Here is a 115,343-nt window from a genome sequence, read left to right as displayed (position 1 = left end):
AATGAAAAGGCAGTTAATTTGATAAATCTAGAAAAAACCTTTTTAGCATCGAAACTTGTAGTTGATGATTCGATATCAGTTTTAGTCAGTTCAACACTTAATATGGTCCCTGATTCATTGACAATAAAAAACTTATTGGGTTGCTTTAAAACAGGCTGAATTGTCACAGGGCTTTCTTTTTCAACTACTGACGATAGATTGGCAAATTGCTCAATAGAAACTTGAAAACCAAATGCATGGCTATGAAGAAGAAAAGAAACGATAAAGAGTAATTTACAAAAAATATTCATATTGGAGGTACGTTAATTAAATCCTTTTTTTGAGTACCATGATAGCGACATCCCTAAAGCTACAACGGGTTGAATTTTTATCTATATATTCATCATCGTATTTAATGACTAAAAAATCAACGTGTTCTGTGGCTTACTTCGCTAATAAGTGTACTTGACTGGCGTCTATTTGCTGACTTTTTTGCTGATTGTTGGCGTAACTTAATCGACCTTCAACGATTACATTATCACCTTGTTTAGCTTGTTGAGCAATATTTTGTGCTTGTGCCCCCCACAACTGAACAGGCCTTTTTACATGATGGATGAGGCTTTCACTTTTATGCTCGGAAAAGGCGTGGTGACAAATAGATATCTCAAAAGTGGCGAGCTGATTATTACTTTCGGTAGTCACTAGTTTTACGTCAGTAGTTAATTGTGCACTACAGGTAATGTTATTAATATTTTGAGTAAAACCTTTGGCAAAATGCTCAATTGTTGTCGCGTGAACAATTTCAATTGGCTTAGTTTTATTATTGGCGATGTAGCCGTTTACCAATAATATATCGCCTTTGTTCGCATGTTGTAGGGATTCTTCGACTAACTTGCCTACTACTTTAACATGATGATAACTCGTCCACTCTTTATTGTGATTGTTTTTGTCTTTCCATCGATAAGTCGTGGCAAGCACGATATCAGTCACAGCTAATACTGGATTCGCTAGGTAGCGAATTTCAGGTTTGGCTACCAGGTTACCTAGCAAGGTGACATTGCAAAGTTGGTGGCTGGCTTCAAATGTATTTATCATGATAGTTCATTAGGTAAGGTTTTTTATAAAAAAAGCCACGCAAAGTGACTTTTTAATTAGAGCATAGTTGGAGCTAGTAATTAACTGTTTTCTGAAGTTTTTAAACAGTGTTCAATGGCAGTTGCAAGTAATTCCTTAGCGGTTTTATCTGTAGCTGGTAGCTCTTCATGGGATTGAGTTATAGGGGTAACACGTTCGCCCCATTTGATATAACCAGCCCCCCAAGTAAGGCCAGCACCAAAGGCTGCTGTCATAATATTTGCACCGGGTTTAACTCTACCGCTTTCTACTGCTTCACATAGTGCAATAGGAACTGTGGCTGCTGACGTATTGCCGTATTTATCTATGTTGACCATAACTTGCTCATCAGACAGTTTAAATTGCTTTTGAAGCGCGGCAATAATACGAAGGTTCGCTTGGTGTGGCACTAATAAATCTACATCTTCAATACTTAGGTTAGCTTGCTCGACAACAGTTTGAGCGCCTTGTCCCATTGCACGCACTGCTCGTTTAAATATATCCTGCCCCATAAAGTTAATATCTAATGCTGATGGAGGATTTTCATAGCGATCCATATCAGTACCAAAACCACGAACTTCTAAGATATCACGTGCTTTAGAGTCACACCCTAATTTAGCTTCAATTAGGCCAAGAGGTTGATCGGTTGCTTCTATCAAAACGGCACCGGCACCGTCGCCAAATAGGACGCAAGTTTCGCGACGAGACCAGTTTAAGAACCAGCTCATTCGTTCTGCGCCAATGACAATAGCCCTTTTAATGGCACCTATCCGCACTTGTGCCGTAGCGTTTTGTAGTGCATAAAGAAATCCCGTACAAGCCGAATTAATATCAAATGCCGCGGCATTATCGGCTCCTAATATTTGTTGAACTTTAGATGCGGTATTGGGGATCAAAGTATCAGGGCAAGAAGTTGCAACAGCAATTAAGTCAACGTCTTCTGCACTGACGCCAGCAGCAGCCATGGCTCTTTTTGCTGCCATAGCAGCTAATTCAGCTGTATTAACATGAGAAATGCGGCGAGACTTTATGCCTGTTCGTGAAGTGATCCATTCGTCACTAGTTTCAACAAAAGTGGCCAGCTCATCATTGGTCAATTCTGCTGGTGGTAGGCATTTACCCCATCCGGTAATTTCTGCATATTTCATTGGCGATTTCTTCTATCTATTGAACTCTATTGTTGGCATTTTACTTGTCTGACCATTTCATTAAAAGTTTTTGTACAAATTTAAACGTTTTATGGTGGTAAAGCATTAATTAAAAAGGCTTTTAATAAATACAGTTTTGCTAAAAACTCGCTAAAAATTAAGATACAAGCAATATTTAAGTATATGGTTTGGACTCGACTAGGCGCTATTTACTGTTAACGTTTTTAATTAGTTGTGAAAAGAAATCTTTAAGAATGAAACTATGCAAGTGCGCAATGGCGCACCCAGCAGGAGTCGAACCTGCGACCTCTGCCTCCGGAGGGCAGCGCTCTATCCAGCTGAGCTATGGGTGCAGCGCGGGCAATAGTATAGACTATATTGAATTTTGTCTACTCAGAATTTTTTTGAAGAAAGAAGCATTCAAGAGTTATTTTATTTATCAAAAAGCGATCAATTAATAATATTTTTAGCGTATTGTAAGGTTGTAATTGCTATTAAGAAGAGCAATATTAATTCGATGCCTAAACTTTCGACTTTGGCGATTAAAACTGTCAGCTTTGTTTACATAAGTTGAATTTTAGTAATAGTTTAAACGTGGAATGTATTGTATCTCCTGCGTTTTACTTTGCTGGCTTGATTCTTGCTTTCTTGTAGTGCTCAGTAGCTGTGTTAGAATTAGTTAGTTCGGTTTGTTACGAAGTGCCGATAATTGTTGTGTAGGTGGATTATGACTGTTGATAAAAAAACAAAGGACGTTTCTTTGCAGGATCAAAAATTAAATAGCCGTAGAAGTCTATTAAAAAAGACTGCTATAGGAGTGCCTGCTGCAATAACATTAACGACAAAACCCGCATTTGGTGCAGTTTGTAGTTTGTCTGGCTTTCAGTCTGTAAACCCTTCTGGCGTTGATCGCCATAGTACTCGATGTCAAGGAATAAGTCCTGGCGGCTGGGGACAAAATGGTTACAAATCGGGTAATCAGCAAGGTTGTCGTGGGGCGTGGGAATTAGCCGGGTACTATCCGAACCCTAGAGTAGAGAGCTCATATAAATTTAATCCTAATAATGCTAAAACAGCTAGCAACCCCTCAGGAATATTTCCAAACGATCCTGCTGCTCGACTATTTTTTGATGAGTTCCCAGGTTCATCGCCAGAAGCAAGTATTGCGTCCGGTGATACTATGCACGATGTATTGTTAATGCAAAATGGTTCGTTAGAGTTTCATATGATTTCAAGCCTGCTCAATGCAAAGTATTTTGGTTGGGGTGTTGGAGAATATGCAGGTTGGATTAGCGCTGAAGATATAAAGGGTGTTTACTATGCGTATACTAATGGGGGCTCTTCTTATACGACCACCACAGGTAGTATAGTGAGCTTTGATAACCCTAGCATGCCTTTTGATCTGAAAGACTTCTTCGCACAACTTTATCATTAATTGCTGTTTTGGTTATTCAGCCCTGTCTTGATAGGGAAGTAGCACGATACGATTGCTTCCCTGAAATTGTTCTATTTGACTTAGTAACTAAACAAACAATATTGCTACCAGAATGGGAAGCAGCCATCTACTCCTATTTGCTAGAACAACAGCAAGTCAATTTTGATGCGCTAATTTCTTTTTTTAATATCGCGGTTGATGAGTTAGAATTCTTTGAACAACATATTGAAATGCTTAAGCAATTAAAGTTAATCGAGCTTAGTGAGTGATTGTCCAAGATTTTAGTCCAAAAGATATCACAGCCCTCCTTAAAACAACTGGCTTTAAATTTAAAGCGGGCTCATTTAGTGTCAAGCTGTTTTCGAATATAGAAGGGCTCGCTAAAGGTATCGCAACACTTTATGCTCATGCTGAAGTGCCAGCAACAGCATGTGACTTCACGGTTCACCTAAATACTCCATTTGGATTAAGGCGATTTTTTAGACCTCAAGTAAATTTTAGTCTAAATGGTATCGAGCCATTTACTCCGTTACCTGTTAGTCAAGCGCTTCCTTTGCTTGAATGGGGAATGAATTGGTGTGTTACTAATCACAATCATGAATTGTTAATTATTCATGCGGCGGTTGTTGAGAAAAATGGTACCGCATTAATATTGCCTGGCAGTCCTGGCTCTGGAAAAAGTACTTTATGTGCTGCACTTGTTGAACTCGGTGGCTGGCGCTTGTTATCTGATGAATTAACTATGGTTGATTTACAGACTGGGTGTATTCAACCTAACCCAAGGCCTGTTAGTCTAAAAAATCAATCGATTGATTTGGCTAAGTCGTTTGTTGATAAAGCACGCTTTTCTCCTGTAGTTCACGATACCGTGAAGGGGTCTGTGGCGCATTTTACGCCACAAAAAAATAGTATTGAGTCGGCAAGCAAAACTGCTCAGCCAAAACTTATCGTATACCCTAAATATATTCCTAATACTGAAAACTCATTAGAGCAGGTTTCTAAAGGGCAGAGTTTTATACAAATGGCAGAAAATTCATTTAACTATAATGTGCTTGGCATTGAAGGGTTTAAAGCACTGGCTAAATTGCATGACAATGTCGAGTGTTTCAGTTTCCAATATGATGGCAACTTAGAATATGCAATTAACACAATGGACTCTTTAGTGCGATGAGTTTTGATGGTATTGCGATTGTTGAGTTATTGCGTAAGCCGAAGGTAGTAAATACTTGGCAAGATTCAGATTGGGAGGCTTTAATTGAACAAGCCTACCACACCGGCTTGCTCGCTCGAATTTACTTCATATTAAAAGATACAGGACTATTAAATAATATCCCTTGTTATTTGTCTTGGCATTTCACTTCTGCATGGAAACTTTTTTTAGCTCATAACCAAGATGTTCAGAGTGAAGTCGAACGTATAAATGGCGTATTAAATTCAACTGGTATTAAGCCAACTTACTTGAAAGGAACGGCGTACTTGTTGGAAGGGTTAACCTGTAGCAAGGGACGAATTTTTGCTGATGTAGACGTGTTTGTACATGGTTCGGAGTTATCACAAGCCGAAAATATATTGAAATGGCAGGGCTGGACGGTAAAAGAGCTGGATGCACACGACCAACATTATTACAGGAATTGGATGCATGAATTACCACCAATGGTTAACTCAAAGACTGGCTTAACATTAGATTTGCATCACAATTTACTGCCAATTGTCAGTCGCGTTAAATTAGACAGTGAACTATTGCTAGCAAATTTAAACGAGGGAGAGAATAGCAATACTTTATCTGCAGAAGACAAAATATTGCATAGTGCAATTCATCTGTTGCTTGATGGCGAATTTAATCATGGTTTTAGAGATTTACATGATATTTATTTATTAATAGTAGAAAATCAATTGCAGCATGAAGAATTTATTAGCCAACTAATCGCGCGCGCCATTGAACTTAATTTTGAATTTATTTTATATCATTGCTTACGATTACAGCAGGATATTTTCTTGCTGAAAGTAGATGATGATATTTTAAATATGTTAATAAAAAATAAATTCTCCAAGATGAAAGCCAATTTTATTGTTTCATTGTTTAAAGCAGTGCTTTCTCCGCTTCCCTTGAAAGGTCGTTATAATTCAATCAGTTTATTTACGCTATTTATTCGTTCTCATTGGTTGAAGATGCCACTACATATATTAGTCCCACATTTAGTTTATAAAGGCTTTATTGCGCCTTTGAAAAAGAAGGAAGAATGAATTTAGTAATCATGTCTTATAAATAACTTCTAATTGCAAAATAGTTATTGCAAATTTTTCACACGTTAAGGATGATTAGTTAATTCACTGTTAAATGGGATGATAATGGAGCTAATTGGCATCGCTGGCTATTCGGTAGCCGCAGTTGCATATCTAATTTTTCTACTTTTACTGACAGTTATTAGAAATAAGTCATTTGTTGCCCTAATGATTATGTTTAGCTGTGCCGTTATCATTGTTGGTGTAGCTTCTGCAGCCATTCAGGTTTATTTCGGCCTTACGTTAAAGTATGTTTTATTAGCTGAAAACATTAAGTTAATCTTACTCATTCTCCTTTTAATCGCAACTCAAGCAGGAGCTGCTACGTTTAGTCAGTTACTATCAAGTAACAGGGCGAAGAAGTACGTGGTTGTTTCGTCCATAGTAAGCAGCTTTTGTTGGTTCTCTTCGTTTGTTTTAGATACTGGTAGTAAATACCTATTTTTGCTGTTTTTAATGTTGAATTTATGGCTGATAGTTTTATTGGAGCAGCTATACCGTAACGCAGAAGCAAAAGTTAAATGGGCGTTATGGCCATTGGTTATTTCATTAGGAGTGGTTGGCGTATTTGATTTTGTTATTTATGCGCAAGCTACTATGTTAGATCAGCTTGATTTCGATTTTTGGTATGCTAGAGGTTATGTTATAGCACTGGCTATGCCTTTTTTTCTAATCAGCACACGTCGAATGAAAGACTGGTCTGTTGATGTATTTGTATCCCGAGATGTCGTATTTTACAGCTCTATGCTCATGATAGCTGGTGGGTATTTATTGATATTATCGCTGGCGGGATATTTCATTAAGCTTATTGGTGGGCAGTGGGGCGGTGTTATTAGCATCACTTTTGCCGTTTTAGGTATTGCTGTACTGGCTGCTTTGTTATTAACAGAGCGATTGCGCCGAGAAGTAAAGGTGTTTATAACAAAACACTTTTTTGCGAACAAATACGACTATCGAGTGGAATGGTTAAAGTCAATTGATCAACTAGCGTCCAATAGCAAAAGTGATGATTTTTATAAAACAGCTTTTGATATCATTGGTTCTTCAATTAATGCATCTGGTGGGGCATTGATTCGAAAGCAACTTAATGGTGAATATAAACTTGTATACCAGTCAACTGCCTTGATTGATAGCATAGAACTAAAAAGTATTGTTGCGGTTGATGAATTTTGCCAAAAGAATGGTTGGATTATTGATTTACGTGAATATATATATGTAGAGAATAGTTACCCAGATTTATTGTTAAATGTTGATTATTTTGAACGAAGCAGAGTTGATCTAATAGTCCCAATTATTAATGGCGACAATCTATATGGATTCTTTATGTTTTCCTTAGGTGATAAACGCTCTATTTTAAACTGGGAAGACAGAGATTTACTTTCGGCAATTAGTAAACAGTTAAGTATTTTTCTATCGTTTAACGAGGCGAATACCGAGCTTTCTGAGTCTAAACAGTTTGAAGCATTTCATCGTATGTCTGCATTTTTGGTGCATGACTTAAAAAATGTTCAGGCACAGCTTACATTAATTAATGTAAATGCAGAAAAGCACAGAGAAAATCCTGCATTTATTGATGATGTATTTGAAACGATAGCATCAGCAACTGATCGTTTAGATAAAGTACTAAATCAGCTGAGGAATAAACAAACGGCAGAGTCGAAAAACAAAAAATTACCGTTAAATGAGTTACTCAACAAAGTAGTACAACAACGTAATGTTCAGCAACCCTCAATTAATCGCCGTTTTACTAATGAATACAATGTAAATGTAGATGAAGCGCTACTATCTGTGGTCAATCATTTGGTTCAGAATGCGCAAGAGGCCACGAGTGAAGGTGGTTGGGTAAATATTGATGCAAATATAAGTGACAATGTAATCGAAATTGAAATAACGGATAACGGTTGTGGTATGAGTGAAGATTTTATTAAACAACGGTTATTTAAGCCTTTTGATACAACAAAAGGTAATGCTGGAATGGGCATTGGTGTCTATGAAGCAAAACAATATATAGAGTCTATTGGTGGTAAAATAAAAGTGAAAAGTATTGAAGGCCAAGGAAGTACATTTACGCTTTTGTTACCAATAAATGAATAATAATTATAGGTGTTTTTATGGAAAAATTGCTGATTGTTGATGATGACTTAGGAATTCAAAAACAACTGAAATGGAGTTTGTCAGATTATGACGTTGTGCTGGCTGAAAATAGAGAAACTGCAGTCGCGGCGGTTCGTCGTTTTGAACCGAGTGTCGTAACTCTCGATCTTGGTCTGCCACCAGATCCTGCAAATGCATCTGAAGGACTAGCTGCTCTTCAAGAAATACTAGCAATTGCACCCCATACAAAAGTTATTGTTATCACGGGCAATGATGATCATGAAGTCGCGCTTAAAGCGATAGAGTTAGGTGCATATGACTTTTACCAAAAACCGATTGATGCAGATGTAATTAACGTTATTGTTTCTCGTGCTTTGGCATTAGCGAATCTTGAAAAAGACAACCGTGCATTACAGTCGTTTAGTGGTGTTGATACCGGTATTATAGGTAATAGTGCGACTATCGATCGCATGCGACAAATGATCCATCGTGTCGCGCCAACTGAAATTTCTGTGCTATTGCTAGGAGAAAGCGGTACGGGTAAAGAAGTCACCGCAAAAGCAATTCATAGTGTCAGTGATAGGACGAAAAAGCCTTTTATTGCCATTAATTGTGCCTCAATTCCCGAGACATTATTGGAAAGTGAACTTTTTGGCTTTGAAAAAGGTGCATTTACTGGGGCTCACCGAACGACAAAAGGAAAAATTGAATGTGCAGAAGGCGGCACATTATTCTTAGATGAAATTGGCGATATGCCGTTTAATTTACAAGCTAAGTTGCTACGCTTTTTGCAAGAAAAGGTAATTGAGCGCATTGGTGGAAGACAGGAAATACCCGTTAATGTGCGAGTGGTTTGTGCAACCAATCAACATTTACAGGAAATGGTCGCTAATAAAGAGTTTCGTGAAGATTTATATTATCGGATTAGTGAAATAACCATAGATATACCTCCGCTAAGGGAACGCGAAGAGGATGTTTTGATTCTCGCGCAGTTTTTTTTACAGCAATATGGCAAAGAATATAAAAGTAATGTCAAGGGCTTTTCAGATGATGCAGTAAAGGCCTTAAAGCAGCACAAATGGCCAGGTAATATTCGAGAGCTTCAAAATAAAGTGAAATCTTCGGTAATCATGGCAGCTAGCCAACATGTTACTGCCATAGATTTAGGGTTATTAAATTCAAACGATGAAGACTACGAGCTTTCGCTAAATTTAAGAACCGTAAGAGAGCAAGCGGAAACAAGAGCAATTCAAAAGGCTTATGCATTAACAGAAGGCAATATGTCAAAAGCTGCGGCACTGCTAGGTATCACTAGACCTACATTGTATAGCCTGATTGAAAAATACGGTTTAAACCTAAGCAATTAAAAAAGCAATGACTTTTGGATGGATACAAAAATGAATAAGAGCACTATATTTCCAGCTATTATGTGTGGTGGCAGTGGAACTCGACTGTGGCCATTATCTCGAAGCCTGTTTCCGAAACAGTTTATTGCATTAGTTAATGAAACAAGCATGCTTCAAGATACCGTTGCTCGATTACCACAAGGGTGTCAACTTCCTGTCTATATTTGTAACGAAGCCCATAGGTTTACAGTTGCAGAGCAAATTCAAACGGTTAATGCTCGAGGAAGCATTTTGCTTGAGCCACAAGGGAAAAACACGGCCCCAGCAGTGGCTCTTGCCGCTTTTAATGCGCTAGAGAAAAACGAAGAGGCTATTTTATTAGTCCTTGCTGCAGACCACGTAATTCAAGATGTCCCTGCTTTTATAAAAGCGGTTAATACGGCAGAAAAAGCGGCAGCAAACGATAAATTAGTCACTTTTGGTATTGTGCCTAATAAACCAGAAACAGGTTATGGCTATATTAAGCATTCATCGTTTGAAAATTCGGGTTTGGCATCTGTTGAGCAATTTGTCGAAAAACCAGATTTGGCGACCGCTCAGGCTTATTTGGATTCTAAACAGTATTTGTGGAATAGCGGTATGTTTATGTTTAAAGCAAAACGCTATTTAGATGAACTTAAGCAGTATCGCCCAGACATTTTTAATGCCGTTGAAGCTGCAATGAATGATTGCCAAAAAGACTTAGACTTTATTCGGCCAAATAAAGCGGCTTTTGAACAATGTCCAGACGAGTCTATTGATTATGCTGTGATGGAAAAAACTACAGATGCAGTAGTGGTTCCTTTGGATGCGGGCTGGAGCGATGTTGGCTCTTATAGTGCACTCTGGGAAGTTAGCGAACAAGACTCACAAGGAAATGTCTGTAAAGGTGATGTACTCACGGAGTCAACATCTAATAGTTATTTGCATTCAGAAGGTAAGTTAATTGCCACGGTTGGTGTAGATAATTTAGTGGTTATTGATACGCCTGATGCTGTAATGGTGGCTAATAAATCAAAAGTACAAGATGTAAAAGCGATTGTTAATCAATTAAAGGCACAAAAACGTGAAGAAATTGAACATCATCGTCAAGTGTATCGTCCTTGGGGTAGTTATGATTCTATCGATATGGGAGAGCGTTTTCAGGTTAAACGTATTATTGTGAAACCAGGCGCCAAATTGTCAGTTCAAATGCATCACCATAGAGCAGAGCATTGGATTGTCGTATCTGGTACAGCAAAAGTGACCATTAATGAAGATACTTTTTTGATGTCTGAAAATGAATCTACCTATATCCCTATAGGCGCAGTTCATGCGCTTGAAAACCCAGGAAAGTTACCGTTAGAAATGATTGAAGTTCAATCAGGTAGTTACCTAGGAGAAGATGACATCGTTCGTTTTGAAGACAGGTACGGTCGAGCTGAGGACAAATAACTATGGATAAATTAGCCTGTTTCAAAGCTTATGATATTCGTGGCAAGCTTGAAGAAGAGCTTAATGAAAACGTTGCCTATCGAATTGGTAGAGCATTTGCTGAATATTTATCTCCTCAAAAAGTCGTCGTGGGTGGAGATATTCGCTTAACTAGTGAAACGCTCAAGTCAGCCTTGGCTAATGGTTTAATGGATGGCGGTAGTGACGTAATTGATATAGGCCTTTGCGGCACTGAGCATATTTATTTTGCTACAAGTGAACTTGAATGCGATGGCGGAATTTGCGTAACCGCAAGTCACAATCCGATTGATTACAACGGTATGAAGCTAGTTACTAAAGGCTCCAAGCCAATTAGTGGTGACAGCGGCTTACTCGATATTAAGCGACTAGCCGAGGAAAATAGATTTGGCCCTGTATTGCATAAAGGCAAATTAAGCCAATGTGATATTAGCGATTCATATACAACACATTTAATGTCTTACATTAATGTCGACAATATCAAACCAATGAAGTTAGTGGTTAATGCAGGTAATGGTGCGGCGGGTCCTGCAATTGATGTTATAGAGCAGGCCTTTAAGAAAAATAACGTACCAGTTGAGTTCATTAAAGTTCATCACCAGCCAGACGGTACTTTTCCAAATGGTATTCCAAACCCTCTATTGCCAGAAAACCGAAGTGCAACCCGTGACGCGGTAATTGCCAATCAAGCGGATATGGGGATTGCTTGGGACGGCGATTTTGACCGCTGTTTCTTATTTGACGAGCAAGGTAACTTTATAGAAGGATATTACATTGTTGGTTTGTTAGCTGAAAACTTCCTAGCGAAAAGCGCTAACGAGTGCATTATTCACGACCCACGACTAACTTGGAATACCATTGATATTGTTAATCAAGCTGGTGGCTCGCCAATTCAAAGTAAAACTGGCCATGCATTTATCAAAGAACGAATGCGACTTGAAAATGCCGTTTATGGTGGCGAAATGAGTGCCCACCATTACTTTAGGGATTTTTTCTACTGTGATAGTGGCATGATCCCATGGTTATTAGTGACTGAGCTACTTTGTATCAAACAGAAAACGCTTTCGGAATTAGTCGCTAATCGAATTCATTTGTACCCATCATCCGGTGAAATTAATAATCGGATTGAGAACCCTAAACAGGCGATAGCGAGAGTACAAGAACATTATTTACCTAATGCTGTCGATGTCGATGAAACCGATGGTATTAGCATGGAGTTTGATAATTGGCGTTTCAATTTACGCTCTAGTAATACTGAACCTGTTGTCAGACTGAATGTTGAATCTAGGCAAGATATCGCCTTGATGAAAGAGAAAACGCGAGAAGTACTGGATTTATTGCTCGCTAGGTGATGAAGTTCTGTTGAAGCCTCGGTACAATAAAACAATATCTATTTATAAAAAAAGAAGCTTTGCAGTATTGCAAAGAGAATTAAAGGAAATTTAAATGAAAATTGGGATTATCGTTGGAACGCGTCCTGAAATTATTAAAATGGCACCCGTTATGCGTGAATGTGAAAATCGCGGCATTCCCTACTTTATCATTCATTCCAATCAACATTATTCTGAAGAAATGGACAGCATTTTTTTCAATGAGCTAGAGCTTCCTAAGCCGCACTATAATTTAGGGGTGGGTTCTGGATTGCATAGCAACCAAACAGGCAATATTTTGATAAAAATGGAGCCGATTCTGGTAGAGGAAAAGCCAGATATCGTGTTAGTGCAAGGTGATACGAATACGGTATTGGCTGGTGCACTTGCTGCTTCAAAATTGAATATTAAGGTCGGTCACATTGAGGCTGGGTTGCGTAGTTACGATCGCATGATGCCAGAAGAGACAAACCGTATTTTGACTGATCACATGAGTGACTTTTTGTTTGCAGTTGGCCCAAATCAAGAAAAAATTCTTAAAAGTGAAGGGATTGAACACGATAAGGTTCATGTTGTTGGCAATACAGTTTCAGATTCGCTTTTCCAACACTTAGAAATTGCTGCTGACAAAAGTCAGATTCTTCAAGAGCTTGATGTCAAAGCTAACAGTTATTTTCTAGTGACCGCACACCGGGCATCAAATGTTGATATTCCTGCGCATTTAGTGGAATTACTCGGATTATTCGATAAGTTACACGATAAATATTCTCAACCTATTGTTTGGCCTATTCATCCTCGAACCAAAGCTAAACTCGAAGAGTTTAACCTTGAAGTTCCAAGCTATTTAAAACTAAGCCCACCAATTGGCTACTTAGACTTTATTCAATTACAAAAGAATGCCCAATTAATTCTCACTGATTCTGGTGGTATTCAAGAAGAGGCCTGCTTGTTAGGGGTTCCTTGTATTACCTTGCGGGAGAATACCGAGCGTCCTGAGTCAATAGAAGTTGGTGCAAATGTATTAGTAGGTCGAGATGCGGATAAAGCATTAAGTGCTGCTGAGAAATGGTTAAGCGCGGGCAACTTTAGTTGGGAAAACCCGTTTGGCGATGGTCATGTTGCTGAACGAATTGTTGATATTTGTCTGGGTAGCGAGCCAGTTGAAGCTGAAGATATTATTGCTAAAAATGAGACCATAGCTGTAGTTGGTATGGGTTATATGGGCCTACCAATTGCTTGTTTACTCGCTGAAGCTGGTTATCACGTTACGGGCATTGATTTAAATGAAGAAAAAGTAACTGCGATTAACAAGGCAGAATGTCCTTTTGATGAAGTCGGTATGCCAGAGCTACTAAATAAAGTTGTTTCTCAAGGCTTTTTGAAAGCGGCAACATCAATTCCTTTAAGTGACACCTATTTGGTTGCAGTTCCGACCCCACATAAAAATAATAGTTGCGATCGTTCGTACGTATTCAGTGCAGCGGATGCTATCGCTAGCGTAGCAAAAGATGGTCAAACGGTTATTGTAGAGTCGACTATTTCACCTCAAACTAGTCTAGCTGTTGCTGACCGCTTTAAGCGTGCAGGGTTGAATATTGATGTAGTGCATTGTCCAGAGCGTGCAATACCGGGACAAACATTACATGAGCTTGTTAACAATGATCGCATTATTGGTGCGGCCAGTAGTGAAGCTCAGCAGAAAGTTAAAACTATTTATCAAAGCTTTGTAAATGGTGAGGTCTTCTTAACTGATTTAACCACTGCGGAATGCGTTAAGCTGGTAGAAAATACCTCGCGTGATGTTGGTATTGCCTTTGCTAATGAATTGGCTCAAGTATGTGAAGAACTTGATATAGATGTTTATGAGGTTATTCGACTTGCTAATCGCCACCCTAGAGTGAACGTATTAACACCTGGTCCAGGTGTTGGTGGGCATTGTATTCCAATTGACCCTTGGTTCTTAGTGGAAAATACACAAGCTGGTGAGTTTGTCAGGATGGCGCGGAAAATAAATGATGCCCGCCCTGCAATTGTAGCCCAAAAAGCACTGGATATGTTACAAACGGGTAATAAAAAAATAGGCATTTTGGGCGTTGCTTATAAAGCGGATGTCGATGACTGTCGTGAAACCCCAGCACAGCCAATTTTACAGCATTTTGAACAAGCAGGCGCTACGATTAGGTACCATGATCCATTTGTGCCTTCTTGGGGTTGCCAAAAAGTAGAAACACTCGAAGAGCTTGATGAGTGGGCAGATGCCTTGATACTAGTCACAGACCATACTTGTTATAAGAATATTAAGGTGAATTCACCATTGTTAAATACACGCGGTTAAAAAATAAAGCTCATCATTGATGAGCTTTATTTTATTAAAGTACATGGAAATATAATGATGATAAAAAGTACTAAGCAGCAGTTAATTGTACTGACCCTAGTGACAGCTATATCGGCATGTAGTCAACAAGAGTCAGCACAAACTTACATTTCACAAGCCAAGTCGGCGTTAGCAGAACAAAATATTCAAAGCTCAGTGATTGCGTTAAAAAATGCTATACAGGTTGAGCCGAGTAATGCCGAAGCACGATTTCTTCTAGGAGAAATATACCTGTCGCAAGGCAATGCGCTTAGTGCTATTAAAGAGCTTTCAATTGCCGATAGAAGTAAGTACTTGCCTGAGAAAGTTCGGCCATTGCTTTCCAGAGCGCATTATCTAGCAGAAGAATATGATGCCGTATTAGATATTAGTGAAGAAGGCTTACAGGCTAATAGCTTACTTTCCTCGCAATTATATAAAGCGTTGGTGTTAGTGCAGCAGTCCAAAAAAGATGAAGCGCTTAAATTGTTATTAACGATGAAACAAGCTGCAGAGAATAATGGCTATACATTATTAGCTGATGCTTTTTTTCAGTTATCAAATCAAGATGTTGATTTGGCAAAGCAACTAGCAGAAGAAGCATTGTCAAAGATCCCGAGCCAACCTGAAGCTATACTCCTACTAGCTAATATCGCTAGTATCAATGAAGACTACATTGCTGCCGCAGACAATTATCGTAAGTACCTAGCATTGCAGCATATGCAGCGTACTTCAGAATTGCTGCTTGCAAATGTGTTGCTTAAAGGCGGAGAGCTCGAGCAGGCGGAAAAACATGCCGATAACATCCTTAAACTCATCCCTAATCAGCCGTTAGCCAACTATGTTAAGGCCATGGTGCGTGTGCAAAATGCGGATTATGAACTTGCACATCGTCATGCTGAACTTGCTTTGAATAATAAATTCAATCAACCAAACCTTAAACTTGTCGCAGGTGTTAGTGCATTCTATTTGAAGAAGCATGAGCAAGTACTTAACTACATACAACCGTTATTGAATTATTTGCCTGCCGAGCATTTTGCTCGGAAAATGCTTGTTGTTAGCCAAATAGAGCTTGGCATTATCGAAGATGTAACTAATACCCTAGGTAATATAGAAGGTGACGCTTCGGGAAATAAAGAGTTTTACTCGACCTTAAGTTACAAGCTATTAAAAGCTGGTGCTTTAGAAGAAGCTAAGAAAGTTCTTGATACTGTAGATGTTGATGAACAGTCGGCACCACAGTTACTTAAAGATGGCATGCTTAAATTGATGCTCAATGATGAGGGCGCTTTAAATAGTTTGGAAAAGGCCGTCGAACTTGACCCTCAACTTGCGCAAGCCGAATTGGCCATTGCATACACAGCAGTCAATGCAGGAAACTTTCCTAAAGCTGATGCTATCGCACATAAGTGGCAAAAAAATAACCCTGATAAGCCAGATGGCTACAATTTAGCAGCCGCGATAGCTATAAAACAAGACAAGAAGTTAGTTGCTAAAAAATTATTAGAGCAGAGCAATTCGAAAGAGAAAAATGTTTATGCGCTTATGATGTTAGCACAGCTTGCTCAAGAAGTAGGAGATAAGGCACAGGTAAAAGACTTAATAAAACAAGCTAAGGTAATTGAACCAAATAATGTTCGAGTGCTACGAGCTGATATTCAATTGGATGAAACCGAAACTGCATTAAATGAATTGCGAGAAAAAATTAAACATTCTCCTAAAAATATCTCGCTTAAACTTATTTATGCTGAAGCGTTAATGCGACTTAAGAAAGTAGATGAAGCTCTTAATAGCATATCTGATATTGAGCCTACCATTGATACGCCAAAGTTTTACTGGCAGCTAAAAGTTGCAGGAAATAGATTTAATAACAATTTAAACCTCGTACAAAAAACACTAAAAGGTTGGCGAGATATTAATCCTTATCATATTGAACCGATTATTTATTTGGCAGAAGTTTATGTCGCTAAAAAAGACTATGACAATGCCATTAGAGTAATAGATGAAGGAATAACAAAGCATAAAAATAACTTAACGTTAAAGTTAGTTAAAACAGAAGTATTGCTGAATAAACAAGACGTATCGGCGGCAAATATTCTCTGGTCTGAAATTGAGCAACGAGTAGCAGATGGTTATACAAAGTCAGGTTTAAAAGGGCGTTTAGCGTTACTTAATAAAGATTTCAAAATCGCGCGAAAAGAGCTAGCGCCTGTCTATAGAAATCAACCGACTGTACGAAATGTCTTATTACTTTCATCGGCACTAATTGGTGACGATAGTAAACCTGAATCGATCACACTTTTAAACCAGCATTTGAGGCAGCAATCTTATCATCCACAAGTAGCTTCACTATTGGGCACACTATATCTTGAAGCTAGTGATGGACCGAATGCACTCAACGTGTATGAATCAATGACTAAGCAGCAGCCTGATAATGTTGTCGCGCTTAATAATGCGGCCTGGCTAAATATGGAAAAGGGTGAATTAGTTAAGGCTAAAAGATTTGCGGAAAGAGCCATTGAATTAGCGCCGGAAATCCCAAACGTTGTTGATACTTATGGCAAAATATTATTGAAAGCAGGTGATAATCGTATGGCATTAACGCAAGCTGCAAAGGCCTACGAATTATCAAATGGTGTTGACGTGGATATAGCATTAAATTATGTAGAGATACTTATAGTCAACAAAAGAAAAAATAAAGCTTCGCAAGTGCTTGGTGCGATAAAGAACCCAAATAAAAACCAAGAGCAACGTCGTATAGCTCTAGAAAAAGAATTAGCTTCATAGAAGGATTTAACATGAACAAGTATACAATTATTGCATCGGCAGTAGCTATTGCGCTTGGTGTGACAGGGTGTAGTGAAACAAAAACGCCGGAGCAATATATTTCATCTGCTAAACAACTATTAGCAGATGAACAGATAGACACAGCTGTGATTGAGCTTAAAAATGCCGTGTTGCAAACGCCTAGAAATCCAGAAATAAGAACCCTTTTAGGTGCGGCTTATATTGAACAAGCACACTACCTTGCGGCAGAAAAAGAAATAGAGAAAGCAATAGAGCTTGGTGCTACAGAAAACTTATCTGATGAATTGAGCTTCGTTAAACTTAAATTAGCTAAGTTTGATGAAGTGTTTAGTTTGCTAGATAACAGCCCGGGTGCATCAGACGAAGAGTATTTGTTATTACTTGTTTATGCAGGTGTTGCTTCTATTCAAAGTGCTGAAATAGCGCAGGGCCAAGATTATTTTAGCCAAGCGATTTCACTTAATGAAGGCGCTATTTACGGTCAGTTAGCTAAAGCTTATTTAGCGCAAACTAAAAGTGATTATGAAAAGGCATTGGGAATTGTTGAGGAAGTGTTGGCCTCATCGACAGAGAATGACGAAGCGTTATTACTTAAAGGTAATTTATTGTATGGATTAGAACAGTATCAAAATGCCGCTAATATCTTTGAGCAATATGTAAAGAACAAGCCAAGAGCCGTATACGTTAAATATTTTCAAATTAACAGCCTTCTCAAAGCAAATAATTATGAAGAAGCTGAGAAGCACGTTGATTGGTTGTTAAGTAAGTTGAAAGATGCTCCGCTTGCCCATCAATATAAAGCGCAAATTGAATATCAAAAAGGCAATTATGCAGAAGCAAAATTGTCAGGTGAAAAGGCGGCTCAAGCCGGTAGTCAATTTTTGTTAGCCAAAATGGTAGCAGGGTTAAGTGCGTACCAATTAAAAGATATTGAGCAAGCATATGCTCATCTGCGCCCCCTCGAACAGCATATTAGTAATAACCACTCGGTCAAGAGAGTACTAGCAGTAGTTAAGTTAGAGCTAGGATACACTGATGAAGCGGTTGCTACTTTAAGTGAGCTATCGGGCGATGGTGCAGAAGATTTTTTACAAATAGCTAGTAGTGAATTGATAGCTTCGGGTAACGTACCTTCTGCACTAAGCATATTAGAAAAAGCAGAAGCGCTTGCTCCTAAAAATGCTTCGATAAAGGCAAGGAAAGGCTTGTTGCTAATAAAAGAAGGTGATGATAATGGCATTGCTGCACTAGAAGGGGCATTAGAGCTAGATGATTCATTAGAAAATGTCGAAACAGCTTTAGCACTGGAATATTTGGCGCAGGACAAGGATGAGAAAACTAAAGAAATAGCAGACAGACGTATCGCTTCAGAATATTCAAAAGTAGCAGGCTTGTTATTGCAAGGGATTTACTATTCAAAACAGAAGATGCATGACCAAGCAAAAGAAGTGTTTGAGCAAATAATTTTGTTGGATAGTGAAAACGTTGCTGCCTTATATAATTTAGCTGTTTATGCTGCTAAAAATAAGCAAATAGACAAAGCGGTTGAATATTTGCAGATAGCATTGACAAATTATCCTAATCATAAGAATGCCTTGACTTTATTTGTTAATTTACATGACGAAAATCAGGTGATAGAAAAAGCAATAGATAAGTTAGAGTCATTAGTAAAAGATCATAACTACCCAAGTTATACGACCCTCGCTTTATCAACTGCATATAAATCCAATGGTGATGTCGAGAAAGCGATAAAGCTACTAGAAGAGCAAATAAGCGTGCAAAATAAAGTTGTGCCGATGTATTTTATTCTATTGGGTGATTGTTATATGGAGCTGGCAAAAATATCTGAAGCAAGGTTTAAATATCAACAGGGGTTGTCTATTTATAATAACGATTATGTTTTGATGCTAAGAGAGATAGGCACGTATGAATTAGAAAAAAAATATCAAAAGGCGGCTGATAAAACAGCTAATGCACTGACATATTTTTCAGAATCTGTTCGACTGAGAATACTGCAGGCTCATACAGAGTTTTTGGCTAAGAATTATGATAAAGCTAAAGAGTATTTAATAGAATTGAATAAAGATAAAATAAAACATCATTTTGTAAGTTCTTTAAATGGATATTACGCTTTTAATGCTAAAAATTATGATACTGCAACGGAATATTACTATGAAGCCTATAAGAGTAGTCCAAGTAGACGTAATACTTTATCTTTAGCTAGGGCTTTAAATGGACAAGGAAAGCAGATGGAGGCGGCAGAACTGCTTGAAACATATTTGTCTGAGAATAAAGATAATGCGATAAAAGTATTACTGGCTGAATTGTACGGCCGTTTTGATACTAATATGGCCATTGAAGTATATAGAGCGTTAGTCGATGAGGTTCCTAATAATGCGGTTATCTTGAATAATTTAGCTTGGCAACTTTATTTGAATAAGCAATATCAAGAAGCTTTGAAGTATGCAGAGAAAGCTATTGAGATTAATCCTCATGATAAACGATTAGACGATACTTATAATAAAATAAAGTCAAACTTGTAACAGTAATAGCTTTATTCAGGGCAGTATATTAGCTGTCCTCATACTTAATTGTCGAATCTAAAGAATATGTTTTTATTTTGGTGACAATTTTATAAGCGGGATATTATTAAATAAATAGTAACTTGTGTGTTTAAAGCTTATTTCAAGGGTGAAAGTAGCTTTTTGTTGTCTAAAGTGTAATGAATATCGAAAAGTAAATGTTATAACTGATTCTGAGTGAAATAATTTTTATATAAAAAAACAGCTCCAGAAGGAGCTGTTTTTAGATCATTAACAATATTACTTTTATGCTTTGCGGCGGCGAGCTGCAAAACCAAGTAAACCAAGTCCAATTAATGCAATTGACGTTGGTTCTGGTATTGAATTACCAGATAATGTTGCTGAACCTACAAGCTCGTAACCGTCAGCAGTAGTTCCACCGTTAGGAAGTGGTTGAAACTCTGAAGTAAATACCATGTCAGCACCATCAGCTTTTCCGTCAGTATCGAAGTTACCAGCAGCCAAGCCACCCGCTACATCCATTAACGATTTACCTTCACCAGCATCTGAACCTGCACCAAATGAAGTTAATTCAGCAACAATTGAATAAGTATCACCCATGAACGCGTTAAATACTTCGTGTGCTTCTAAACGTAACCAAAGGTTACCATCTACACTAGAAGAATGATCATTTGAATCAAAATCAGCGCTGTGGTCAACATAAAAGTCAATCCAACCGCCGTTGAAACCAAGATGAGTTCCTGATACATCGTTGATGATATTAGTTGTATCTACTTGGAAACCACCAAATTCAAAAGTTAACTCACAGCCAGACGGGCAAAAACTTGCAGGGCTTTCACCATTAAATGTAGTTACACGACCAAAACCTGTAAGCGTGTCTACAAAATCTGGACCAGGAGTCAAATTCAATTGATCTTCTACCAAGCTTGTAACAGATGTCCAATCGAAAAGACTATCTGGATCCCAAACTACACCACCAACATTAACGGCATTTGCAGACATTGAGAAACCCAATGCAGCTAAGCCAATCATTAATCCTTTTTTAATATTCATTTTAACTCTCCAAAGTAAAACAATTCGTTTCTTTAATATGCTGGTTAACTATAAGCAGATCACGTGCCAAAAAATTTATATTTTTTATATTGTTGTTTTTAAAGGGTATTTTGCGGTTGTCCTCAGCGTTGATATTTCGTAAACAGTAAACTGTAAAGATCTACGACACTTTATTTCTTATTCATATAGGCCGATGGAGCTACCTAATTAAAGCTTAAAGCTTTCCATAGGTCTTCTATGGGTCCTGTTATGTACTTTGGAATGTTTACCTATTCTAAAAAACATTAAGCCATAACCATTTTCAACTTGTTCCTTCATTAACGAAGAAACATGCTGTAAGTTTTTTTTAAATTGTGACTCACAGTTAATAAAACCTAACGAAAATATGCCGGGTGCAGCATACGGCTGAATAGATAAGTTTTCGAGGGTGGCTTGTAACCAAAATCGCTGAAGTGCTCTACCACCTTCAATCACGCTAATTCTGTCGTTATCTTTTATCGTTATAAGCGCTAAAGCTGGAGAAAATAAAATGGGTATACGTACCGAGCGAATGCCTAACATTGCATAGGCGCCTATCTTATTAAAAAAGTTCATCACTGACCATTTCTTCATCAGTTTGAACATTGGTTGTGCTGGCTTTTCAATTGCAAGCACTTCAATAGGCATGCCTTCTTCGACACTTGGATTATCAAAATGAACAGTAGAAAAAAGCTCTTGATGCAATGTCTCACTTTTAAATCGTACAGATTCTGCTTTTTGAATAACAGGTAATACTTGCTTAATCGAGTTTTTATCAGTGAACCACTTTATGCCAGCAGAATATGCTTGTGTTGATTGGTTAAGTTTATCAATAGCTTCTGGCGCTATTGGTCCTTTAAACGGAAATCTTCGATCCGTGCACCTTGACTCAATTACAGTAGCTAATGATTTATCAGTGGAGTCTATATTATCTGCAGGACTAAAAGAGATATCGGCAACATGATATTCATTTGAAGTATTTGGTAAATAATCAACTTCAGCACTAAAATTTAACGCTGCGGCTTTAAGGCAGGTATTTTCTATTATTGCACCAAGTGCAATATCAGATAATACAAAACGGTTATCAGAAGCTTTTCCGGAACGGGTTTTATCTATATAAAGTGATAGTTCGTTGTCGGATTGCCAATTAAACTTAAAAGGTTGGCTGTTGTCAGCAGAAGGAGCAAAAATGGCAGCTTGAACAATTTCCGCTTGTTGCTGTTGAGTTAACACGATTATATTCCCATCTTATTTTTAGCGATTTTAAATGCCAGTTTTTGAAAAAAATTATTACCACCACCAGGTCGCCAGGTCTTCTTGAATTGATTAGTATAGGCATCAAAGTGCATACCCCAAGGGATAGTGATCACCTGACCGCGATTTAATAAGATTTTTGCAACATTTGATGCAGCAACCCCCGCGGCAAGTTTACAGCCAATAATTGTAGATGGTCCTTTTTTATTGGCTAAATCCAGACGAGAAGGATCGACTAAGTAAGCTTGTTGTAATGCGGCAGGAGTAAGGCCTAAGAAAAACTTCAAATATTGTTCATTCTCAGAATACCCTTCAAACCTAAAGTATTCTTCAAATGTCATTCCATCAGGAAGAAAGTTTAAAAAGGCGGTTCCCATGCCGATTGGTGCAGCGGTAGTCGCAGGGATTCTTTTAGCTTCACACAAACTAAATACTCTTTTTCTGGCCTCTAGTGCAAAAAAATCAAGAGAATCAACGTAGCAATCAACATCCTTTAAAAATTCTGCAGTATTATTTTCATCTATGCCATCGGGGAATGTATTAATTTCGAGCTCTGGGTTTATTGATAGCGCCATTTCGACCATAGTATCGAGTTTTTTACGGTCATACGTATGAATATTGGCACCCGCTTGCCTATTGGTATTTTCACAACCAAACTCATCAAAATCAGATAAATTGAATTTTGTTATGCCAAGGCGTATTAATGTCAGTAAGTGTTCGCCACCTACGCCCCCCATTCCTGCTATTGCAATGCGTTTAGATTTAAGGGTTTGTTGTTCTTCTTCTGTTACCCAGCCGATATTACGCGAATAAGCAACGTCATAATCAAAAGCTTGGCTCATGAGATATCTGTCCAGTTTATTTGTCTTTAGGGTTAGAAAAGGGTACTAAGTACAGCTGGTTAGTAAGTTCTTTATGAATAATGTTATATAGCTCTAAAAGCTCAGGGTTTAGATCGGAATTAAAACCAGCTCTATCCAGATAAAACATGGCACGTATACCGTGATAATCCATTTTTTCACCACATTGAACAAAAGGTAAGCCAAATCTTGTAAGCCTTCGACATAATCTAGGCTCCATCATTACAAACATGCCTTTATGATTACATATTTCTGCCAATGCAACGGCCGCTAAATATAAACCCATTGCTATATTTGGGAAGTTGCGACGTTCTTCCTCGGTATATACGGTTTCTGGATTAATCTCTTTTAAAACGAATGGCTGGTTTTTTTCTTTTTCACGACGCCTAAATGTCGACAGTACTGCTAAACGTGAAATTTCACCAAAACTTCCCCGTTCAAATTTTGTAGAGTCTACAACTTCTGGCATAGCGCTATCTAAGCAGTGGGCTTCAAAAGGTAGAGGAAGTTCTGGGTTCTCTGCTGGTGGAATAACTAATCTTACACAACCAGCAAATACACCGGTTCTTCGGTGTTCTAATAAGCAATGAAAGGCGTAATCATCACATTCATCAGATTCCATTTTATCTGCATTTTCAGGCTCCCAGCCAAGTTCCTCAGCATATACACCGTAGCGAATTTTGAACGCTTCTTGTCTCAGTGCTTTAGAGCTGGCAAATTTGATTTGAAAATATTGGTCAAAATTGCTGGCAATTGAATAAGCAGTCATGTGGTATCCATTCAACCTAAATTAGCGAATTACTTCGCTTTAAAGCTGTTATTATCTATTAACTATAACAAGTTATTTTGATTTTTCACCTATTTAACACTATTTGTCTGAAAATTTTACAGCTTATTAACTTGATGATATTAGAGTAAAATTTCACTTAAGCTAGGTTGGCTTAAAAAGTTTTGTGGACTAGCGCTAGCACCATAAGCTCCTGATTGGAAAACTACTATATAGTCATTGATCTCAATGGGAGGTAACTCAACTTTATCTGCCAGTATATCCAAAGGAGTACAAAGCGGACCGACTACATTGACCTTTTCATTGGGCATAGTGCAATTAAGCTTATTGCCAACGGCAACAGGATAATTTTTACGAATAACTTGACCAAAGTTGCCAGAATTCGCTAAATGATGATGAAGCCCACCATCACATACCGCATATTTTGTATCTCTTGATTCTTTAATATCAACAACTTTACTAACATAGATACCTGCTTCACCTACAAGGTAACGACCAAGCTCCATAATAATTTCTATATCTTTTAATAGAGAAAAATCACTAATAAGTTGTGTTAAATTGTTTGATATCTCGGTCAAATCTAAACGTTTTTCACCTGGAAAATAAGGTATACCAAGACCGCCACCTATATTGATATAGTCGATTGACACTGGCGTCATTTCTACCAGTTCATTAGCTAAGGCAAAAGTCTTTTGATGCATTTCGATAATCGCATCAATATTGAGGTTTTGAGAGCCTGCGAAAATATGAAAGCCTCTAAAATTAATTGCTTTATAATCTAAGCTTTTTAATAGTTCAGGCAAAAGTTCCTGATCGATACCAAATGGCTTGGCTCCTCCAGCCATTTTCATTCCTGATGCTTTTAATTCGAAAGCAGGGTTTACTCTAATCGCAATGTTGGGTTTGATATTAAGTTCTTTGCCTAGCGTTATCGATCGACTAATTTCTGTGGGCGATTCAGTATGTAGTGTGATACCAGCAATAATTGATGCACGTATATCGTCTTCAGTTTTTCCTGGCCCAGCAAAACTAATTTCATTTGCAGGCATACCAGACTGAATGGCTAGTAACATTTCTTTTTTTGAAGCAACGTCGAAGCCTTTTACTAATGGCTTCATAAAGTTTACTAAGCTAGGGTAAGGGTTAGCCTTAATTGCATAGTGTAATGAAATTTTATCCGGCAGCGCTTCTTTTAGCGCAGAAACCTTGTTTTCTAATAGCTTACGGTCATAGGCATAAAAGGGTGTTCTGCCTACTAACATTTCAATTTCTGTGAGAGTTGAACCACCAACAGTATATTCATTGTCACGCTGTTCAAACGGCGGAGGTGAGTCATGAGTAATTTTGGGTTTATTCATCGGTATACAATCCTTTATAGTCGCGATTTAATGCGGCGCGATCTATTTTTCCATTCGCATTGTGAGGCATTTCATCAAGTACGATTATTTGTTTTGGCACCATGTAGTTGGCAAGGGCTTTTTGACAATGCTGAGTAATCATTTTACTGACCTGTTTCGCTTCTAAGTCGTCGTTAGAAAGGACAAATGCCACTATTGCTTGTCCTAATTCAGGGTGTGGAACACCGATAATTGCACCTTCAGCAACTGATTCATGTTGATAAAGTACTTCTTCAACTTCCATTGGGCTTATGCGATAACCGGACGTTTTTATCATTTCATCAGCACGAGCGACAAAATATAAGAAGCCATCTTTATCGCGTTTAACCTTATCACCTGACCATACAGCCATTTCACTTAACATAATGCCAGTAGGTTTATTCGGTGCGGGTTTAAACCTTGCCGCAGTTTTTTCAGGTGCATTCCAATAACCTAGACTGACCAAAGGCCCCATGTGAACTAGCTCTCCAGGCTCTTCTACATCGCACTCAGTCCCATCTTTTCGCACAACAATTACTTCGGCATTAGGAATTGCCTTGCCCATTGAGCCTACTCGGTTATCTATTTCTTCTGGTGGGAGGTAGGTTGAACGAAAAGCTTCAGTAAGCCCATACATCAAATAAGGCTTAGCATTTGGTAACCGTGTTCTTAATGTCGTTAAATTAGTCTGGGTCAGTGCACCACCACTATTGGTAAAGTATCGAATGGAAGAGCCAGCACCTTCAGGCCATTTTAAATTGCAAAGTTGAGAATATAACGGAGGTACGGCTGCTAGCCCCGTAACTTTGTATTTATCAATTGTGGTAAGCACATCTTTTGGTAATAAATAATCAAGTAAAACACAGGAGGCGCCGACATAAAAACTAGTAGTTAACTGGCTTAAGCCGTAATCAAAACTTAATGGGAGCACGGCCAAGAGAATATCGTCTTTAGTATTTTCTAAGTAGGTGGCAACAGATTTTGCACCTTCAACCATGTTGCTATGTGATAATACAACCCCTTTAGGTTTTCCTGTACTACCAGAAGTATAAAGAATTGCGGCCATATCGTCGGCCGTTTGAGCAACTAAATTACCTTGTTCAATTTGAGGTAATGTGGAAAATGATTGCCAAGCCATCATTGAAACATTACCGACGGTTTGTTCATCAGTCTCTTTACCATCAACTAAGACTATATGCGTTAAACTTGGCATTTCAGCTAATATGGCCAGTAGAGCGGTTAGTCTCCCTTTATTGGTAACGATTACTTTGATATCACAATCATTAACAATATGATTTACTTGTGGAGCTTTTAATACAGGGTTAATTGGAATAAAAACACCACCAAACTTACCGCACGCAAATAAACTGGCAACTGCTTCTATCGTTTTGGGCAAGTAAATTCCTACACGATCATATCTACTCAATCCAATAGATTGAAAGCTGCTAGCGATATTCTGTATATCACTGGCTAAACTTCGATAACTAATTTGTTTCTCTTTGTGATGCAAAGCAACGGAGTCTGGATTTTCAGTTGCTGTCTCTTCAATTAAATCATGTAAAAAGGTGGCCATTTTTCGTCCTGAAAAGCTAAATACCAAGTCAAACGGCAATTACCGTAATAATGGCTCTATTATGGCAATGATCACATTAACTTAACAAGCGTTATAGTTGTGCAACTTTTCCATTTTTATCGTTTAATTGCTTTATAGGGGTAGTTTCTATTTTTGTTTTTAACGGAATTATATCCATAGCGGTGTTATAGCCAATTTCGAATAAGTTGTTTTTTTGAACATCACTTAAATGGAAATCTACAGCAGAACAATCTCCGGTGTTGATAATAATCGTGTTATGCCAAAAAGCTTCATTGATATATTCGCGAGAAATGGTCGTCATAAAAGTGCGGATTAATAACGTGACATAATTAAATATCGGGAAAAAACCGCCAACATTTAAATCTTCATACTCTTGCTCGCCACGTAACCTAAAGCACAAAACTGGTGTTGCCTCATCATCCCAGTCTCTGTGTAATGCATCTTCAGACAAAATGCTGCCATCAACCATAATACGCTTGCCAAAAGGCTTGAAGCTAAAGACAAGAGGAATTGACATAGAAAACCGTACGGCGAGAGAAACTTTCATGTCAGGTGTGCGTTGAGCGTCAAAAATTACAGGTTTACCACTTTTTACGTCGGTTGCAACTACGTGAAGTGCTTTGTCCATTTCTGAAAAAGTTTTCCCATTGAGTAAATTATCAACCCACTTTTCAAAAAAATCACCTGAACTCAAGCCACCGTTACGTATTAAATTCAATAATGAAAACTCTCTAAACTGATTAAAGTCAGTGGCTAATGCGATTTCCTTAATTTGTCCAATAGTAAGACCCGATGCATAAAGGCTAGCGACTATGCTTCCTCCCGAAACACCGACGATATGGTCAAAATCTACGCCTAAATCTTCGAGCGCATTTAGTATGCCGATATGTGCAGGTAAGCGTGTTCCGCCGCCTGCCATTATGGGAATAATTTTACCTGTCATTAGCAATCCTCACCTGAACATTTGATAATTATGGCTTATAGTTGGAAAATTTGCGTAAAACTGACAGACTAAATTAGCGCCGCTTATTTTAAATAGGGAATTGAAATGCACAATTATAGGATGATTATTGTCGCCTTAATATCTGCTTGTTTGGTGTTTACTGCCAATGCACATGATATATCGGGCTTAGTTATAAAGGTTAAACCATCGGTTGTCGGAATTGGCACCTTTACCCCTTTGTCTTCACCTCAAAATGAATTGCGAGGTTCGGGCTTTGTTATCGGCAATGGACTTTATGTCGCGACCAATCATCATGTATTACCTCAGGTACTGGATGAGGAAAGAAAACAACAAATGGTGGTATTTATTGGCTCTGGAAAGGAGGCCAAAGTAAGGAAGGCGACACTTGTAGGCGCGTCAAGTTATCATGATTTGGCAATATTAAAAATTGAAGGCCAGCCTTTGCCAGCTATGACACTCGCCGAAGATGGTTTTTTAGCGGAAGGCAAAGAGGTAGGTTTTACCGGCTTTCCTATCGGCGCCATTTTAGGTCTTTATCCTGTTACACATAAAGCAATGATCGCAAGCATAACGCCAGTTGTAATACCTGTTAAAGATACCCGACAAATGTCGTTAAATATGCTTAAGCGACTTCGCGATCCTTACATGGTTTATCAGCTAGATGGCACGGCATACCCAGGGAATAGTGGTAGTGCAATGTACGATATTAGTAAGGGAGAAGTGGTTGGTGTAATTAACAAAGTATTTGTCCAAGAAACCAAAGAAGCCGTGATTTCTAATCCAAGTGGTATCACCTATGCGATACCAGTAAGACATTTAAGAGCACTGATGAAAAAACATAATGTGCCGATGTCATAAAAAGTAATTTATTCTGCTTGTGCAGTTAACGCACTCGTTTGGTTAATTGCGGGATATAATTTTGATAGTGGCACGAGCTCTATATTATGTGATTTCAATAGAGGAATTAACTTTGTTAATGACGCTACCGTCTCAGGATGCGGGTGAGCTATGGCTATCGCCAATTGATTTTTTTTAGCTTTAGTGATGAGTTGTTTAAACTGGCCCGCAATATAATCATGGTTTAAATGATTATCTAAAAACACATGGCGACTCATCGCTGGTACACCAATTTTTCCTGCAATTTTTCTACCTAATGTCTTAGAACTAGTAACACTATCTAAAAAGAATAACTCTCGTTCTTTAAGAAACTCCATTGTCCACAGCATAGGTTTCGCTAACGTTGTTAGGTGACTTCCCATATGGTTATTAATGCCTAGAGCAAACGGCATCTCTTTAAACGATTGAGCCAAAGATGATTTTAAAGTGTTTTCATCCATGTCACTCGTTAATGCGCCTGGGCCTAATTTTTTACCGTGAGTAGACTCCATTGGTATGTGCAGTATCACATCGTGGGCGCGATTATTAGCCACTTCGGCAATGCGTTTGCCATAAGGAGTTTGTGGCAATACTGAATATGTAATGTTGCCAGGAATAGTTAGTACTTGCTTATCTGTTGCACGATAACCGATATCATCAATTACAATGGCTACTTGAGCAGGCTTTGCGGAAGCGGAAAAGCTAAAAACAATAAAGAGAAATATATAAAGACGAATCACGATAGAAAAAATTAATATTATTTTTATAGAGTTAGACTAGCAGTTTTACTTAGGAAAATCGACGGTTTATTTGCACCAAATTTTAGGATTAACAGCCTTGCCTTTGTGACGGATCTCAAAATAAAGGCCGGGTTCATTTTGTCCACCACTTTGACCTACTAAGGCAATTGGCTCGCCACTTTCAACGGTATCGCCAACGTTTTTAAGTAATGCTTGGTTGTGACCATATAAGCTCATATAGCCTTTTCCATGATCGACAACAGTGACTAAACCATAACCCTTTAACCAGTCAGCAAATAAAACTTTACCGGCATGAATACTAGTGACTTGGCTGCCAACGCCAGACGATAGCAATACTCCTTTCCAACGCAGATAACCTTGTTTGCGTGCGCCAAAAGAATGCTTAATTTTACCTTTAACAGGCCAACGTAAACGACGTTTTAGTTTATTTAACCCAACTAAATTAGCCGATAGCGAGCTTTCTCTCGCTAGTCTTTGTAAAGCGGCAACCAGATTTGCTTCTTCTTGTTCTAGTTTTGCCAGTTGTTGCTTATTAGAAAGTAATTCTTTTCTAAGCGCTCTTAGGGTCGATTTACGCTTTGTTTTATTTTTTTCTAATGCAAGTTTTTGTTTCTTCTGTGTTTGTTGAAATTGTTTGAGTTTCTCTGCTTTTTCTTGCTGTTCTTGCGCTACAGTCTCTAATCGTGCAATTGTTGCTTGAAACTGTTCAATTTCTTTAATTCTAGCTTTATTAAGATACTGATAATACGTAACAGAACGCTGTACTTGAGAAGACTGTTCTTGATTAAGCAACATCTTTAAATAGTCATGTTGGCCAGCTGTATAGGCGGTACGTAGTTGATGAGCTAGGGCTTGCTCTTGTTGCTGCTTATCTTTTTTAAGCTGGAGCTGCTCTTTAGCAAGTTCTGTAAGTTTCTTTGTAGTAGCTTTTAAAGATTTATTTGTACCATTAATCGCTTTAGCTACTTTAGCAATAGCGAAATCGTCTTTTTTTAGTTGCATGTTTAGCTGGCGACGTTTCTTGCTTACTTTGACAATCGCAGACTTTTGTTTAGCAATTTTATTTTGCACACTAGAAAGCTCCTTATCTGACGCCTTTTGTGCGACAGATAAGAAACTTGAAAGAGCAGTTAATACTAGTAGTGCCTTAATTAATTGCATTGTCCGTACAGCTGTATTGGTCATTAATCGATTTGCATTAATACCTTACCAGTCATTTCTGCTGGTTGCTCCATTCCCATTAAATGAAGTAGCGTTGGTGAAATATCACTTAGCGCCCCATCTTGTGCTGGAGTGGCATTACGGCCGATATAAATAAGTGGCACAGGCTCGCAGGTGTGTGCGGTATGGGCTTGCCCTGACTCAGGATTAACCATTTGTTCTGCATTGCCATGGTCGGCAGTAATTAAACATTCGCCGCCGATGTTTTCTAATGCGTGGACTACTCGGCCAATAGATTGGTCAACGGCTTCACATGCAGCAACCGCAGCATCAAATTTTCCAGTATGTCCAACCATATCACCATTGGGGTAATTACACACGATGAAGTCATAGTCGCCACTTTCAATCGCAGACACTAATTCGTCAGTCAATAGTGTCGAGTTCATTTCTGGCTGCAAATCATAAGTTGCTACTTGAGGTGACGGAATGAGTACGCGCTTTTCACCGTCGAACTCTTGTTCTTTACCGCCACTAAAGAAGAAAGTTACGTGTGCATATTTCTCTGTTTCAGAGATGCGTAACTGGGTTTTTTGGTGTTTGGCTAACCATTCACCCATTACATTTTTAAGCGATTCTGGTGGAAAAGCACAGCTAGTATTTATGTCGGCAGCGTATTCTGTCAGCATGACAAAGTCACTAAGGTTGGGTACTTTCTTTCGTTCGAAACTATTAAAGTTAGGATCTGTAAAACAGCGCGTAAACTGTCGAGCCCTATCTGCTCTAAAGTTCATAAAGATAAGTGCGTCACCATCTTCAACTTCTATTGCTTGGCCATTGGCGTCAGTGATAACACTCGGTTTTACGAATTCATCATTTTCATCACGTTCGTAAGCTGCAGCCAATGCGTCTATGGCGGAACCATATTTATATTCAGCTTGGCCGCTAACCATTAGATTGTATGCAGCTTCAACCCGTTCCCATCGCTGATCCCTATCCATCGCAAAATAGCGACCGACAACAGAGGCTACTTGCCCATTCCCTAATGCTTTAAATTTTTCTTGAGCTTTCAATAAGGAATCGTGGGCGCTTCGAGGCGGTGTATCTCGACCATCTAAAAAGGCATGAAGGTAAACTTTTTCAGCACCACGTGCTTTGGCGACTTCCATCATTGCAAAAATGTGTTCTTCATGGCTGTGTACTCCACCTGGAGACATTAAACCAAAGATATGAACTGCCTTACCTGCTTGTTGTGCACTGTCTACCGCACTGCATAACGCTTGGTTTTCTTTAAGTTCGTCATCGGCAATGGCCTTAGTAATACGAGTGAAATCTTGATAGACAATTCGGCCAGCACCTAAATTTACGTGGCCAACTTCAGAGTTGCCCATTTGACCTTCAGGTAAGCCAACGGCCATGCCTGATGTGCCAATTAACATGTTGGGGTAACGAGCCATTAAATCATCAATTACTGGTGTGTTAGCGTGAAAAATTGCGTTTGATTCTTCATTTTCTCGATAACCCCATCCGTCGAGGATGATAAGTACCATTGGTTTTTTGGTTGGCATTCGTTTTTCCTAATTTTGCGCGAATTAAAAATAGAGCGGTTATTTTACACAGTTCGCTTTCAATATCACTAGCGAGTAAGTGAAATTTATTGTCTTATTCAATTGGGTTTGGTAATTGAAGTCTGTATACTGTGCGCGTTTTCGAATTTGAAGTGGATGGTTAATTTTTATGGAACAGTTAATGGTTTTTGCGGGCAATCACCCGTTATTAAGCACTGTTTGGGTGGGCTTAGTAGTTGCGATTTTAGCGATAAGCATAATGTTAAAAATGTCTCCAATTAAGCAATTGTCACCACAAGAGCTTACATTTTTAGTAAATAAAGAAAGTGGCGTTATCGTTGATATTCGTCCTGAGAAAGACTTTAAAGTGAGCCGAATTATTGATTCAGTGCACCTGCCGCTAGAAAAAGCTAATAAAAATGACTTTTCATCCCTTGAAAAACACAAAGATAAACCCATTATTGTCGTATGTGCCGCAGGTTTAACTGCGACAAAAGTGGCAAATCAAATTGCAAAAGCTGGTTTTTCACAAGTAAGCCTGCTTAAAGGCGGCTTGAATGCTTGGGTAGGCGCGGGCTTACCAGTGACTAAAAAATAAGAGGTTATCGTGTCATCAACTGTTGAAATTTATACTAAAGCGTTTTGTCCTTTTTGTAGTCGAGCAAAAGCTTTGCTTGAGCATAAAAAGGTAAGCTTTGTCGAATTTAAAATTGATGAGAACCCTTCTCTACGACCTGAAATGATAGAGCGAGCCAATGGTGGTTTTACCGTACCACAAATTTTTATTGGTGAAACGCATGTTGGTGGTTGTGACGACTTATTTGCACTAGAAGCATCTAAAAAACTCGATGATTTATTAGCGACTTTATCGTCGTAATAACAGATAAATAAAGCGCGCAATAATATTGTCGTGCAGTAAATTAATAGGAATATTTCAATGGCTGATGAAAATTTAAACCCAGAAGCAACTGCAAATGCAGAAGCACCACAGTTTGCAATTCAACGCGTTTACACTAAAGATGTTTCTTTTGAAACGCCAAACTCTCCTGCAATTTTTCAAAAAGAATGGAAACCAGAAATTAAGTTAGACCTAGACACTCGCTCTAACAACATTGCTGAAGGTGTATATGAAGTTGTGCTTGCGGTAACAGTAACTGCAACCGTAGAAGGCCAAACAGCCTTCTTGGCAGAAGTTCAACAAGCAGGTATCTTTGCTATTGGCAATGTTCAAGAAGCACAATTAGCACACATGATTGGTGCTTTCTGTCCAAACACTTTATTCCCGTATGCTCGTGAAACAGTTGCTAGCTTAGTTAACCGTGGTTCTTTCCCACAATTTAACTTAGCGCCTGTAAATTTTGATGCATTATTCGCGTCTTACCTTCAACAACGCCAAGCGCAAGAAGAAGCGCAGGCTTCAAGCGCCGAAACTCACTAATCGAGTATATGTCTGTTAAAGCAGCAAAAATAACTGTATTAGGGGCAGGGTCTTATGGCTCTGCCCTTGCTATATGTTTTGCTCGAAATGGTCATGAAACTGTATTGTGGGGGCGAAATAGCCAACAAATGCAGGAAATGAATGTTTCTCGTAGCAATGAAAAGTATCTACCAGGTAGCAAATTCCCTGAAAGCTTGATTATTGAAACTGACCTAGTAGCTGCGTTAAATGCCAGTGATATAGTATTGGTTGTGGTACCAAGCCATGTCTTCGGAGAGATGCTAGACCAGATTAAGCCTTACTTAACTGATCGTACTAAGCTTGCTTGGGCAACCAAAGGGTTAGACCCTAATTCTGGACACTTATTACAAGAAGTTGCTCGAGACATATTAGGCGATGAAATTAGCTTAGGTGTGCTGTCTGGTCCGACATTCGCCAAAGAAATGGCGGCGGGATTACCCACAGCGATTTCACTTTCATCAACAGACGACTCATTTGTAACTGAGCTTTCTAGCTTGTTGCATTGTGAAAAAACATTTCGCGTATATAGCAATAATGACTTTATTGGTGTGCAACTTGGTGGTGCAGTTAAAAATGTCATCGCGATAGGTGCGGGCATGGCTGACGGCATAGGTTTTGGTGCCAATGCACGTACCGCGCTTATTACTCGTGGTCTTGCGGAAATGACTCGTCTAGGCGTTGCACTAAATGCAGAGCCTGCCACCTTTATGGGAATGGCGGGTTTAGGTGACTTAGTACTCACTTGTACTGACAATCAATCTCGTAATCGTCGTTTTGGCCTAGCATTAGGGCAAGGAAAAGATGTGGAAACAGCGATGAGCGATATCGGCCAAGTGGTCGAAGGTTATCGAAACACCAAGGAAGTTTATATGCTCGCACAGCGTCAAGGTGTCGAAATGCCAATTGTGGAACAAGTTTACCAAGTGCTTTATCAAGGAAAGCCTGCACTAAAAGCGGCTTCAGACTTACTTTCACGTGAAAAGAAGTTTGAGTAACTCTGTTACTCAAACTTCTTATTATTTAAAGCCCGTTCTCAAAGCCTAGCTGGCGCCAAGCCTCATAAATAATCACGGCGGCAGAATTTGATAAATTCATACTACGGCTTCCCGCTACCATTGGTATTCTAATTTTATCCTGTTCTGGAATTTGTGCTCTAACAACTTCTGGCAAACCTTTTGTTTCAGATCCAAACATTACGTAATCACCTTGTTTAAAATCAACTTGATGATGATAACGTGTTGCTTTTGTTGTTATGGCGTATAGTCTTTTAGGTTGTTCGCTGGCAATGAATGCATCAAAGTTTTCATGTCGTTTTAAATTAGCAAACTCATGATAGTCTAAGCCGGCTCGTTTAAGGCGTTTATCTTCAATAGAGAAACCTAGCGGCTCTATTAAGTGCAATCGGAAACCTGAGTTGGCGCATAAGCGGATAATATTGCCTGTGTTGGGTGGTATTTCTGGTTGAAACAATACGACATCTAACATGTTGAACAAATATCAAAACGAAAATTTGGGTCATTATACCTAAATTTTGCGTTATTATTCAGTAATAACTGGTATTAAAACTGGGTATAACGCTCTGGCTTTAAGGAGTAAATTATTAATAGTGAAAATGAGCACCAATACTCTTTTTGGGTGAAAGTAGCTGCGCGAACGTCGTTTGTCGTCGCAGTTGTTTTGGTATTAATTAAACTATATGCGTGGTTTGTCTCTGGTGCAGCATCGATGCTAGCTTCAGCCACTGATTCATTATTGGATTTGTTCGCTTCAGGGCTCAATCTACTCATTTTGATTTATGCGTTAAAACCCGCCGATAAAGAACATCGATTTGGACATGGAAAAGCCGAAAGTTTAGCAGGTATAGCTCAAGCCGCTTTTATTAACGGTTCCGCGTTACTGCTCATTTTCCATGGTATTGAACGTGTACTGTACCCTGTGGCAATTGAGAAAACAGATGTGGCTGTTACAGTTACTTTGGTTTCTCTTGCTTTAACGATAGGCTTAGTGTTATTGCAAAAAGTGGTGATTTCCAAAACTAAGTCTGTGATTGTGCAAGCAGATTCTTTGCATTATCAATCCGATATTTTACTTAATTTAGCAGTGTTAGCTGCGTTATTACTAAGTAATTACTTGTGGGCACAGGCTGATGGTTTATTTACTATTTTAGTTGGGGCTTATTTGTGTTTCGGCACCAAAGAAATAGTAAAACAAAGCTTAGATCAGTTGCTCGATAGAGAGCTGTCAGCTGAAGATATTGCTATCGCTCAGGAAATTATAGCGAAACATCGTCAAGTATTAGGTTTTCATCAGTTAAGAACTCGACAGTCGGGACCAAGAAAGTTTGTGCAGTTGCACTTGGAATTGCCTAATGAACTCAGTCTATTGGAGGCTCATCATATCGCAGATGATATTGAACGGCAGATATCCCAAGCCCTAAGCCCTTGTGAAGTTATCATTCATCAAGACCCAAGTGCTGTGGTCGCTAAAGAACTCAGAGATGAGGTTGATTAAACCAGTCAAGCACTTGAGCAATACCTTGTTGACGATATTCATCTGACTCAAAGAATATTTCATGGCGAGCATTTTCAACGACAATAGGCTTACCGCTAGGGCATGAATAGGCGAAGTGGCTGTTTAACTGTTGGCAAAATTCGTTCTGAGCATGGTTGTCAACGATTGTATCGCTACCGGCTTGTATCACTAAAGTTGGCGTTTTCAATTTTTCAATGTCACTAAACAAATCTTTATTGGCCTTAATCGCTTGTTCTAACCAATGAAAAGTAACACCACCGAGTTGCAGTTCTGGGTGCTGTTGATAAAGTTCTGTAAATAATTGATACCTTAATTTTGAATGCATTAGTTGATTCTCACCAAATGCAGTGTGTTGATAACTCCCCTGACCTAAAAAATACCAAGGTTCATTGGCAAGCCATTGAGACAATGTATTTCCCGTATGGATAATAAATTCTGCTAACCAATCGGGTAGCCCACCACTATTAATTGCTATCATTGGCGATGCTAGTACTGCAGCTTTTACTGGTGATGCATAACGTTGAAGGTAGCGAGCGCTTATAGCTCCTCCCATTGAATGGGCAAGTAGATATAATTGCTTTTCGCACTGTGGCTTTACTATCGTTTCGATAAATTGATGTAAATCGTCACTGTAGTGGTCAAATGAAGCGACATAGCCTTTATGTTTGTCGCTAAGCATTCGGTCTGATAAGCCTTGCCCTCGATGATCTATGATAAATAAATTGAAACCTTGGTTGGTTAAGTCGAATGCAAATTCTTGGTACTTTAAATAACCCTCAGAACGACCTGGTACTAGAACGATACATTGCTTTCGTTCTTCTGACACAAATTGCGCAAAATGGATATTGATGTCATCCATGCCTTTAAATGATGAAAAATGACCTTGCTGCCAGGCGGCACTAATTTCATTTTGATAGCGAACGTTAAGATCGCGCTCGGTAGATAAGGATAATGCGTGTGTCTCAGTTGAAGAATAGGCCATGACAGTGAATAAAAGTCCAATTAGTAAACGTTTCATATTTTTATTATTACGGTGAAATGCTTAACCATCTTACGAGATATTGTTGATAAAAACAGCAAAGTTTACGACACAAATGGTAAAGTAATGGTTACTTTTAAGCCTGAATTTAGAATGTTTTCAGCATAAATTTCTCCGCCGTGCGCCACGACAGCTTGTTTGGCTATTGCCAATCCTAGACCTGTACCGCCTGTTGCACGATCTCTTGCATCAGCAACACGATAAAACGCTTCGAATAATCGAGGCAATACTTCATCAGGTACTCCTTTCCCTTGATCGCTCACTACTATGCTTACATGCTCTGACGTTTGCTCTAGCTTAATTATTACTACCGAATTAGGCGGACTATACTTTATAGCGTTATTAATTATATTGCTGACCGCACTGGCGATTAGAGATTGGTCTAGTGGTAAGTCTGGATCGCAATTGGCTATAAGTTTGGTAGTAACGCCTTTATCTTGTCCTAAAAAATTACCGTCTTCGACAATACTAGCCAGCAGTTTGGCGAGTTGACAAGGGATTTTTTCAATCTGTTGACTGCTATTTTCAAGTCTAGAAAGCGTTAAAACATGCTCGAGCATTTCGTCAAGCCTTGATACCTCTAGCTCGCATCGATTGAAATACTGCGCTAATGCTTCAGCATCTTTTGGTTTTTTTTGGGCAAGCGCTAATGCCATTTGCAATCGAGTTAGCGGTGAACGAAGCTCATGAGATACATCACCTAATAACCTTTGGTGTGCACTAATATTTGATTCAAGTTTATCGGCCATATGATTAAAACTTTTTGCCAAATCGCCCAGTTCATCATTTCGCTTAGCATCTTTACCTAGCCGAGTAGACAAATCACCGTGACCAAATTGTTTCGCGGCATTTGAAATATTTGAAAGAGGCTTGCTCAATGAGCGCGCTAATAGCCAACAAAAAATAAAGCTAACAATAAGTGGTGTACCAATTCGAGCCCAATAAGGAAGCTGTTTCATCATCGTGAATACGTTTTTTCGTCGCTCTGCTTTGCGAGCGTAAAACACTTGATAGGTTTGGTCATGCAAGGTTAATTTGATTGGGCCAGAGACTTCGACTTTTGGTAGTAACCAAGTACTGGGCTCGGTAAATGTCGTTGTATGAATAAATTTTATCGCTTCTCGCGGTATACGATGTTTACCTATAAGGCGCTCATTTTCATCTTGAGGTTTAATTATTATATGTTTGAATGCCCCAGCCATTCGACGGCTTTTAGGTTTGTCGTGAAGGTAATGCCATAAATCGCTAGGCGCTACTTTTTCAGTTAGCGAGACAAAGTATTTTAACTTCTTTTCAACAACGGGCTCGATTGCTACTTTGACGAATTCTTGATTAAGTTGAATTGAAACGAATCGAGTAGCGGCTATCGCACATACAGTAACTAGCCAAAACCATAAAAATAATTTTATCTTTATCGAACTTAATTGCTTACGAAGATAGTTAATCAATTCCATTACCTTCTAAAAAAATATAACCAGCACCACGAACTGTTTTGATTTTGTCCGTGTCACTATATTGCCCTAATTTGCGGCGAATGTTGCTAACATGCATATCTATACTGCGGTCAAATGGACTAAGCTTTCGACCTAATACTTGCTCTGATAATTGGTCTTTACTAATAATGCTGCTGTGATTGCTGATCAGTAAATGCAGCATTTCGTATTCTGTACCGGTAAGCTCTACTGGTTGTTCGTGACAAAAAACTGAGCGGGTAGCATTTTCAAGTGAAACACCATTGATCGTTAGCTGACTAGTTTGGTTCTTAAGCTCTTGAACAATGTCAATTCGTCTAAAAATAGCATTGATGCGAGCGAGCAACTCTTTATGATGAAAAGGCTTAGCCAAGTAATCATCTGCGCCAAGTTCTAAGCCTAAAATTCTATCAGCATCATCGCCTTTTGCCGTTAACATCAAGATTGGGGTGCTATGATGACCGCCTAAGGCCTTAAGTACATCAAAGCCATTTAATTTTGGCATCATGACATCGAGTAATATTAGGTCGATATTGTCGTCAAATGCTTTAGCTAGGCCACTTGCGCCATCATGACAACAAGAAGTTTTATATCCTTCTGCAGATAAAAACTCAGTTAATAGCTCGGTTAGCTCGATATCGTCATCAATAATCAGGATGTGTTTTGTCATATCGGTGTTCTTACTTCGTGATGTTATGGACAGTTTATCAGCACTTTATTGGTTGCCGCTTAATCTTTACACAGATTTACACAGCGTTTGCGTTTCTTTGCATTGAACTTTCTATAATGTTTTAGAACCTTCAAACAAGGAAACAAAAAATGAATTTTAGCAAGAATACAAAGAAAACATTAGTGACGTTAGTTGCAGCAGGTACGTTAATCGCGCCAGTGGCATATTCGGTAGCCGGTCATGGTCAAGACATCGGTTCAATGAAAATGCACTATGGTGAGAAAAAATTTAAGAAAATAGCTAAGCGATTATCTTTAAGTGACGAACAAATTGAACAAATGAAAACTATTCGCGAAGAAAGTAAGACACAAGGTATGGCTTTGAAAGAGCAATTAAAGTCGTTTCGTGAACAGGTGAAAACAGAACAAGCTTCTGAGACTTTTGATGAAGCAAAATTCGCAGCTTCTTACGCTCAGCACCAAGAAACTTTTGCACAACTAGCAATGTTGAAAGCTAAAACGCGTCACGCTATGGCGCAGGTTTTAAGCCAAGAACAGCTAGAAAAATGGCAGGGTTTAATGGAAAAAAGAAAAGGTAAGCGAGGTGGTCGTTACAACGACTAAATATTCGTTGGTAAGAAGCTTAGCCTACTTTAACTCATGTTAAATGAGAATATTTTAGACATTGAACTTGAAACCGGCTCGCCATTAACGCGAGCTGGTTCAAACTGCCATTGTTCCATAGCAGCGATTATTGAACTTCTAAAATAACTTAGGCGACTTTGATGTGTAAACTGAATATCCGTGACTTTACCTTGTTGATCAATGGTAAAATTAACTAACACTTCTAATTCTATACCTTTGCGCTTAGCTACTGAAGGGTACTTTGGATCTACTGCGTCAACTAATCTGGCGTCTTCTTTTAGCATTTCAGCTTCTAGCTGTTGTCGCTGAGTGCTTTGATAGCGCTGTTCAAATAAACTAATTTCAGAATCGGTGCTAGCTAATAGAGTACTATTTTCAGTTACCGCAGTAGGAATTGTTTCTTTAGCTGTCGTTAAAGTTTGCGCTAACTTACTTGGTTCATTTGGCGAGTCTTTTGCTAATTCTTTTAAATCTTTCGCATATGGGTTTTCTTTAAAGTTTGCTTGATTTGATGTTAAAAGTAGCTTTTTATTAACAGATTTAACCTCATTGTTCGCGTTCGGTTTAGTGTCGTTTAGAACAGATTTATTTTCTAAGCTACCGTTAATCGACTTACTTGCCAATTTTTGCTGCTTTGCCCCTTGATTGCTAGCGATTGGTTTAGCAACTAAAGGCTTAGTACCTTGATGCACAATTGCTTGAGTTTCTTTGACTACAATAAGGTTAGCCTCATTTTTCACCGCTACCTCGACTTGTGACTCTACCAGTTTTTCAGATTGTGGTGTGTCATCTATCGACGCGTTGCCTGACAGTGCATTTGTTTTAGTAGCCGCCTTTATTTCTGGCATTAACAGTTGGCGGGCAATACTTGTCGCAGGTAAAGGCTCATTTTGGCTAACTAGTATATTGGTGTTGGTTTTGAATATGCCCGAGTTCGCGAGTGGCAATTCAGATAATGGCAATGAAACAAATTGCTTTGAGGCAATAAATAGCGTTGTAATGACAATTGTGATTGCTGCTAGCCAACGACCAGAATCTTGTTGGTTTGTACATGAATGATCGACTAATCGTACGACGCGAGCCTTTAAATCACCACCTGATGCAGCCATCGCCATCGTAGGAATAGTTGAGTGTCGATGAGAGCGGCATAGGGCAGCTGTATCTGCCAAAGTATGTGCATATGCTATTGAATTATCACCACAATGAGACACCGCGATGTCGTCGCTACAATACTCTCGCTCTTGGCGCATTTGTTTTGATACCCAAGATACTGCGGGGTGGAAGAATAGTAGAATTTCAATCAATGTTTGAAAAAAATTAACTAGGTAATCGTAGCGTTTAATGTGGGCTAATTCGTGCAGCAACAACATCTCTAATTGCTCTTGCGATAGACCCATAATCATTTTTGCAGGCATTAGTACTACAGGTTTTAACCAACCAATGGCCATGGGTACTTGAGCTTTTAGTGAAATTACTAACCTCGGTGTGTGATGCAAGCCAATTTGCTTAGATAACGTGATAAATCGCGAAGCAAGCACCGGTTCGGCATCAATAGTATCTTGGTATGGGAGCCGTTGAACTAGGCCAATTTCAAACAGTAATTTAGTCGTTAAAAATAATACCCAGAGTAACCATGCAATAGACAAGTAAGGTAAATATTCTGCACCTTGCTGATACCATAGTGTTGAAGAGTTTTGTTGTAAAACTTGCTGAAAACTCTCTAGCGGTATGATGTTAATTGGATTAAGTGTTTGATTAAGTATCGGCTGATAAATATATAAGAATGTTAATGCAGGCAATGCCAAATTAGTAAGCATGGCAACACAGGTAACACTATATCTTAGATTTGGTCGACGATGAGATATGATTGATAATGCGATCTTTAATATGCAAGCAACCAAAACACCCTGCCATATAAAATGTAGCAAGGTAACTGAAAGTGCTTGTAAAATCGGGTTGTTAACTATCAATGCCGACATAATTTGGGTTATTAATACGTTCCTACTTTTCTAAGGTATCTAGTAGTTGGCGAATGTCTTCTATTTCTTGTTTACTGGTTGAATCACCTAATGCTCGCATTACAAGTTTAGACGTAGATCCGCCAAATGCCTTACCAATTAAATCTTTAATTAACGATGACTGTGTTTGCATTTCACTGTTAGCAGCTGCATAGACGTGAGCACGATTACTTTCGTCGCGAATGACTAATGACTTCTCATGCATGATTTGCAAAATTTTTAATACGGTAGTGTAGCCAGTTTTCTGAGTTTCACTTACTGACTCGTGAATTTGCCTAACCGTAGCTGGACCTATTTTCCAGAGTATGTTGAGAAGAGTTAATTCTGCTTCAGTTGGCTTGATGCTGGAGTTATCTCTAGCCATTTAAACTTCCTTCAATCTTATTATTTTGTCCAGTGACAAAAATGTTACTTACGAACCTAATCGTATCCTCTGCTGATTAATTGAGCAAACAATATTATTCACTCAGTCAATCTAAAACGATTAACCTTTTGAGATTAAATGCTTTTTTGTTCTATCAGGGAAGTTAGTGAAAATCGCGTCGACACCTATGTCGCAGCAAAAATCTATATCCTCAAACCGATCAACAGTATATACCCAAACGGCAATACCGCGTTGATGAGCATCGTCAACTAATTGTTTATTAAGACAATCGATGCATGGGTTTATGGTTTTAGCACCTAATGTTTGCGCTGTTTGGGCTAAATCTGCAGGACAATGCCCGATAAGCATCCCAATGCTTGCTTCTGGTATTTGGTCAGCTACAGCCACTAAAAATAAGTGATTAAAGGACGAAATAGAGATTTCCTGCCAACGAATTGTCTTCTGAATAACTAAGTCATTTAATAGCTCGTTTAGATTTTGAGCCATAACGTGAAGTCGCTTTTCATCACCACTTGACACTTTAATTTCAATATTTATTGGGCAGCGATTGTCGATAAAGCTCAATGCTTCCTCTAAACGCAAAATAGGTAGGTCGTCTTCTGTATATAGTGTTTCAATGTTTTTTTGGGGGAGCGTTAGTAAGCGCCCCTGACCATTTGTCGTTTTATCAACATACAAATCGTGCAATATCCACCAGTGGCCCTCTTTATGGTATTGAGCATCGAGTTCAATACCATCTGCCCCCTGGATTATTGCTTGCTCATAAGCACTTAGCGTATTTTCAGGAAATTCACCACTGGCACCACGATGAGCATAAACTAGCATGTTTTACCTATTTATTATCAACCTGATTGTTGTCCACGTTTACGATATCAGCATAATGTTTACCTAGTCGCGTAACGGTGCCAGATTTAGCCGCAGGATTAAATTCAACCATATTCGGTGCAAACGTCGATACAACTGTTGAACCTAGTTTGAATCGACCCATTTCATCGCCTTTCTTAAACTTGATAGCGCCTGAGCCTTCTGCGGGGTATTGCCATTTAAATATATCTTTTCCGGCTGGTGGCGTAATAGTACCTGCCCATGTAGTTTCAATACTAGCAACAATAGTTGCACCAACTAATACCATTGCTAGAGCGCCGTGCTCAGTATCGAAAATTGTCACTACGCGCTCGTTTCGTGCAAATAGATTTGGCACATTGTTCGCTGTTAATGGGTTAACAGAAAATAGGTCTCCAGGTACGTAAATCATCTCACGCAATGTGGCGTCCATTGGCATATGAATACGATGATAATCTTTAGGGGCAAGGTAAATACAACTGAACTTACCGTCTTGGAATGGTTCTGCTGTTTTTGGATCACCACCAAGTAAGCTTTGCAAGCTATAGTTGAACCCTTTTGCTTGAATTAGCTGTCCTTGTTCAATATCGCCTTGCTGACTAATACAGCCATCTACTGGATAACATAGAGTCGACGAGTTGCTATCAATTGAACGGGCGCCTTCTTCAAGCTCACGAGTAAAGAAGTCATTAAAAGTAGCGAAGTCTGAAGGTTGCTTTAACTTTGCTTCTTCCATGTTGATGTCATAAGCCTTGATAAAGTGCTTAATCGCTTGCGTGGTAAACCAACCAGCTTCTGCTGCCGCAAACTTCCCGACTAATCGAGAAATTGCGTGTTTAGGCATAATATATTGTAAAGCGATTTTTATTCTATCGATCACTTAGGTGTCCTCTATCGTGAAAAGTATACACATTACTGTTTAAATCTAGACGTTAACGTATTGCTTGATAAGCTCTCGACAATACGCTGATAACTACTTAATCTTTCGGGATGAATTTTGCCTTGGTTTACTGCCTCAATAAGTGCACAGCCGGGGTCGTCGGCATGTTTACAGTCTCGAAATTTACAAGTACCAAGGTAATCACTAAATTCGATAAACCCGTCAGCGACCTGTTCTGGTGATAAGTGCCACAAACCAAATTCGCGAATTCCAGGGGAGTCTATCAGGTCACCACCTTGATTAAAATGATATAGGCGAGCTACGGTCGTGGTGTGTTGTCCTAGACCTGAATTTTCAGAAACTTCTTTGGTATGCAAGCCAAGCTCTGGCATAAGCGTATTGACGAGTGTTGACTTGCCGACGCCCGACTGCCCAACAAAAATACTGATTTGTTGATTGAGCTGAGTACGTAATTCATCAATTCCTTGTCCTGAATCGCTACTGGCGTAATACACTTGATAGCCAATATCGCGATATATATCGAGTTGCTCTTCAACAATTTCAGCAAGCTCTTCGTCAATTAGGTCTGACTTATTCATTAAAATGACCGGTTTTATGCCGGTTTGTTCACATGCAACTATATAGCGGTCAATAATGTCAGGATTAAAGGCGGGTAATACGGTAGTTACAATAATGATTTGACTAATGTTAGCAGCGATTGGCTTTAAGCCATCATAAACATCGGGACGACTGAGTATTGATTTACGCTCTTGCACAGCTTCAATAACGCCGGAAACACTATGCTCAAGTGATTTTCCTTGCCTAAACATGACCCGATCACCACAAACCAGCGACTCAACACCGCGTCTGATATTGCATCGAAAAACTTCATTTGATTGATTTTCAATATCAGCATGTTGACCAAAGCGGCTGATAACTATGCCGTCTTCAGGTAATCCGAGCTCATCATCATGCCACTGAATATCTTCAGCCTGTTTACGCAACTTCTTTGCTTGATTGGCTTTGATTCTTCGGGCTTGCCCTTTGGTCAATTTCTTTGCTTTTGCCACTTAATTTCGCTGCTTTTTCTGCCAATGATTAAACAATGGCTTTTCAATATTAGTAATTGTCACGTATTATACTGACTTATACAGCATTGAGCTAATGCTTGCTTCAAGTTAATTACTAAAGAGATGTTCATGAGCGTAAGTGATACCAACCTGGTGTGGTTAGATTTGGAAATGACCGGGCTAGAACCAAAAGATGACGTAATATTAGAAATTGCGACGATTGTGACCGATAGTCAATTGAACATTCTTGCTGAAGGCCCTGTTTTTGCAATACATCATAGCGATGAAGTGTTAGACAATATGAGTCCTTGGTGTATTGAACATCACGGAAAGTCAGGCCTGACAAAACGATGCAAAGAAAGCACTACGGATTTAGCTACCGCAACTAACGCTACCATTGAATTTATTAGTCAATATGTCACCAAAGGAAAATCACCAATGTGTGGTAATAGTATTGGTCAAGATAGACGCTTTATTAATAAATATATGCCAGATTTTGAAGACTATTTTCATTACAGAAACTTAGATGTTAGTACGGTAAAAGAGCTTGCAAGACGCTGGAAACCTGAAATTTTAGCTAAAGTGAAAAAGTCAGGGGCTCACTTAGCATTAGACGATATTCGAGAATCTATTGAAGAGTTAAAAGTGTATCAAGAGCACTTTTTCAAACTCTAAATACTAGAGCGCCACTATTTTTAGAAGCGTTCAGTAGTGCTGGTCGCTTCAGCCCACAAAAGCTGACTTAGCTGTTGGCGATTTTGCCAATTCCCGTCAATTATCCACTCTACGATATATTTTGCGACATTTGGTAGTGGTCGAGCTTTTAAGTTAATTGATTGTGCTAACCATTGTCGTAATTGCTGTTCATTCATTTCGTCAATTACTGTTGCATAATTGAGTTGCTTTAATGCTAATGCATTTGAGTGTTGCTCCATTTGGCCTTGAAGCGGTTTTGTTAAAACGGGAAGGCCAAGGTGAATACATTCACTAATCAGCTCAAAACCACTATTGCAAATAACTGCATAAGTACTGGTAAGATCTTGTTTAAATGCTTGATGACAGGTTGTTCTAAGGCGCACGTTTCCTTGTACATCATTAATCAGTTCTGGCGAATACTGGATAAACTTTTTATCAGGTATTTTATTGAGCAGCGCGGTTACTTGTTGTTGGTTTTCAAAGGGTAGATATACCAAGATGTGATCTTTACATTTCGACTTTTCTAATTTGGTATCGATAATCGGTGGCAACACATATTCATTGTATGGGTGCCAATGTAGGCCAAAAGAGGTTTTAGCTGGCGCAAAATAGTCCATTATCCATTTCGCTATGAATGATTCGCCAGCGAGCGGCGTGTTTTGACCAAAAGCATATTGATGCCCAATACCGATAACGGGCACGTTACTGCATTTTCCAGCCCAAGCTGTTACTGGTTCATAATCGGTAATGATTAAATCAAACTCATTAACCGGTAATGACTTAGTTTCTTTTATAAATTGACTAAAACTATTTTTCCTAAATGTGTTTATATAGTCGATTTTTCCATTTTTCGTTGTAAATGTAAGCCCTTTACGGTGCCAATAATTACCAAATACTTCCATATCAAACAGTTGCGCTTTATCGCGCCCAGAAAATAAATAGGTAACATCTACAGGCTGTTTATTTAAGTATTGAGCTAATATTCTTGCCCTTGAAATATGACCATTACCAGTTCCTTGAATGCCAAACAATATCTTCATATAACCTAGATTAATCCGAGTAAAATTACTGTACCTAATGTTGCACCAGCAAGAATATCTGAGGGGAAATGTACTCCCAAAATAACGCGAGATGCACCTACTGCAGTCGCCCATATATATAAGGGTAACGCGATCAACCCAAGCTCAAATACGACTAGGCCAACAAGTAAAAAAGCTGCCATGGTATGGCCTGACGGGAAACTAAACTTGTCTGAAGGCTGCACTACACAAGAAAAATTAGGTACCACATCAGGTGGCCTTTTACGTTTTAACGTGTGTTTCAAAATAAAATACAGCAAGCGCTCAATTGCAAATGCCGTCATGGCAAACCAGAAGAAATTTAGACTTTGAGTAAATAGCGAGATTATAAGTGGTAATAATATTTGTAAGTAGCCATCACCTGTTCGAGATATTGCACGGACAGTGGCAATAAATTTTTGATGATAACGCGACTTTACGCACCACTTAAGGATTCGTAGGTCGTATTGATAAATATCGTTTAGTACCGTCATACCCACAGCCTATCTTGGAAATATGACTGTTCTTTGACATTAATGTGTCTATTTGGTTAACACTTTTAAATAATTAGTGTAGATAAAAAACTTGAAGGTCAGACCAGTTTGGTGAACAATCACCTCTAATAAGAAATATCGATAGGTTCATAAAATGGCAAATAAGTTTAGTAAAGTTGTTAAAAATATTTATAGGTTACCGACGTTCTGTCACAGTTATTTACTTACAAAGTTATTCTGCTCACAGGTTAAATATGCAGGAACCTCTAAAGTTACCTTACATAAAATCACTCACAATGAAGTAGAACTTTCAATTGCTAATATAAAACGTGTACAGAATCATATCGGTGGCGTGCATGCTATTGCTGCCTCATTACTTGCTGAGTCGGCGACAGGTATTGTGTTTGGTATGAATGTACCTGATAGCCATTTGCCTTTACTTAAATCAATGACAGTAAATTATAATCGCCGTATGCAGGGTGGTTTACAGGCAAAAGCTAACCTTAGTCAGGAACAATTATCTCAAATAACATCAGAAGAAAAAGGTGATATTTTGGTGCCTGTAGTCATTACTGATGAATCAGGGCAGGAGCCAATTGAATGTTTGATGAATTGGGCTTGGGTACCTAAAAAGCGTTCATAATTAGGAAACATTTACCGCTTCGTCATTTGAATCTTAGTGATAATGTTTTAAACTGTCCCTGTTGAATTTACCAGCAATCTTTTTCGTAAATGATTCAGGTAAAGGCAAGGATAGTATTAAACTAACTAAGGAAGGCCAGTAAGGGATTATTGGTTGTATAACATGAATGACTCGAGATCTTCGCTAACTTCTATTGCAAAGCAGGTTTGGCCGCAACTAGTTGCATTTACTATTGCTGTATTCTTTGCATTGCTAACAATAATTTGGGGATATTCCCTCGAAAAAGACGCAACTGATAAATTAAAACATCAGCAATTACCTATCGCTACATCGCAACTAGCACAATTAACCGATCTTAATAAATTAATTGAGGCAGTTCGCTCACTACTTTCTTATCAACAACTTGAGCAAATTGAACAAAATCATCAGCAATTGATTAATTTGCTCACCAGTACAACAGTTAACGGTAATTTTGACGGTCTGGATAAGGTTAGTGTAATAGATATTAAGCGCCTCAATGACAATATTGTCCGAAATCAGCAGATTTTGGCTAAAGCGCAATCGAATTTGCTCAATACCTTACAAGCTATTCAAAATTCAAGTGACACGAATAATGTGGCGAAAGTTAAAATTGAACAATCGCTATTAGCGTTAGACTTTCAGCTTATTCAAGCAACTAAAACTGTTTTTCCGTCGAACATAGATCGTGTGAAAAACCTAGTCACTGTGCTTAATGACAATATCAAATATATAAGAGAAGATTACTCGTTAATAGCGGAACCTGCTGACGAAGTTGTCGATATTTTTTTAACTGGCGACGCGTTAATAGGTAAATGGCAAGGTACAAATAGACTATATCAAGAGTACCGGAATATACTTGAACCCGTATTAGAGCAACTTGAATTACAAAGGCAGCAGCTAACAGGAGAGATTCAATCCAATATTTTAAATGGAGAAGCGTTAGCGACAGTATCGATAGCTGGTTGGTATGTTGAACAAGAGAAATTAATTCAGGCGCTTACTATATTCGCGGTAATGTTCATCGTTCTTGCAAGTGTTTTAACTTGGTTAATCTTTAAAAATTTCACCACCAAATTGTCGGCGTTAGTTAATTTTACGAGTCAGCAATTAAAAGCAACATCACAAAATATTGAGCAATCCAATACAGAAGAGCAGTTACTGGCGCAGAATATTACTCGTAGCTTTAGTAATGCCTATTCTAAAGAGCAAGTTGAAAACCAAATTTCAGTAAATGCTAATCAATGGCAGCAATTAGCTGAAGCGTCAAAGACATATTTTTGGTGGATAGATAATCGCCGTATAAAATGCTCTGCAGAATCGTCATTAGCGAAATATTTGGGAATTGAGCTGGGTAAAGACAGTGCAAGTCTAATTTATCAGTGGCGCATCACACTAGGGCCGAAACAATTTCGAGAGTTACTTGGTTGTGCTCGAAAAGCAAAGTGTGAAAAATCCGTACAATCCTTTGTGCTAACGCTTAATGAAAAACAATTACGCTTAAATATAGGTTATCAAACAACGACTAACAGCTGGTTTGGCAGTTTAACAGACATACAAGAAGAGTCTGAGTTACATAACGAACTAAAAAAGGCAGAAAATCAGCTTGTTGAGCAAAACCAGCAGACATTAATGAGTATTGAGCATGACCATGAAAGCTTAAGTAAAATGGTAGTTCAGGCCATGTTACAAAGCCAAAATACTGCGATCGTTACTGGTACCAATTCCCAGCCTGTTTATCGTCAACTTGAACGAGTATTTGACTGGCTGCGTCAGCAGCAGATCCTTGCACAATTAGGTATAGTGCAACGTAAGAAGCAATTTTCTGATGTTGATACCCTGCAAACAATATATGCAGCGCTGTTTAATCAAGTAACTGAAGCTAGTTTAAGGCAAAATCAAATCCTCTTATCGCTTGATGAAAATCTTGCCCAAACAGTTAAAGTGGATGCTCGACTGTTTACGCGTTTGATCAATAGTGTCTGTCATCTGACCTTGAAAGAGCAATTTAAACATCAGTTAGCATTAAGGTTTGATGTTGTTGATCAAGATGCCGGCCAGCAAACATTTAACGTAACAGCAAAAATTACGTCTAAGCAGGGCGGAAAAAAACTACCAAAACACATCCAGCGGTTAGTTTCAGATAATCCGACGCCGCTTGCCTCTCGAAGTGAACAATATTTTTCAGCACTATTATCTGCGTTGCACGCAGAGCAGCTGACTATAAATCAGATAGAAAAAGGTTTTAAATTAAGTTTTAAATTACCTGTAACTTTACCATCCAAACAGAATAAAGTGGTGACTGATACTCGATTATTGCAACAGCATGCATTAGTCATTTCGAGTAACGATGCACAGCGAAAGATTTTGGCGCATTATTTAAAATCAGCTAAAGCAGAGTGTGACACACTAAGCAACGTCGAGCATTTTGCCAGCAACTTCAGTTTAGCTGCAGTTAATCGTAGAAAGCTAAATGTTGTTGTTGTCACTAGTGACATGATGAATAAGTTAGATGACATTCAGCAGCACATTAATAGCCTACCTAAACGAAAACAACCGGCACTTTATGTTATGCAATCACCACAAGATAACTTAGCTGCTTCTGGGCTATTTTCTATTGCTGACACTCCCGTTTGTCGTCAACGATTTGTTAGTGAAGTTGTCGATATAATTGACAATAAAAAAGCAAATAATTGTTTAATACCCGCAAGTAATTTTAGTAGCTTCCATTTTGCTCCTGCACAAGTGGAAGTCTTACTTGCGATAGCCGATAGTGAACAATACCAACCACTATGGCGCGTATTGTTGTGGTTTGGGTTTAAGGTAACATTGGTAACTGACAGTAATTCGATGCTTAAACATTGGCAAACAGGTCGCTATTTAATTTTAATGAGTGAATTTGAACAATCACCTTTTGTGCAACTAATGACAGGAAAGTCGGTTAGTCGAGGTGTATTTAATTTCTATGATGATGAAGTTTTAGAATTAACTGAAAGCCAAGCCGAAATCGGTAAGCATTGGCACTTTGGTAAAGTGCCGATGTTTAATGAGCTAGATGAACTAGTGAAATTATTGTCTCCTTGGCTGAAAGAACCGGTACAATTTGGTGCAAAAGCTGAGCAAGAGTCATTATCGAATGCTAATCACTCGTCACCAGAGGTGTCATTTTCACAGCAATTAAACGATACTTTACCAGCTGCTTTTGACATGGAGCAGTATGCAAAAAATCAAGGTTCTCCAGAGTTGGCTGTTTTCATGCTGGAAGATTACATAGATACACTTTCTCGTTCAGCAATTGCGCTAGCAGATTTCATTGCTCAAAAGCAACATGAGTCAATTCAAACGGCAATAAACGAAATTACGTTAACAGCGAGTATATTGGCGGCGCCAACGTTAAAGCAGCTTGGTTCTCAGCTAGAACAGGCATTTACCAATAACTCTTACGATAACATGTTGCGATTACTCGAACAGGTAAAGCAGGAAATTTTAGTCGTAAAGTCCTACGCTGAGGCTATATAAATAAAGGTGGGCAATGCGGATAGAAAGCCCTTGTATTAGGAATTGTTGCCTAGACAATGATGATATTTGTTTAGGCTGCTTTAGGCATATTGATGAAATTGTCGGTTGGCAGGCATTACCTGATGCTGACAAACAAAACATCATTACACTCTGTAGACAAAGAAAAGCTAAGCATCACGAGGCAAGCCTTTTTCCACCGAGCGAATAAGCCGTTCGTTTAACCTAGTGTTAGCCAGAGAGTTAATAGGCTTTTTGGTTGCCGAATTTAGTTTTTCTAAAGCCCAGTCTATATGCTCGGCAACTATATCGCCGCATGTTCTTCGTAGACTACTTAAAGTATTAATAATCGCTTCGCTATACGGCGCATTGCCTAGCGCGACGACAATGTTCCTTTGCCAGCTTTGGTAGCCTATGCGTCTGATTGGAGAACCCTGAGTATTGTCGAGAAACTGTTGTTCAGTCCAGCTTAGTAATTCAAGTAGGTCACTATCATCTAAATTATTTCTGGGAGTAAAGTCTTGCTCATCGGTGAGCTGCCCGAACTTATTCCAAGGACAAATTAATTGGCAATCATCACAACCGTATATTCGATTGCCAATAGCGTCTCTAAATTGTTCTGGAATGCTGCCTTTGTGCTCAATTGTTAGATAAGAAATGCAACGGTTAGCATCGACTACGTAGGGCTCTACAATAGCATTGGTTGGGCAAATTTTCATACAAGCCACGCATTGGCCGCAATCATTCTTTGGCTGACTATCAATTGGTAGGGGCAAATTTATTAATAGCTCACCTAGAAAAAACCAAGACCCTGCTGATTTATTGATCAATAAGCTATGTTTACCTACCCAACCGAGCCCTGCTTTTTCAGCTAGTGGCCTTTCTAATACGGGGGCTGAATCAACAAAAGGTCTAAATTTAAACGTTTGACAATGCTCGGTAATCTTCTGTCCCAACTGTTGCAGTCGTTTGCGCATTAGCTTGTGATAATCTCGCCCTAATGCATATCGACTGACATAGCCCTTATTTTTATTTTTAAGTGTTTGGGCGAACTTAGCATCGGTGGGTAAATAATTTAATCGAACACTGATCACGCGAACAGTGTCAGGCTCTAGTTCATTGGGTCTAGCTCGCATCATGCCGTGGCGCGCCATGTAATCCATAGTACCGTGATATTGATTGTCTAACCAATTTTGTAGGTACTGTTCATGTTGGCTGAGATCGATATCGGTAATACCTACTTGAGCAAAGCCAAGTTCTTGCCCCCATAGCTTGATTTTTTCTGCTAGATCTTGATAGTTGATGGTAGAAGACATTAAAGGTGATGCAGTTATGAAAGTAATGCGGTTAGCTGATAGTCTACCACAGCCAATTTACAGTGCGAATCAGGTATTGGATAACGAAGCAAAAGCTGCTCAGCATTTGGGTCTTGACCTATTCGAGTTAATGCTTGAAGCAGGAAAAGCAAGTTTTGACGTACTTACGCAGATTGTTGATTGTGATTCTGCGGTCCTTATTATTGCGGGCAAAGGCAACAATGGTGGCGATGGTTATGTTGCCGCTCGTCATTGCGTAAATGCCGGTTACAAGGTGACATTACTTGTTTTATCGGAGCAAGAACAATTAAAAGGTGACGCAAAGCGCGCTTTTGAACAACTTTCTGGCTTGTCGCTAAGTGTAAATTTTGAGCCTTCGTTAGAAAATGCCGTACAGAAGATCAATGCATTTGAAGGTGACTTAATTGTAGACGCCTTATTTGGTATTGGTTTTCGAGGTGCTTTGTCATTAACGTGGCAGAATGTAATAGAAGCGATAAATAGCCATTACGCTTCAGTGCTTAGTATTGATGTGCCGTCTGGGCTATGCGCAACCACAGGTCATGTCGATAGTGTTGCAGTTCAAAGCCATAGTACTATTACTTTTATTGCATTTAAACAAGGACTACTGACGGGAAAGTCCGCTAATTATGTCGGTGATATATGGCTAGCAACACTTGGCGTTCAAGAGGCCTTTGTCCAAGAAGTTCCTGCAAGTTTCTTTGCACAAGGTATAAGTGGCTTGCCAAATGTTGTACCAAGGAACCCAACAATTCATAAAGGTAGTATAGGATTAGTACTGGCTTTAGGAGGCAACCTTGGCATGCCAGGTGCAATTCGTATGGCTTCAGAAGCGGCGTTACGTAGTGGTGCTTCATTGGTTGCGGTAGCTTGTCATGAGCATAATCAAGCTATTGTTTGCCAAGGGCGCCCAGAATTAATGTTGGCACCGTCTAATCCTGAACGTTTAGCTGCTTCTTCATTTATCGAAAAAGCAAAAGTGCTATTGATAGGTCCTGGCTTGGGGCGAGATAGTTGGGCGCAACAATTGGTAAAACTTGCGATAGACTCTGATAAAACATTGGTAGTTGATGCCGATGCGTTAGCGATAGTCAAACAGGCTAATTTATTCAATAGTGACTGGGTGCTAACTCCACACCCAGGTGAAGCGGCTAATTTGCTTGATACTGATATTGCGACAATTGAAGCTGATCGCTTTGCTGCAGTTATGGCTATTACAAATAAATACGGTGGTATCTGCGTCTTGAAAGGGGCTGGCAGCCTAATCTGCGATGGTTCGCGAGTAATAGTTAATACAACCGGCAATGCTGGAATGGCTTCGGGTGGCATGGGGGACGTGTTATCAGGCATAATAGCAGCATTAACTCTACAAACAGGTTCAATAATGGATGCGACACGTTTAGCTGTAAGTATTCATGGGCAGGCAGCACAACAAGTGACAAAACAACACGGTATGCGAGGATTGTTAGCCAGTGATTTATTTGAACCAATTAGAAAAATTGTAAATCAATATTAATAACTAATGAAAAAATCTTATTTTCTTGCTGACGAAGCGGCTACAGTAGCGATTGGCGCGGCGATTGCCGATGTAATCAAACACCATATACAAAAAGGTATTGTGGTATTCCTTAATGGCGACCTTGGCGCAGGGAAAACAACACTAACTCGAGGTTTTGTCTGTGGCATGGGACACATAGGCAAAGTGAAAAGCCCGACATATACCTTGGTTGAACCTTATGAATTACCTGATTGGCAGGTTTATCATTTCGATCTTTATCGTCTCGCAGACCCAGAGGAACTTGAGTTTATGGGCATAAGAGATTACTTTAGCGATAACAGTTGTAGTTTTATTGAATGGCCTGAAAAAGGTCAAGGCATGTTAGCCTCGGCAGATTTAACTATAGATATGGTCTACAAAGGTGAGCAACGTGTTATTTCAATATCAACTCAAAGTGAGCTTGGTAAGCATACGTTACAAAAGCTCCAAGAAATTTATCAAGGTAAAGAAATTTAAATGTTAATGGCTCGAACTAAGTTAGTTGTAATATTTCTGGTAACTTGGTTAATCACTTTTACCGTTTATGCCAGCAATCAAATAAAAGGTGTAAGGGTCTGGCCTGCTCCAGAAAACACTCGTATTGTTTTTGATTTGGCTAAAAAGCCAGATTATAGCTATTTCAGTTTAACGGGCCCTAACCGTTTAGTTATTGATTTTAAAAATAGCGAAAATGCCGTCAAACTTGCTAACCTAGCAAAAAATGACAAACGTATCCTTAAAATTCGAACCAGTAAAGCTAAGCAAAAAGGTGCAACACGTGTTGTATTAGAGCTTGCGCAATCCTATCAAACGTCAATTTTTCCATTAGCACCAGCGGGGCAATATGGCGATCGATTAGTTGTTGATCTATACGATAAAAAGTCACTTAGTAAAAAGACTGATAACACAAAAGTTGACGGTAAACGGGATATTGTGGTTGCTATTGTTGCGGGTCACGGTGGTGAAGACCCCGGCTCTATAGGGCCTAAAGGCACTTATGAAAAGCAAGTGACTTTGAGTATTTCAAAAAGATTAGCGAAGTTGATAAATGCTCAGAAAGGATTGAAAGCAAAATTAATTCGCACAGGCGACTACTATATTAACCATAATCGGAAGACGCGATTAGCTCGCCAATATAAAGCCGATTTACTTATTTCGATACATGCTGACGCTTTTACTTCTCCAAAACCAAGAGGGGCATCAGTGCTTGTACAAGATCCACGTCGAGCAAATTCAGAATTTGCTAAATGGATTGCCAATAGACAAAAAGAGTCTGAATTATTGGGCGGCGCAGGCGAAACAATTAAGAAAACAAAAGATAGGAATTTAGCACTAACACTGGCAGATATGAAAAAAGAACATACCATGGCCAGTAGTTATGATTTTGCTGAGCATGTTGTTAATCAATTAAAAAGAGTCACCAAACTTCATAAGAAAAAACCAGAAGGCATGAGTTTAGCCGTACTTAAATCATCCGATATTCCATCGGTATTAATTGAAACAGGCTTTATTTCAAACCCCATTGAAGAACGAAACCTTAATAGCTGGAAACATCAACAAAAATTGGCAAAAGCTATATATAACGCGGTACATAACTATTTTATCGCTAGCCCTCCAGCAGGAACGCTATATGCAACAATAGGCTATAAAAAGCATAAAGTTAGTAGAGGAGAGTCGTTATCAGTGCTGGCAAAGCGATATAAAGTCTCTGTTGGAGAATTGAAAACAGCAAATAATTTACGTTCAAGTACCGTCAAAATCGGCCAAACGCTTAAAATTCCCAGAGCAGAATAATTCATGTCTATCCAAATTTTGCCAGCGCGATTGGCTAACCAAATTGCCGCTGGAGAAGTGGTCGAACGTCCTGCTTCTGTGGTTAAAGAGCTCGTTGAAAACAGCTTAGATGCAGGGGCAAGTAAAATTGTCGTTGATATTGAAAAAGGTGGTGCTAAACGTATCCGTATTTCAGATAACGGGTGCGGAATAAGAAAAGAGGAATTAACCTTAGCACTTAGTCGCCATGCCACTAGTAAAATTAAAGATTTAACTGACCTAGAAGCTATTGCAAGTTTAGGTTTTCGCGGAGAAGCTTTAGCCAGTATTAGTTCAGTAGCACGGCTTACGATGACCTCAAAGCCGGAAAACCAGGAAAGTGCTTGGCAGGCATATGCTCAAGGTCGAGACATGGAAGTGACCATTCAACCGGCTGCCCATCCAAACGGCACGACCATTGAAGTGAACGACTTGTTTTTCAATACACCTGCCCGACGTAAATTTTTACGCACCGAAAAAACTGAATTTTCGCATATCGATGAAGTCATTCGTCGTATTGCTTTGGCGCGCTTTGATGTCAGTTTTGTGCTGACTCATAATGGCAAAATGATTCGAAGTTATCGTGCAGCCGCCAACATGGATCAAAATGCTAAACGTGTTGGGCAAGTATGCGGTCAAAAATTTATAGAAAATGCGTTAACTATAGACTGCCAGCATGAAGGACTTCATTTATGGGGCTGGATTGCGAAGCCTGAATTTTATCGCGCGCAAAATGACCTTTGCTATAGCTATGTCAATGGTCGCATGATGCGAGATAAATTAATTAATCATGGGATTAGGCAGGCCTATGCGGAACTTATTCCAAGCGATGGTTATCCTGCGTTTGTCTTATATCTCGAGTTAGATCATAAAGAGGTCGATGTTAACGTTCACCCAGCCAAGCATGAAGTAAGGTTTCATCAAGGGCGTTATGTTCATGACTTTATTTATTCAGTTTGTCACCAAGCATTACAGAGTGACCTGGCGCAAATGCAGCAGAGCATTGCTGAAGATTCTTATGGAACAGTTACTGAAGTTCAGTATCAAAACCAAGAATATATTAAACCTTTACAACGAGTTGCCGAACCTAGTTCATCTCATGCCTTTTCATCGCCAAAGCGTGATAATCAATCAAGTGGGTTAGCGGCCGCCGCAGCGTCTTACCAATCGTTAATGTCTACTCCTAAACCTAGTGTAGAGGCATTGAAAGGAAATGCTCAAAGTAGTTTAGCCGAAAAACCAACGAGTAAAATATTGTACGTTGTTGAGCCACACTTCGCTGTTATTGTTCTTGATGGTGCTTTGAAGCTGGTCGATTTATTACCAATAGCTGAACACGTCAATACTCAACTTATTGAACAACGGTGGCAGCAAGGGCTAGTAAGCCAACCATTGCTGTTACCTATCGTTGTAGGCCTCGATGAAGCCAAAGTTACTTGGCTGAATCAACATGTCGATTTAATTGAACAAGCGGGTATGACGATACAAATTCGCACTGGTAATAAAGTTCAAGTACGGCAATTTCCTGCGCTTTTACGAGAAAAAGACGTAGCATCTTGCTTAGTGCAAGTACTTGAATTGATTGAGTCTAATACGAGCGAAGAGTCACAATTAAGTGTATTTAAACACAGCTTAGCTAAAGTGATGAGTGAACAACAGTATAGCTTGGAGTCAGCAAATTATTTGTGGCATCAAGCACAAAATGTGCTGTTAGAGCAACTAAATGACTTGTGCCACTTGAATTCGAGTGAAATAGACCTTACATCGGCATTAGCACAATTAAAGAAAGCTCAACTACAATAGCTTATTATGACTACGCTCAATAAACTGCCGCCAGTAATTTGTATCATGGGGCCTACCGCGTCTGGTAAAACAGCGTTGGCGATGGCGTTATATGATGCGCTGCCGTGTGAAATTATCAGCGTAGATTCTGCGTTAGTTTATAAAGGGATGAATATTGGCACTGCAAAGCCTACGCAGGAAGAGCTAGCAAAATATCCGCATCGATTAATTGATTTAATCGATCCGATTAAAAGTTATTCAGCAGCAGATTTTTGTCGAGACGCATTAAAAGCGATTGAAGAAATTCGCCAACAAGGAAAAATTCCGTTATTGGTTGGTGGAACCATGATGTACTTTAAGAGTCTGATTGAAGGGATATCGCCGTTGCCAGAAGCTTCACCAGAAATACGTAAGGTCATTGAGCTGGAAGCTAATGAGCATGGTTGGCAATATATGCATCAATTGCTAGAAAAGGTAGACCCTGTTTCTGCAGAAAGAATTCACCCTAATGATCCACAACGGTTAACTAGGGCGTTAGAGGTTTATAGGTTAACTGGAAACACTTTGACACAATTAACCGCAATTAAAGGTGATACGGTTTCTGGAGATGTTTTACAATTTGCTATAACACCTAAAGAACGAGCAACTTTGCATCAACGCATTGAACTGCGTTTTGAGCAAATGATCGAACAAGGTTTTGAACAAGAAGTTCGTGAATTAAAACAAAGAACAGACTTGCATGAAGATCTGCCATCTATACGTTGCGTTGGTTACCGACAAATGTGGCAACATTTAAATGGTGACTACGATTTTGACGAAATGGTGTTTAAAGGTGTTTGTGCCACTAGACAGTTGGCCAAAAGACAGTTAACGTGGTTAAGAAGCTGGCCGAATTTACATTGGTTGAACATGGAAGACGAAACCAATTTACAGCAAGTTTTATCAGAAGTAAGCAAACTTTAATCTTTGATGTATAATTAGTTTGTTACTGAGTAACTGATATTTAAATAATTTTTACCTTAATTTTATCTAACAATAACAAAAGGGGCCAAAGAATGGCAAAGGGGCAATCTTTACAAGACCCATTTTTAAATGCGCTTCGCCGTGATCGCATTCCTGTAGCAATTTATCTCGTTAATGGCATTAAATTACAAGGCCAGGTAGAGTCGTTTGATCAATTTGTGATTTTACTTAAGAACACGGTGAGCCAAATGGTATATAAACACGCCATTTCAACTGTAGTGCCGGCGCGAGCAGTGAATACTGCACCACAAGGGCAACCAGAATTTAATCAGGACAGCTAATTTTCATGATCAATATTTGTATTGTTTGGAGTTGTTCATTTGTTTGATCGCTATCAGGCAGGTGAACAGGCAATACTTGTTCATGTAGATTTTCCCGATGAAAGCAGCAGAGAAGACTTACAAGAATTTAAAATGTTAGTCTCGTCTGCTGGTGTTAACGCGCTTTCAGTGGTAACTGGTAAGCGTAATTCGCCACATCCAAAATATTTTGTAGGCAGCGGTAAAGCTGAAGAAGTAGCCGATGCTGTCAATTTGTTTGAAGCCAATGTAGTGCTTTTTAATCATGCACTATCACCATCGCAAGAAAAAAATATTGAAGCCTTGTGTCAATGCCGAGTGATCGATCGAACAACACTAATTCTAGATATTTTTGCTCAACGGGCGAGAACTCATGAAGGTAAACTTCAAGTAGAGCTTGCGCAATTAAGGCATATTAGTACGCGATTGATAAGAGGTTGGACTCACTTAGAAAGGCAAAAGGGTGGTATTGGTTTACGTGGGCCAGGCGAAACACAATTAGAAACCGATAGACGACTATTACGTGAACGGATGAATAATATTCGTAAACGTTTAGACAAGGTTGAGAAACAGCGTCAGCAAGGCCGTCGATCTCGTGTTCGAGCGGAGATTCCGACCTTATCTCTAGTTGGTTATACTAATGCGGGTAAGTCAACCTTATTCAACTTGATTACTAAAGCAAATGTTTATGCGGCAGATCAGTTATTTGCCACATTAGATCCAACATTAAGAAAAATCGAAGTTGAAGATGTAGGTCGTGTAATATTAGCCGATACAGTTGGTTTTATTCGACACTTGCCACATGATTTGGTTGCAGCATTTAAAGCGACGTTGACAGAAACCAGAGAAGCAGAGTTATTGCTTCACGTTGTTGATATTGCTGATGAGCGTCGCAGCGAGAACATAGATGAAGTACAAACTGTACTTGATGAAATTGAAGCTGGTGATGTTCCACAATTACTGATTTGTAATAAAATCGATAAATTGCACGATTGCCAGCCTCGTATCGATAGAGATGAAAATGGCATACCTATTCGCGTATGGTTATCAGCTCAAGCCAATTTAGGTATAGAGTTGTTATTTGAAGCGCTAGCTGAGCGAATGGGGCGACAAGTAATTAAACATAGCTTAAGAATACCGCCTACCGCGGGTAAATTTCTTGGAGCACTTTATCAATTGAATTGCATCGCCAATGAAGGTTATGACGAGCAAGGAAATTGCTTGGTAGATATAAAACTACCTGTGCGAGAGTGGAATAGATTGATAAAACAAGATAAAGCGGATGTTGAACGCTTTATTGAAAGTTAAACGGCTGGTATATTATCGGCTTTCATTTTGAATATAAAATTGCAATGTAGCGGAGTCCGTCATGGCGTGGAATGAGCCGGGGAATAACGATAAAGATCCCTGGAAAAATAAAGGTGGCAACAACCAAGGACCACCAGATTTAGATGATTTATTTAAAGATTTAGGTAATAAATTTAACGGTATCTTTGGTGGTAAGTCAGGCGGCTCTACCGGTGGTGGTAATGCTGGCGGTAGCTTTTCAGGTGTTGCAGTTACGCTAGCGTTGTTCATCGCTCTGTTTGCGTACCTATTTACTTGTGTTTACACCATAAAAGAAGCGGAGCGTGGTATTAAACTTCGCTTTGGTGAGTATGTCGGTATCGTAGAACCAGGTTTAAGTTGGAAGTGGACTTTCATTGAAAACATTATTCCGGTAGATGTACAAACTACACGTGACTTACCTGCATCTGGATTTATGTTAACGCAAGATGAAAATGTTGTACGTGTTGAGATGCAAGTGCAATACCGTGTAGAAAATGCACGTAACTATGTGTTCAGTGTAACTAATCCAGATGATAGCTTGAGCCAGTCGCTTGATAGCGCGCTACGTTACGTAGTGGGTCATCAAAAAATGGATGATGTGTTAACAAGTGGTCGTGAAGTTGTTCGTCAACAAGTATGGTCTGAGTTAGAAAAAATCATCGAGCCGTATAATCTAGGTTTAATCATTGTAGATGTTAACTTTAAGGATGCACGTCCTCCTGAAGAAGTTAAAGATGCATTTGATGATGCAATTGCAGCACAAGAAGATGAAATACGCTTCCTTCGTGAAGCAGAAGCATACGCTAGAGGTATTGAGCCTCGCGCACGTGGTCGTGTGAAGCGCATGGAGCAAGAAGCATTAGCTTATAAAGAGCAAACTGTATTAGATGCAGAAGGTGCTGTAGCTCGATTTGACAAGATTTTACCAGAATATCAGGCCGCGCCTGAAGTGACTCGCCAGCGTTTATATATGGCGACGATGGAAAAAGTCTATAGCCGAACAAGTAAAGTGATGGTTGATGTCGATGGTGGCAACAACATTATGTATTTACCATTAGATAAAATTATGCAACAACATTCATCTGGCAGCCGTATAGCGCCACAGTCACCATCAAGTATTTCAACAAATACTTCTAAAAATTCTTCGCCGACCTCTAGTTCAAGTCGCAGCGATCGATTTAACGGTGGGAGAAACTAAACAATGAAAAACTTTATTGTCACTACAGTTTCACTACTTTTTATCTTAGTAGTATCGTCGGTATTTGTTATACCTGAAGGCCAGCGTGGTATTGTATTCCAGTTCTCAAAAATTAAACGTGACGGCGCTACTGGCGACATGCGTATTTATGAGCCAGGTTTACACTTTAAAATTCCATTAATTGAAAATGTGCGTAAATTAGATGCTCGTATCCAAACACTAGATGAAGCGCCAGATCGTTTTGTTACGTCTGAGAAAAAAGATTTGATGGTTGACTCCTATGCGAAATGGCGCATTGTAGACTTCTCAACCTACTATCTACGTACCACAGGTTCTATTGATAATGCTCGTGCACTATTAAAGCAAAAAATTAATAACGGCCTTAGAACGGAGTTTGGTGCTCGTACAATTAAAGAGATTGTTTCGGGCGATAGAGATGCGATTATGGCTAAAGCACTAGAAAGTGCACGCAGTAGTCGTGAAGATCTTGGTATTGAAGTAATCGATGTGCGTGTTAAAGCGATTAACTTACCAACAGAGGTAAGTAACTCAATTTATGATCGTATGCGTGCCGAACGTACTGCTGTTGCCAAAGAGCATCGCTCACAAGGTCAAGAGCAATCTGAAATTATTCGTGCGACTATTGATGCAAAAGTAACTGTTATGTTAGCTAATGCACAAAAAGAGGCGTTTGAAATTCGAGGTGATGGTGATGCACTGGCAGCAAAAATATATGCAGATGTGTACAACAAAGATCCTGAATTTTATAAGTTTTATCGTAGTCTTGAAGCTTACGAAAAAAGTTTTAATGACAAAAGCGATATCATGATTGTTAAACCAGACAGTGACTTCTTCAATTATTTGAAAGATGGCACTAAGTCGAAGTAATTAACGAAAAAGGCCATTTGAAAATGGCCTTTTTTTTCACCTTTTATGCTAGCTTTATGAATTTAGATACTTTAATTATCGCGATAGCAATTGCTTTTCTTATCGAAGGTTTCTTTCCCGCGTTCTTTCCTAATAAATGGCAGGCATATGTTGCAAAGCTTGCGCAAGAGTCGACCACAAATATTCGTAACATTGGCCTTTTCATTATGGCAATAGGCGCAGTAATTTTGTTTGTTGCTATTTAATCTCAAAATATTTCCAATACGCATTAACTGCTTAGCGTAACTGCTGTAAAATTCACCAATTAATACTTGGACTCGTTTTTGAATTTTGATAGAATCGCCGCCTAATTTTCTTACCAACATGTAATCATGGGCAAAAACGTTGTAGTTCTGGGCACCCAATGGGGTGACGAGGGTAAGGGTAAAGTTGTCGACTTACTCACAGACAAAGCAAAGTACGTAGTACGTTATCAAGGTGGCCATAACGCCGGACACACATTAGTTATTAACGGCGAAAAAACTGTTCTTCATCTTATTCCATCAGGTGTTTTACGTGACAACGTAAAATGTTTAATTGGTAATGGTGTAGTGCTATGTCCTAAAGCATTAATGAAAGAAATCACTATGTTAGAAGAACGCGGCGTACCAGTACGTGAGCGTTTATTAATTAGTGACGCCTGTCCTTTAATTCTTCCTTATCACAATGCATTGGACGCAGCACGTGAAAAAGCACGTGGTAGCAAAGCTATTGGTACAACTGGTCGTGGTATCGGTCCAGCGTACGAAGATAAAGTTGCTCGTCGTGGTTTACGTGTTGGCGATTTGTTCTGTAAAGAAACATTCGCTGCAAAACTAAAAGAAATTATGGAGTACCATAATTTTGCATTAGTAAACTATTACAAAGCTGAACCAGTTAGCTATGAAGAAGTATTAGCTGATGCTATGGCTGTAGCAGATATAATTAAAAACATGGTAGCTGATATCGCTGAAATGCTTGACCAAGCACGAAAAAATGGCGAATCAATCATGTTTGAAGGCGCACAAGGTACTTTGCTTGACATCGATCACGGTACATACCCTTATGTAACATCTTCAAATACTACGGTTGGTGGAGTAGCTACTGGTTGTGGTTTTGGTCCTCGCTATTTAGATTACGTTTTAGGTATTACTAAAGCTTACACTACCCGTGTAGGTTCAGGCCCATTCCCGACAGAACTTGATGATGAAATTGGTAATCACTTAGGTACAGTTGGTCATGAGTTTGGCGCAACAACTGGCCGCGAACGTCGTTGTGGCTGGTTTGATGCTGTTGCTATGCATCGAGCAGTTCAAATAAACTCTATTTCAGGTTTCTGTTTAACTAAGTTAGACGTGCTAGATGGTTTGAAAGAGTTAAAAATTTGTACAGGTTATAAAACCGAATCAGGTGACGTTATAACTGTGCCGCCTACAGCCGCTGAAGGCTATGAAAATGTGACTCCAGTATATGAGACTATGTCTGGCTGGGATGAGTCAACTGTTGGTGTAACTTCTATCGATGCGTTACCTGCGAACGCAATCGCATACATTAAGCGATTAGAAGAGGTAACAGGTGTGCCAATTGATATCGTTTCAACAGGTCCAGACCGTAACGAAACAATGATATTAGTTAACCCATTTGACGAATAGTTTTCGTTGATTGAATAAAAACCAGCTACTTAGCTGGTTTTTTTATGTCTAAAAATTAATATTTCTAACAATTTTCTCTGCATATTTACGCAATAAATAAGAATAAAAGGTAAAAGAGCAAATGGTCTAACCTCTTGAATTATATAGCTTGTAGCGATTCGTTATAAGAAAATAGCCTTGTCATTGTTATATTAGATGCAATACCATATAAACAATAACAATAATAAATATAACAAACGCGTGATTTACAAATAGTATCACTTACATAAAGCTACAAGGCAGGTTCACCTGTAGGAACAACAATGACAGATTTAAAACAGCAAGCTCTCGATTACCACGCATTACCTACGCCAGGTAAAATCAGCATCGAGTTAACTACACCTGCTGAGACCAGCAAAGATTTAGCGTTAGCATATAGTCCAGGTGTTGCTGAGCCAGTGCGTGAGATTGCTGAAAACCCCGATGATGTCTACAAATATACGGCAAAAGGAAATACCGTCGCAGTAATTACAAATGGTACAGCAATATTAGGTTTAGGGAATTTAGGGCCGATGGCTTCTAAGCCAGTTATGGAAGGTAAGGCGCTATTATTCAAACGCTTTGCAGGCATTGATTCATTTGATATTGAAGTTAAACATAAAACAGTAGAAGATTTCGTTAGTACTGTGGCGAATATTGCTGACTCTTTTGGTGGTATTAACTTAGAAGATATTAAAGCGCCTGAATGCTTTGAAATCGAACGAGCGCTCATTGAACGTTGTAAAGTCCCTGTTTTTCATGACGACCAGCACGGTACCGCTATTGTTACGGCAGCGGGTATGCTAAATGCGCTAGATATTCAGGGTAAACAATTAAAGCACGCAAATATTGTTTGTATGGGGGCAGGTGCAGCAGCAATAGCTTGTATGGAATTACTAATCAAGTGTGGTGCACAGCGTGAAAAAATTTATATGCTTGATCGCAAGGGTGTTATTCATACGCGTCGTGACGATTTAAACGAATACAAGAAGCTGTTCGCAAACAATACTGATAAGCGTACTTTAGATGACGTTATTGATGGAGCAGATGTATTTGTTGGTGTTTCTGGTCCAGATCTATTATCAGCTGAGCAATTGGCAATGATGGCACCTAACCCTGTGGTGTTTGCTTGTTCTAACCCTGATCCTGAAATTAAACCTGAACTTGCACTAGCCACTCGTGATGACGTTATCATGGCTACTGGTCGTTCAGATTACCCAAACCAGGTAAATAACGTACTTTGTTTCCCATTTATTTTCCGTGGCGCTTTAGATGTTAGATCTCGCGCTATCAATGATGAGATGAAAGTAGCAGCCGTTCATGCCATTAGAGAGTTAGCTAAAGAGCCTGTGCCAGCAGAAGTATTAAAGGCAAGTGGCGATGAAAGCTTGGAGTTTGGCCGTGATTATATTATTCCAAAACCAATGGATACTCGCCTATGTGGTCGTGTTGCAAAAGCAGTAGCACAAGCGGCAGTTGATTCAGGTGTCGCTGCCCTTGAATTGCCAGAAAATTACATGAATTAAAAAACATTCATTATGGTTTAATAAAAAAGGCGCTTTATGCGCCTTTTTTATTCGTCTTCTTCATCATCGCTTTCGTATTGAGAGAAGTCGGTAATACCTTGCTCTTCTAGCGCTCTTCTGACACTTGCAGGCAATTTATGTTCATTATCCTTTGCTAAGTCTTCGTCATCAGGAAGCGGTTGACCTGTAAAGGCGTGCAAAAATGCTTCGCATAATAACTCGCTATTCGTCGCATGGCGCAAATTATTTACCTGTCTGCGAGTACGTTCATCAGTTAGTACTTTCAGCACTCTTAGTGGAATAGAAACTGTAATTTTTTTTACTTGTTCGCTTTTTTTTCCGTGTTCAGCATAAGGGTTGATGTACTCACCATTCCAATCAGCCATTTAGTTACCTCTTGCATTTTTATTCATTAGACGAATTCACTTGTTTTTGCTTGTTATTTTTCTCGCCTATTTTCTAGTAACAAATTGTACTAGTTGACGTAATTCAGTCAACCTATATGTGTAGAAGTTTAGATGTCCAAAAGTTCTTGACCTGGGAAATCAAAACGTTTAGATTTATAGACGTCTAAACATCCATTATCTCAGGTGAACGCGATGAGTGAGAAAAAAGTAGCTACAACTGCGGTAAGAGCAGGTATAAATAGTGACAAGCATCATGGTGCGGTAGTCGCTCCTATTCACCTATCTAGTACTTATTCATTAAAAGGTTTCAATGAAAAACGAGACTTTGATTATTCAAGAACGGGTAATCCTACACGCGCGACATTCGGCCAAGCGATAGCTGATCTTGAAGGTGGTTCGACTGGTATTGTCACGAGTACCGGAATGGCAGCAGTTCATTTAATCTGCCAATTATTATCTGTTGGCGATAAAGTACTTATTCCACACGATTGTTATGGTGGTAGCTACCGACTATTCGTGCATTTAGCTAAACGTGGACAATTCGATGTTTTGGTTGTTGATCAATCAGATGAGCAAGCGTTAGCGGAGGCACTTGTTCAAAAACCTAAGCTAGTGCTAATTGAAACGCCAAGTAACCCACTTTTGCGCCTTGTCGATATCGAAAAAATTGCTAGCGCGAGTAAAGCGGTTGGCGCGATTGTCGCAGTAGATAACACCTTCTTATCGCCAATATTACAGCAACCTCTTTCTCTTGGGGCTGATATTGTTTTCCATTCAACCACTAAATATATCAATGGCCATAGCGACGTAGTTGGCGGTGTCTTAGTCACAAAAACTAATGAACTTGGTGAAGAGTTAGCTTGGTGGGCAAATTGTATTGGCATTACCGGCCCTGCTTTTGATAGCTACTTAGCGCTTCGAGGGCTAAAAACATTGCCATTACGTATGGCGGCTCATCAAGAAAACGCCAATAGCGTAGCGTCATATCTAAATAAGCATTCAGCCGTTGAAATTGTGCATTTCCCAGGACTTGAGGAACACCCTCAACATGAATTAGCTAAGCGTCAGCAAATAGACTTCGGTGCTATGTTAAGTTTCGAACTAAAGGGCGGTGTCGAAGCTGTAAAAGTATTGTTTGATAATTTATCTCTATTCACCTTAGCCCAGTCACTAGGCGGAGTTGAAAGCTTAATTAGTCACCCTTCAACAATGACACATGCGGGAATGGATATAGAAGCACAAAAGGCCGCAGGCATTAGTCAAACCCTTGTTAGGCTTTCAGTTGGTATTGAAGATATAGAAGACATTTTAGCGGATCTCGAGGTTGGTCTATCTGCTAGTCAGAGCGCTAACGTTTCTCCGTTAAGTGCACCTAGTAAACAACCTAAATTTAGAATTAGTGCCGCGCAAGCAGCCGTTTGGTAATACGATGAGTAGTTTGGTAGTAAATAATAAATTAGTTAAACATGCAGTGCAGATACACAAATTTGGTGGCAGCTCTTTAGCGTCCATTGAATGTGTCAATCGGGTTGTAGAAATTATTCAGCACAATTGTCAATTGCACGATATCGTTGTGGTTTCTGCTAATGGTGATATCACAGATGATTTGATCGAAATTTATCAATTTGCGTTACAAAATAGTGAACAATTGCATCAATCAATTGAGCAGTTAAAGCAAAAACAACGAGATTTAGTCTTTGGACTACTTAATGAAAGTAATGCAGAAGCCTTGTTTGCAGAGTTACTATGTGACTTTGAGTTGCTCGCCAAATGGTTACAAATAGATATTAGCGAACATGAAGCTGAGCTTCTAGCATTCGGTGAATGTTGGTCGGCTCGCCTGCTAGCAGCAATTTTAGCTGAACGTGTTTGTCCGAGCTTTGCTATAGATTCACGTGAATTTTTAGTGATTAATAATGATGTCGATTGCCAGGTTGATTATGACGTAAGTCAAAATCACCTTTCTCAGCTGCTGGATGTTCAAAAACTAGCGGTAATTACTGGTTATATTGCTAAAAACACGCTTGGCCTTCCCTGTACGTTAGGGCGCAATGGTAGTGATTATTCTGCGACCATAATCGCTGCACTCACTAATGCTCAAAATGTTACTTTATGGACCGATGTCGATGGCATCTATAGTGCTGACCCTCGCGTTGTGCCACTTTCGAGAAAACTACATCGAGTACCACGCTCAGTAGCTAAAGAGTTAGGTCGTCTAGGCAATCCAGTATTACATGCAAAAACATTGCAGCCGTTAGAGCGAGTAGGAAGTCACTTGCATGTTGCCAGTAGTTTTGATCCTGACATGCCTGGTACGGAAGTCGGAGATTTTGGCCAAATCGCCAAGCAAGAGCTATCGGTTACCTACGCAAATGATTTGCTACTAGTGCAATCAGAAAGCTTTGTTGGCGAAAGTGGTCAATTAGCGTTTCATAAGTTTTCGGCGATTAGTGGAGACTTAGATGATGGGCAATTAGTTATTCATTTGTCTCAGCAAAAAGCAGTAAGTGAATGGTTAGCGAGTGACGATACAGAAGTAAAGTTCACACCAGTATCCGTAATGGCTATCGTTGGTCACAATGTTGCGAGAAGAGGTAATGTTAAGGCACGTTTCAAACGAGCGCTAAAGCACCATCAGCCTATTGCATTCTTTAACCAATTGCATTCCGATAGCTTAGTGTCTGTATTACCACAGCCTTGTACGGGTGAGTTGCTCAATAATGTGCATCATGACGTTACTAAAGATGCTCGCCATATCGGTATTGTAGTTGCTGGCCTTGGTAATATAGGTCAATGTTTTATTGAATTATTACCACAGCAGCTATCACGGGTATCAGCTTTAGAAAATGTTCACTTAGTAGGCTTAGTGAGCTCTAAAAAAATCTTATTTCAATCTGACGGTATTGAAGCAGAATGTGCGACTCAAGCTTTCGAAGAACATGCGGTTGATTACAGTGAGGAAGCATTATTAGAGTGGTTGTCCAACCATCCTTACGATGAATTGATCGTTGTAGACATCACGCCGAGCGAGTCATTTAGCCAGCTTTATTCACAGTTCTTTGCCAATGGTATTCATGTTATTGGTGCAAATAAATGGGCAGCATCTGCGCCACTCAATGAATATCAACGTAATTTGACGCTCGCAGAAAAACATCAAGTATTATGGCTGGGGAATACCACTGTCGGGGCTGGACTTCCTATTAATCATGCACTTGAAGACTTGCAGCAAAGTGGTGATAACATTGTTGAAATTTCAGGTATATTCTCCGGCACCTTATCTTGGCTATTTGAAAAGTATGATGGTTCTTCGCCTTTTAGTGAGTTAATGTCGCAAGCGCTGTCCGACGGGATTACTGAGCCGGATCCGCGTGAAGATTTATCGGGTCGCGATGTTCAACGTAAACTTCTTATTTTGGCCCGGCTAGCAGGTTTTGAATTATCCTTAGAGGATATCGCTTGTGAAAACTTGGTACCTGAGTCTTTAGCCGCTTTACCACTGAATGAATTCTTAAGTAGAGCCGAAGAGCTAAACGCACCATTTAAGGAGCGATTAGCAGCTGCTAAAAAAATGTCTTCCTGTATTCGCTATGTCGCGAGGTTTAAAACAGAAGGAGGCGAAGTCCAGGCAAAAGTTAGCCTTGAAACCTTACCTCAATCTGACGCCTTTGCCGCTCTAACGCCATGTGACAACGTATTTAAAGTGGTTTCGAATTGGTATCAAGAAAATGCTTTAATCATTCGCGGACCGGGTGCCGGTAGGGAAGTTACCGCAGGTGGTCTTCATTCAGATTTAGTTAATGCCTGTAGACAGCTAGCCAACAAACAACATCAAGTAAAATTAAAGGGGATAAATTAATGTCTTATACACATGCGAGACAAGTTGAATCGCTAAACCAAAGCTTAAGTGAAATCGCAAGTGATATTAATGTCTCATTTGAATTTTTCCCGCCAAATTCAGCAGAAATGGAAACAACACTTTGGAATTCTATTGAGCGATTGGCACCGCTTAAGCCTAGTTTTGTTTCTGTGACCTATGGCGCAGGAAGTGGTACACGAGATCGTACTCATGATGTGATTAAGCGAATTCAAAAAGAAACAGCACTAGTTGCCGCGCCACACCTAACATGTATTGACGCTGGCCGTGAAGAGTTAATTCAAATTGCCAAAGACTATTGGGATAGCGGTGTCCGCCATATTGTAGCATTAAGGGGCGACCTACCCGATAGCAGTGAAAAGCCGTCGATGTATGCGTCAGATCTTGTTGAGCTATTAAAATCAGTGGCTGATTTTGATATTTCGGTGGCAGCATATCCGGAAGGACACCCAGAAGCACCAAATCCACAATTTGACTTATTGAATTTAAAACGAAAAGTTGATGCTGGTGCCAACCGAGCTATTAGCCAATTTTTCTTTGATGTCGAGTCATACTTACGTTTTCGTGATCGTTGTGTCACTGTTGGTATTGATGTGGAGATTATTCCGGGAATATTACCGGTGACTAACTACAATACGTTGAAACGTTTTGCTGGCTTAACGAATGTACATGTACCTAGTTGGATGCCGAAAATGTATGAAGGGTTAGACGACGATGAAACCACCCGTCGTTTGGTTGGAGCCAATATTGCTATGGAACAAGTAAAAGTATTAAGCAGAGAAGGTGTTAAAGATTTTCATTTTTATACGCTAAATCGTGCTGAGCTAACATACGCGATTTGCCATACTTTAGGTATTCGACCTTAACTCCATAAAGGTGTTATTAATCAAATTAATGACACCTTTAAGCTTTCACTTTGATTTGAGTTTTTGTCACTTTTCACTTATGTTTACGACAATCATATAATAATAGTTCACTTGTTGAATTGAAGTTTGCTGAATGAGTAAGTCCCACCAATCATTATTAACAACTCAAGTATCCAATTTATTAGATAGGATGTTTAAAGCTAGTCCAATTAAGGATGCCTTAATTGATGGAGCTGCTGAGTTTTTTGCCAACCAACCTTTGGTAAACAAAATTAATGAAGAATTAGATGAAAAAAATAAACATTCTAGTGGTGAACAAAAACAAGCAGCAATAGAAACAGATCGTACTAATTTTCAGCAACAACTTAGATCTGAACGAGTTGAACGTAACGAGCGATTAACCAACATTTGCTATGAGATTCTTGAATTGTCCGAGGGTGAAAACTTCGAAGAGACAAATCGTAAATCGGCACAGCTTCTAGGTACTATACAGCTTCTTAGCCACACTGAAGGCAACCCCCTTCAAATAGCTAAAATTAATGAGCAGCATAAGCCACTATATAAAGCAGTGCTGTCGTTAAGGTTATTAGATCAATTAATTCTAGATGGTGCGATAAAAGACTCTTACATCCAGCATTTTATTGGCGATATAACGCCTGAACAATATAAGGAATATAAAGAGCTTAATGAAGTTGGCTATGAAGTGTTTGTTAGTGAAGTAAAAATTGCAATAATTAAGGCCGCACTGATTCAAGATATTGGTAATTATCACCCAGACGCTCAATTAATTCTGGTAGGAGCGAATGAAGACAAAGATCCATTTCGCACTTTAGAAGTAGATGAGCGTAAAGAGCTATTACAGATTAACTATCGAGAAACGTTGAAATATCTGGTGGAAGGTATCGGTGTTGGCGATTATATGGGAAACTCTAAAAAAGATAGAGATCTATTTCAAAAGCAAGAGACCCGAAAATTAAAATTCATCAAAGAGTTATTAAAAGGGGCAATTAATCCTAAGCAAGGGTTAGCTAATGTATTAAAAGTGCCGCAAATTTATTGCTCTATCGTACTTTCGATTAAGCCAAGCTATAAATACAAATTAATCCCCAAGGTTTACCAAGCGCTGTATCAAAATGCAGAGCGCGGTGCGTGTAGTGAAAAAGTGGTTGATTGCCTATACAAGATTACCGGTATGTTCCCTCAAGGCTTTGGTGTAACTTATTTGGCGCTAGATGCTGCCGGCAACTCCTTAGAACGTTATGAATATGCCGTGGTTAACCATTTATACCCTAAAAACCCAGAAGAGCCGGTGTGCCGTATCGCGACAAGACAATTATCTTTTATTGGATATGGTGCAGATATGGTGGTGAAAAAGTCAGAAAACTTATATTTTGCTGAATCAGCAAAGCGTTTGGCATCAATGAGTAAAGCTCGACTTCAAGAAATTTTAGAAAAACTAGTGTCTAACTATCAAGAACGTGCCGAGCTAGATTTGATCCCTCGTTGCTGGCACCCAAGGGATTTCTTTTCTGAAAAAGATAACCAGAAATTGTGGAATAAGTCTTAACGCTAATCAGTGTTACTAGCAACAGTACCCTCAGCGGAAGTCACCAAAATATAAAGTGGCTTGCTTAATAGAGCGGGAGTTAAGTTTTTAACCGCATCTAATAAAAAAGCGTAGAAGCCAATCATATCTAAGGTGCTCAACCCATAAAATTTATCATCTGCTTTCTTTATCTGCATAAGATTATTTTGCCAACGGTTTTCATTGAATCATACACCATCACTGTGACGGGCCAATTATAAGCCTCCCTCGCCCACTACCAAGTGGTGCCGGCAAATTATATTTATTTCGAGTATGAGGAACTTGATGAATAACGGTGCTAAAGCCGAGTGTTTCAAGCCTAGAATACAATAACTCAATAACTCAATAACTCAATAACACCTTTATTGCCTTGAACCCAAGATTCAGAGCTGGAGCAAATAGAAGGGCGGGCAATTAGTTGCTGTATTGCCGTTTCAACATGAGGTAATAACTTTTCAATAAAATATTTATGTTAAAAAGTTGCATAAAAATGCACGCGGTGGTAAATTCCTCTTCACAGTGTAAATAACCTAGAAAAGAACGCTACGGAAAAATGAAAATGTATTCAAATACACGACGACGATAGAGTTTTGGGTTTTTTGTTGAGTTGTTGAAAGGTTCCTTTCAATAACGAGTGTGAACGGCTTTCGTTCACGTTTTGATGAGTATTTTGAATATAATTGCATTTTTGGTGTTTTGATGATGAATGTCGCGGTTATTGGCGCAAGTGGTTACGTTGGCGCTGAGTTAATAGGCTTACTTTGCCAACATGATAAAGTTTCGATTTCGCATCTAGTGGTATCGGAAAACAGTACTTCCAATGGATCTTTATTCTCTGAGTTACATGCTCGCTGGCAGGGGATCTGTGATGTACCCCTTCAGTCTTTTTCGCAAGGCTGGTTTGAAAGTGCTGTCGATACATTAGATGCGGTTTTTTTTGCAACCCCCCACGAATTTAGTGCTGATTGGGCACAAGCCTTTGTTGAAAAAGGCGTTAAAGTGTTCGATTTATCTGGCGGCTTTCGTTTAAAAGAACCTGCTGATTACCCAATATATTACGGTTTTGAACATCATTCGTTAAGAGCATTAGCGCAAGCTCAATACGGTTTAGCGGAATGGTTGCCTGATAACTTTTCTGACACACAATTAGTTGCTGTACCAGGTTGCTACCCTACAGCGAGCCTATTGTCATTAAAACCAATTACTGCAGCTGAACTTCATCAAGAAGACGGTTTAATTGTGGTTAATGGTATTAGTGGTGTGAGTGGTGCAGGAAGAAAAGCTTCGCTAGCGACTAATTTTAATGAAGTAAGTTTAAAGCCTTACAATATTTTACAGCACAGACACCAGCCTGAAATTTCTCAAGAAGCAGCTGCGCAAGTGATTTTTAATCCGCATTTAGCTCCATATAAAAGAGGTTTGCTTACCACGGTTACGCTAAGCCTGAAATCTGGTACTACAAAAGCTATGGTCGATCATGCATTTGTTAATGCGTATCAAGATAAGCCGCTAGTTCGCATTAAGTCATCATGGCCGCAAATTGATGACGTTGCTCATACACCATTTGCTGATATTCATTGGCAATTCGATGAAGACAAACAAGTCCTAGTGGTAAGCACGGCAATTGATAATTTGTTAAAAGGTGCCGCGTCTCAAGCTGTGCAGTGTTTCAATGCCAGTTTAGGTTTGCCAAGCCAGTATTCACTTTTACCCAATGTTGTTGGAATTAGCGCATGAGCAAACAAACCAAGCCATTAGTGATTAAAATTGGTGGCGCGATCTTAGAAAAAGCAGATGCCTTAACTGCATTGTTAAAAGTTATTGCCGAGCTGAAAAATCAACCAGTTGTGTTAGTTCACGGCGGCGGTTGTGTTGTTGATGACATGCTTTGCCAAGCTGGCTTTGCAACTGAAAAGAAAAACGGTTTACGGGTAACTTCAGCTGAGCAAATGCCTATTATCAGTGGCGCTCTAGCGGGCCATGTAAATAAAGTTATTGTTGCTCAAGCGAATAGTTTGCATCTTAATGCTGTAGGTTTATCACTTGCCGATGGCAACATGGTTAAATGTGTTATTAGCCCATTAGATTTAGGTGCTGTTGGCGAGCCAAAAGCAAGTCAAAGCAAGTTATTAGACAACTTACTTAAGGGTGAATTTTTGCCTGTTGTTTCTTCAATTGGTGCCTTAGAAAGTGGTGAGTTAGTTAACGTAAATGCTGATGATGCTGCAGTGGTGATTTGTCAGTTACTAAATGCTGAATTGCTGCTGTTAACTGATGTTAATGGCGTAATGGATGGCAGTGGCAATTATTTATCGGATTTAACCGAACAAGATGCCAAGTTATTAATTCAGTCAGGTATTATTCATGGCGGTATGACCGCAAAAGTTAATGCGGCTTTTCATGCTGCAAATCAATTACGACGAAGTATCGCGGTTGCCAGTTGGCAAGCGCCTGAGCAAATCCCTAGTTTGCTATCTGGCGCTAATGTAGGCACCCGCATTATTCCTGAACTAGCTGCTTAGCTCTCAACGCTAAGTACTAAGAATAACGAATTAATACTTTAAGGATTGAACATGACTCTATCTAACTTTTTAGCAGATGAACTGCAAAACAAACAACAAATACTCCAGCTAATTGAGCTGGCGAAAACCATAAAAAATCACCCTGCTGATTATGCAAATGCGCTGCAGGGCAAATCAGTGGCGATGATTTTTGAAAAACCTTCGCTTAGAACCCATGTTAGCTTTGACATAGGTATAGCTAAACTTGGCGGGCACGCTTTATATCTAGGCCAACAAAATGGCAAGTTGGGTGAAAGAGAAAGAGTCAGTGATTATGCTAAAAACCTTTCTTGTTACGCTGATGCTATTGTTGCTCGAGTTTTTTCTCACGATTCGATCACAGGCTTAGCCGAGCATGCTTCAGTACCTGTAGTTAACGCCCTGTGTGATTTATACCACCCATGCCAAGGCTTAGCAGATTTTGTCACCATATCAGAGCACTTTGATGACCTTTCAAAAGTAAAGCTTGCTTATCTGGGAGATGGCAACAATGTCTCGAATTCATTAATGATTATCGCAGCAATTTTGGGTGTCGATTTCACCTTAGTTTGCCCAGCAGGACATGGTGCTCAGCAAGCAATGATTGACAAAGCACAAGCCTTAGCGAGTGAATCTGGCAGTAAATTTATGGTGACGTCAGACATTACAGTTCTTGGTCAGCAAGATGTTATCTACACTGATACTTGGATATCTATGGGCAATGAAGGTGCGCAAAATAAAGCAGCATTACTTGAAACGTTTAAACCGTTTCAGGTTAATCATGACTTAGTAAACAAGGTTGGTGCCAGCAAAGTGATGCACTGTCAGCCAGCACATTTAGAAGAAGAGATCACTACGGCGTTGTTTGACGACGAAAACTATTCTGTAGTGTTCCAGCAAGCAGAAAACAGAATGTGGGCGCAAAACGCAGTTTTAGTTTCATTATTAGCAGGCGTATAGAGTAAAGCAGTCGAAGCGATACTAGCTTAACAACTAATTCATCCCGAGCATGTCGAGGGAAAACAAATTTTCAGTAAGGCATACGCCTCAAAAAGAATTTAAAGGTAAAAGAAAATGGCATTAGCAAAGAAAAAACAAATCAAAAAAGTAGTATTAGCATATTCTGGTGGTTTAGATACCTCAGCGATTATCCCTTGGTTGAAAGAGAACTATGATGGCTGTGAAGTGGTGGCATTTTGTGCTGATGTTGGTCAAGGTGACGAAGAGTTAGATGGCATCAAAGAAAAAGCGATAGCATCAGGAGCTTCTGAATGTCATGTGGTTGACCTAAAAGAAGAATTTGTAAAAGACTACATTTACCCTATTTTAAAAACCGGTTCAGTATACGAAGGACAATACTTGTTAGGTACGTCAATGGCACGCCCAGTTATTGCCAAAGCACATGTAGAAGTTGCATTAAAAGTAGGTGCTGATGCGGTATGTCATGGTTGTACCGGTAAAGGTAATGATCAAGTACGTTTTGAGTCGTGTTTTGCGGCACTCGCTCCACAATTAACAGTGATTGCGCCATGGCGCGAATGGGACATGGTCTCGCGTGAAGACTTGCTTGATTACTTAGCAGAGCGCGACATTCCTTGTTCAGCATCACTAACCAAAATTTATAGCCGTGACGCGAATGCTTGGCATATTTCTCATGAAGGTGGCGAGTTAGAAGATCCGTGGTGTGAGCCTTCCAAGGAAGTTTGGACTATGACGGTTGATCCAATGGATGCACCTGACACACCTGAGACCGTGCAGTTAAGTTTTAAAGAAGGTGAGTTAGTTGCCGTTGATGGTAAGGCATTATCTCCATACGAGTCGCTAGTATACTTAAATGATAAAGCCGCTGCTCATGGCGTAGGCCGTATAGATATTGTTGAAAATCGTCTAGTGGGAATGAAATCGCGTGGGTGTTACGAAACACCAGGTGGTACCGTATTAATGGCTGCTTACAAAGGCTTAGAAACGCTCATTCTAGATAAAGAATCACTAAAATTCCGTGAATCAGTAGGTCTTGAATTTTCTCATGTGATCTATGATGGTCGCTGGTTTACACCTTTAGCGGAAGCTCAATTAGCTGCGGCAGCGTCATTTGCAACACGCGTAACAGGTGATGTTGTAGTGAAAATGTATAAAGGCACTGCAACAGTAACGCAACGTCGTTCACCAAACAGCCTATACTCTGAAGAGTTTGCAACCTTTGGCGCTGACGATGTTTATGACCAAAGCCATGCCGAAGGGTTTATTCGCCTATTCAGCTTATCTAGTCGAATTACGGCAATGAATGAGCAAACGAACAAGTCATAGCGACTAACAGTAGTAGAGAATTTAGGAGAAACACCATGGCATTATGGGGTGGCCGGTTTAAAGAGCAGGCGAGTGTACAGTTTAAAAAGTTTAACGACTCATTACCGGTTGATTACCGCATGGCAGTGCAAGATATTGTCGGTTCAATAGCATGGGCCGGCGCACTTAATCAGGTAGGCGTATTATCTGATGATGAAGTGACGCGCCTAGAAGCTGCATTACTTGAGCTTAAAGCGTCGGTTGAAGAAAATCCGAAACAAATTTTATTATCAGACGCCGAAGACATTCATAGCTGGGTTGAAATTCAGTTGATTGAAAAAACTGGTGACTTAGGTAAGAAGCTACATACTGGACGCAGCCGTAACGACCAAGTAGCAACAGATTTGAAACTGTGGTGCAAACAAACCGGTGGCGATTTATTGTATGCCTTAGTGACCTTGCAAGAAGCATTAATGAATTTAGCTGAACGTGAGTCAAATACTGTATTGCCAGGTTACACCCATCTTCAACGTGCACAGCCCGTGACTTTTGGTCATTGGTGTTTAGCCTATGTTGAAATGTTTAACCGTGATATTGGTCGCTTAAAAGACTCGTTATATCGTTTAGATGTATCACCGCTTGGTTCTGGCGCATTGGCAGGTACTGCCTATCCTATAGATCGTGAACAGTTAGCGCATAACCTAGGCTTTAGAACAGCGACGTTAAATAGCTTAGACGCAGTTTCTGATAGAGATCATGTTATCGAACTACTCTCTACAGCAAGTATCAGCATGATGCATTTATCACGTTTTGCCGAAGATTTAATTTTCTATAATTCAGGTGAAGCAGGTTTTGTTGAAATGTCAGATCTTGTGTCCTCTGGCTCAAGCTTAATGCCGCAGAAGAAAAACCCAGATGCGTGTGAATTAATCCGTGGTAAAGCAGGGCGAGTTTTCGGATCTCTTACTGGCATGTTAACGACTATGAAAGCCTTAGCACTTGCTTATAACAAAGATATGCAAGAAGACAAAGAAGGTCTTTTTGATGCGCTAGACACTTGGCAAGAATGTATGGAAATGGCAACACTCGTTGTTGATGGTTTAAAAGTAAATTCAGCACGTACTTTAGCTGCCGCCCAGCAAGGTTATGCCAATGCGACAGAACTTGCTGATTACTTAGTGAGTAAAGATATACCGTTTAGAGAGGCGCATCATATTGTTGGCGAAGTTGTACTTGCTGCGATTGATAAAGGTGTTCCGCTTGAAGACTTAACATTGACCCAGTTACAAGAATATAGCGACAAAATTGGTCAGGATGTTTACCAACATTTATCGATTGAATCGACATTAGATAAACGTGAAGCGTTAGGCGGCACCTCAAGAGCTCAAGTACAAAAAGCCATTGATGACATCCAAACCGGCAAAACTGACATTCTTAATGAGCAAGTAGTTGGCGCCCCAGGTACGCAACAAGCTAAACTTGCGTTGAAGCAAGTGCAGCAACGTTTAAATGCACAAAAAGCTGCTGCTATGTCTGTACGTAGAGCGAAGATGTCAGATGTTGATAAGATCCACGAACAAGTGGCTTATTGGTCAGAGAAAGGCGAAATCTTAAATAGAACGCGTGAAAATATTATTCATGATGTGCAAAACTTTGTGGTTGCGGAAATTGATGGTCAAGTCGTTGGTTGTGCCTCGCTATACATCTATGAACCAGGACTAGCTGAAATTCGTTCAATTGTGATTGATAAAGCGTTCCATAGCCAAGGGCAAGGTAAAGCACTGACTCAATATTTATTAGAGTTTGCCCACTTAATGGAATTGGAAATCATTATTGTACTGACCTACATTCCTGATTATTTTGCACAGCTAGGCTTTAAGGTTATAGAAAAATCTACTTTGGCTGATTACATCATCGAAGATAGTGAACCAACGCCTCATAAAGCGCCGGAAGATGAAGTGGCAATGGCCTACCAAGTCAGTCGTTAAATCGTTTAAAGTAGCAAGAGTATAGGGATTTGATGTGGTCATAACCCAAGCCAAAAATAGTAGCAATAACGGTGATAAGGATTACGTTAAGTGGTTTAGAAATGCTGCGCCTTACATTAATCAGCATCGAGAAAAAACCGTGGTGTTAATGTTTGGTGGTGAAGCGGTTCAACACCCGAACTTTGCCAATATCATTCACGATATTGCACTGCTGAGAAGCTTAGGTGTAAAGCTGGTGATTGTGCATGGCGCTAGACCACAAATCGCTGAACGAGCTGGGCTACTAGGTGTACAGCAACAATTCGAACAACACTTACGAATTACCGACCCAAAAACCTTGATGGCGGTAAAAGATGCGACCGGTTCACTTCGTGTACATATTGAAGCTTTGTTAACCACTGGCCTTGCAAACTCGCCAATGCATGGTTCTCAAATTCGGGTGAGCACAGGTAATTTTGTTATTGCTCGCCCTATTGGCGTGAAAGGTGGGGTCGATTATCAGCATACTGGCTTAGTACGTCGCATTGATGTGGAAGGTATTGAACAGCAGTTAGATTTCGGCTCTATTGTGTTACTTTCACCCGTTGGTTATTCAACGACAGGTGAAGTGTTTAATTTAGCGCTTGAAGATGTTGCAACCCAAACCGCCATTTCCTTAGAGGCAGATAAGCTAATTACCTTTACAGAAGATGAAGGTTTGCTTGATAGTGATGGCTCACTTATACGTAGTTGCAGCGTTAGAAAAGTTAAAGAATTACTTGATAGTTATGGCGGTGAAGAAACTGATCATGTACGCCAGCTATTGTTGAGAGCGATTATTCAAAGTGGTGAAAATGGTGTTGAACGCTGCCATTGTGTGTCTTATCTAAGCGAAACTGCTTTGTTGCAGGAGCTATTTACTCGAGATGGTGCCGGTACCTTAATTGCAAAAGATCACAAAGAGAATATCACCACTGCATCAATTGATGACGTTGGCGGTATTTTGGAACTCATTCAGCCGCTTGAAGAAGAAGGGGTTCTGGTTCGTCGCTCTCGCAAACTACTTGAAACTGAAATAGATCGTTTTATCGTGCTTAAAAAAGAAGAAGTGATTATTGCCTGTGCAGCACTTTATCCGTATATCGATGAAAACATTGGTGAATTGGCTTGTGTGGTTATTCACCCTGATTATCGAAGTGGTAATCGAGGAGAGCGTTTAATTGCTGCCGTGGAAGCCTTTGCCAAACGCCAAAAACTTGATCAGCTTTTCGTTTTAACTACGGTGAGTGGTCACTGGTTCCGCGAACAAGGTTTTGTCGAAACTACAATCGATTCACTACCGAGAGAAAAGCAAGAGCTTTATAATTTTCAGCGTAAATCGAAAGTGTTGGTTAAGGGGATTTAATTACCCCTTAATGTCACATGTTCTTAACTTAATAGACAGTGGTCTAAAAACACCTTCACTTAAAACGGTCGCATAAAATAAACTAATCAAATTAATTGCAGTCGCTCTAAAGAAGACAAAATTCTCATAGGTATCTACGTGGGTGAACATAGCAATAAAACCAACGGCTAACATAATCAGCGCACCACCATATAGAAACTTTACTTGGCTAGCGTATATTTCCGATAGATATTGCGCTTTTGAACCACCAACCATCTCATCGGTAAATAAATACCTTAATCCAGCTAAAGATTTAAACATGCCATCTGTACCAAAGGCTAAAATAGTGGCTGAGTATAAAAATAAAGGGATGAATAGTAGCGTTGTACCATCTATAAACGTTTTAAAATTAGCCGCTAAGATAGTCAACATTACGATAGCGCCAGAAATTATTAGCAAAGCAAATAAGTTTTTCATAATCATTTTCCTCGTCCAGTCGACTTTAATTTCATCAGGTGTCGCTTCTAAAGACTTTGGAGGTAGATTAAAAACTGAAGCGATAGAAAGCGTTGACTCTACTGATGCTTTACCATCTGACTCAATTCGTTGAATAGTTCGAACGGAAAGGCCTGTCGCTTTAGCTAATACTTCTTGCGACCAGCCCTTTTCTCTTCTAAGCGTTTTTAATTTTTCAATTGAAAGTATCAACTTTAACTCCAGTAGGGTTGATAGAGTGACAGGGAAAATTATTCACTTTCTCTTATTTTAATCGATGTTTTTAACACGACAAGTTCACGACAAATTCTGACAATTTAATAATATCAATTAGTTAAGTGTCGCGGTGGTGACAGCACCTAAGGAGACGCCACCGCCGATATGGAGCATTTAAGTTTGTTAAAACTTTCCTTGAAGGAAAAATCTATCCTTCAATCCCCTCATTAATCGGCAAATTATGACTTTTATTTGAAAACAATCTCATCTTCACCCATGCTATGCCACTGTCAGCATAATAATAAGGAAACATAAGGTGAAGTTAATATTACCAATTATCGCTCTCGCAACTTTGCTAGCCCATGGAGCTGTGTCAGCAAAAGCAGAAAAGCCACGCTTTGGCCCTAATAGCGAAATTTACCTTTTCGAACTTGAACATAAAGACGGTGTCTATTCGGTTAAAAACGGCCGTAATATTACCAATAATGAAGACTACGACAGTCAGCCATATTTCACACGTTCGAGTAAATCAATCTTATTTTCTTCAGCTCGAGACGGTAAACAAACGGACATTTATGAATACAACATTCAATCGAAAAAAACGGTGCAAGTAACTAATACTGAGCATAGTGAATTTTCGCCGAAGCCAGTTGGTAACACAGGCAATGTCAGTTTTGTTAGTGAAGGCTTTAATCCTTATCAGACCGTTAGATTTTTAGACCGCAAAACCGGTGAACATCAATGGCTACTTAATTCCAAAGAGCCGGTTGGCTATTATCAATATGATGAGCCAACAGGTGATGTGCTGATTTGGTCACGTTATGGCTGGAGTATTCAATACCTTAATGCCAAAGAAAAACAAAACCGTTTTGTCAGTGGGCATGCTGTTCCCAGTACACCACAAAAAATCCCTCATTCTAATCGCTTTAGTTTTGTTCACCGACAAACAAACGGCATGATGTGGATTAAAGCATTTGATCCTAAAGCATTTTCGGTGACACATATTGCGCCTATTCTTGACGCTAACCATGATTACGCATGGGCACCTAATGGCGATATTTTACGTTTTGATGGTACAAAGCTTTCAATTTGGCCGGCAGGTAATAAAGGTTATAACTGGACGGTGGGACAAGAGTTAAGTTCGTTAGTTAAAGGCAAGTTAGGTCGATTAGCCATTAGCGATGATGGCAAGTATTTAGCTTTGGTCACAACTTTATAGATAAAATACGATGTCAGATTATTTAGCTATAAATCAACAAGCGTGGAATGAACGCACTGATATACATTTTACATCGAAGTTTTACAACGTTGACGGTTTTCTTGCCGGCAAATCAACATTGCATGACATAGAGCTCAACCAAGTCGGCAATGTACAAGGTAAGTCGTTGCTGCATCTTCAATGTCATTTTGGGTTAGATTCACTGTCTTGGGCGCGATTAGGAGCCAGAGTAACTGGTGTAGACCTTTCTTCAATAGCAATTGCAAAAGCACAGCAACTTGCGAAACAAGCCTGTATCGAAGCTGAATTTGTCTGTAGCGATGTTTATCAATTTGGTGAGCAAAATAAGCAACGATATGACGTGGTTTATACGTCATATGGCGTATTGTGCTGGCTACCTTGTATGAATAAATGGGCTGAAACCGTTGCTAAGTGTCTTAAACCAGGCGGTAAGATTCATTTGATTGAGTTTCATCCATTTCTAGATATCAAATTTGGTTATGACTATTTTCATCAAGCAGAACCAGATATTGAGCAAGAAAAGACGTATTCTGAAAATGCTGGCGATACAGAGCAAACTATTGCAGTGTGGTCTCATACACTTAGCGATGTTATTAGTGCACTAATTGATGCAGGTATTGAAATAACGCAAATGAGCGAGTACCCATATAGCCCGTATCCATGTTTTGACAATATGAAAGCAGTTGGCATAAATCAATTTGTAATGGATGAACAAGGGCCAATATTTCCGATGCTTTATTCAGTTGTAGGTACTAAAAAATAAGCTATTTTTGGTTACTCAGCCAAACCGTTTGGTATGGCTGTAACTCAATCGCTTTTGTTAAATCACTAATTTCCAATCCCGAAATTAAATCGAGCCAACTTTCTGTAATAACTAAATTAAGTTCGCTGATCGGAAGTTCAACTGGCTGATCAGTGACATTTGTTACACAAAAAACACTCTGACGCCTGTCTAAACTTTGTCGCCAAAAGCCAAATAAACTAAGCCCTAAATGTAAGGTGAACTGCGTAGCGTTCGGGTGAAAGGCTTTTTGATTTGTGCGAATATCAATTAACGTTAACATTTGATTGAGCACTTTAGCGTGCGGGTTGTCTTGATCGGCCAGTTTTTCTTCTAGGGTTGGGTAATCCCAACGGTGGCGATTAATTGCCCGATTATGGTGGGTATTTTTAAGTTTCTCATAATCATTTCGAGTACCAAGCAAACTATGTATATAAATACCAGGGATCCCTTCTAACGCTAACATAATAGCATGGGCGCAAATAAAGCGCTGCATTCCCCATTTATCTGGACCGTTTGTTGTGCCTTGCAGCGCATCAAACAGGGAGATATTCATTTCATAGGCTTTTTGCTCACCACTTTCGCTAGTTCGCCAAGAAATTGCGCCGCCGAATGACTTCATCGTGTTAATGAGTTCACCGATTTCAGGATCACTTAATAAACCTTCGGCAGGTCGCAATCCAACGCCGTCGTGCGAGGCAATAAAATTAAAATAAGTAGTGCCATCTTGAGCCGGTGGCATACTCATAAGCCAGCGTTTTAGGTATAAACAATTACCGGTAATTAGCGTATTTATTAGCAAAGGCGGTAACGAAAAATTGTAAATACAATGTGCTTCGTTAGCATTACCAAAATAAGTTAGGTTTTGAGTGTTCGGAATGTTGGTTTCAGTAATGATCACCGCGTCGCTTTTCGCATGTTCAATCAGCGTTCTGAGCAGGCGGACAACTTCGTGGGTTTGCGGTAAGTTAATGGATTTTGTTCCCGCTACTTTCCATAAAAAGGCCACAGCATCTAAACGAAATATTCGCACACCATTATCTAAATACTGGCGTATGATTTTAATAAACTGGCTGAGTACCTCAGGGTTTCGAAAATCAAGATCAACTTGGTCGTGACTAAAGGTGCACCAGACATATTGCTCACCATTGGCAGTTTCTGTTCTTCTCAATAGTGGCGAAGTGCGGGGGCGCACAACTTGTGATAAGTCGTCATGTGGGTTTGCGGTAAAGAAATAATCATGCCCTTGCCCTTCACCTTTTACAAAATTTTCAAACCATAAGCTGCGACTTGAACAGTGGTTAATAACTAAGTCAGACATTAGTTTTTTGTCTTGAGCAATTGCTTGAATATCTTGCCAGTCACCTAATGACTCGTTCACCGAAGAGTAGTCTATTACTGAGAAACCATCGTCTGAACTATAAGGAAAGAAAGGAAGGATATGAATGCAATTAACGTGATCTTGCAGATAATTATCGGCAAAATCTCGCAATGTATTTAATGGCTTTTCACCTGCTTTAATTAACGAGTCGCCATAAGTGATCATAATCACATCTTGCTCAGACCAATGGTTGCTATATGGTGCTGGCGGTGTATCAGTTTCACCGATGCGCATTTCATTTACTAAACGCTCTGCTAGCGCTTGATGTGTCATATCAAGCGCTACATCATGATAGATCACAGCGAGTTGCTGTGTCACTTTCTGGATAAGTGCATTTAAACTATCAGACATTACTATATCCTATTGTTTGTTCTTACTCAGTGATGAAAAGCTTTAGCCGCCAAATTCAAGATTGTCTTGTTCTACAGCTTCTTTTAATTCTTCCAAGATATCTGGCTCTGCGCTGATGACGCGGTTCCACGTTGGAATGAATGGTGTTTCCATGGGGTTTTCTAAAAAAGTTTGGCCGGCGTTCATTATGTTCTTGGCAAACATTTCTACTGCAGCTTCTTCATTATGGATATCGAGCGTTAAGCCGTTCATCAATGCGTCATGACGATAAGTTTCAACATAATCTAAGGCAATTCGAAAGTAAGTTGCTTTAATTGAACGGAAAGTCTCTGTGCTGAATGTATGACCTTGGGTGGCTAATTTACGGAAAAATGCTTTTGTGATATCAATCGACATTTTAGACAGGCCTGCTTGCGCATTATCTAGAGATAAGTCTTGATGTTTATGATCGTAAACGTCTGCAATATCGACCTGACAAATTTTATTAACCGCGTAATTTCGGTGCATTTCACTAAGCACGCCTATCTCTAGCCCCCAGTCACTTGGAATACGTAAATCGTTTAAAACGTCACGACGAAAAGAGAATTCACCAGCTAACGGGTAACGGAAGCAGTCCATGTAATCTAGGTATTCATTGGTGCCAACCACTCGCTTTAACGCACGAATCAGTGGTGTCACTAATAAACGAGATACTCGACCGTTGATTTTTCCGTCGGCAACACGTGCATAAAAGCCTTTTGAAAATTCATAGTTAAACTGAGGGTGAGCGACTGGATAGAGCAAACGTGCCAATAAGTCTTTTTCGTAAGTCAAAATATCACAGTCGTGTAGTGCCACCGACTCTGTTTTATTTGACGCTAAAATATACCCCATGCAATACCAAACGTTACGACCTTTACCTAGTTCGGTAGGTGCAAGTCCGAGCTTTTGCAATCTAGCATCAAGCGCTTTTAATCTAGGACCGTCATTCCAAAGAACACGATGATGTTGAGGTAGTTTATTGAAAAACTTTAAGGCATAGCGATATTGCGCTTCGTCTGCTCTATCTAGCCCAATCACAATTTCAGTTAAGTACGGTACTTCGGCAATATTGTCGATAATTTTGCCTAGTGCAGGCCCCTCCAGCTCCGAAAAAAGCGAAGGAAGCAATAAGCCAAGTGGTCGTTTCTTATTAAATGCAACTAGCTCCTGTTCCATGTCTTGGTATGAGCGCTGGCCTAAATTGTGAAGTGTTGTCACACTGCCATTTTGATAAAAATCAGCCATAAAAATGCCCTCCTAAGGGGTAATGTTAGCGAAGTTGCTGTTTAAATTTGAAAAGTCGATAAGGTGCTCTATGGCTTCCTGCCAACCTGTGGGGCCGAATCCTTGAGTTTGATAAATTCTTGGTACCTTTGTCGTATCGATTGAAGGGTAGTCGTGACTAGGTGATTTGATTTGCACCGCAATATCTGCAGCTTCTAACATAGCAATATCATTGCCACTATCGCCTAATGCGATGGCTGTCATATCGTCTAGTTTTAATTGGTGTTGGTATTCACCTGCAAGCCAATTGAGTGCTTTCCCTTTATCGCAATCGTCACATATGTGGATAAACCGGCCACCTTCTAATACATTTGCGCCTAGCGATTTAGCTGCAGAGATAAAGTGTTGCTTTTGTAAGTTGTTACTAAGCCATAAAACGGGTTCACCAAATTGACGTTGATTGGCTAGTGTTGCCCCTGGAATCGATAAACCAGTGGCGTTAGCAATATCGTCACTGCTCATCTGAGCAAAATGAGTAAAATCATGTTCAAAGCGTGCTTTTAGTTTATTGACAATAGCTATGTACTTCTCTCTGGGCTGGCTAAAATGTTTTACCCAAAAATGCTGTTGCTCTATTGTTTCTTTTGGCTGCTCTTTAAAGGTGGCTTTTGGAATATAAACAGCAGCACCATTTTCTACGATAAAAGGGCCGCTAATATTAAGGGCTTCATAGAGGTTAATGACTTCTTGAATTGTTTTACTGGTCGTGGCGATAACAGGAATTTTATGCTGTTTAAGCTTTTTCAATGCCGGTAGCGCTGCTTCGAAGCTGTAATTGTCATGGTCGAGCAGTGTTCCATCTAAATCACTGAATATTATTGGATTGTGCATATTAAATTCGTCCTACCGCTGATTCAATTTTGCGATCTTGATTCAGTGTGTAAACCAAGTCACATTTATCAGGTAGTGTTGCTAAAGCATGTTCGGTAAGTCTTTGGAAGTAGCAGATAAAAGTCTCTACTTCTAGTTTTGACATTACCTTAGTGTCTTTGGTGTTAGTTATCGTTTGTGCCAAGTGTTGTTCCTGCTGCCAGCGCCATGTAGCGACACAATCAAAGCTAGGTGCTTTTAGCATCAACCATTTATCAATCAGTTGGTATAATGGTTGATAAAAGTTGGCCAATTGCTGGTTAACATAATGTCGCCATTGGCCATCACAATCTTGGGTTTGTTCTAATTGGTTTATTGGCGCTTTTAATTTGATGCTGTTTTGAGGTTCAACCCCCCAACACCAGCCTTCGATAATGACAATATCTACTTTTGTCGGTGATAGTTGCCATAAAGTGCTAGCGATAGGGTTGTCTTGTGCTTTATCAAAACGAGGGAGCGCAACAGGTTGTCTTTTTTTAAGCCTAGACAAGGTATCGGCGAGTAGCTCTGTATCGTGTGTGCCTGGTACGCCGCGCGTTGCTAGTAAAGGATGTATAGTCTTTGCTAGCTCAGCTCTTTTTTCTTGTGATAAATAGAAGTCGTCTAATGATAAATTAACGACAGCCAGGTCTTTTTCTTGGCTTAAGTGATGATTAAGGAAGTTTGCTAGCGTCGACTTTCCAGACCCCTGGCAACCATTAATACCTAAAAAAAATGGTGTCTGTGTTTCTGATGTTTTGTTTGATAATTGATTAGCCGTATTTACAAACCACTGCCTTGCTGTACTAGCAAAGGTAGACGGTAAATTGTGTTCGACAATAAAATCGCTAAGCATCAGGCACCAAAGTTAAAATGTTTATAGTATTGAATATAAACAAACTTTATGCCAACGACTTGATTTTAATTAAATTGTAATTAATACAAGTGTTTATGGTTGTTTTGCGTTTCGAGAAATACGGAGGGTAACTTGAATGTTGCACTGTTATAGTGCAGCACCAAGACGGTGCTGCATCTAATTTAAGCTAAAATATTTCTTCTTCTGCTTCAGGTTCACCGTCTAAAATCACGCTACTTTCGTCATTTTCAATATAATCAATTGGCGCCGTGCCCAGTTTAAAATATTCGAAAATACTGGTTTTATCTGTTTTGGTTGTTAATTTTCCTGTCGCTTTGTCGATTCGCACCGAAACGATGTCTTCTGGCGGCTCAAATGGTTCAACAGGTAAATCGGCTAATGCGGTTTTCATAAAGGAAATCCAAGCAGGTTGCGCAGATTTTGCGCCAAATTCTTTACCGGTAATTTGATTTTTACCCAAATTGTTATTGTATCTAGTTTGACCTAAATTGCGGGTATGATCATCAAAACCAATCCACGATGTTGCTACTATCCTACGGCTATAACCTGAGAACCAAGCATCTTTTGCTTCATTTGTTGTACCTGTCTTACCTGCAATATCGCGACGTTTTAAAGAACGAGCTCTAAAACCTGTGCCTTGCCAACCTGGGGTAACGGACCAATCTGCTCCCCAAATCGCACTATTAAGCGCTTGAGTTGTTAAGAAGGCATTTTGAGGGCTGATCACGCGTTCAGCTGCTTTAATTGGTGGAAGTTCCGTAACATCGTCGCTTTCAAGCGCTAATGCTGCTGGAACCTCCTGAAGTAGCTCACTTTGCTCAGCCTCTAAATTTGTCGTTGTTTGCGTTAAATGGTCTTCTAACAGTTTTGGCTGTAATGAACTAACAAATTCATCACATGGCAGATCACAGGCGTATTCAGGCTGAGCTTCAAAGATAATTTGGCCAAATGAATCTTCAATACGCTCGATGAAATAAGGGTTAACTAAATAACCGCCATTTGCAAATGTTGCAAAACCGGTTGCCACTTCGAGAGGTGTTAACGAAGCCGAACCTAATGCAAGTGATTCATTCTCTGGTAATTCATCCGGTACGAAGCCGAAATTAGACAGGTGATCGATAATGTTGCCTAAACCCACTGCTCGTAATAGACGCACGGCAATAACATTTTTAGATTGAGCTAATGCTAACCTGACACGAATAGGACCATCATAATTAGGTGGAGAGTTTTTCGGACGCCAGACAAAGCCTGAACTTCTATCCCACTGATTGATTGGTGCGTCGTTTACTAAAGTGGCCAATGTATAATCTTTATCTAAAGCAGCGGAATAAATAAATGGCTTAATATTTGAGCCAACTTGACGTTTAGCCTGAGTCACACGGTTAAATTGACTTTGCTTAAAACTAAAACCGCCGACAACGGCTTGAATTGCACCAGTGTCGGGCGCTAAAGCGACAAGTGCGCTACTTGCCTTAGGGAGTTGGCTTAGTCGAAAAACATCTTCTTTTTCGGTGATATAGATAACATCACCAAGTTTCAATATTTCACTAGCAGTTTTAGGCTCTTTACCTTGCTTTTGGTCACTAATATATTCGCGTGCCCATGACAGGCCTTGCCATGGAATATCTACAGATTGTCCTGACTTTAGTACAACAGTCACGGCTTTCTCATACATACCGATTACTATTGCGGGCTGTAGTTGCTGATAACTCGCTGTACTATTTAATGCGTGCTGAATTTCTGTTTCTGTTAGTGGCTCAATTACCGGCAGAGTATCACTTTCTGCATCGATAGGGTTTATTGGTCTTAATTCGTCGACAGGGCCGCGATACCCGTGACGTTGATCGTAATTTAATAAATTAGTAATTACGGCCTGTTGCGCAGCGATTTGAAGATGAGAAGGGACAGTTAAGAATACCTTGTAACCACCAGTGTAAGCCTCTTCCTTACCGTATCTTCCTATCATTTCCTGATGAGCCATTTCAGCAATATAAGGGGCGTCTACTTCGATTTCGGCTCCATGTTTCTTTGCAGTAATAGGGGCAGAATTCGCATCGCGATATTGGCCTTCGGTAATATAACCACTTACTAACATGCGTTGAAGCACAACGGCGCGGCGATTTTTAGCTCGTTCGGGGCGGCTAATTGGGTTTAGCGTTGAAGGTGCTTTAGGTAAGCCGGCAAGCACAGCAATTTGCGCTAAAGATAAGTCGTTTACATTTTTACCATAATAGACTTGAGCTGCTGCACCAAAACCAAATGCTCGATGTCCTAATTCAATTTTATTGAGATATAAGGCCAATATTTCATCTTTTGTAAGCAGGTTCTCAATATGAAAAGAAAGGAATACTTCGCGAATTTTTCGTGTATAGGTGACTTCTCTTGTTAAGAAAAAATTCCGGGCAACCTGCATGGTAATTGTGCTGGCACCACCTTTATTTTGTCCCATCAATTTAGCCACTACTGCTCGACCAACGCCAATAGGGTCCACACCAAAATGCGAGTAAAACCTGTCGTCTTCCGTTGCCAAAATCGCATCAATCAATTGTTGAGGAAATTCATTGAGCTTTAACGGAATACGCTTTTTCTCGCCAAATTGAGAAATTAATTTGCCATCTTGACTAAAAACCTGCATTGGTGTTTGCCATTTTAAATCTTTCAATGATGCAACACTAGGTAGGTCGCTTTTCATTGACATGTATAAGGCAAACAGGGCGATCACGCCCAAAAAGCTTAGCGCTACAGCTAATTTCGCTAAATTTTTGAAAGAAAACACAGAAAATGCTCTATTTTTGGAAAAATTTTGTATGATAAGACTAGTATATCGTGTAAAACCATGTAATAAATGTATTTATGCGTATATTATACCTAAAATAATTAGAACTATAAGATTTAGTAGGAAGTTATGCTAAGCAAGTTATGGAAAAAGAAAGCATCAATGATGGTAGGGATCGATATTGGTTCCCACGCCGTCAAAGCTGTATTGTTAAGTCAGGGAGATGATGGCTACATCTTAGAAGACTTTGCTATAGAGCCAATGCCTCGCGGAGCAATTATTGACCGTGAAATTCAAGACATAGAGGCCGTCGGTAAAGTTATAGCAAAAGTTCGTAAGAAAGTTACTTCCTCAATCAAACAAGCAGCTGTTGCCGTATCTGGACAAACAGTGATTACTAAAGTCATTTACATGGATGTCGCCTTAAATGATGAAGAGCTTGCCGGCCAAATTGAAGTAGAAGCTGATAGTTTAATTCCCTACCCACTTGATGAAGTAAGCTTAGATTTTGAAAAGCTTGCAGTTAATGAATCCGATCCTAGTAAAATAAACGTATTATTAAGTGCTGCTCGTACTGAGTCAGTAGAAGCTAGAGTTGCAGCGTTAGAAGCCGGCGGCTTTAGTACTAAAGTTGTCGATGTTGAATCATATGCAATTAGCCGAACCTATGATTTATGCTTGGCGCAGCTACCGGATGATGCGAAAAATAAAATGGTCGCTATGGTTGATCTCGGCGCTACTATGACATTGTTTTCTGCAGCCAATGAAAGCGAACATGTTTATAGCCGTGACCAATTATTCGGCGGTGAGCAATACACACGCTCAATTGTTTCTTATTATAACCAGTCTTTTGAAGAAGCTGAAACGGCAAAAGTAAATGATAAACTTCCTCCTAACTATCGGTTTGAAGTACTAGCGCCATTCCATACAATATTAGTTCAGCAAATCCGAAGAGCTATTCAAATGTTTTTAACATCAAGTGGTTACGAAAAAGTAGATTACTTGATAATATCAGGCGGCACCGCTTTGGTTGAAGGTGTGCAAGAGCTATTAACTGAAGAACTTGGTATTTATACTGTAGTAGCCAACCCATTTGAAGCAATGGAAATTGCTGATGGGTTAGATGAAGCTGAGCTGAAAAAAGTTGCACCTCAGCTAATGGTCGCAGCAGGATTAGCGTTAAGGAGTTTTACGCCGTGGCATATATAAACCTCCTGCCTTGGCGCGAAGAAGCGCAAAAAGCAAGGCAGAAAGAATTTATTAGTATTTTGACCTTTGTTGGTCTTTTTACGTTTTTAGTGGTATTTGCCGTTAGTAGCTATTATCAAGCACAAGTCGATGGGCAAGTTTCACGTAACCAATTCCTTAAAAATGAAATTCAAATCTTAGATGTTCGTATTGCGGAAATAAAAACACTGAATGAAAAGAAAGAGGCGTTGCAAAAACGTATCAGTGTAATCGAGCAATTACAACGTAGCCGAAATGTTGGTACGCAAGTGCTTGATGAAATTGCTAAAATCATTCCAAACGGCATATATTTAACTAAGCTTGAAAAGCAAGGTAATATTATTCACTTAATAGGTAAGAGTGAATCAAATAACCATTTGGCCAATATGATCCGAGAAATCGAATTATCAGATCTATTTACAGATGCTACGCCTGAATCAATTGTTACAGACGAAGAAGCGACTAAATTATTAAGTGACTTCAAAATGCGTGTAACAATTAAAGGTCTTGTTGATGACCTTGATGCGGCGCTGCAGGGAGAGGGCTAATGGAATTTGATGTAAATAAGTTTACCGAACAGTTTGATAATCTAGAGTTAGATAATCTAGGTGAATGGCCTATAGCAGCTAAAGTTGTTCTTACAATATTTGCTGCAATTGTAATTGCGGGACTTTCGTATGTCGGTTTAGTAAGTGACAAATTAACTAGATTAGATCGCGTAAAAGCGGAAGAAATAACACTCAAGCAAGAGTTTGAATCTAAATATCATGTCGCAGCAAACTTAGAACTTTTCCAACAACAAATGGCTGAAGCAGAGAATATCTTTGCTAACCAGTTAAGAAGTCTACCGGAAAGCCATGAAACTCCAGGTTTATTGGATGATATAACGTTTGTCGGAACAACTAGCGGCCTTGATTTTGTTAAGTTGAACTGGCAACCCGAAATTACGAAAGAAATTTATATAGAATTACCAATCGATATTGAAGTTATTGGTGCGTATCATGAATTTGGTGGTTTTGTGAGTAAAATTGCTGGCTTACCACGAATAGTAACCTTGCATGATTTTACTATCGATATTGCTCAATTAAGTAGTGAAACACTTAACTTAAAACTACAAGCGAAAACCTATCGTTATCAGGAGGCCGGTCAATAATGAAAAGATTAGCCTTATTGTCGTTAGTATTCTTAGCTGGTTGTTTTGACGACACCAGTGATTTGAAAATTCACATTGCTAAAGTTAAAGCGAACACAAAAAGTTATATTGAACCTATGCCAGAGGTACCGACGTTCAATCATTTTGAATATGCTGCTATAGATTTGCGTAGTCCGTTTGTAGCCCCTAGGCCTGAAGCAATACAGGAAAAATTACAACAAATGTCTGGTTGTTTAAGCCCAGACCCACGTCGACGTAAACAACCTTTAGAAAAGTTCGCGCTGGGAGATCTAGTGATGCGTGGTACTTTAGGTGAAGGTGGAGTGACTTGGGCCTTAGTTGAAGCGTCAGATGAAACATTACATAGAGTTTCAATAGGCAACTATGTTGGCCTATATAACGGTCGAATTACAGAAGTAGGTAATGACAGCGTGAAAGTAATAGAATTAACCCCAGATGGTGCGGGTTGTTGGGTTGAACGAGAAACCGATATTGATATGGTTGAATTGGATAGTCAAAGGTAAAGGAAGTAGTGATGCTATTTAACAAAATAATGAACAATAAAATTTTTACCTTGAAACAACAGGTAAAAGTTATCATTGCTATGTGCTTCTATTTGACCTATTCAACGGTTGCACATGCGTCGGATCTTATCGGTATTGCTTACAACACAATCCATAATGACCAAATTGAAGTGGTTTTCTCTTTTTCAGAAGAAATTATAGGTCAACCGTCGGTTAAGACGTCAGTTGATCCGGCAGTGATTAACGTAAATTTTGGTAATGTCGCTTTTGAAGAAGATTATGCTGAAACATTTGTTGATCATGCAGGTGTAGAAAACATCCTTGTAAATGCCGTAGATGGCAACATGGTTGCGACGATTAATTTAGAAAAATTAACCGTATTTGACGTGGCTATTGAAGGTGACCAATATGCTATTACGCTTTCCTATGGTAAGGCCGCAGAGATAGTTGAGACTGTAGCACCAGCAGGTGAAGAATTCTTAAACAATGTGCAATCTATCGATTTTCGTCGAGGCGAACTAGAAGGTGAAGGCCAAGTTATTATTAACTTAGGCGACAGTGTCGTTGCTGCTGATGTTAAGGACGAATTAGGCCGAGTGGTTGTAGAGTTCTACAATACACAAATCCTTGAAGATATGCTTTACAAGCTAGATGTAACTGACTTTGCAACAATCGTTACTGGCATCGAGACGTTCCGTGAAGGGCGTAACGCAAAATTAGTTATTGATGTTGATGGTAATTTCACCTTTGAGCATGACCAACAAGAAAATGTATTTCTCGTTAATATTCGTAAGCAAGAGAAGAAAGTTGGTTACTTAGGTGCTGAAGAAGATTTCAGTGGCCGTACGATTTCATTAAACTTCCAAGATATCTCTGTACGTACAGTACTACAGATTATTGCTGACTATAACGAATTTAACCTAATTACTAGTGATACAGTAAACGGTAATATTACATTACGTTTAGATGGCGTTCCTTGGGACCAAGCTTTAGATATTATCCTGAAGGTTAAAGGTTTAGATAAACGTATGCAGGGTAACATTTTAATGGTTGCTCCAAGTGATGAGTTAGCTGCACGTGAAGCGAAGAACTTGCAAGCTCAGCAGCAAGTTGAAGAGCTAGCTCCGTTATATTCTGAATATATTCAAATAAACTACGCTAAGGCTACTGAACTAGCCGCGTTAATTAAGAATGAAGATACCAGTATTTTATCATCACGAGGTTCTGTGACGGTTGATGAACGTACTAATACATTATTAGTGCGTGATACAGCGAAGAGCATTGAAGATATCAAACGTATGATTGGTATTTTGGATATTCCAGTACGTCAGGTGGTTATAGAAGCGCGAATGGTTACTGTAAAAGATACCGTTGGTGAAGAGCTAGGTATTCGTTGGGGTGTTACAGATACAGATGGTGAATATTCAACAGCCGGCTCATTAGAAGGTGCAGATAATGCATCAGCAGGAGTGTTACCTTCGTTGACGGATCGCCTAAATGTGAACCTTCCAGTTGCTAATCCTGCAGGGAGTATTGCATTCCAAATTGCACGATTGGCCGATGGAACTATTCTTGATTTAGAGCTAAGTGCTTTAGAGCAAGAGAATAAAGGTGAAATTATTGCAAGTCCGCGAATTACTACTGCTAACCAAAAAGAAGCGTTTATTGAGCAAGGTGTTGAAATTCCTTATCAGGAAGCGGCATCTAGTGGTGCTACTTCAACGCAGTTTAAGAAGGCTGTGTTAAGTTTAACGGTAACTCCACACATCACGCCTGATAACAAGATTATATTGGACTTAAGTGTTACTCAAGATACGGTTTCTGATATTACGAGTGGTCAAGCGCCAGCGATTGATACTCAACGTATAGGTACTCAAGTGTTGGTTAGTAATGGTGAAACTATCGTTTTAGGTGGTATTTACCAACAATCAATTATTAGTGCAGTTTCAAAAGTTCCGGTATTAGGTGATATTCCATACTTTGGTTGGATGTTCAGAAATACTAATAACTACAATGAAAAGAAAGAGTTACTAATATTCGTAACACCTAGAATCGTTACGGAACATTTCTAATCAATTGAAAAATTAGCAAGTAAGTGATGTAATTTATAATCACTTACTTGCATTCTACTCCAAACAATTGCGATAATTACGCCCTTGAAATTTTTGAGGGGAGTTTCCTCTTACCTATTCACACATTTTTTACGAGAATTAAGTAAGTCTAATGGCAGAAAAACGTAATATTTTCCTAGTTGGTCCAATGGGCGCGGGTAAAAGCACTATTGGTCGAGAATTAGCAGATAAACTTCACTTAGAGTTCTTCGATTCAGACCAAGAAATTGAACGTCGCACGGGTGCAGACATCTCTTGGGTTTTTGACTTAGAAGGTGAAGAAGGTTTCCGCAAAAGAGAAGAAGATGTCATCGATGACTTAACTGAGATGCAAGGCATTGTTCTAGCAACCGGTGGTGGTTCTGTAATTAGCCCACAAGTACGTAATCGCTTATCTGCACGTGGTATTGTTGTTTACTTAGAAACAACAATTGATAAGCAAGTAGCGCGTACGCAACGTGATCGTCGTCGTCCATTGCTTCAAACCTCTGAAGAACCAAGATCAGTTCTTGAAAAGCTAGCGGTTGAACGTAACCCGCTTTATGAAGAAATCGCTGATGTAATTGTTCAAACAGACGACCAAAGTGCAAAGGTTGTTGCACACAAAATCGTAGAACGTTTAGATTTCTAATGAATTCGTTGCTCGTTGATCTGGGCGATCGCAGTTACCCCATTTATATCGAAGCAGGACTACTAAATACTAGCAGTCCTGTTACTTCTCATATTAAGTCGAAACGTGTAACCATTGTTTCTAATGATGTAGTTTTCCCCATTTACGGAGAGAAGCTAATTAGTGCATTGGGCGATTTTGATGTCGATTATTTATTGCTGCCAGACGGCGAGCAAGAGAAAAACCTAGCTAATTTTGACCTAATCATGACTCATCTACTTGAAGGTGGTCACGGTCGAGATTCTACTCTTATTGCATTAGGCGGTGGAGTGATAGGTGATATAACGGGCTTTGCTGCGGCGTGCTATCAACGAGGCGTAGATTTTATCCAAATTCCTACCACTTTGCTTTCACAAGTTGACTCCTCAGTTGGAGGTAAAACAGCCATAAACCACCCATTAGGTAAAAATATGGTTGGTGCTTTTTACCAACCTAATGCCGTTATTATCGATATAGAAACGTTAAGTACTTTGCCAGCACGTGAATTTTCAGCTGGTATGGCAGAAGTCATCAAGTACGGAATTTTGGGTGATAAAGCATTTTTTGATTGGCTTGAAGAAAACAAGCTTGCGATAAAAGCTAAAGATTCAGAACTACTTAAACAAGTCATTGCACGTTGTTGTCAGTGTAAAGCTGATATCGTTGCTGAAGACGAAAAAGAAGCTGGTAAAAGAGCTTTGCTTAATTTAGGCCATACGTTTGGTCATGCAATTGAAGCTGAACAAGGCTATGGTGTATGGCTTCACGGAGAAGCAGTTGCTACTGGTATGGTCCTTGCTTCCACACTATCTGAACATCGAGGTTTGCTTTCAGCGTCAGAACTTCGTCGTATTATCGAATTGTTAGCTTACTTTGAGCTACCAATCTATTCACCAGAAGATATGGATTTAGAGTCTTATCTAAAACATATGAAACGTGATAAGAAGAATATTGCCGGCCAATTAAGGTTTGTATTACCAAAAGGTCTAGGCGATAGCGATGTCTACGGCGATGTAACAATAGAGGAGCTGAAGCAACTTCTGGATTAATAAACGGAAGGTCTTATGGCGGCTTTAGCGACTAACTTAAACAATACCACTGAAAAAAAAGTAATGTCGATCAGCACAAATGCGCGTATTGATTACATCTTAAAATTCTCTCGACATACGGTTGTTGTTCTAGACGAGAAAAAGCAAGGCTTTGGCTCTATTGCAGGTACATTTCTTTCTTCTTTAACCGACCAAACGAACGCTGCACTTATCGGTGTATCAAGTAAATTAAATGATATTCAGGTGAGAGCACGCATTAATGAGCAGCTTTTTCCAAACCAAACTTTTGATCCAGAAATTTCACTTACGCAAAGCGTCATAGAGCATTATGTTAATAGCAAAGAACCTATCGCTATAGTAATAGAACAAGCTCATCACTTATCGCTACAAATAGTTCATGAATTAACGTTATTGTCGGAAATTGCGAAAAAATCGGGTCGTGACATTAGTGTAGTTTTATTAGCTGAAATGTCTCTTGGGAAACTGATTGCAGATAATCACAGCCTTTTTCATAAAAAGTTATCGATGATCTCTGTAGAAAATGGTCAATTACTTTCAAGTCATTCTGATGCATTTAAAGCGTCTTCGCCTTTTTTGGCGCTAACGCCCTTTAACAAGATGGTGTTGTCGTTACTAACGTTATTGGTTATTACATTCATTGGGCTTTACATTCTATATCAACAGGATAGTTTTCAGTTTAGTCAATTAGATGAAAAAGCAAACAAACTTAACGGTGTTACTCAAACGCAGTCAATAATTAAGCCAAAACCAACGGAACTAATAAGTACATCGGTAAACGATGGTGACGTAGCATCAGTAAGCGATGTTCTAGCAGCGCTAACTGGTAAACCTATTGAAAATGCTGTTGTTGAACTAGCATTGCCTCAAGACATTTTAAACGCTATTAACCTGGATAAAGAACCAAAAGATGCTGATTTATCAACGTCTTTAGCCATTTCATCTAGTGAAACTGTTGATTTAAGAAATGATGGCGAGACAAAGAGCCAAAAGGCTGATGAAAACATACCGACGACAGCGCAATATGCTAATGTTAATCATTACGTTATTCAGTTTTCAGCACTAGCACTGAGTGAAATTGATGATGCTGATGCAATAGTAACCAATTTTGCACGTCAGTTTTTGTTATCAAGTCACCAACACTATATTCGTACGATAAATGGTAAATTATTTGTGGTGATTACTTCTCAAGAGTTTGTTGATAAGCCGTCAGCTGTTGCAGCAATGAGCGACTTAGATCCGGAATTACAAAGTAATGGTATTTGGATTAAGTCAGTTCAAACAATTAAAAAAGAAATTGCCCTAATGGGCAAAGACAATTAAAAAAACTAGCTATTGCCATTGGTCTGCGAGATGAATCAAGCTACAATCCTCAGTCGTTAACTTAGTAGTATTGGAATTGTTGGCTTAATGACCAATAAAAATAGAGCATTTCTAAAATGGGCAGGTGGTAAATATGCCCTATGCGATGTTATTAACAAAATACTTCCGAAAGGCGAATGCCTAATAGAGCCTTTTGTTGGTGCAGGCTCTGTTTTTCTCAATAGCGATTATAAGCGTTATATTCTCAATGACATTAATAAAGATCTAATTAACCTCTACAAAATACTTCAGTTAAAACCTGAGCTGTTTATTGCCGAATCTGCAGAGCTGTTTTCTGCACAATATAACCAGTCAGAAGCATATTACGAACTGCGTAAAACCTTCAATGAAACACAGGATGCTTACCAGCGATCTTTGCTGTTTCTCTATCTTAATAGACATGGTTATAACGGCCTATGCCGTTACAATAAGTCGGGCGGATATAACGTACCTTTTGGCAAATATAAAAAGCCTTATTTTCCTGAAAAAGAGCTTTGGTATTTCGCAGAAAAATCTCAAAATGCAATCTTTGTTTGTGAAAACTATCGAGATACGTTTGCAAGAGCAAAAAGTGGCGATGTAATTTACTGTGATCCACCTTACGTACCATTAAGTAAAACGGCAAGCTTCACTAGCTATGCAGGTAATGGCTTTGGACTAGATGAACAAGCTGACCTTGCCAATGCAGCAGAAGAAACCGTAGAAAGCGTGCCAAAAACTTCCGTGTTGATAAGTAATCACGATACAATTTGGACACGAAAAATTTACGAGCATGCCTTTAAAATTCGCAAATTAAATGTTGCTCGTACTATTAGCCAAAAAGCTAACGGTCGAAAAAAGGTAGGTGAGTTAATGGCGCTGTATAAATAAGCCCAATTACTCTTTAGTCATTGTGTGCTCAATAGTATTAAAAGTTTGCAGCTAGTTTTACTTTAGCAACACCAAATTCACGGCAAATATTAACGCTCCGACAAAAATTATAGCGCCAATTAAACCAATAATAATAAACTGAATTGGCTTACCTTTAGCGAAGTCCTGCTTATGGTTTGTAGAGCTTTGTACACCGAAAAATGCCGCACCTACACTTTTACAAATTTGCCACCAACTTAAGTTATCTTTAGACATAATTTTATTACCGAAGAATTAATGTGATCAGTATGGAAAATATCTAATGACTTAGCAATAGCACATAAAAAAGCTCGGTATTAACCGAGCCTTTAAATATTAAAATGTATTAATTAAAGATCGATATCAATAGCATACGAAATGGTAAATTTAACATCATCGTTATCCATATCCGTATCAGATAATGCGAATGTGAATCCATTTTTGCTTAAACTTACGCCGTAGTCAGTGTAATCACCGTCGTCATAATCATCATCGAAAGTATAATTACCTACGTGAAACGCTAACTCTAGCCCTTCAGCTATTTCAAAAGCTGCATCTGCACTTATATATAGCGCACTGTCAGCCCACTCTGCTCCATCGTCATTATTTACACCGTAATTCGCGGTAACACTAAATACGTCATATGAAAGGCTACCGTATATTTCGCCGAAGTCGTACTCATTGCTACCATCAGTTTCAGCAGAGTCTGGGTAAGCGTAGTATATGTAACCCACATCATACCCGAAACCACTGTCACCCAGGTCACCACCAAAGCCAAAGTAAAAGTCTAATTCGTAGCTGGCATCATCTCCAAAGTCTACATTCGATGCCCATGTACCAGCATAGAACCCAGATTCATTCGCGTAGTCTATACCACCAGAAATCGCTGCACCGTCATCTGTTTGTGTAACACCACGCCATAAGTAGTTGCTAGTTAAGCCTACGTTTGCTGATAACCCTTCTACAGCGTGTGCTTTATTAGCTGCAATTGATAATGTCGCCAAGCTCGAACTGATAACTAATCCTAATAGTGCGTTTTTCATGTCATATCTCTCTATTTTTTATTGTTATCTTATTGGCTGCAAAGTCGATGCCCAAGATATGATTAACAATCAAAAAACATTAAAAAGCCAATAAAAACAAAGGGTAAATGGTTTGTTGTTTTTGCTTTTTGTCAACGGGAGAATTTTCGATGATCTTTTTTAGTGCAACTAAAATCTAAAAAGATCCAACTTTGTGCATAAAAAACAGCCATAAATTGCGGCTTTTACTTCATAATTGGCTGCGCTTTAGGTAAAGTAGCGCAGATTTTTTAAAGGGTGATCTTATGTCTTCATTTTTAATAGCTCCATCGATTTTGTCTGCTGATTTTGCACGCCTAGGTGATGACGTTGCCAAAGTGCTAGATGCTGGTGCTGATGTCGTTCACTTTGACGTGATGGATAATCATTATGTGCCCAACTTAACTTTCGGGCCAATGTTTTGTAAAGCATTGAGAGATTACGGAGTTACAGCGCCAATTGATGTACATTTAATGGTTAAACCCGTAGATAGTTTGATTCCTGCATTTGCCGATGCAGGAGCTGATATCATTACATTTCACCCTGAAGCTAGCGAACACGTCGATCGTACGTTGCAATTAATCAAACAACATGGCTGTAAAGCTGGTTTAGTATTGAACCCAGCAACGCCATTGTCGGTTTTAGATTTTGTGATGGATAAGCTTGATGTCATTATGCTGATGTCGGTAAACCCTGGCTTTGGTGGTCAATCGTTTATCCCTACTACGTTAGAAAAACTTCGTTTAGTTAAACAACGAATTATAGAAAGTGGTCGAGAAATTCGCCTTGAAATCGATGGTGGTGTTAAAGTCGACAACATTAAAGAAATAGCGGAAGCTGGTGCTGATATGTTTGTCGCCGGTTCGGCAATATTTTCACAGCCTGATTATCAGGTTGTTATTGAACAAATGCGTGCTGAATTAGCGTCAGTAAGTACGAAGTAGTAGCAAATAAACGAGAAGATAATGAGTAAACCAATTGTATTAAGTGGCTGTCAGCCATCAGGTGAATTAACCATAGGAAATTATCTAGGCGCACTTAGACAGTGGGTCAATATGCAAGACGATCATGATTGCTACTACATGCTAGTTGATCAGCATGCGATAACTGTTCGTCCTGAGCCAGAGGCATTACGTAAAGCGACATTAGATGGCCTAGCGCTATACCTTGCTTGTGGTGTTGACCCGCAAAAAAGCACTATCTTTATTCAATCTCATGTGCCAGAGCATGCACAACTTAGCTGGGTCCTTAATTGTTACACCCAAATGGGCGAACTTAACCGCATGACACAATATAAAGATAAGTCACAAAAGTCTGAAGCGAATATGAACTCAGGTTTATTTACTTATCCGGTATTAATGGCAGCAGATATCCTACTTTACGATGCAGCACGAGTGCCTGTAGGTGATGATCAAAAGCAGCATTTAGAGTTAGCACGAGATATTGCGACACGAATGAATAATTTATATGGCGATATTTTTACAGTGCCAGACCCATATATTCCTGAATTTGGTGCTCGTGTAATGAGCTTGCAAGACCCATTAAAGAAAATGTCGAAATCGGACGATAACCCAAATAACTTTATTGGCTTATTAGAAGATACTAAAAAGATCACTAAGAAAATTAAACGTGCAGTGACTGACTCTGATGAACAAGCGCGTATTTATTTTGATATGGAAGAAAAACCAGGTGTCTCTAATTTGTTGTCCTTACTTTCATGTTGTACTGGTAAGACTGTTGAGTCATTAATACCAGATTACGAAGACAAAATGTATGGTCACCTAAAAGGTGATGTGGCAGACGCGGTGGTTGGCTTATTAGCGCCAATTCAAGAGCGTTACCATCAATACCGTGAAGACCAAGCATTTCTTGATAAAGTCATGCGAGAAGGTGCAGAGAAGGCTTCTGCTCATGCTAGTCAAGTTCTCACAAAGGTTTATGACGCAATAGGCTTTGTTGCTAAACCTTAAGTTCTGATCAGTTAATAAACATTTAAGAAAAAAGCGAGCTATGCTCGCTTTTTTTATTTTTCATCGTTAGCTTTTTTCTGAGCTTTTTCAAATAGCTTGTCTGCATCTTTTATAAAGTCATCAACACTACTACTTGAAGAAATGAGATAAGCCGGTGGCAGGATCGTGGCATTATATTGCGGCCTAGGATTGAATTCTGGACGTTTACTCATTTGAAGCAATGCACTACCCCCAAAGAAGAGTATGGTTAAGCTAGCAGCCGCAGTAATGCGTCTTGCCTTGCTCATGTGGAAGCCAACATAGCAATTTAACCAAAACATACAAAACGCTAATACTATTGGCAGCAAGTTAACAAACCAAGCGACTGGCCAATTACTTGAAGTATTGAAGTAGGTTAATGCTTGTATCGCATCGGTAACCATCAGTAATAAAAAGAAGATAAAACAAATGCCAATTTGATGTAGCACTCGAGCATCATTTTTAGTGAGATGGGAAATTAAGGCGATTATCGATGGCCAAATACAAAACGCTAGTGTTAGCTTTATTGCTGGTACTAGCAATTGTGTAAAGTTAACTTCTTTGGCATTTTCTAAAAAGGTTAGCCAACCGGTAGCTAATGCGAAAAGCACTATACTAGCTATTACGACAAGCGGATGCCTAGCAAGGTTGATAAGTGATTCAAACGCACTAAATGGAATACTAGTGTCAACAGGGTGATTCGGGAATATTAAACGTATCTGGCTATTACCAATAGAAATGACATCACCAGAGTTAACAATATGACCGTTCGCAGCTTGCTTCCCTTGACCAATGAATGAGCCATTTACGCTATTAAGGTCGTTAATTTTCCAGTGCTCACCGTCATAATCAATGGTTAAGTGCTCTGCACAAACATGAGGATCGGAAACGATAATGTCATTGTGATAACCACGCCCGATATGCACAGAACTTTGCGCGTATTTATGGCGACCAATGAGCTTATGTCCTTTACTAATTTCTTCGATGATTATTTCCATGAAACTGACTCCATAAAGCGCTTGGTAAATGCCAGAGCCATTTCTTTTTCTACCCCTGAAACTGTAAAGTGACTAATGAGTGCCTGTCTTTCCCTATCGACAGACAGCCCTAGGTACAAGACGTCAAATAACGCAGGGAACTTTTTATAATTTCGAGTGCATAAAATGCTTTTGTTATTAATTGATTGGTTCAGCGGCATGACAATATCATGGTGGCACTCAAACTCGGTTACATCGTCTTTGGTTGCTTTATTACCTGCGGCAGCACGAGTTACTTGTCGTTGATATAGCTGATAAAACTTTAACGGGCTTATTTTGTCAGTTTCCATATACTGAAACTGCATTTCAACCGTACCAGTAAAGAAGTTGTGGTCAATAAAGGTATCCTCATCAAGCGCACAATTGGCCATGGCGGATAAAATTAACGCATCAGTTTTATCTGAGTTGGACTCTCCCCAACAGCGTATAAAAGGCACGTCAATTGTTGGAATAAGGCTTTTTCCTAAGACTTTTCCCTGCCATTTACTTTCGAGTAGCTTATCGATAAGGGCTTTTTGATAGGCGCTAAGTTGCTCCGCCATTTGCTCTTCAATAGATGCTGGTGGTGAATCTTGGTAGTGATTGAACAGGGTCGCCAATTTATCATGTGGCACTAAAAAGCCGATTTGATTGCCTGAGGTCGCAACATTAATACCAACTACTTGTGTATCCTTGTTGACTACAGGCCCACCACTCATTCCAGAGTTTACAGAGCCAGTAAAATGAATCTTATCGATAAAAGATTCTTTTTTTAAGCCATTGTATGTACCAGGTACCACAATCATGCCTAAGTCATGAGGGTTTCCAAGTGAAAACAGCTCTTCACCTTTTGTTGGCGAATTATCTGCAATGGTAAAAAATGGCATGTCTTGATCAATATTGCGTTTAACCAATGCTAAGTCATTGATAACATCGACACTTGCTAAGGTAAGGTCACCTTTGTTGCCTTGATGATCTAAATATTGAATTTGATATTTATTAGGGTATTGCGCGAAGCCAGAGATAACATGGTAATTGGTCGCGATTAAGCCATCTGCAGTTATTTGAAATCCAGAGCCGATAGAAGATTTCTCACCACTAGCCTTATCAATTAATCGAATTTGATAAAGCGAGGGGGCAAGTTGTTTAAATATAGTACCAGCCTGTTCAGTAGCGTATAGCGCTGGCGCAGCGAGCCAAAGCAATAAGGCAAAGAAACCTTTCATTGAATATCCTGTTCTTTTTCTTTGACCTTATTGTGCCAAGTAATTGTTTGAACAAACAGCCTAGTTGCTGAAAAAAACGTAATAATTCATTATATCTTGCGATAGCACGTCAAAATTACTTCCAGCCCAGCTTTTCCTCAAAGTCTTTATCAAGCTTTTTAGCAAAATCTTTAGCTTGCTCGGCGACTTGTTCTAGTTGTTTATCTTCTTCTGTTTCGGGCACATAAACAGGAACTTTTATTGGGTAACCAGCTTGATCTACTGCCATAAAGGTAATGAAACATCTGTTAGTTATGACGGGTTTACTGCCTTTAGGATCGCCAGCACGTACAACAACATAAATGTGCATACTAGATTTTCCCGTATGGACAATTCTAGCTTCGACACTAATCATCTGCCCGACTAGTATCGGGCGAATAAAGCGAATAGCATTAGCTGAAACTGTTACACAGTAATGTTTACTCCATTGAGCAGCACAAGCATAGGACGCTTGATCAATCCATTTCATGACCATGCCGCCGTGAACTTTGCCACCAAAATTGACGTCTGTAGGTTCAGCCAAAAAACGGAATTCAACAATGTTGCTTACTGACATATAGATTACTTAGTAGTAGTTAATATTAACTAAACTATAGCTCAATCAGCAGCTTAAATAAAAAAGGTGGCTAAGCCACCTTTTATTAATCACCTAGAAATTATTTTTGTGTTCGTCTGATGATTGCTAGCAACGCGATTAATGGTAACCAAAATAAGCTTCCGCCACCGCTACTGTCACTATCATTGTCATCATCTTCATCTGGTATTTGAATCAAAGTGTTTGGCACTTTGACCAAGTCAGCGTCAGTTACTGTTGTGCTGTCAATGATGTCGATGCGATAAACGATAACAAAGTTGTCATAACCTGCATCTTCTCCGGTAGCGCATTGCTCCGCTGAATAGTCAACCATAGGTGTACTTCCACACCGACTAAGCTCTTCAATCGCTTCAAGCACTGCCATATCTTCTTCAAATACTTGACCGAAAACCGTGAAACCACCATTTTGCACGTCTAAATTGGCACTATTATCAGCTAAATTAAAAAACCATTGGCTAGTCGCACTATTTGGATTGCCAGCTACTTTGGCCATTGCAATAGTACCTTTGGCATTCGACCAAACCGGCTCATTTTCTACAGCGCCATTACTTTCAATTGATTCATGATCAAATCCGTCGCTGTATGTAGCACCACCACCTTGAACAACAAAGTTAGATTCTACGCGGTGAATTACACTGTCTTGGTAATCACCATCATTAACATATTCTAGAAAGTTATCTACAGTTTTCGGCGTAGATTGATCATGTAAATTAACGCGGATATTGCCTTGCGAGGTAACAAATTCAACGATAGTTGCATTCGCTGATGCACTAACCAATGCACTTACGGCTAAAAGTGCAGTACTTATTTTAGAAATTAACTTCATACTCTTTACTAACAAGATAAAACAATAAAGCCATGCATAATAGTGTGAAATGCCGTAATGCACTAGTAACTTTTTGTAATCAACGCGTATGAGTAATTAATTGGTCATGAAGCATGATGAATAATTAGTAGTCTTTGAGCTTTTTTACAGAGATAAATATTCTCTCTGATTTAGATTACCTTATTAAGAATTCTGAAATACTTTAGAGGTTTGCTGTAAATCTCACAAATTAAATGCTTAAGTTCTTGCGACTTTTATGAGAAGTGAATTGAAGAGAGAATGCTGTTTGGCAGGAACGAATCGACTTTCTTCTAGCTGAATTCAAGTCGGAAGCTATTATTAACTTAACTCGTTGCATATTCAGGAAGGTGACACATTGCTTCCTGTTAAAATGGAGATTTATTCTTAATTGCTTGATAAATAAGCGACAGATATCGGAAGGCTACATTCATACCAATCGCTTAAATATTGAAAAATAGAACTTATTAACCTGCGTAATAAAAGCCTGGTTTTAATTCTGATTTTTTACAGGTGTGTTTCGGTTTTTTAGAGCCTAACGTTTTCATTGGGCGGCACTTTAGTTTTTGCGCCTTTACGCCATATCTATCGATATAGGTCTTCGCCTCTTCATTAACTACGGCCAGATAATCTTTAGGTAGTTTTTCTTCAAGCATATTGAGTGGTTTCTTCCAAGATTTAGTCTTTTGCTCGTTTGCTACTGATAGCCAAGCATAGCTTTTCTTTAAATCTTGAGGAGTACCTTGACCATTTAGATACATAGTACCGACGATGTACTGTGCTTTTTTCTCGCCAAGTTGAGCGACTTTTTCAAGTGCAGGAAGGGCACTTTCATAATTATTACTTTGATATAGAGAAAGTGCTTCTTTAATATTTTTTTCATAGGCATCAATGTCGATAAATTTGCTATTACCTTCATTGGCAAATCCCACTGAACTTGTCGCTATTAGTAGACTTGCCATTATCATTTTAATTGTTTTCATTTCTTTACTCTCTGATTAACTCCATGTCAGCCTTTATTTTAAGAGAGCATTGTTGAGGCAGGCGTGTCTAAATGTAACAGTGTATTTTTTTGCTGTAATATTTGACACAATTCTTGATACTATTTGTGGATTATCCTGTCTGTAGTGGTCTTCTTTTGTTTAGTCGTCTATTAATCGCTTTAATATTTGTAGTTGTTACACAATCGTACGTCTTTGCCGACGCTCAATTTTTAAAAGAACAAAGCCCTAACTTCGGCCAGCTGTCGATATTTAAAGGTAGTGAGCTTTGTGCAGTGTCAAAAGCAACTAATCAATACCTTCGTCAGCATAAGGATGACGTAAAGGCGGTGCATGCTGGGAAAGCTATTGGTAATGGCATTTCATTAGGCAGGGTAGAGCAAACGCTGGATTTTCTGTGCCAGATTTATCAAGAAGATGTGCGCGCTAATCGAAACAGTCGCTTACATGATGGTGCATTTTTAAAAGCCAATTTTGAATTTATTCGCTGGATACCTGATAAAGAAAAAGCAGATGAGATTGCACGAAAGAGCACTAATAGCGTTAAAAGCCGTATGTTAAATCAAATCCCGAATAAACAACTATTCCTTACGAAATATTACGCAAAACTCTTAGATGGTAGTGCGGTTAAAACTGATCACTATTCACAAGCACTTTACCAGTTACCTAGCGATGAACAGCATTTCTCGCTTGAGCAAGCGGAGCTGAAAAAAGATCAGTTAACTCGATTTCGCTATACACGGCAGGAGGTTATGGAAGGTGCTTTACTTAATAAAAAGTTAGCAAAACCTTTAGTTTGGGTAACCGAAGAGGCTTTACATGACGTGTTACTACAGGGAACTGGTGTATTAACGGTTGACGGTAAAATACGTTATTTTAACGTCCATAGAAACAATGGTATCGACTATGACTATGCGATAGGTAAGCGGGAACAAAAGCGATATTGGTATTTCGCTGAAGTCCCCAGCATTTTAGGCTATGGCAAAGAACTAAAAAACAAAATAGCAATAAAGCCGCAAGTTAGCTTAGCGGGCAATGTGAAACAGTTAGGCTTAGGTAAATTGATTCTAGTTAATTATCAGCTTGAGAAGCGATCACAAGCTCAATTGGCAATATTAGCAGATGAAGGTGGAGCGTTTGATGACAATCTATTTCAGCTGGATTTGCTTGCTGGTAGCTATCGTGGCTGGGGCGATTACCATCAAGCGAATAAACATATACCAGACTATGCGGATATTTGGATTCTGCTTAAAAAAGAAGAGTAAACAGTAACCTTAATGGCACGACTTAAACAAACTTATTCAGAAAATGGTTTTTTTGGTATCGGCATTTTAAACAATGTGGATGAAATTAATATTGGAACATTATGGCGCTCGGCTTATATATTAGGTGCGTCGTTTATTTTTACTGTAGATAAAAAATATAAAAAACAGACTACTGATGTTACCAATGCTTGGCAAAAAATTCCCTTATATCATTACGACTCAATTGACGATTTGATTAAAAACTTGCCTTATGACACACCACTTATTGGTGTGGAGTTGTCAGAACAAGCTAGCGAATTAAGCAAATATAAACATCCGCATCGTTGTGTTTATCTGTTAGGCAACGAACAATCAGGTTTACCGCAGCAAGTGTTGGCCAAATGTCATCAATTGGTAAAGCTGCCGGGTGATTACAGCTTAAATGTCTCCGTTGCTGGTAGTATTGTGATGTATGACAGAGTATCGAAAAAAGCAGACTAACTAGCTGTTTGGTCTGCTTTATTCTCTGTATTCTCTAATTCATCGCTGGAGTGTGACTCAGGCACATAGCCGAGCGGTGCATCCATTAACAACTGTCGAATTTCTGCGACATTTTCGTCGTTCATCGCTTCAGTAATACGTATTAATAGATTATGTACTTCTACCCAGCTAATCGAACGCTCATTCGCTGTAAGGATACGTTTATGTGTTGTGGTTTGTGCATGATCATCAATAAGTAGCTCTTCATAAAGCTTCTCACCAGGGCGAAGGCCACTAAATTTAATTTCAATATCACCATTTGGATTTTGTTCATCTTTAACGGTGTAACCCATTAAGTGAGTCATTTTTATTGCTAAATCGACAATTTTAACTGGGCTACCCATATCTAGTACAAATACATCACCGCCTTTGCCCATTGCTCCAGCTTGAATCACCAGTTGGGCCGCTTCTGGGATAGTCATGAAGTAGCGAATAATGTCTGGGTGTGTAACTGTGATAGGGCCGCCATTTCTAATTTGCTTTTTAAATAACGGTACAACCGAGCCAGATGAGCCGAGCACATTGCCAAAGCGCACCATAACAAAGCGAGTTTGGTGATCACGCTTGGCTAAACCTTGTAACACTAATTCGGCCATACGTTTAGTTGCGCCCATGACATTGGTCGGGCGAACCGCTTTATCAGTAGAAATTAAAACAAAAGTTTCTACTTCGCAAAAAACTGCTGCCTGCGCAATTTCATAGGTACCTAAAACGTTATTCGTGATGCCAGCAATAACATTTTTCTCTACCATAGGAACATGTTTATACGCAGCTGCATGATAGATGGTTTGCACACGTTGCACGTCAAAAATACGTGTCATTAGCATACCATTCTGTACATTACCTATCATTGGAACTACAGGAATTTCGGTATTATTTTCTACTTGAAATTCGGTCAATTCCTGATTGATTTCATAAAGAAATGCTTCGCTAACTTCCAGTAAAATTAATTTGCTAGGTTGCTGCTGAATAATTTGTCGACATAATTCTTTACCAATTGATCCGCCAGCACCAGAGACTAAGACGACTTTATCTTTAATATTGGCACTTAGTAACTCAGGAATTGGCTCGACAGGCTCACGGCCAAGTAGTTCATCAACGGATACTTCTCGTAACTCGTCTATTGTGTGTTTACCTGAGACGATATCGTACATAGAAGGTACGGTAAGTAATTCTAGTGCGTAGGGTTCAAATTGATTGACAATTTGTTTCATACGTTCGGGATTTACTTCTGAAACGGCAATTAATACTTTGAAATTTTTATATTTTTTGGTGAGAACTTTAATGTATTCTAAGTTGTGAATCTTAATGCCGAATAGACTACGACCTTGGTATTGAGTCTTTTGATCAAGAATAGCTAAAACTTGGTATTTATTACCCTGAGTAAGCGTACTTACTAACTGTCTACCAGTAGTACCTGCACCGAAAATAACAACTTCTTCGCGTTCATCAAACCAGTGTTCACTGACAAAAAAACCGACTAGTGCTCGAGCGCCAGCTATCAGCATTGATGACAACACTAAAAATGAAAAAGGAATTGAGCGCGGTACAAAAGCATCAAAAACTTGTGAAGACAAATAGCACACACAAGCAGAACCAATGAGAATGCCAATAATTTTTAGTGATGCTTTGGCATTAAAATAACGAATGATTGATGAATATACATCTAACAAGTAAAAGCAGCTTAATGTGAAGCCTACTGTTAGTGCAAATACAATAAATTCTGAATAGCCTACAACACTAATTTCGCCGCCTAAACGGAGAAAGTATGATAAGAAAAACGCAATGCTTAACGCTGCTGAGTCATAGCTTAGCGCGATAAGTAATTTTATTGAGCTAGGAATCAGATCAATACGTCTGATCATAATCTATACACCTTATTATTATTTTAACATCCATTTTGGGTGTATCCTTTGAAGCTATTCTGACAATTTTTGTCATATTTGTCACTTAATTGCTTACATTTATGCAACATCTTTGGCTATTTGTTGGGCAACATCGTCAATTGCTTTGCATGTTAATGTAATTTCTTGTGTGCTTAATGTTGGATGCACTAAAAACATTAAGCTATTTTCACCGAGCAATTTAGCGTTGGCTAAAGGTTGTGAAGGCCTGAATCCTGTATTATCAAACGCTTTTTCTTTATACACTTCAGAGCAGCTTCCTGAGAAACAAGGGACTTGGTTTTCAGCGATTGCGTTGATAATGCGTTCTCTATTCCAATTGCTTGGCAGTTTTTCAGACTTCACTTGAACATAACATTTATAATAGGCATGTAAATTTTGGTGAGTTGGCCTTAGTACAGATAAAAATGGGTGTTTTTCACAAGTTGATAGTATTTGCTCTGCAAAATTGTTCCGTTTTTCAGTCCAATCAGGCATATGACGTAACTGAATACGCCCAATCGCTGATTGCATTTCTGTCAACCGCCAATTTGTGCCAAAACTTTCATGCAACCAGCGGTAACCAGGTGGATGTTCACGCTCATATACCGCTTCGTATGACTTACCGTGATCTTTAAATGCCCAAGCTTTTCGCCACAATTGTTCATCATTGGTGGTTAACATCCCGCCTTCGCCACCCGTGGTCATTATTTTATCTTGGCAAAATGACCAACAACCAATATGTCCAATGGAGCCTACTGAGCGCCCTTTATATTTGGCGCCATGAGCTTGAGCGCAATCTTCAATAACTTTTAAGTTGTTTTCTGCAGCCAACTTCATAATACCGTCCATATCACACGGCCAACCAGCTAAATGTACACAAATGATAGCTTTTGTTTTTCCCGTTAATACTGGAGTAATAGTTTCAGGGGTAATATTTTGCGAGACAAGGTCAACGTCAGCAAATACGGGGATAGCGCCAGCATTAACGATACAGCTAATTGATGCAATAAAAGTTCGTGGCGTAACGATAACTTCATCACCGACACCTATATCTAGTGCATGTAAAGCTAAGTCTAGCGCCAATGTGCCATTGGCAACAGCAACGGCATATTGAGATTGCGTGTATGCAGCGAATTCTTGCTCAAATAATCTACCTTCTTGACCAGTCCAGTAATTCACCTTATTAGATAACAAAACCTTGCTGACCGCATCAGCTTCTTCTTGTGTAAAACTTGGCCATGGGGCGAACGGAGAATTTAACACGTTTAACCTACTTTCTTAATTGTGTAGCTGGTGTACCGACATATGTTGCATGCCCAGCTAGATCTGATACTACGGTAGCGCCAGCGCCTATATAGCTACTGTCACCTATTTTGATTAATTCGATTACTTGACTACCTATACCGAGCCACGATTTCTCACCAATAATAGCTCCACCAGAGATATTTGCACCTGGTGCAATATGGCAGCCATCAGCTATTTCACAGTCATGATCGACGCTAGCACCAGTATTCACGATAGTTGCAATACCTAATTTACAACCAATATTAACAACTGAACTAGCAAAAAAAACACTGCCAGCACCAATGTCGGTGTGCTCGCTAACAACAGCTGATGGATGAATAATTGTCGCCAGTTTACCGCCTCGAGCAATTATGTCACGTGTAATACGCAATCGAATGTCGTTATTACCAATACCAACGACAATTTCAAAATCCTTGATGTGCTTTTGCCAAAAGGTATCATCCCCGATAACCGGCCAATGTAAGTTACTGGTTTTTTCTGGATAAATAGCATCGACAAAGGCTATCTGTTCGTAACATGCCATCTTCTCAGCACAGTCAGCAATAACGCGTCCATGCCCGCTAGCACCAATGATTAGTAACTTCTTCATTCTTCATTTCCAGTGAATTTGGTCATGGTTACTTCACCGTCAGCGGCGATATCACTTCTTTTTATGACTTTATATACGGTTAAAAATAAGATTTTGATATCAAGCCAAAACGATTGGTTTTCTACATACCAGACATCGAGCTTGAATTTTTCTTGCCATGATAAGTTGTTGCGGCCATTTACCTGCGCCCAGCCAGTAATGCCTGGGCGCACATTATGTCGCTTTGCTTGTTCATGAGAATACAAAGGTAGATATTCAATCAAAAGAGGCCTTGGGCCGACTAAACTCATCTTGCCTATTAATACATTCCAAAGCCCAGGTAATTCATCCATGCTGGTTGAACGCAATAGCTTTCCAAAGCCTGTTAGTCGCATACTATCTGGTAATAGTTCGCCATTTTCGTCTTTTTCATCAGTCATGCTTCTAAACTTATACATAGAAAACACCTCACCTTTAAGTCCTGGACGAGGTTGATGAAAAATAATCGGTGAACCTAACTTAAAGCGTACAAGCAAAGCGACTATAAACAATACTGGCGATAGCATGAATAGTAAGGTAAACGCTGTTAAAAAATCGAATAGTCGCTTCATCATTTTGGTGAATGTTCCTTAAGGTGTGCTTTGTAAAAGGTTAAGAATGCATTCACGAGGATTGGCTCAGCAAATACTTCTTCAACTCTTTGCCGAGCTTGTTTTTTATAAGTCGCGAGTAATTCTGGTGAATCTAAAAGCCGCTGCATGCAGCTTGCTAGGGCATTTTCATTTTTAACTTGATGTAAAAGCCCACTATATTCATGGGACACTGCATCTGAAAGTCCGTATATATTAGAAGCAATTGCCGGTAAATTACATGCTGCAGCTTCTATTATTACGTTACCAAAGCCTTCCCTGTGACTTGGTAAAACCAAAACATCAGCAAAACTATAAAAATCAGGAACATTGGTTTTAAAACCCGCAAAAATCACATCACTTTTATTACTCACTAAAGGCAGTAAGTTATCCTCATCCTTACCGATAATAAATAATTTGGCTGGCTGTGAGAAATTGAGTTTTTCAAATGCCGCAATTAATTCCGGAATGCCTTTGTCGTACTTTAAGCGACCGACAAATAAGAATATAAAGTTATCTTCAGAAATTCCATACTCTGTTCTTAATTGTTCTCTAGCGTTAGCGGAATATTTAAACTTATCAATATTCACACCAGAAATTGAACCTGAAGCTAATACATGGCATTTAGTTGGGTTAACCACCTTTTCTGCCACAATAAAGTCTTTTTGAGAGTGACTGTCGGCAAGGCATATTGTCGTGAGCGTTGCCGTTAATTTGTCTAGCCACTTCAATCCTAGCCTAGCGATACCTTTTTTAGTTGCCCAGACTTGGCCTGTAAATGTATGGAGTCTATTTGGACACCGAGCTAGCCATGCAGCAGCTTGACTTAATAATCCCGCTTTTGGTGTAAATGAATGAATGGAATCAAAATTTTGGTGCTTAAAAAATCGATATAACTGAAATAAAGACTTCAAGTCTTCAAATATACTCGGCTGCCGAGCGATATTAATATTATGAGTTACTACATTGCCGCTTAGACTTTTAAGGGCGTGTTGATCATTTAACGTACATGCTACATGCACTTCATAATGTTTGCTTAGCTCGGAAATATAAGCAGTTAGAAAAGCATTAACGGTCTCCGGTACAGCCGTTACGATTAAAACCTTTTTCAAACTTGACTCCGAATATCATCTAACTGTTGTTGAAGGGCCA

Annotated in this window: 104 protein-coding genes and 1 tRNA gene (2 of these 105 running past the window's edge); 59 read left to right on the top strand and 46 right to left on the bottom strand. The window is 39.3% G+C overall.

What is annotated here, in order from left to right:
- The 4 genes from HII17_RS03170 to HII17_RS03155 all read right to left on the bottom strand — a co-directional run.
- Positions 1 to 290, bottom strand: partial view of an SHOCT domain-containing protein gene (locus tag HII17_RS03170; protein ID WP_169073850.1) — the beginning only. Its footprint begins 1,759 nt before the window's first position; 290 of the gene's 2,049 nt are visible here — the first part of the coding sequence; the start codon lies at positions 288 to 290; its stop codon lies beyond the left edge, outside the window.
- A 133-nt stretch (positions 291 to 423) separates the two neighbouring features.
- The gene (locus HII17_RS03165; protein ID WP_169073849.1) at positions 424 to 1,074 is read right to left on the bottom strand and encodes a single-stranded DNA-binding protein; all 651 of its coding nucleotides are present in this window, start codon (positions 1,072 to 1,074) and stop codon (positions 424 to 426) included.
- Positions 1,075 to 1,154: 80 nt separating this feature from the next.
- Positions 1,155 to 2,240 carry a ketoacyl-ACP synthase III gene (locus HII17_RS03160; protein ID WP_169073848.1) on the bottom strand — a complete coding sequence of 362 codons (1,086 nt, stop codon included), beginning with the start codon at positions 2,238 to 2,240 and terminating at the stop codon, positions 1,155 to 1,157.
- A gap of 276 nt (positions 2,241 to 2,516) precedes the next feature.
- Positions 2,517 to 2,593 (bottom strand) — tRNA-Arg (locus HII17_RS03155).
- 374 nt (positions 2,594 to 2,967) lie between these two features.
- Here HII17_RS03155 and HII17_RS03150 point away from each other — a divergent pair.
- The 11 genes from HII17_RS03150 (at position 2,968) to prsT (HII17_RS03100) (ending at position 19,963) form a co-directional block, all read left to right on the top strand.
- Positions 2,968 to 3,675 carry a hypothetical protein gene (locus tag HII17_RS03150; RefSeq protein WP_169073847.1) on the top strand — a complete coding sequence of 236 codons (708 nt, stop codon included), beginning with the start codon at positions 2,968 to 2,970 and terminating at the stop codon, positions 3,673 to 3,675.
- 8 nt (positions 3,676 to 3,683) lie between these two features.
- Entirely contained in the window at positions 3,684 to 3,944 is a 261-nt protein-coding gene (locus HII17_RS03145) for a hypothetical protein (RefSeq protein ID WP_169073846.1), read from the top strand.
- Entirely contained in the window at positions 3,941 to 4,846 is a 906-nt protein-coding gene (locus tag HII17_RS03140) for an HprK-related kinase A (protein WP_211185230.1), read from the top strand. The genes HII17_RS03145 and HII17_RS03140 overlap by 4 nt, the downstream gene beginning before the upstream one ends.
- Positions 4,843 to 5,919 (top strand): nucleotidyltransferase domain-containing protein, encoded by a 1,077-nt coding sequence (locus HII17_RS03135; RefSeq protein ID WP_169073845.1) that lies wholly within the window; start codon positions 4,843 to 4,845, stop codon positions 5,917 to 5,919. Before HII17_RS03140 ends, HII17_RS03135 begins: the two co-directional genes overlap by 4 nt.
- A gap of 105 nt (positions 5,920 to 6,024) precedes the next feature.
- Positions 6,025 to 8,052: an XrtA/PEP-CTERM system histidine kinase PrsK gene (prsK, locus tag HII17_RS03130; RefSeq protein ID WP_169073844.1), complete on the top strand. Its 2,028-nt coding sequence runs from the start codon at positions 6,025 to 6,027 to the stop codon at positions 8,050 to 8,052.
- Between the two features lie 17 nt (positions 8,053 to 8,069).
- A complete protein-coding gene (gene prsR / locus HII17_RS03125) occupies positions 8,070 to 9,419 on the top strand; it encodes a PEP-CTERM-box response regulator transcription factor (RefSeq protein WP_169073843.1) in 1,350 nt (449 codons plus the stop codon).
- 30 nt (positions 9,420 to 9,449) lie between these two features.
- Positions 9,450 to 10,871, top strand: coding sequence for a mannose-1-phosphate guanylyltransferase/mannose-6-phosphate isomerase (locus tag HII17_RS03120; protein WP_235938620.1), 1,422 nt, complete (start codon positions 9,450 to 9,452; stop codon positions 10,869 to 10,871).
- 2 nt (positions 10,872 to 10,873) lie between these two features.
- Positions 10,874 to 12,241, top strand: coding sequence for a phosphohexomutase domain-containing protein (locus tag HII17_RS03115; protein ID WP_169073841.1), 1,368 nt, complete (start codon positions 10,874 to 10,876; stop codon positions 12,239 to 12,241).
- A 94-nt stretch (positions 12,242 to 12,335) separates the two neighbouring features.
- Positions 12,336 to 14,594 carry a non-hydrolyzing UDP-N-acetylglucosamine 2-epimerase gene (gene wecB, locus HII17_RS03110; RefSeq protein ID WP_169073840.1) on the top strand — a complete coding sequence of 753 codons (2,259 nt, stop codon included), beginning with the start codon at positions 12,336 to 12,338 and terminating at the stop codon, positions 14,592 to 14,594.
- A 54-nt stretch (positions 14,595 to 14,648) separates the two neighbouring features.
- Complete coding sequence (gene prsT / locus HII17_RS03105; protein ID WP_169073839.1) at positions 14,649 to 17,399, top strand: XrtA/PEP-CTERM system TPR-repeat protein PrsT; 2,751 nt, start codon at positions 14,649 to 14,651, stop codon at positions 17,397 to 17,399.
- Positions 17,400 to 17,410: 11 nt separating this feature from the next.
- On the top strand, positions 17,411 to 19,963 hold the full coding sequence (gene prsT, locus HII17_RS03100) for an XrtA/PEP-CTERM system TPR-repeat protein PrsT (protein WP_169073838.1): 2,553 nt from the start codon (positions 17,411 to 17,413) through the stop codon (positions 19,961 to 19,963).
- A 285-nt stretch (positions 19,964 to 20,248) separates the two neighbouring features.
- Here prsT (HII17_RS03100) and HII17_RS03095 read toward each other — a convergent pair whose 3' ends face one another.
- The 7 genes from HII17_RS03095 to HII17_RS03065 form a co-directional block, all read right to left on the bottom strand.
- On the bottom strand, positions 20,249 to 21,016 hold the full coding sequence (locus HII17_RS03095; protein WP_169073837.1) for a PEP-CTERM sorting domain-containing protein: 768 nt from the start codon (positions 21,014 to 21,016) through the stop codon (positions 20,249 to 20,251).
- A gap of 207 nt (positions 21,017 to 21,223) precedes the next feature.
- Positions 21,224 to 22,267, bottom strand: a complete 1,044-nt coding sequence (locus HII17_RS03090) for a nitroreductase family protein (protein WP_169073836.1) — start codon at positions 22,265 to 22,267, stop codon at positions 21,224 to 21,226.
- A gap of 2 nt (positions 22,268 to 22,269) precedes the next feature.
- On the bottom strand, positions 22,270 to 23,130 hold the full coding sequence (locus tag HII17_RS03085) for a ThiF family adenylyltransferase (protein WP_169073835.1): 861 nt from the start codon (positions 23,128 to 23,130) through the stop codon (positions 22,270 to 22,272).
- 16 nt (positions 23,131 to 23,146) lie between these two features.
- A complete protein-coding gene (locus HII17_RS03080; RefSeq protein WP_169073834.1) occupies positions 23,147 to 23,917 on the bottom strand; it encodes a PEP-CTERM/exosortase system-associated acyltransferase in 771 nt (256 codons plus the stop codon).
- 140 nt (positions 23,918 to 24,057) lie between these two features.
- Positions 24,058 to 25,293, bottom strand: a complete 1,236-nt coding sequence (locus HII17_RS03075) for a pyridoxal-dependent decarboxylase, exosortase A system-associated (protein ID WP_169073833.1) — start codon at positions 25,291 to 25,293, stop codon at positions 24,058 to 24,060.
- Entirely contained in the window at positions 25,286 to 26,884 is a 1,599-nt protein-coding gene (locus HII17_RS03070; protein ID WP_169073832.1) for an acyl-CoA ligase (AMP-forming), exosortase A system-associated, read from the bottom strand. Before HII17_RS03070 ends, HII17_RS03075 begins: the two co-directional genes overlap by 8 nt.
- Before the next feature lie 91 nt (positions 26,885 to 26,975).
- Positions 26,976 to 27,848, bottom strand: coding sequence for a patatin-like phospholipase family protein (locus HII17_RS03065; protein ID WP_169073831.1), 873 nt, complete (start codon positions 27,846 to 27,848; stop codon positions 26,976 to 26,978).
- 105 nt (positions 27,849 to 27,953) lie between these two features.
- On the opposite strand from HII17_RS03065, the gene HII17_RS03060 reads away from it, so the two are divergent.
- A complete protein-coding gene (locus HII17_RS03060; protein WP_169073830.1) occupies positions 27,954 to 28,727 on the top strand; it encodes a S1 family peptidase in 774 nt (257 codons plus the stop codon).
- An 8-nt stretch (positions 28,728 to 28,735) separates the two neighbouring features.
- Here the strand turns inward: HII17_RS03060 and HII17_RS03055 are convergent, their stop codons facing one another.
- The 3 genes from HII17_RS03055 to gpmM all read right to left on the bottom strand — a co-directional run bounded on the left by HII17_RS03055 (position 28,736) and on the right by gpmM (position 32,232).
- Positions 28,736 to 29,485 (bottom strand): divergent polysaccharide deacetylase family protein, encoded by a 750-nt coding sequence (locus HII17_RS03055; RefSeq protein ID WP_328824449.1) that lies wholly within the window; start codon positions 29,483 to 29,485, stop codon positions 28,736 to 28,738.
- A 66-nt stretch (positions 29,486 to 29,551) separates the two neighbouring features.
- Complete coding sequence (locus tag HII17_RS03050; RefSeq protein ID WP_169073829.1) at positions 29,552 to 30,667, bottom strand: murein hydrolase activator EnvC family protein; 1,116 nt, start codon at positions 30,665 to 30,667, stop codon at positions 29,552 to 29,554.
- Between the two features lie 23 nt (positions 30,668 to 30,690).
- Positions 30,691 to 32,232 (bottom strand): 2,3-bisphosphoglycerate-independent phosphoglycerate mutase, encoded by a 1,542-nt coding sequence (gene gpmM / locus HII17_RS03045; protein ID WP_169073828.1) that lies wholly within the window; start codon positions 32,230 to 32,232, stop codon positions 30,691 to 30,693.
- Positions 32,233 to 32,401: 169 nt separating this feature from the next.
- Here gpmM and HII17_RS03040 point away from each other — a divergent pair, with 169 nt between their 5' ends.
- Genes HII17_RS03040 through gpsA form a run of 4 tightly spaced genes read left to right on the top strand, consistent with a single transcriptional unit; the run spans position 32,402 to position 34,686 of the window.
- Positions 32,402 to 32,830 carry a rhodanese-like domain-containing protein gene (locus HII17_RS03040; protein WP_169073827.1) on the top strand — a complete coding sequence of 143 codons (429 nt, stop codon included), beginning with the start codon at positions 32,402 to 32,404 and terminating at the stop codon, positions 32,828 to 32,830.
- A gap of 9 nt (positions 32,831 to 32,839) precedes the next feature.
- On the top strand, positions 32,840 to 33,109 hold the full coding sequence (gene grxC, locus HII17_RS03035; RefSeq protein WP_169073826.1) for a glutaredoxin 3: 270 nt from the start codon (positions 32,840 to 32,842) through the stop codon (positions 33,107 to 33,109).
- A gap of 60 nt (positions 33,110 to 33,169) precedes the next feature.
- Positions 33,170 to 33,670: a protein-export chaperone SecB gene (gene secB, locus HII17_RS03030; RefSeq protein WP_169073825.1), complete on the top strand. Its 501-nt coding sequence runs from the start codon at positions 33,170 to 33,172 to the stop codon at positions 33,668 to 33,670.
- Between the two features lie 8 nt (positions 33,671 to 33,678).
- Positions 33,679 to 34,686: an NAD(P)H-dependent glycerol-3-phosphate dehydrogenase gene (gene gpsA, locus HII17_RS03025; protein ID WP_169073824.1), complete on the top strand. Its 1,008-nt coding sequence runs from the start codon at positions 33,679 to 33,681 to the stop codon at positions 34,684 to 34,686.
- 25 nt (positions 34,687 to 34,711) lie between these two features.
- Here the strand turns inward: gpsA and trmL are convergent, their stop codons facing one another.
- Positions 34,712 to 35,176 (bottom strand): tRNA (uridine(34)/cytosine(34)/5-carboxymethylaminomethyluridine(34)-2'-O)-methyltransferase TrmL, encoded by a 465-nt coding sequence (gene trmL, locus HII17_RS03020; protein ID WP_169073823.1) that lies wholly within the window; start codon positions 35,174 to 35,176, stop codon positions 34,712 to 34,714.
- A 114-nt stretch (positions 35,177 to 35,290) separates the two neighbouring features.
- Between trmL and HII17_RS03015 the strand changes: the two genes are divergently transcribed.
- Positions 35,291 to 36,202: a cation diffusion facilitator family transporter gene (locus HII17_RS03015; protein WP_169074163.1), complete on the top strand. Its 912-nt coding sequence runs from the start codon at positions 35,291 to 35,293 to the stop codon at positions 36,200 to 36,202.
- Here HII17_RS03015 and HII17_RS03010 read toward each other — a convergent pair.
- The 3 genes from HII17_RS03010 to HII17_RS03000 form a co-directional block, all read right to left on the bottom strand.
- Positions 36,183 to 37,241, bottom strand: a complete 1,059-nt coding sequence (locus HII17_RS03010; RefSeq protein WP_235938619.1) for an alpha/beta fold hydrolase — start codon at positions 37,239 to 37,241, stop codon at positions 36,183 to 36,185. The genes HII17_RS03015 and HII17_RS03010 overlap by 20 nt on opposite strands.
- A gap of 65 nt (positions 37,242 to 37,306) precedes the next feature.
- Positions 37,307 to 38,716, bottom strand: a complete 1,410-nt coding sequence (locus HII17_RS03005) for a HAMP domain-containing sensor histidine kinase (protein ID WP_169073822.1) — start codon at positions 38,714 to 38,716, stop codon at positions 37,307 to 37,309.
- On the bottom strand, positions 38,703 to 39,404 hold the full coding sequence (locus HII17_RS03000; RefSeq protein WP_169073821.1) for a response regulator transcription factor: 702 nt from the start codon (positions 39,402 to 39,404) through the stop codon (positions 38,703 to 38,705). Before HII17_RS03000 ends, HII17_RS03005 begins: the two co-directional genes overlap by 14 nt.
- Before the next feature lie 149 nt (positions 39,405 to 39,553).
- On the opposite strand from HII17_RS03000, the gene HII17_RS02995 reads away from it, so the two are divergent.
- Positions 39,554 to 40,027 (top strand): Spy/CpxP family protein refolding chaperone, encoded by a 474-nt coding sequence (locus HII17_RS02995; protein WP_169073820.1) that lies wholly within the window; start codon positions 39,554 to 39,556, stop codon positions 40,025 to 40,027.
- Positions 40,028 to 40,056: 29 nt separating this feature from the next.
- On the opposite strand, the gene HII17_RS02990 is transcribed toward HII17_RS02995, so the two are convergent.
- From HII17_RS02990 to rsgA, 5 genes are all read right to left on the bottom strand, one after another.
- Entirely contained in the window at positions 40,057 to 42,027 is a 1,971-nt protein-coding gene (locus tag HII17_RS02990; protein WP_169073819.1) for a M56 family metallopeptidase, read from the bottom strand.
- Positions 42,028 to 42,049: 22 nt separating this feature from the next.
- A complete protein-coding gene (locus HII17_RS02985) occupies positions 42,050 to 42,430 on the bottom strand; it encodes a BlaI/MecI/CopY family transcriptional regulator (protein WP_169073818.1) in 381 nt (126 codons plus the stop codon).
- 120 nt (positions 42,431 to 42,550) lie between these two features.
- Positions 42,551 to 43,276, bottom strand: a complete 726-nt coding sequence (locus HII17_RS02980) for a glycerophosphodiester phosphodiesterase (protein ID WP_169073817.1) — start codon at positions 43,274 to 43,276, stop codon at positions 42,551 to 42,553.
- A gap of 7 nt (positions 43,277 to 43,283) precedes the next feature.
- Entirely contained in the window at positions 43,284 to 44,171 is an 888-nt protein-coding gene (gene asd, locus HII17_RS02975; protein ID WP_328824460.1) for an archaetidylserine decarboxylase, read from the bottom strand.
- 35 nt (positions 44,172 to 44,206) lie between these two features.
- Positions 44,207 to 45,244 carry a small ribosomal subunit biogenesis GTPase RsgA gene (gene rsgA, locus HII17_RS02970; protein ID WP_169073816.1) on the bottom strand — a complete coding sequence of 346 codons (1,038 nt, stop codon included), beginning with the start codon at positions 45,242 to 45,244 and terminating at the stop codon, positions 44,207 to 44,209.
- A 129-nt stretch (positions 45,245 to 45,373) separates the two neighbouring features.
- On the opposite strand from rsgA, the gene orn reads away from it, so the two are divergent.
- Positions 45,374 to 45,919, top strand: a complete 546-nt coding sequence (gene orn / locus HII17_RS02965) for an oligoribonuclease (protein WP_169073815.1) — start codon at positions 45,374 to 45,376, stop codon at positions 45,917 to 45,919.
- 20 nt (positions 45,920 to 45,939) lie between these two features.
- On the opposite strand, the gene HII17_RS02960 is transcribed toward orn, so the two are convergent.
- Both HII17_RS02960 and HII17_RS02955 read right to left on the bottom strand, forming a co-directional pair.
- A complete protein-coding gene (locus HII17_RS02960; protein ID WP_169073814.1) occupies positions 45,940 to 46,980 on the bottom strand; it encodes an MJ1255/VC2487 family glycosyltransferase in 1,041 nt (346 codons plus the stop codon).
- A gap of 5 nt (positions 46,981 to 46,985) precedes the next feature.
- Positions 46,986 to 47,492, bottom strand: coding sequence for a phosphatase PAP2 family protein (locus tag HII17_RS02955; RefSeq protein WP_169073813.1), 507 nt, complete (start codon positions 47,490 to 47,492; stop codon positions 46,986 to 46,988).
- Between the two features lie 154 nt (positions 47,493 to 47,646).
- Between HII17_RS02955 and HII17_RS02950 the strand changes: the two genes are divergently transcribed.
- From HII17_RS02950 to HII17_RS02940, 3 genes are all read left to right on the top strand, one after another.
- Positions 47,647 to 48,135, top strand: coding sequence for a DUF4442 domain-containing protein (locus tag HII17_RS02950; protein WP_169073812.1), 489 nt, complete (start codon positions 47,647 to 47,649; stop codon positions 48,133 to 48,135).
- 162 nt (positions 48,136 to 48,297) lie between these two features.
- Complete coding sequence (locus HII17_RS02945; RefSeq protein ID WP_169073811.1) at positions 48,298 to 51,672, top strand: hypothetical protein; 3,375 nt, start codon at positions 48,298 to 48,300, stop codon at positions 51,670 to 51,672.
- Between the two features lie 13 nt (positions 51,673 to 51,685).
- The gene (locus HII17_RS02940; protein ID WP_169073810.1) at positions 51,686 to 51,880 is read left to right on the top strand and encodes a DUF1289 domain-containing protein; all 195 of its coding nucleotides are present in this window, start codon (positions 51,686 to 51,688) and stop codon (positions 51,878 to 51,880) included.
- Here HII17_RS02940 and queG read toward each other — a convergent pair.
- Positions 51,840 to 52,985, bottom strand: coding sequence for a tRNA epoxyqueuosine(34) reductase QueG (gene queG, locus HII17_RS02935; protein ID WP_169073809.1), 1,146 nt, complete (start codon positions 52,983 to 52,985; stop codon positions 51,840 to 51,842). The genes HII17_RS02940 and queG overlap by 41 nt on opposite strands.
- Between queG and HII17_RS02930 the strand changes: the two genes are divergently transcribed.
- The 12 genes from HII17_RS02930 (at position 52,972) to HII17_RS02875 (ending at position 66,088) form a co-directional block, all read left to right on the top strand.
- Positions 52,972 to 54,522 carry an NAD(P)H-hydrate dehydratase gene (locus HII17_RS02930; protein ID WP_169073808.1) on the top strand — a complete coding sequence of 517 codons (1,551 nt, stop codon included), beginning with the start codon at positions 52,972 to 52,974 and terminating at the stop codon, positions 54,520 to 54,522. The two genes, queG and HII17_RS02930, sit on opposite strands and share 14 nt — an antisense overlap.
- Before the next feature lie 6 nt (positions 54,523 to 54,528).
- Positions 54,529 to 55,020, top strand: coding sequence for a tRNA (adenosine(37)-N6)-threonylcarbamoyltransferase complex ATPase subunit type 1 TsaE (gene tsaE / locus HII17_RS02925; RefSeq protein WP_169073807.1), 492 nt, complete (start codon positions 54,529 to 54,531; stop codon positions 55,018 to 55,020).
- Positions 55,021 to 56,337 carry an N-acetylmuramoyl-L-alanine amidase gene (locus tag HII17_RS02920; RefSeq protein WP_328824448.1) on the top strand — a complete coding sequence of 439 codons (1,317 nt, stop codon included), beginning with the start codon at positions 55,021 to 55,023 and terminating at the stop codon, positions 56,335 to 56,337.
- Between the two features lie 3 nt (positions 56,338 to 56,340).
- Positions 56,341 to 58,158 carry a DNA mismatch repair endonuclease MutL gene (gene mutL, locus HII17_RS02915; RefSeq protein WP_169073806.1) on the top strand — a complete coding sequence of 606 codons (1,818 nt, stop codon included), beginning with the start codon at positions 56,341 to 56,343 and terminating at the stop codon, positions 58,156 to 58,158.
- Between the two features lie 6 nt (positions 58,159 to 58,164).
- Positions 58,165 to 59,100, top strand: a complete 936-nt coding sequence (gene miaA / locus HII17_RS02910) for a tRNA (adenosine(37)-N6)-dimethylallyltransferase MiaA (protein ID WP_169073805.1) — start codon at positions 58,165 to 58,167, stop codon at positions 59,098 to 59,100.
- A 92-nt stretch (positions 59,101 to 59,192) separates the two neighbouring features.
- The gene (gene hfq / locus HII17_RS02905) at positions 59,193 to 59,441 is read left to right on the top strand and encodes an RNA chaperone Hfq (RefSeq protein ID WP_116016405.1); all 249 of its coding nucleotides are present in this window, start codon (positions 59,193 to 59,195) and stop codon (positions 59,439 to 59,441) included.
- A 39-nt stretch (positions 59,442 to 59,480) separates the two neighbouring features.
- A complete protein-coding gene (gene hflX, locus HII17_RS02900) occupies positions 59,481 to 60,767 on the top strand; it encodes a ribosome rescue GTPase HflX (RefSeq protein WP_169073804.1) in 1,287 nt (428 codons plus the stop codon).
- Between the two features lie 61 nt (positions 60,768 to 60,828).
- Positions 60,829 to 61,986, top strand: coding sequence for an FtsH protease activity modulator HflK (gene hflK / locus HII17_RS02895; protein WP_169073803.1), 1,158 nt, complete (start codon positions 60,829 to 60,831; stop codon positions 61,984 to 61,986).
- 3 nt (positions 61,987 to 61,989) lie between these two features.
- Entirely contained in the window at positions 61,990 to 62,874 is an 885-nt protein-coding gene (gene hflC / locus HII17_RS02890; protein WP_169073802.1) for a protease modulator HflC, read from the top strand.
- Between the two features lie 56 nt (positions 62,875 to 62,930).
- Positions 62,931 to 63,119: a DUF2065 domain-containing protein gene (locus tag HII17_RS02885; protein ID WP_169073801.1), complete on the top strand. Its 189-nt coding sequence runs from the start codon at positions 62,931 to 62,933 to the stop codon at positions 63,117 to 63,119.
- Between the two features lie 126 nt (positions 63,120 to 63,245).
- Positions 63,246 to 64,544, top strand: coding sequence for an adenylosuccinate synthase (locus tag HII17_RS02880; protein ID WP_169073800.1), 1,299 nt, complete (start codon positions 63,246 to 63,248; stop codon positions 64,542 to 64,544).
- 302 nt (positions 64,545 to 64,846) lie between these two features.
- The gene (locus HII17_RS02875; RefSeq protein WP_169073799.1) at positions 64,847 to 66,088 is read left to right on the top strand and encodes a malic enzyme-like NAD(P)-binding protein; all 1,242 of its coding nucleotides are present in this window, start codon (positions 64,847 to 64,849) and stop codon (positions 66,086 to 66,088) included.
- A 47-nt stretch (positions 66,089 to 66,135) separates the two neighbouring features.
- Here HII17_RS02875 and metJ read toward each other — a convergent pair whose 3' ends face one another.
- Positions 66,136 to 66,474 carry a met regulon transcriptional regulator MetJ gene (gene metJ, locus HII17_RS02870; protein ID WP_169073798.1) on the bottom strand — a complete coding sequence of 113 codons (339 nt, stop codon included), beginning with the start codon at positions 66,472 to 66,474 and terminating at the stop codon, positions 66,136 to 66,138.
- A 213-nt stretch (positions 66,475 to 66,687) separates the two neighbouring features.
- Between metJ and metB the strand changes: the two genes are divergently transcribed.
- From metB to argA, 10 genes are all read left to right on the top strand, one after another.
- Complete coding sequence (metB, locus tag HII17_RS02865) at positions 66,688 to 67,920, top strand: cystathionine gamma-synthase (RefSeq protein ID WP_169073797.1); 1,233 nt, start codon at positions 66,688 to 66,690, stop codon at positions 67,918 to 67,920.
- Positions 67,921 to 67,924: 4 nt separating this feature from the next.
- Positions 67,925 to 70,351, top strand: a complete 2,427-nt coding sequence (metL, locus tag HII17_RS02860) for a bifunctional aspartate kinase/homoserine dehydrogenase II (RefSeq protein WP_169073796.1) — start codon at positions 67,925 to 67,927, stop codon at positions 70,349 to 70,351.
- Complete coding sequence (metF, locus tag HII17_RS02855) at positions 70,351 to 71,235, top strand: methylenetetrahydrofolate reductase (RefSeq protein WP_169073795.1); 885 nt, start codon at positions 70,351 to 70,353, stop codon at positions 71,233 to 71,235. Before metL ends, metF begins: the two co-directional genes overlap by 1 nt.
- A 133-nt stretch (positions 71,236 to 71,368) precedes the next feature.
- On the top strand, positions 71,369 to 72,802 hold the full coding sequence (locus HII17_RS02850) for a hypothetical protein (RefSeq protein ID WP_169073794.1): 1,434 nt from the start codon (positions 71,369 to 71,371) through the stop codon (positions 72,800 to 72,802).
- Positions 72,803 to 73,519: 717 nt separating this feature from the next.
- Entirely contained in the window at positions 73,520 to 74,557 is a 1,038-nt protein-coding gene (gene argC / locus HII17_RS02845; protein ID WP_169073793.1) for an N-acetyl-gamma-glutamyl-phosphate reductase, read from the top strand.
- Complete coding sequence (gene argB / locus HII17_RS02840; protein WP_169073792.1) at positions 74,554 to 75,342, top strand: acetylglutamate kinase; 789 nt, start codon at positions 74,554 to 74,556, stop codon at positions 75,340 to 75,342. The genes argC and argB overlap by 4 nt, the downstream gene beginning before the upstream one ends.
- A gap of 51 nt (positions 75,343 to 75,393) precedes the next feature.
- On the top strand, positions 75,394 to 76,320 hold the full coding sequence (locus tag HII17_RS02835; RefSeq protein ID WP_169073791.1) for an ornithine carbamoyltransferase: 927 nt from the start codon (positions 75,394 to 75,396) through the stop codon (positions 76,318 to 76,320).
- A gap of 114 nt (positions 76,321 to 76,434) precedes the next feature.
- A complete protein-coding gene (locus HII17_RS02830) occupies positions 76,435 to 77,667 on the top strand; it encodes an argininosuccinate synthase (protein WP_169073790.1) in 1,233 nt (410 codons plus the stop codon).
- A 35-nt stretch (positions 77,668 to 77,702) separates the two neighbouring features.
- Entirely contained in the window at positions 77,703 to 79,634 is a 1,932-nt protein-coding gene (gene argH, locus HII17_RS02825) for an argininosuccinate lyase (RefSeq protein WP_169073789.1), read from the top strand.
- 34 nt (positions 79,635 to 79,668) lie between these two features.
- The gene (argA, locus tag HII17_RS02820; RefSeq protein WP_328824445.1) at positions 79,669 to 81,018 is read left to right on the top strand and encodes an amino-acid N-acetyltransferase; all 1,350 of its coding nucleotides are present in this window, start codon (positions 79,669 to 79,671) and stop codon (positions 81,016 to 81,018) included.
- On the opposite strand, the gene HII17_RS02815 is transcribed toward argA, so the two are convergent.
- Entirely contained in the window at positions 81,019 to 81,705 is a 687-nt protein-coding gene (locus HII17_RS02815; RefSeq protein WP_169073788.1) for a helix-turn-helix domain-containing protein, read from the bottom strand.
- A 319-nt stretch (positions 81,706 to 82,024) separates the two neighbouring features.
- Here HII17_RS02815 and HII17_RS02810 point away from each other — a divergent pair, with 319 nt between their 5' ends.
- Entirely contained in the window at positions 82,025 to 82,927 is a 903-nt protein-coding gene (locus HII17_RS02810) for a TolB family protein (protein WP_169073787.1), read from the top strand.
- A 10-nt stretch (positions 82,928 to 82,937) separates the two neighbouring features.
- The gene (locus HII17_RS02805; RefSeq protein WP_169073786.1) at positions 82,938 to 83,711 is read left to right on the top strand and encodes a class I SAM-dependent methyltransferase; all 774 of its coding nucleotides are present in this window, start codon (positions 82,938 to 82,940) and stop codon (positions 83,709 to 83,711) included.
- A gap of 1 nt (position 83,712) precedes the next feature.
- Here the strand turns inward: HII17_RS02805 and HII17_RS02800 are convergent, their stop codons facing one another.
- The 5 genes from HII17_RS02800 to HII17_RS02780 form a co-directional block, all read right to left on the bottom strand.
- Positions 83,713 to 85,461 carry an alpha-amylase family glycosyl hydrolase gene (locus tag HII17_RS02800; RefSeq protein WP_169073785.1) on the bottom strand — a complete coding sequence of 583 codons (1,749 nt, stop codon included), beginning with the start codon at positions 85,459 to 85,461 and terminating at the stop codon, positions 83,713 to 83,715.
- Between the two features lie 42 nt (positions 85,462 to 85,503).
- Entirely contained in the window at positions 85,504 to 86,727 is a 1,224-nt protein-coding gene (locus HII17_RS02795; protein WP_169073784.1) for a glycosyltransferase family protein, read from the bottom strand.
- Between the two features lie 12 nt (positions 86,728 to 86,739).
- A complete protein-coding gene (locus HII17_RS02790; RefSeq protein ID WP_169073783.1) occupies positions 86,740 to 87,597 on the bottom strand; it encodes an HAD-IIB family hydrolase in 858 nt (285 codons plus the stop codon).
- A 1-nt stretch (position 87,598) separates the two neighbouring features.
- Positions 87,599 to 88,471: a P-loop NTPase fold protein gene (locus HII17_RS02785; protein ID WP_169073782.1), complete on the bottom strand. Its 873-nt coding sequence runs from the start codon at positions 88,469 to 88,471 to the stop codon at positions 87,599 to 87,601.
- Positions 88,472 to 88,658: 187 nt separating this feature from the next.
- A complete protein-coding gene (locus HII17_RS02780; RefSeq protein WP_328824444.1) occupies positions 88,659 to 91,268 on the bottom strand; it encodes a penicillin-binding protein 1A in 2,610 nt (869 codons plus the stop codon).
- Positions 91,269 to 91,397: 129 nt separating this feature from the next.
- Between HII17_RS02780 and HII17_RS02775 the strand changes: the two genes are divergently transcribed.
- The 9 genes from HII17_RS02775 (at position 91,398) to HII17_RS02735 (ending at position 100,231) form a co-directional block, all read left to right on the top strand.
- A complete protein-coding gene (locus tag HII17_RS02775; RefSeq protein WP_169073781.1) occupies positions 91,398 to 92,477 on the top strand; it encodes a pilus assembly protein PilM in 1,080 nt (359 codons plus the stop codon).
- On the top strand, positions 92,465 to 93,043 hold the full coding sequence (locus HII17_RS02770) for a PilN domain-containing protein (RefSeq protein WP_169073780.1): 579 nt from the start codon (positions 92,465 to 92,467) through the stop codon (positions 93,041 to 93,043). The genes HII17_RS02775 and HII17_RS02770 overlap by 13 nt, the downstream gene beginning before the upstream one ends.
- Positions 93,043 to 93,648 carry a type IV pilus inner membrane component PilO gene (locus HII17_RS02765; RefSeq protein ID WP_169073779.1) on the top strand — a complete coding sequence of 202 codons (606 nt, stop codon included), beginning with the start codon at positions 93,043 to 93,045 and terminating at the stop codon, positions 93,646 to 93,648. The genes HII17_RS02770 and HII17_RS02765 overlap by 1 nt, the downstream gene beginning before the upstream one ends.
- On the top strand, positions 93,648 to 94,172 hold the full coding sequence (locus tag HII17_RS02760; protein ID WP_169073778.1) for a pilus assembly protein PilP: 525 nt from the start codon (positions 93,648 to 93,650) through the stop codon (positions 94,170 to 94,172). The genes HII17_RS02765 and HII17_RS02760 overlap by 1 nt, the downstream gene beginning before the upstream one ends.
- Before the next feature lie 29 nt (positions 94,173 to 94,201).
- Positions 94,202 to 96,244, top strand: a complete 2,043-nt coding sequence (locus HII17_RS02755) for a type IV pilus secretin PilQ (protein WP_235938618.1) — start codon at positions 94,202 to 94,204, stop codon at positions 96,242 to 96,244.
- A gap of 151 nt (positions 96,245 to 96,395) precedes the next feature.
- Entirely contained in the window at positions 96,396 to 96,914 is a 519-nt protein-coding gene (aroK, locus tag HII17_RS02750; protein ID WP_169073776.1) for a shikimate kinase AroK, read from the top strand.
- Entirely contained in the window at positions 96,914 to 97,981 is a 1,068-nt protein-coding gene (aroB, locus tag HII17_RS02745) for a 3-dehydroquinate synthase (protein WP_169073775.1), read from the top strand. Before aroK ends, aroB begins: the two co-directional genes overlap by 1 nt.
- Positions 97,982 to 97,996: 15 nt before the next feature.
- Positions 97,997 to 99,322 (top strand): SPOR domain-containing protein, encoded by a 1,326-nt coding sequence (locus tag HII17_RS02740; protein ID WP_169073774.1) that lies wholly within the window; start codon positions 97,997 to 97,999, stop codon positions 99,320 to 99,322.
- Between the two features lie 87 nt (positions 99,323 to 99,409).
- On the top strand, positions 99,410 to 100,231 hold the full coding sequence (locus HII17_RS02735; protein ID WP_169073773.1) for a Dam family site-specific DNA-(adenine-N6)-methyltransferase: 822 nt from the start codon (positions 99,410 to 99,412) through the stop codon (positions 100,229 to 100,231).
- Between the two features lie 57 nt (positions 100,232 to 100,288).
- Here the strand turns inward: HII17_RS02735 and HII17_RS02730 are convergent, their stop codons facing one another.
- Together HII17_RS02730 and HII17_RS02725 are read right to left on the bottom strand one after the other, a co-directional pair.
- Entirely contained in the window at positions 100,289 to 100,486 is a 198-nt protein-coding gene (locus tag HII17_RS02730; RefSeq protein ID WP_169073772.1) for a DUF2970 domain-containing protein, read from the bottom strand.
- 113 nt (positions 100,487 to 100,599) lie between these two features.
- Positions 100,600 to 101,292 carry a TorF family putative porin gene (locus tag HII17_RS02725; protein WP_169073771.1) on the bottom strand — a complete coding sequence of 231 codons (693 nt, stop codon included), beginning with the start codon at positions 101,290 to 101,292 and terminating at the stop codon, positions 100,600 to 100,602.
- Positions 101,293 to 101,576: 284 nt separating this feature from the next.
- On the opposite strand from HII17_RS02725, the gene rpe reads away from it, so the two are divergent.
- Positions 101,577 to 102,254, top strand: a complete 678-nt coding sequence (rpe, locus tag HII17_RS02720) for a ribulose-phosphate 3-epimerase (RefSeq protein WP_169073770.1) — start codon at positions 101,577 to 101,579, stop codon at positions 102,252 to 102,254.
- A gap of 21 nt (positions 102,255 to 102,275) precedes the next feature.
- Positions 102,276 to 103,280, top strand: a complete 1,005-nt coding sequence (gene trpS / locus HII17_RS02715) for a tryptophan--tRNA ligase (RefSeq protein WP_169073769.1) — start codon at positions 102,276 to 102,278, stop codon at positions 103,278 to 103,280.
- A gap of 53 nt (positions 103,281 to 103,333) precedes the next feature.
- Here trpS and HII17_RS02710 read toward each other — a convergent pair whose 3' ends face one another.
- From HII17_RS02710 to HII17_RS02690, 5 genes are all read right to left on the bottom strand, one after another.
- Positions 103,334 to 104,296 (bottom strand): FHA domain-containing protein, encoded by a 963-nt coding sequence (locus HII17_RS02710; RefSeq protein WP_169073768.1) that lies wholly within the window; start codon positions 104,294 to 104,296, stop codon positions 103,334 to 103,336.
- A complete protein-coding gene (locus HII17_RS02705) occupies positions 104,287 to 105,540 on the bottom strand; it encodes a S1C family serine protease (protein ID WP_169073767.1) in 1,254 nt (417 codons plus the stop codon). The genes HII17_RS02710 and HII17_RS02705 overlap by 10 nt, the downstream gene beginning before the upstream one ends.
- 115 nt (positions 105,541 to 105,655) lie before the next feature.
- A complete protein-coding gene (locus tag HII17_RS02700) occupies positions 105,656 to 106,135 on the bottom strand; it encodes an acyl-CoA thioesterase (protein WP_169073766.1) in 480 nt (159 codons plus the stop codon).
- 100 nt (positions 106,136 to 106,235) lie between these two features.
- Positions 106,236 to 107,000: a peptidylprolyl isomerase gene (locus HII17_RS02695; RefSeq protein WP_169073765.1), complete on the bottom strand. Its 765-nt coding sequence runs from the start codon at positions 106,998 to 107,000 to the stop codon at positions 106,236 to 106,238.
- A gap of 485 nt (positions 107,001 to 107,485) precedes the next feature.
- A complete protein-coding gene (locus tag HII17_RS02690; protein ID WP_169073764.1) occupies positions 107,486 to 108,001 on the bottom strand; it encodes a sel1 repeat family protein in 516 nt (171 codons plus the stop codon).
- Between the two features lie 155 nt (positions 108,002 to 108,156).
- Between HII17_RS02690 and HII17_RS02685 the strand changes: the two genes are divergently transcribed.
- A complete protein-coding gene (locus HII17_RS02685) occupies positions 108,157 to 109,284 on the top strand; it encodes an MltA domain-containing protein (protein ID WP_169073763.1) in 1,128 nt (375 codons plus the stop codon).
- A 12-nt stretch (positions 109,285 to 109,296) separates the two neighbouring features.
- On the top strand, positions 109,297 to 109,764 hold the full coding sequence (locus HII17_RS02680) for an RNA methyltransferase (protein ID WP_169073762.1): 468 nt from the start codon (positions 109,297 to 109,299) through the stop codon (positions 109,762 to 109,764).
- Here HII17_RS02680 and HII17_RS02675 read toward each other — a convergent pair.
- From HII17_RS02675 to HII17_RS02650, 6 genes are all read right to left on the bottom strand, one after another.
- Positions 109,761 to 111,668 (bottom strand): polysaccharide biosynthesis protein, encoded by a 1,908-nt coding sequence (locus tag HII17_RS02675; RefSeq protein ID WP_169073761.1) that lies wholly within the window; start codon positions 111,666 to 111,668, stop codon positions 109,761 to 109,763. The genes HII17_RS02680 and HII17_RS02675 overlap by 4 nt on opposite strands.
- Before the next feature lie 99 nt (positions 111,669 to 111,767).
- Positions 111,768 to 112,952 carry a DegT/DnrJ/EryC1/StrS family aminotransferase gene (locus HII17_RS02670; RefSeq protein ID WP_169073760.1) on the bottom strand — a complete coding sequence of 395 codons (1,185 nt, stop codon included), beginning with the start codon at positions 112,950 to 112,952 and terminating at the stop codon, positions 111,768 to 111,770.
- A 7-nt stretch (positions 112,953 to 112,959) separates the two neighbouring features.
- Complete coding sequence (locus tag HII17_RS02665; protein WP_169073759.1) at positions 112,960 to 113,583, bottom strand: acetyltransferase; 624 nt, start codon at positions 113,581 to 113,583, stop codon at positions 112,960 to 112,962.
- A complete protein-coding gene (locus HII17_RS02660) occupies positions 113,580 to 114,173 on the bottom strand; it encodes a sugar transferase (protein WP_408033873.1) in 594 nt (197 codons plus the stop codon). Before HII17_RS02660 ends, HII17_RS02665 begins: the two co-directional genes overlap by 4 nt.
- The gene (locus HII17_RS02655) at positions 114,173 to 115,303 is read right to left on the bottom strand and encodes a glycosyltransferase family 4 protein (RefSeq protein WP_169073757.1); all 1,131 of its coding nucleotides are present in this window, start codon (positions 115,301 to 115,303) and stop codon (positions 114,173 to 114,175) included. Before HII17_RS02655 ends, HII17_RS02660 begins: the two co-directional genes overlap by 1 nt.
- Positions 115,300 to 115,343, bottom strand: the end of a protein-coding gene (locus tag HII17_RS02650) for a glycosyltransferase family 2 protein (RefSeq protein ID WP_169073756.1). The gene runs 838 nt beyond the window's last position; only the last 44 of its 882 coding nucleotides appear in the window; its start codon lies beyond the right edge, outside the window; its stop codon occupies positions 115,300 to 115,302. The genes HII17_RS02655 and HII17_RS02650 overlap by 4 nt, the downstream gene beginning before the upstream one ends.

It is taken from the genome of Thalassotalea algicola (assembly GCF_012932965.1).
Taxonomy (GTDB): domain Bacteria; phylum Pseudomonadota; class Gammaproteobacteria; order Enterobacterales; family Alteromonadaceae; genus Thalassotalea_F; species Thalassotalea_F algicola.
The sequence above is the reverse complement of the archived record's forward strand: the minus strand, read 5'-3'. Positions and strand labels throughout refer to the sequence as shown.

Excerpts from the sequence above, each read along its gene's own strand:
- aroB (WP_169073775.1), top strand. The coding sequence starts at position 96,914 with ATGAATTCGTTGCTCGTTGATCTGGGCGATCGCAGTTACCCCATTTAT.
- metB (WP_169073797.1), top strand. The coding sequence starts at position 66,688 with ATGAGTGAGAAAAAAGTAGCTACAACTGCGGTAAGAGCAGGTATAAAT.
- HII17_RS02785 (WP_169073782.1), bottom strand. The coding sequence starts at position 88,471 with ATGCTTAGCGATTTTATTGTCGAACACAATTTACCGTCTACCTTTGCT.
- HII17_RS02760 (WP_169073778.1), top strand. The coding sequence starts at position 93,648 with ATGAAAAGATTAGCCTTATTGTCGTTAGTATTCTTAGCTGGTTGTTTT.
- metL (WP_169073796.1), top strand. The coding sequence starts at position 67,925 with ATGAGTAGTTTGGTAGTAAATAATAAATTAGTTAAACATGCAGTGCAG.
- HII17_RS02990 (WP_169073819.1), bottom strand. The coding sequence starts at position 42,027 with ATGTCGGCATTGATAGTTAACAACCCGATTTTACAAGCACTTTCAGTT.
- HII17_RS03150 (WP_169073847.1), top strand. The coding sequence starts at position 2,968 with ATGACTGTTGATAAAAAAACAAAGGACGTTTCTTTGCAGGATCAAAAA.
- metJ (WP_169073798.1), bottom strand. The coding sequence starts at position 66,474 with ATGGCTGATTGGAATGGTGAGTACATCAACCCTTATGCTGAACACGGA.
- HII17_RS02875 (WP_169073799.1), top strand. The coding sequence starts at position 64,847 with ATGACAGATTTAAAACAGCAAGCTCTCGATTACCACGCATTACCTACG.
- HII17_RS02955 (WP_169073813.1), bottom strand. The coding sequence starts at position 47,492 with ATGACGGTACTAAACGATATTTATCAATACGACCTACGAATCCTTAAG.
- miaA (WP_169073805.1), top strand. The coding sequence starts at position 58,165 with ATGACTACGCTCAATAAACTGCCGCCAGTAATTTGTATCATGGGGCCT.
- HII17_RS02830 (WP_169073790.1), top strand. The coding sequence starts at position 76,435 with ATGGCATTAGCAAAGAAAAAACAAATCAAAAAAGTAGTATTAGCATAT.
- HII17_RS02735 (WP_169073773.1), top strand. The coding sequence starts at position 99,410 with ATGACCAATAAAAATAGAGCATTTCTAAAATGGGCAGGTGGTAAATAT.
- HII17_RS03085 (WP_169073835.1), bottom strand. The coding sequence starts at position 23,130 with ATGAGCCAAGCTTTTGATTATGACGTTGCTTATTCGCGTAATATCGGC.
- argC (WP_169073793.1), top strand. The coding sequence starts at position 73,520 with ATGATGAATGTCGCGGTTATTGGCGCAAGTGGTTACGTTGGCGCTGAG.
- mutL (WP_169073806.1), top strand. The coding sequence starts at position 56,341 with ATGTCTATCCAAATTTTGCCAGCGCGATTGGCTAACCAAATTGCCGCT.
- queG (WP_169073809.1), bottom strand. The coding sequence starts at position 52,985 with ATGTCTTCTACCATCAACTATCAAGATCTAGCAGAAAAAATCAAGCTA.
- HII17_RS02725 (WP_169073771.1), bottom strand. The coding sequence starts at position 101,292 with ATGAAAAACGCACTATTAGGATTAGTTATCAGTTCGAGCTTGGCGACA.
- HII17_RS02695 (WP_169073765.1), bottom strand. The coding sequence starts at position 107,000 with ATGAAGTTAATTTCTAAAATAAGTACTGCACTTTTAGCCGTAAGTGCA.
- HII17_RS03005 (WP_169073822.1), bottom strand. The coding sequence starts at position 38,716 with ATGGAATTGATTAACTATCTTCGTAAGCAATTAAGTTCGATAAAGATA.
- rpe (WP_169073770.1), top strand. The coding sequence starts at position 101,577 with ATGTCTTCATTTTTAATAGCTCCATCGATTTTGTCTGCTGATTTTGCA.
- HII17_RS02790 (WP_169073783.1), bottom strand. The coding sequence starts at position 87,597 with ATGCACAATCCAATAATATTCAGTGATTTAGATGGAACACTGCTCGAC.
- HII17_RS02755 (WP_235938618.1), top strand. The coding sequence starts at position 94,202 with ATGAACAATAAAATTTTTACCTTGAAACAACAGGTAAAAGTTATCATT.
- HII17_RS02885 (WP_169073801.1), top strand. The coding sequence starts at position 62,931 with ATGAATTTAGATACTTTAATTATCGCGATAGCAATTGCTTTTCTTATC.
- HII17_RS03050 (WP_169073829.1), bottom strand. The coding sequence starts at position 30,667 with ATGCAATTAATTAAGGCACTACTAGTATTAACTGCTCTTTCAAGTTTC.
- HII17_RS02940 (WP_169073810.1), top strand. The coding sequence starts at position 51,686 with ATGCGGATAGAAAGCCCTTGTATTAGGAATTGTTGCCTAGACAATGAT.
- HII17_RS02985 (WP_169073818.1), bottom strand. The coding sequence starts at position 42,430 with ATGGCTAGAGATAACTCCAGCATCAAGCCAACTGAAGCAGAATTAACT.
- prsT (WP_169073838.1), top strand. The coding sequence starts at position 17,411 with ATGAACAAGTATACAATTATTGCATCGGCAGTAGCTATTGCGCTTGGT.
- prsK (WP_169073844.1), top strand. The coding sequence starts at position 6,025 with ATGGAGCTAATTGGCATCGCTGGCTATTCGGTAGCCGCAGTTGCATAT.
- HII17_RS02850 (WP_169073794.1), top strand. The coding sequence starts at position 71,369 with ATGAGTAAGTCCCACCAATCATTATTAACAACTCAAGTATCCAATTTA.
- HII17_RS03040 (WP_169073827.1), top strand. The coding sequence starts at position 32,402 with ATGGAACAGTTAATGGTTTTTGCGGGCAATCACCCGTTATTAAGCACT.
- HII17_RS03080 (WP_169073834.1), bottom strand. The coding sequence starts at position 23,917 with ATGACTGCTTATTCAATTGCCAGCAATTTTGACCAATATTTTCAAATC.
- aroK (WP_169073776.1), top strand. The coding sequence starts at position 96,396 with ATGGCAGAAAAACGTAATATTTTCCTAGTTGGTCCAATGGGCGCGGGT.
- HII17_RS02980 (WP_169073817.1), bottom strand. The coding sequence starts at position 43,276 with ATGCTAGTTTATGCTCATCGTGGTGCCAGTGGTGAATTTCCTGAAAAT.
- HII17_RS02660 (WP_408033873.1), bottom strand. The coding sequence starts at position 114,173 with ATGAAGCGACTATTCGATTTTTTAACAGCGTTTACCTTACTATTCATG.
- HII17_RS02795 (WP_169073784.1), bottom strand. The coding sequence starts at position 86,727 with ATGGCTGATTTTTATCAAAATGGCAGTGTGACAACACTTCACAATTTA.
- HII17_RS02690 (WP_169073764.1), bottom strand. The coding sequence starts at position 108,001 with ATGAAAACAATTAAAATGATAATGGCAAGTCTACTAATAGCGACAAGT.
- HII17_RS02675 (WP_169073761.1), bottom strand. The coding sequence starts at position 111,668 with ATGATCAGACGTATTGATCTGATTCCTAGCTCAATAAAATTACTTATC.
- hflK (WP_169073803.1), top strand. The coding sequence starts at position 60,829 with ATGGCGTGGAATGAGCCGGGGAATAACGATAAAGATCCCTGGAAAAAT.
- HII17_RS02680 (WP_169073762.1), top strand. The coding sequence starts at position 109,297 with ATGGCACGACTTAAACAAACTTATTCAGAAAATGGTTTTTTTGGTATC.
- HII17_RS03135 (WP_169073845.1), top strand. The coding sequence starts at position 4,843 with ATGAGTTTTGATGGTATTGCGATTGTTGAGTTATTGCGTAAGCCGAAG.
- tsaE (WP_169073807.1), top strand. The coding sequence starts at position 54,529 with ATGAAAAAATCTTATTTTCTTGCTGACGAAGCGGCTACAGTAGCGATT.
- HII17_RS02950 (WP_169073812.1), top strand. The coding sequence starts at position 47,647 with ATGGCAAATAAGTTTAGTAAAGTTGTTAAAAATATTTATAGGTTACCG.
- HII17_RS02880 (WP_169073800.1), top strand. The coding sequence starts at position 63,246 with ATGGGCAAAAACGTTGTAGTTCTGGGCACCCAATGGGGTGACGAGGGT.
- HII17_RS03160 (WP_169073848.1), bottom strand. The coding sequence starts at position 2,240 with ATGAAATATGCAGAAATTACCGGATGGGGTAAATGCCTACCACCAGCA.
- HII17_RS03165 (WP_169073849.1), bottom strand. The coding sequence starts at position 1,074 with ATGATAAATACATTTGAAGCCAGCCACCAACTTTGCAATGTCACCTTG.
- gpsA (WP_169073824.1), top strand. The coding sequence starts at position 33,679 with ATGTCTGTTAAAGCAGCAAAAATAACTGTATTAGGGGCAGGGTCTTAT.
- HII17_RS02995 (WP_169073820.1), top strand. The coding sequence starts at position 39,554 with ATGAATTTTAGCAAGAATACAAAGAAAACATTAGTGACGTTAGTTGCA.
- HII17_RS02800 (WP_169073785.1), bottom strand. The coding sequence starts at position 85,461 with ATGTCTGATAGTTTAAATGCACTTATCCAGAAAGTGACACAGCAACTC.
- HII17_RS03075 (WP_169073833.1), bottom strand. The coding sequence starts at position 25,293 with ATGAATAAACCCAAAATTACTCATGACTCACCTCCGCCGTTTGAACAG.
- trpS (WP_169073769.1), top strand. The coding sequence starts at position 102,276 with ATGAGTAAACCAATTGTATTAAGTGGCTGTCAGCCATCAGGTGAATTA.
- gpmM (WP_169073828.1), bottom strand. The coding sequence starts at position 32,232 with ATGCCAACCAAAAAACCAATGGTACTTATCATCCTCGACGGATGGGGT.
- HII17_RS02665 (WP_169073759.1), bottom strand. The coding sequence starts at position 113,583 with ATGAAGAAGTTACTAATCATTGGTGCTAGCGGGCATGGACGCGTTATT.
- hfq (WP_116016405.1), top strand. The coding sequence starts at position 59,193 with ATGGCAAAGGGGCAATCTTTACAAGACCCATTTTTAAATGCGCTTCGC.
- HII17_RS02835 (WP_169073791.1), top strand. The coding sequence starts at position 75,394 with ATGACTCTATCTAACTTTTTAGCAGATGAACTGCAAAACAAACAACAA.
- HII17_RS03095 (WP_169073837.1), bottom strand. The coding sequence starts at position 21,016 with ATGAATATTAAAAAAGGATTAATGATTGGCTTAGCTGCATTGGGTTTC.
- HII17_RS03070 (WP_169073832.1), bottom strand. The coding sequence starts at position 26,884 with ATGGCCACCTTTTTACATGATTTAATTGAAGAGACAGCAACTGAAAAT.
- HII17_RS03115 (WP_169073841.1), top strand. The coding sequence starts at position 10,874 with ATGGATAAATTAGCCTGTTTCAAAGCTTATGATATTCGTGGCAAGCTT.
- HII17_RS02960 (WP_169073814.1), bottom strand. The coding sequence starts at position 46,980 with ATGAAGATATTGTTTGGCATTCAAGGAACTGGTAATGGTCATATTTCA.
- orn (WP_169073815.1), top strand. The coding sequence starts at position 45,374 with ATGAGCGTAAGTGATACCAACCTGGTGTGGTTAGATTTGGAAATGACC.
- wecB (WP_169073840.1), top strand. The coding sequence starts at position 12,336 with ATGAAAATTGGGATTATCGTTGGAACGCGTCCTGAAATTATTAAAATG.
- HII17_RS03010 (WP_235938619.1), bottom strand. The coding sequence starts at position 37,241 with ATGAAACGTTTACTAATTGGACTTTTATTCACTGTCATGGCCTATTCT.
- trmL (WP_169073823.1), bottom strand. The coding sequence starts at position 35,176 with ATGTTAGATGTCGTATTGTTTCAACCAGAAATACCACCCAACACAGGC.
- secB (WP_169073825.1), top strand. The coding sequence starts at position 33,170 with ATGGCTGATGAAAATTTAAACCCAGAAGCAACTGCAAATGCAGAAGCA.
- HII17_RS03065 (WP_169073831.1), bottom strand. The coding sequence starts at position 27,848 with ATGACAGGTAAAATTATTCCCATAATGGCAGGCGGCGGAACACGCTTA.
- metF (WP_169073795.1), top strand. The coding sequence starts at position 70,351 with ATGTCTTATACACATGCGAGACAAGTTGAATCGCTAAACCAAAGCTTA.
- HII17_RS02805 (WP_169073786.1), top strand. The coding sequence starts at position 82,938 with ATGTCAGATTATTTAGCTATAAATCAACAAGCGTGGAATGAACGCACT.
- HII17_RS02945 (WP_169073811.1), top strand. The coding sequence starts at position 48,298 with ATGAATGACTCGAGATCTTCGCTAACTTCTATTGCAAAGCAGGTTTGG.
- hflC (WP_169073802.1), top strand. The coding sequence starts at position 61,990 with ATGAAAAACTTTATTGTCACTACAGTTTCACTACTTTTTATCTTAGTA.
- HII17_RS03000 (WP_169073821.1), bottom strand. The coding sequence starts at position 39,404 with ATGACAAAACACATCCTGATTATTGATGACGATATCGAGCTAACCGAG.
- HII17_RS02740 (WP_169073774.1), top strand. The coding sequence starts at position 97,997 with ATGGCGGCTTTAGCGACTAACTTAAACAATACCACTGAAAAAAAAGTA.
- HII17_RS02710 (WP_169073768.1), bottom strand. The coding sequence starts at position 104,296 with ATGGAAATAATCATCGAAGAAATTAGTAAAGGACATAAGCTCATTGGT.
- HII17_RS02765 (WP_169073779.1), top strand. The coding sequence starts at position 93,043 with ATGGAATTTGATGTAAATAAGTTTACCGAACAGTTTGATAATCTAGAG.
- HII17_RS02930 (WP_169073808.1), top strand. The coding sequence starts at position 52,972 with ATGGTAGAAGACATTAAAGGTGATGCAGTTATGAAAGTAATGCGGTTA.
- argB (WP_169073792.1), top strand. The coding sequence starts at position 74,554 with ATGAGCAAACAAACCAAGCCATTAGTGATTAAAATTGGTGGCGCGATC.
- HII17_RS02705 (WP_169073767.1), bottom strand. The coding sequence starts at position 105,540 with ATGAAAGGTTTCTTTGCCTTATTGCTTTGGCTCGCTGCGCCAGCGCTA.
- HII17_RS03120 (WP_235938620.1), top strand. The coding sequence starts at position 9,450 with ATGAATAAGAGCACTATATTTCCAGCTATTATGTGTGGTGGCAGTGGA.
- prsR (WP_169073843.1), top strand. The coding sequence starts at position 8,070 with ATGGAAAAATTGCTGATTGTTGATGATGACTTAGGAATTCAAAAACAA.
- prsT (WP_169073839.1), top strand. The coding sequence starts at position 14,649 with ATGATGATAAAAAGTACTAAGCAGCAGTTAATTGTACTGACCCTAGTG.
- HII17_RS02775 (WP_169073781.1), top strand. The coding sequence starts at position 91,398 with ATGCTAAGCAAGTTATGGAAAAAGAAAGCATCAATGATGGTAGGGATC.
- HII17_RS02730 (WP_169073772.1), bottom strand. The coding sequence starts at position 100,486 with ATGTCTAAAGATAACTTAAGTTGGTGGCAAATTTGTAAAAGTGTAGGT.
- HII17_RS02920 (WP_328824448.1), top strand. The coding sequence starts at position 55,021 with ATGTTAATGGCTCGAACTAAGTTAGTTGTAATATTTCTGGTAACTTGG.
- HII17_RS02700 (WP_169073766.1), bottom strand. The coding sequence starts at position 106,135 with ATGTCAGTAAGCAACATTGTTGAATTCCGTTTTTTGGCTGAACCTACA.
- HII17_RS03060 (WP_169073830.1), top strand. The coding sequence starts at position 27,954 with ATGCACAATTATAGGATGATTATTGTCGCCTTAATATCTGCTTGTTTG.
- argH (WP_169073789.1), top strand. The coding sequence starts at position 77,703 with ATGGCATTATGGGGTGGCCGGTTTAAAGAGCAGGCGAGTGTACAGTTT.